The 115,343-nt window shown below is 35.9% G+C and carries 90 protein-coding genes, 7 tRNA genes and 3 rRNA genes (2 of these 100 running past the window's edge); 27 read left to right on the top strand and 73 right to left on the bottom strand.

Translation table 11 applies throughout. The features are described from left to right. The 5 genes from CHSO_RS07050 to CHSO_RS07030 all read right to left on the bottom strand — a co-directional run. Positions 1 to 652: the 5' portion of a ParB/RepB/Spo0J family partition protein gene (locus tag CHSO_RS07050; protein WP_045494106.1), read on the bottom strand. The gene continues 239 nt to the left of window position 1, outside the view; only the first 652 of its 891 coding nucleotides appear in the window; its start codon is at positions 650 to 652; the stop codon falls past the left edge of the window. A 69-nt stretch (positions 653 to 721) separates the two neighbouring features. After that, positions 722 to 1,495: a ParA family protein gene (locus tag CHSO_RS07045; protein ID WP_045494103.1), complete on the bottom strand. Its 774-nt coding sequence runs from the start codon at positions 1,493 to 1,495 to the stop codon at positions 722 to 724. 163 nt (positions 1,496 to 1,658) lie between these two features. Next, complete coding sequence (locus CHSO_RS07040; protein ID WP_052480515.1) at positions 1,659 to 2,507, bottom strand: hypothetical protein; 849 nt, start codon at positions 2,505 to 2,507, stop codon at positions 1,659 to 1,661. 187 nt (positions 2,508 to 2,694) lie between these two features. After that, positions 2,695 to 2,985 (bottom strand): hypothetical protein, encoded by a 291-nt coding sequence (locus CHSO_RS07035; RefSeq protein WP_045494097.1) that lies wholly within the window; start codon positions 2,983 to 2,985, stop codon positions 2,695 to 2,697. A gap of 135 nt (positions 2,986 to 3,120) precedes the next feature. After that, positions 3,121 to 4,407 carry an adenylosuccinate synthase gene (locus CHSO_RS07030; RefSeq protein WP_045494094.1) on the bottom strand — a complete coding sequence of 429 codons (1,287 nt, stop codon included), beginning with the start codon at positions 4,405 to 4,407 and terminating at the stop codon, positions 3,121 to 3,123. 282 nt (positions 4,408 to 4,689) lie between these two features. Here CHSO_RS07030 and CHSO_RS07025 point away from each other — a divergent pair, with 282 nt between their 5' ends. Both CHSO_RS07025 and CHSO_RS07020 read left to right on the top strand, forming a co-directional pair. Then, positions 4,690 to 5,274, top strand: a complete 585-nt coding sequence (locus CHSO_RS07025; protein WP_045494091.1) for a hypothetical protein — start codon at positions 4,690 to 4,692, stop codon at positions 5,272 to 5,274. A gap of 15 nt (positions 5,275 to 5,289) precedes the next feature. Next, positions 5,290 to 6,222: an alpha/beta fold hydrolase gene (locus CHSO_RS07020; protein ID WP_052480514.1), complete on the top strand. Its 933-nt coding sequence runs from the start codon at positions 5,290 to 5,292 to the stop codon at positions 6,220 to 6,222. Positions 6,223 to 6,426: 204 nt separating this feature from the next. Here the strand turns inward: CHSO_RS07020 and CHSO_RS07015 are convergent, their stop codons facing one another. Further along, positions 6,427 to 7,128 carry a LytR/AlgR family response regulator transcription factor gene (locus tag CHSO_RS07015; protein WP_045494088.1) on the bottom strand — a complete coding sequence of 234 codons (702 nt, stop codon included), beginning with the start codon at positions 7,126 to 7,128 and terminating at the stop codon, positions 6,427 to 6,429. Continuing rightward, positions 7,125 to 8,147 carry a sensor histidine kinase gene (locus tag CHSO_RS07010; RefSeq protein WP_045494085.1) on the bottom strand — a complete coding sequence of 341 codons (1,023 nt, stop codon included), beginning with the start codon at positions 8,145 to 8,147 and terminating at the stop codon, positions 7,125 to 7,127. Before CHSO_RS07010 ends, CHSO_RS07015 begins: the two co-directional genes overlap by 4 nt. A gap of 36 nt (positions 8,148 to 8,183) precedes the next feature. Here CHSO_RS07010 and CHSO_RS25890 point away from each other — a divergent pair, with 36 nt between their 5' ends. From CHSO_RS25890 to CHSO_RS07000, 4 genes are all read left to right on the top strand, one after another. Next, a complete protein-coding gene (locus CHSO_RS25890) occupies positions 8,184 to 8,372 on the top strand; it encodes a hypothetical protein (RefSeq protein ID WP_052480513.1) in 189 nt (62 codons plus the stop codon). Next, complete coding sequence (locus tag CHSO_RS07005) at positions 8,338 to 10,458, top strand: outer membrane beta-barrel family protein (RefSeq protein ID WP_052480512.1); 2,121 nt, start codon at positions 8,338 to 8,340, stop codon at positions 10,456 to 10,458. The genes CHSO_RS25890 and CHSO_RS07005 overlap by 35 nt, the downstream gene beginning before the upstream one ends. A 301-nt stretch (positions 10,459 to 10,759) precedes the next feature. After that, entirely contained in the window at positions 10,760 to 11,044 is a 285-nt protein-coding gene (locus CHSO_RS26580; protein ID WP_410493404.1) for a zinc ribbon domain-containing protein, read from the top strand. Between the two features lie 11 nt (positions 11,045 to 11,055). Further along, positions 11,056 to 11,574, top strand: coding sequence for a hypothetical protein (locus CHSO_RS07000; protein WP_045502067.1), 519 nt, complete (start codon positions 11,056 to 11,058; stop codon positions 11,572 to 11,574). A gap of 189 nt (positions 11,575 to 11,763) precedes the next feature. Here CHSO_RS07000 and CHSO_RS06995 read toward each other — a convergent pair whose 3' ends face one another. Further along, positions 11,764 to 13,353 (bottom strand): ABC-F family ATP-binding cassette domain-containing protein, encoded by a 1,590-nt coding sequence (locus tag CHSO_RS06995; RefSeq protein WP_045494082.1) that lies wholly within the window; start codon positions 13,351 to 13,353, stop codon positions 11,764 to 11,766. Between the two features lie 196 nt (positions 13,354 to 13,549). On the opposite strand from CHSO_RS06995, the gene CHSO_RS06990 reads away from it, so the two are divergent. The 4 genes from CHSO_RS06990 to CHSO_RS06975 all read left to right on the top strand — a co-directional run bounded on the left by CHSO_RS06990 (position 13,550) and on the right by CHSO_RS06975 (position 17,487). Next, positions 13,550 to 14,104, top strand: coding sequence for a phosphoribosyltransferase (locus CHSO_RS06990; protein WP_045494079.1), 555 nt, complete (start codon positions 13,550 to 13,552; stop codon positions 14,102 to 14,104). Between the two features lie 124 nt (positions 14,105 to 14,228). Beyond that, complete coding sequence (locus CHSO_RS06985) at positions 14,229 to 14,807, top strand: adenylate kinase (RefSeq protein WP_045494076.1); 579 nt, start codon at positions 14,229 to 14,231, stop codon at positions 14,805 to 14,807. 64 nt (positions 14,808 to 14,871) lie between these two features. After that, positions 14,872 to 15,855 carry a GTPase ObgE gene (gene obgE / locus CHSO_RS06980; RefSeq protein WP_045494073.1) on the top strand — a complete coding sequence of 328 codons (984 nt, stop codon included), beginning with the start codon at positions 14,872 to 14,874 and terminating at the stop codon, positions 15,853 to 15,855. Between the two features lie 318 nt (positions 15,856 to 16,173). Then, complete coding sequence (locus CHSO_RS06975) at positions 16,174 to 17,487, top strand: DEAD/DEAH box helicase (protein WP_045502064.1); 1,314 nt, start codon at positions 16,174 to 16,176, stop codon at positions 17,485 to 17,487. Positions 17,488 to 17,523: 36 nt separating this feature from the next. On the opposite strand, the gene CHSO_RS06970 is transcribed toward CHSO_RS06975, so the two are convergent. The 8 genes from CHSO_RS06970 to CHSO_RS06935 form a co-directional block, all read right to left on the bottom strand. Beyond that, on the bottom strand, positions 17,524 to 18,675 hold the full coding sequence (locus CHSO_RS06970) for a hypothetical protein (protein ID WP_045494071.1): 1,152 nt from the start codon (positions 18,673 to 18,675) through the stop codon (positions 17,524 to 17,526). Between the two features lie 5 nt (positions 18,676 to 18,680). Beyond that, positions 18,681 to 19,448 carry a TatD family hydrolase gene (locus tag CHSO_RS06965; RefSeq protein ID WP_045494068.1) on the bottom strand — a complete coding sequence of 256 codons (768 nt, stop codon included), beginning with the start codon at positions 19,446 to 19,448 and terminating at the stop codon, positions 18,681 to 18,683. A 5-nt stretch (positions 19,449 to 19,453) separates the two neighbouring features. Continuing rightward, entirely contained in the window at positions 19,454 to 19,981 is a 528-nt protein-coding gene (locus CHSO_RS06960; protein WP_045494066.1) for a DUF4269 domain-containing protein, read from the bottom strand. Further along, complete coding sequence (locus tag CHSO_RS06955) at positions 19,982 to 20,932, bottom strand: GSCFA domain-containing protein (RefSeq protein WP_045494063.1); 951 nt, start codon at positions 20,930 to 20,932, stop codon at positions 19,982 to 19,984. A gap of 75 nt (positions 20,933 to 21,007) precedes the next feature. Continuing rightward, positions 21,008 to 21,979: a polyprenyl synthetase family protein gene (locus tag CHSO_RS06950; RefSeq protein ID WP_045494049.1), complete on the bottom strand. Its 972-nt coding sequence runs from the start codon at positions 21,977 to 21,979 to the stop codon at positions 21,008 to 21,010. Positions 21,980 to 22,080: 101 nt separating this feature from the next. Further along, a complete protein-coding gene (locus CHSO_RS06945) occupies positions 22,081 to 23,223 on the bottom strand; it encodes an inorganic phosphate transporter (RefSeq protein ID WP_045494047.1) in 1,143 nt (380 codons plus the stop codon). 23 nt (positions 23,224 to 23,246) lie between these two features. Beyond that, positions 23,247 to 23,885: a DUF47 domain-containing protein gene (locus tag CHSO_RS06940; RefSeq protein WP_045494045.1), complete on the bottom strand. Its 639-nt coding sequence runs from the start codon at positions 23,883 to 23,885 to the stop codon at positions 23,247 to 23,249. Between the two features lie 152 nt (positions 23,886 to 24,037). Further along, on the bottom strand, positions 24,038 to 25,741 hold the full coding sequence (locus tag CHSO_RS06935) for a DEAD/DEAH box helicase (protein WP_045494043.1): 1,704 nt from the start codon (positions 25,739 to 25,741) through the stop codon (positions 24,038 to 24,040). Positions 25,742 to 26,100: 359 nt separating this feature from the next. On the opposite strand from CHSO_RS06935, the gene CHSO_RS06930 reads away from it, so the two are divergent. The 3 genes from CHSO_RS06930 (at position 26,101) to CHSO_RS06920 (ending at position 29,371) form a co-directional block, all read left to right on the top strand. After that, positions 26,101 to 26,769 carry a DUF2461 domain-containing protein gene (locus CHSO_RS06930; RefSeq protein WP_045494041.1) on the top strand — a complete coding sequence of 223 codons (669 nt, stop codon included), beginning with the start codon at positions 26,101 to 26,103 and terminating at the stop codon, positions 26,767 to 26,769. A 319-nt stretch (positions 26,770 to 27,088) separates the two neighbouring features. Further along, positions 27,089 to 27,883, top strand: coding sequence for an FkbM family methyltransferase (locus CHSO_RS06925; protein ID WP_045494038.1), 795 nt, complete (start codon positions 27,089 to 27,091; stop codon positions 27,881 to 27,883). A 9-nt stretch (positions 27,884 to 27,892) separates the two neighbouring features. Further along, on the top strand, positions 27,893 to 29,371 hold the full coding sequence (locus CHSO_RS06920) for a lipopolysaccharide biosynthesis protein (protein ID WP_045494035.1): 1,479 nt from the start codon (positions 27,893 to 27,895) through the stop codon (positions 29,369 to 29,371). Positions 29,372 to 29,400: 29 nt separating this feature from the next. Here CHSO_RS06920 and CHSO_RS06915 read toward each other — a convergent pair whose 3' ends face one another. The 4 genes from CHSO_RS06915 to CHSO_RS06900 all read right to left on the bottom strand — a co-directional run bounded on the left by CHSO_RS06915 (position 29,401) and on the right by CHSO_RS06900 (position 33,993). Further along, the gene (locus CHSO_RS06915; protein ID WP_045494032.1) at positions 29,401 to 30,447 is read right to left on the bottom strand and encodes a hypothetical protein; all 1,047 of its coding nucleotides are present in this window, start codon (positions 30,445 to 30,447) and stop codon (positions 29,401 to 29,403) included. Positions 30,448 to 30,567: 120 nt separating this feature from the next. Continuing rightward, positions 30,568 to 31,422: a glycosyltransferase gene (locus CHSO_RS06910; protein WP_045494029.1), complete on the bottom strand. Its 855-nt coding sequence runs from the start codon at positions 31,420 to 31,422 to the stop codon at positions 30,568 to 30,570. A gap of 72 nt (positions 31,423 to 31,494) precedes the next feature. Then, positions 31,495 to 32,895, bottom strand: coding sequence for an aspartate ammonia-lyase (gene aspA / locus CHSO_RS06905; RefSeq protein WP_045494026.1), 1,401 nt, complete (start codon positions 32,893 to 32,895; stop codon positions 31,495 to 31,497). Positions 32,896 to 32,967: 72 nt separating this feature from the next. Further along, entirely contained in the window at positions 32,968 to 33,993 is a 1,026-nt protein-coding gene (locus CHSO_RS06900; RefSeq protein ID WP_045494023.1) for an N-acetylmuramoyl-L-alanine amidase, read from the bottom strand. A gap of 135 nt (positions 33,994 to 34,128) precedes the next feature. Here CHSO_RS06900 and CHSO_RS06895 point away from each other — a divergent pair. From CHSO_RS06895 to CHSO_RS06880, 4 genes are all read left to right on the top strand, one after another. Continuing rightward, positions 34,129 to 34,213: transfer RNA gene (locus CHSO_RS06895), tRNA-Ser, on the top strand. A gap of 14 nt (positions 34,214 to 34,227) precedes the next feature. Further along, positions 34,228 to 34,302 (top strand) — tRNA-Pro (locus CHSO_RS06890). Between the two features lie 32 nt (positions 34,303 to 34,334). Next, positions 34,335 to 34,408: transfer RNA gene (locus tag CHSO_RS06885), tRNA-Arg, on the top strand. Between the two features lie 302 nt (positions 34,409 to 34,710). Continuing rightward, on the top strand, positions 34,711 to 34,905 hold the full coding sequence (locus tag CHSO_RS06880) for a hypothetical protein (RefSeq protein ID WP_045494020.1): 195 nt from the start codon (positions 34,711 to 34,713) through the stop codon (positions 34,903 to 34,905). A 254-nt stretch (positions 34,906 to 35,159) separates the two neighbouring features. Here the strand turns inward: CHSO_RS06880 and CHSO_RS06875 are convergent, their stop codons facing one another. The 3 genes from CHSO_RS06875 to CHSO_RS06865 all read right to left on the bottom strand — a co-directional run bounded on the left by CHSO_RS06875 (position 35,160) and on the right by CHSO_RS06865 (position 37,559). Continuing rightward, entirely contained in the window at positions 35,160 to 36,464 is a 1,305-nt protein-coding gene (locus CHSO_RS06875; protein ID WP_045494017.1) for a hypothetical protein, read from the bottom strand. A 149-nt stretch (positions 36,465 to 36,613) separates the two neighbouring features. Next, positions 36,614 to 37,138: a thermonuclease family protein gene (locus CHSO_RS06870; protein ID WP_045494013.1), complete on the bottom strand. Its 525-nt coding sequence runs from the start codon at positions 37,136 to 37,138 to the stop codon at positions 36,614 to 36,616. A gap of 130 nt (positions 37,139 to 37,268) precedes the next feature. Beyond that, entirely contained in the window at positions 37,269 to 37,559 is a 291-nt protein-coding gene (locus CHSO_RS06865; protein WP_045494011.1) for a hypothetical protein, read from the bottom strand. A gap of 237 nt (positions 37,560 to 37,796) precedes the next feature. Between CHSO_RS06865 and CHSO_RS06860 the strand changes: the two genes are divergently transcribed. Together CHSO_RS06860 and CHSO_RS06855 are read left to right on the top strand one after the other, a co-directional pair. Further along, a tRNA-Pro gene (locus tag CHSO_RS06860) sits at positions 37,797 to 37,871 on the top strand. A gap of 32 nt (positions 37,872 to 37,903) precedes the next feature. After that, positions 37,904 to 37,977, top strand: a tRNA-Arg gene (locus CHSO_RS06855). Between the two features lie 193 nt (positions 37,978 to 38,170). Here CHSO_RS06855 and CHSO_RS06850 read toward each other — a convergent pair. Further along, positions 38,171 to 38,854 carry an MBL fold metallo-hydrolase gene (locus CHSO_RS06850; RefSeq protein ID WP_045494008.1) on the bottom strand — a complete coding sequence of 228 codons (684 nt, stop codon included), beginning with the start codon at positions 38,852 to 38,854 and terminating at the stop codon, positions 38,171 to 38,173. Between the two features lie 54 nt (positions 38,855 to 38,908). After that, positions 38,909 to 39,496, bottom strand: coding sequence for a Crp/Fnr family transcriptional regulator (locus tag CHSO_RS06845; protein WP_045494005.1), 588 nt, complete (start codon positions 39,494 to 39,496; stop codon positions 38,909 to 38,911). 164 nt (positions 39,497 to 39,660) lie between these two features. On the opposite strand from CHSO_RS06845, the gene CHSO_RS06840 reads away from it, so the two are divergent. Further along, positions 39,661 to 40,485: a 5'-nucleotidase, lipoprotein e(P4) family gene (locus CHSO_RS06840; protein ID WP_045494002.1), complete on the top strand. Its 825-nt coding sequence runs from the start codon at positions 39,661 to 39,663 to the stop codon at positions 40,483 to 40,485. A gap of 464 nt (positions 40,486 to 40,949) precedes the next feature. Here the strand turns inward: CHSO_RS06840 and CHSO_RS06835 are convergent, their stop codons facing one another. The 8 genes from CHSO_RS06835 to CHSO_RS06800 form a co-directional block, all read right to left on the bottom strand. Then, the gene (locus CHSO_RS06835; RefSeq protein WP_045494000.1) at positions 40,950 to 41,795 is read right to left on the bottom strand and encodes an SH3 domain-containing protein; all 846 of its coding nucleotides are present in this window, start codon (positions 41,793 to 41,795) and stop codon (positions 40,950 to 40,952) included. A gap of 17 nt (positions 41,796 to 41,812) precedes the next feature. Beyond that, positions 41,813 to 42,640, bottom strand: a complete 828-nt coding sequence (prmA, locus tag CHSO_RS06830) for a 50S ribosomal protein L11 methyltransferase (RefSeq protein WP_045493997.1) — start codon at positions 42,638 to 42,640, stop codon at positions 41,813 to 41,815. 409 nt (positions 42,641 to 43,049) lie between these two features. After that, complete coding sequence (locus CHSO_RS06825; protein ID WP_045493994.1) at positions 43,050 to 43,763, bottom strand: 3-ketoacyl-ACP reductase; 714 nt, start codon at positions 43,761 to 43,763, stop codon at positions 43,050 to 43,052. Positions 43,764 to 44,081: 318 nt separating this feature from the next. After that, on the bottom strand, positions 44,082 to 45,647 hold the full coding sequence (locus CHSO_RS06820; protein ID WP_045493992.1) for a calcineurin-like phosphoesterase C-terminal domain-containing protein: 1,566 nt from the start codon (positions 45,645 to 45,647) through the stop codon (positions 44,082 to 44,084). A gap of 50 nt (positions 45,648 to 45,697) precedes the next feature. Next, positions 45,698 to 47,152 (bottom strand): SusD/RagB family nutrient-binding outer membrane lipoprotein, encoded by a 1,455-nt coding sequence (locus CHSO_RS06815; RefSeq protein ID WP_045493989.1) that lies wholly within the window; start codon positions 47,150 to 47,152, stop codon positions 45,698 to 45,700. Between the two features lie 11 nt (positions 47,153 to 47,163). Further along, positions 47,164 to 50,139, bottom strand: a complete 2,976-nt coding sequence (locus CHSO_RS06810) for a SusC/RagA family TonB-linked outer membrane protein (RefSeq protein ID WP_045493985.1) — start codon at positions 50,137 to 50,139, stop codon at positions 47,164 to 47,166. A 635-nt stretch (positions 50,140 to 50,774) separates the two neighbouring features. After that, positions 50,775 to 51,521: a glycerophosphodiester phosphodiesterase family protein gene (locus CHSO_RS06805; protein WP_045493982.1), complete on the bottom strand. Its 747-nt coding sequence runs from the start codon at positions 51,519 to 51,521 to the stop codon at positions 50,775 to 50,777. 167 nt (positions 51,522 to 51,688) lie between these two features. Beyond that, a complete protein-coding gene (locus CHSO_RS06800) occupies positions 51,689 to 54,784 on the bottom strand; it encodes a TonB-dependent receptor (RefSeq protein ID WP_045493979.1) in 3,096 nt (1,031 codons plus the stop codon). Between the two features lie 240 nt (positions 54,785 to 55,024). Here CHSO_RS06800 and ligA point away from each other — a divergent pair, with 240 nt between their 5' ends. Together ligA and CHSO_RS06790 are read left to right on the top strand one after the other, a co-directional pair. Then, complete coding sequence (gene ligA / locus CHSO_RS06795; protein ID WP_045493976.1) at positions 55,025 to 57,031, top strand: NAD-dependent DNA ligase LigA; 2,007 nt, start codon at positions 55,025 to 55,027, stop codon at positions 57,029 to 57,031. Positions 57,032 to 57,195: 164 nt separating this feature from the next. Further along, positions 57,196 to 59,511, top strand: coding sequence for a T9SS type A sorting domain-containing protein (locus tag CHSO_RS06790; protein ID WP_045493973.1), 2,316 nt, complete (start codon positions 57,196 to 57,198; stop codon positions 59,509 to 59,511). 71 nt (positions 59,512 to 59,582) lie between these two features. Here CHSO_RS06790 and CHSO_RS06785 read toward each other — a convergent pair whose 3' ends face one another. The 14 genes from CHSO_RS06785 to CHSO_RS06720 all read right to left on the bottom strand — a co-directional run bounded on the left by CHSO_RS06785 (position 59,583) and on the right by CHSO_RS06720 (position 77,426). Continuing rightward, positions 59,583 to 60,044 (bottom strand): hypothetical protein, encoded by a 462-nt coding sequence (locus CHSO_RS06785; protein ID WP_045493970.1) that lies wholly within the window; start codon positions 60,042 to 60,044, stop codon positions 59,583 to 59,585. Between the two features lie 118 nt (positions 60,045 to 60,162). After that, positions 60,163 to 60,636 (bottom strand): hypothetical protein, encoded by a 474-nt coding sequence (locus tag CHSO_RS06780; RefSeq protein ID WP_045493967.1) that lies wholly within the window; start codon positions 60,634 to 60,636, stop codon positions 60,163 to 60,165. A gap of 59 nt (positions 60,637 to 60,695) precedes the next feature. Further along, the gene (locus tag CHSO_RS06775) at positions 60,696 to 62,411 is read right to left on the bottom strand and encodes an ATP-binding protein (protein WP_045493964.1); all 1,716 of its coding nucleotides are present in this window, start codon (positions 62,409 to 62,411) and stop codon (positions 60,696 to 60,698) included. Positions 62,412 to 62,502: 91 nt separating this feature from the next. After that, positions 62,503 to 63,612, bottom strand: a complete 1,110-nt coding sequence (locus CHSO_RS06770) for a histidine kinase (RefSeq protein WP_045493962.1) — start codon at positions 63,610 to 63,612, stop codon at positions 62,503 to 62,505. Between the two features lie 312 nt (positions 63,613 to 63,924). Beyond that, positions 63,925 to 64,986, bottom strand: a complete 1,062-nt coding sequence (locus CHSO_RS06765) for a porin (protein ID WP_144429044.1) — start codon at positions 64,984 to 64,986, stop codon at positions 63,925 to 63,927. A gap of 248 nt (positions 64,987 to 65,234) precedes the next feature. Further along, positions 65,235 to 65,792 carry a K(+)-transporting ATPase subunit C gene (kdpC, locus tag CHSO_RS06760; protein ID WP_045493959.1) on the bottom strand — a complete coding sequence of 186 codons (558 nt, stop codon included), beginning with the start codon at positions 65,790 to 65,792 and terminating at the stop codon, positions 65,235 to 65,237. Positions 65,793 to 65,802: 10 nt separating this feature from the next. Beyond that, positions 65,803 to 67,842: a potassium-transporting ATPase subunit KdpB gene (kdpB, locus tag CHSO_RS06755; RefSeq protein WP_045493956.1), complete on the bottom strand. Its 2,040-nt coding sequence runs from the start codon at positions 67,840 to 67,842 to the stop codon at positions 65,803 to 65,805. Positions 67,843 to 68,022: 180 nt separating this feature from the next. Then, positions 68,023 to 69,717, bottom strand: a complete 1,695-nt coding sequence (gene kdpA, locus CHSO_RS06750; RefSeq protein WP_045493954.1) for a potassium-transporting ATPase subunit KdpA — start codon at positions 69,715 to 69,717, stop codon at positions 68,023 to 68,025. Positions 69,718 to 70,155: 438 nt separating this feature from the next. After that, positions 70,156 to 71,481: a sigma-54-dependent transcriptional regulator gene (locus CHSO_RS06745; RefSeq protein WP_045493951.1), complete on the bottom strand. Its 1,326-nt coding sequence runs from the start codon at positions 71,479 to 71,481 to the stop codon at positions 70,156 to 70,158. 757 nt (positions 71,482 to 72,238) lie between these two features. Further along, a 5S ribosomal RNA gene (rrf, locus tag CHSO_RS06740) occupies positions 72,239 to 72,346 on the bottom strand. A gap of 145 nt (positions 72,347 to 72,491) precedes the next feature. Next, a 23S ribosomal RNA gene (locus tag CHSO_RS06735) occupies positions 72,492 to 75,250 on the bottom strand. A 206-nt stretch (positions 75,251 to 75,456) separates the two neighbouring features. Further along, positions 75,457 to 75,530, bottom strand: a tRNA-Ala gene (locus CHSO_RS06730). Positions 75,531 to 75,622: 92 nt separating this feature from the next. Beyond that, positions 75,623 to 75,696: transfer RNA gene (locus CHSO_RS06725), tRNA-Ile, on the bottom strand. A 213-nt stretch (positions 75,697 to 75,909) separates the two neighbouring features. Further along, positions 75,910 to 77,426: ribosomal RNA gene (locus tag CHSO_RS06720) — 16S ribosomal RNA — on the bottom strand. The 16S, 23S and 5S rRNA genes sit together here with 2 tRNA genes alongside, the layout of an rRNA operon. A 1,498-nt stretch (positions 77,427 to 78,924) precedes the next feature. Here CHSO_RS06720 and CHSO_RS06715 point away from each other — a divergent pair. Continuing rightward, on the top strand, positions 78,925 to 81,792 hold the full coding sequence (locus tag CHSO_RS06715; protein ID WP_045502058.1) for a M16 family metallopeptidase: 2,868 nt from the start codon (positions 78,925 to 78,927) through the stop codon (positions 81,790 to 81,792). A gap of 73 nt (positions 81,793 to 81,865) precedes the next feature. Here CHSO_RS06715 and CHSO_RS06710 read toward each other — a convergent pair whose 3' ends face one another. From CHSO_RS06710 to CHSO_RS06700, 3 genes are all read right to left on the bottom strand, one after another. Continuing rightward, on the bottom strand, positions 81,866 to 82,945 hold the full coding sequence (locus tag CHSO_RS06710) for a GNAT family N-acetyltransferase (RefSeq protein ID WP_045493948.1): 1,080 nt from the start codon (positions 82,943 to 82,945) through the stop codon (positions 81,866 to 81,868). Continuing rightward, a complete protein-coding gene (locus CHSO_RS06705; protein WP_045493945.1) occupies positions 82,942 to 83,943 on the bottom strand; it encodes a polysaccharide deacetylase family protein in 1,002 nt (333 codons plus the stop codon). The genes CHSO_RS06710 and CHSO_RS06705 overlap by 4 nt, the downstream gene beginning before the upstream one ends. A 67-nt stretch (positions 83,944 to 84,010) precedes the next feature. After that, a complete protein-coding gene (locus CHSO_RS06700) occupies positions 84,011 to 86,149 on the bottom strand; it encodes a S46 family peptidase (RefSeq protein WP_084220940.1) in 2,139 nt (712 codons plus the stop codon). A 240-nt stretch (positions 86,150 to 86,389) separates the two neighbouring features. Here CHSO_RS06700 and CHSO_RS06695 point away from each other — a divergent pair, with 240 nt between their 5' ends. Beyond that, positions 86,390 to 86,878: a copper resistance protein NlpE gene (locus CHSO_RS06695; protein WP_232509159.1), complete on the top strand. Its 489-nt coding sequence runs from the start codon at positions 86,390 to 86,392 to the stop codon at positions 86,876 to 86,878. Positions 86,879 to 86,914: 36 nt separating this feature from the next. Here CHSO_RS06695 and CHSO_RS06690 read toward each other — a convergent pair whose 3' ends face one another. Further along, the gene (locus CHSO_RS06690) at positions 86,915 to 87,562 is read right to left on the bottom strand and encodes an MgtC/SapB family protein (protein ID WP_045493942.1); all 648 of its coding nucleotides are present in this window, start codon (positions 87,560 to 87,562) and stop codon (positions 86,915 to 86,917) included. Between the two features lie 246 nt (positions 87,563 to 87,808). Here CHSO_RS06690 and CHSO_RS06685 point away from each other — a divergent pair, with 246 nt between their 5' ends. From CHSO_RS06685 to CHSO_RS06675, 3 genes are all read left to right on the top strand, one after another. Further along, a complete protein-coding gene (locus CHSO_RS06685; RefSeq protein WP_045493939.1) occupies positions 87,809 to 88,207 on the top strand; it encodes an immunity 22 family protein in 399 nt (132 codons plus the stop codon). Positions 88,208 to 88,291: 84 nt separating this feature from the next. After that, entirely contained in the window at positions 88,292 to 88,603 is a 312-nt protein-coding gene (locus tag CHSO_RS06680; RefSeq protein WP_045493936.1) for a hypothetical protein, read from the top strand. Positions 88,604 to 88,679: 76 nt separating this feature from the next. Then, complete coding sequence (locus CHSO_RS06675; RefSeq protein WP_045493933.1) at positions 88,680 to 89,261, top strand: zinc-ribbon domain-containing protein; 582 nt, start codon at positions 88,680 to 88,682, stop codon at positions 89,259 to 89,261. 60 nt (positions 89,262 to 89,321) lie between these two features. On the opposite strand, the gene polA is transcribed toward CHSO_RS06675, so the two are convergent. From polA to CHSO_RS24905, 22 genes are all read right to left on the bottom strand, one after another. Further along, entirely contained in the window at positions 89,322 to 92,159 is a 2,838-nt protein-coding gene (gene polA, locus CHSO_RS06670; protein ID WP_045493930.1) for a DNA polymerase I, read from the bottom strand. Between the two features lie 317 nt (positions 92,160 to 92,476). Next, positions 92,477 to 92,890 (bottom strand): type VI secretion system tube protein TssD, encoded by a 414-nt coding sequence (gene tssD / locus CHSO_RS06665; protein WP_045493927.1) that lies wholly within the window; start codon positions 92,888 to 92,890, stop codon positions 92,477 to 92,479. 358 nt (positions 92,891 to 93,248) lie between these two features. Further along, positions 93,249 to 93,776: a hypothetical protein gene (locus CHSO_RS06660; protein ID WP_045493924.1), complete on the bottom strand. Its 528-nt coding sequence runs from the start codon at positions 93,774 to 93,776 to the stop codon at positions 93,249 to 93,251. 9 nt (positions 93,777 to 93,785) lie between these two features. Then, positions 93,786 to 94,232 (bottom strand): hypothetical protein, encoded by a 447-nt coding sequence (locus CHSO_RS06655; protein WP_144428865.1) that lies wholly within the window; start codon positions 94,230 to 94,232, stop codon positions 93,786 to 93,788. Positions 94,233 to 94,253: 21 nt separating this feature from the next. Then, positions 94,254 to 94,940 (bottom strand): hypothetical protein, encoded by a 687-nt coding sequence (locus CHSO_RS06650; protein ID WP_045493918.1) that lies wholly within the window; start codon positions 94,938 to 94,940, stop codon positions 94,254 to 94,256. A gap of 45 nt (positions 94,941 to 94,985) precedes the next feature. After that, positions 94,986 to 95,441, bottom strand: a complete 456-nt coding sequence (locus CHSO_RS06645) for a hypothetical protein (RefSeq protein ID WP_045493916.1) — start codon at positions 95,439 to 95,441, stop codon at positions 94,986 to 94,988. Between the two features lie 482 nt (positions 95,442 to 95,923). After that, complete coding sequence (locus CHSO_RS06640) at positions 95,924 to 97,204, bottom strand: PAAR-like protein (protein WP_045493913.1); 1,281 nt, start codon at positions 97,202 to 97,204, stop codon at positions 95,924 to 95,926. Continuing rightward, positions 97,201 to 98,178 carry a hypothetical protein gene (locus tag CHSO_RS06635; RefSeq protein ID WP_045493910.1) on the bottom strand — a complete coding sequence of 326 codons (978 nt, stop codon included), beginning with the start codon at positions 98,176 to 98,178 and terminating at the stop codon, positions 97,201 to 97,203. The genes CHSO_RS06640 and CHSO_RS06635 overlap by 4 nt, the downstream gene beginning before the upstream one ends. 25 nt (positions 98,179 to 98,203) lie before the next feature. Beyond that, a complete protein-coding gene (locus tag CHSO_RS06630; protein ID WP_045493907.1) occupies positions 98,204 to 99,256 on the bottom strand; it encodes a LysM peptidoglycan-binding domain-containing protein in 1,053 nt (350 codons plus the stop codon). Between the two features lie 70 nt (positions 99,257 to 99,326). Further along, on the bottom strand, positions 99,327 to 101,522 hold the full coding sequence (locus CHSO_RS06625) for a type VI secretion system Vgr family protein (RefSeq protein ID WP_084220939.1): 2,196 nt from the start codon (positions 101,520 to 101,522) through the stop codon (positions 99,327 to 99,329). 204 nt (positions 101,523 to 101,726) lie between these two features. Next, a complete protein-coding gene (tssD, locus tag CHSO_RS06620; protein ID WP_045493904.1) occupies positions 101,727 to 102,140 on the bottom strand; it encodes a type VI secretion system tube protein TssD in 414 nt (137 codons plus the stop codon). A gap of 493 nt (positions 102,141 to 102,633) precedes the next feature. Then, a complete protein-coding gene (locus tag CHSO_RS06615) occupies positions 102,634 to 103,512 on the bottom strand; it encodes a lytic transglycosylase domain-containing protein (protein ID WP_052480510.1) in 879 nt (292 codons plus the stop codon). Between the two features lie 67 nt (positions 103,513 to 103,579). Next, complete coding sequence (locus CHSO_RS06610; protein WP_045493901.1) at positions 103,580 to 106,075, bottom strand: ATP-dependent Clp protease ATP-binding subunit; 2,496 nt, start codon at positions 106,073 to 106,075, stop codon at positions 103,580 to 103,582. A 270-nt stretch (positions 106,076 to 106,345) separates the two neighbouring features. Then, entirely contained in the window at positions 106,346 to 107,017 is a 672-nt protein-coding gene (locus CHSO_RS06605; RefSeq protein WP_045493898.1) for a hypothetical protein, read from the bottom strand. Between the two features lie 113 nt (positions 107,018 to 107,130). Further along, entirely contained in the window at positions 107,131 to 108,387 is a 1,257-nt protein-coding gene (locus CHSO_RS06600) for an RHS repeat domain-containing protein (protein WP_045493894.1), read from the bottom strand. A 42-nt stretch (positions 108,388 to 108,429) separates the two neighbouring features. After that, complete coding sequence (locus CHSO_RS06595; protein ID WP_144428864.1) at positions 108,430 to 109,005, bottom strand: hypothetical protein; 576 nt, start codon at positions 109,003 to 109,005, stop codon at positions 108,430 to 108,432. A gap of 49 nt (positions 109,006 to 109,054) precedes the next feature. Continuing rightward, the gene (locus CHSO_RS06590) at positions 109,055 to 109,384 is read right to left on the bottom strand and encodes a hypothetical protein (protein WP_045493891.1); all 330 of its coding nucleotides are present in this window, start codon (positions 109,382 to 109,384) and stop codon (positions 109,055 to 109,057) included. 61 nt (positions 109,385 to 109,445) lie between these two features. Then, positions 109,446 to 110,054 (bottom strand): hypothetical protein, encoded by a 609-nt coding sequence (locus CHSO_RS06585; protein ID WP_045493888.1) that lies wholly within the window; start codon positions 110,052 to 110,054, stop codon positions 109,446 to 109,448. A gap of 386 nt (positions 110,055 to 110,440) precedes the next feature. Then, a complete protein-coding gene (locus CHSO_RS06575; protein WP_045493882.1) occupies positions 110,441 to 112,213 on the bottom strand; it encodes a hypothetical protein in 1,773 nt (590 codons plus the stop codon). Between the two features lie 38 nt (positions 112,214 to 112,251). After that, positions 112,252 to 112,929 (bottom strand): hypothetical protein, encoded by a 678-nt coding sequence (locus CHSO_RS06570; protein ID WP_052480509.1) that lies wholly within the window; start codon positions 112,927 to 112,929, stop codon positions 112,252 to 112,254. Further along, positions 112,929 to 114,293, bottom strand: coding sequence for a hypothetical protein (locus tag CHSO_RS06565; RefSeq protein WP_144428863.1), 1,365 nt, complete (start codon positions 114,291 to 114,293; stop codon positions 112,929 to 112,931). Before CHSO_RS06565 ends, CHSO_RS06570 begins: the two co-directional genes overlap by 1 nt. A gap of 287 nt (positions 114,294 to 114,580) precedes the next feature. Then, positions 114,581 to 115,343, bottom strand: the 3' portion of a protein-coding gene (locus CHSO_RS24905) for a hypothetical protein (protein WP_052480508.1). Its footprint extends 110 nt past the window's final position; 763 of the gene's 873 nt are visible here — the last part of the coding sequence; its start codon lies off the right edge, out of view; it ends in the stop codon at positions 114,581 to 114,583.

Genomic DNA, 115,343 nt, shown 5'->3' with positions numbered 1-115,343 from the left:
TTTCTTTAATGATAAGATCGAATAAAACCTGTTGATCTTCTTCATTTTCAAGGCTAATAATCGCTCTACCGTGTCCTGCAGAAATCTCACCACTTCTGATGGCATTCTGAATATCCGGATTTAATCTTAAAAGTCTGATTGAATTGGTAATGGTACTTCTATCCTTTCCTATTCTCTGGCTTAGATTTTCCTGAGTAAGACCGATTTCTTCCAAAAGCCTGTGATAAGTAAGGGCAATTTCAATCGCATCAAGATCTTCTCTCTGGATATTTTCTACAAGAGCCATCTCAAGAAGCTCCTGGTCATTTACCAAACGAATATAAGCAGGAACGGTTGTTAACCCCGCAATTTTACTTGCTCTGTAACGTCTTTCCCCGGATATGATCTCAAATTTTTCACCGTCTTTTCTTAGGGTAATCGGCTGGATAATCCCTAAATTTTTAATAGACTGCGCTAATTCTTCTAATGCTTTTTCATCAAAATAAGTTCTCGGCTGCGTTGGGTTCGGATATATATCTTCAAGCGCAACTTCTACAATATTTCCCACAAACTTATCTGCTCCCTCATCTGTAGCGGAATTGACAGTTGCTTTGGATTCTGCACTCAAAATGGCGCCCAAGCCGCGTCCCATAGCTCTTTTTTTGTCCTTCATAGATATAATTGATAAATGATGTTTGGTAAGTGATGGCTAGCATTCACTCATTGGCCATTTATTATTAATTTAATTCTTTACTAAATTTTCGTTCTTTAAAAGAACTTCTTCAGCTAACTGAATATACTGAACTGCTCCTTTACTTTCTGCATCATAGTTTAGGATACTTTCTCCGAAACTCGGCGCTTCACTCAATCTTACATTTCTGCTGATAATGGTTTCAAAAACCATTTCCGGGAAGTGAAGGTTTACTTCTTCCACCACCTGGTTAGATAGTCTTAATCTGCTGTCATACATTGTAAGAAGGAGACCTTCTATTCCAAGATCTTTGTTATGGATCTTCTGAACATTTTTAACGGTATTCAAAAGTTTTCCAAGTCCTTCTAATGCAAAATACTCGCACTGGATTGGAATAATCACAGAATCCGCTGCTGTAAGAGCATTCACTGTAATCAGACCTAAACTCGGTGCACAGTCGATGATGATATAGTCATAATCATCTCTTACACTGGCCAGAGCTTTTTTCAGCATATATTCACGATCTTCCTTGTCTACCAATTCGATTTCTGCTGCTACCAGGTCTATATGTGATGGAATAATATCCAGATTCGGCGTTGCCGTTCTTTTGATACAAGCTCTTGTATCTGCACTATGCTCCAGTAGATTATATGTGGAATACTGAACATCTTCTACTCCCAAACCCGATGTAGCATTGGCCTGAGGGTCAGCGTCAATAATCAATATTTTTTTTTCCAATACTCCTAATGCTGCTGCTAAGTTTACAGCGGTGGTAGTTTTTCCTACCCCACCTTTTTGATTAGCAATACCTATGATTTTTGCCATTATTAGAACTTTAAGTTTCAAAAATACACTTTTTTATTCGCTCCCGATAGATGGGGAAAATCAAAATTGAGTTAAAATATTGTTAATAAGCAATTTAGCGATAAAAAAAATTATCCACAAAAAAAAATCTTTGTGGATAACTATTAAAAATTGATTTTTGATATTAATTATCAAACTTCATGGAGATTGGAAACTTGAAGTAACTTCTCACAAATTCTCCTTTTTTATTTTTGGCAGGAGTCCAGGTTCCTTTGTTTGAAATCGCCTTCACTGTTCTGATTGCCTCATTGTTAAAATCGGCATTGGTTCCGTTAGCTTTTACCCCTGAAATTGTTCCATCCATTTCTACAATGAATGTAACCATAGTTTTTACTATTTCTTCTGATTCGAAGCCTGAACCATCGAAATTCTTCATTACTTTATTTCTGAAAGAGTCTATCCCGCCATTGAAGCTGGCTTCTACTCCAAGTTCGCCTGACTCTACAATTTTACTTTTATCAACAACCTCTTGAATTACGGGTGGTTGCGTATTGATTACCGGCCCTACAGGTACGGTAGTGGGCACATGTGTGTTTTGAGGCACGACATCTCCTTTAAAATGATTTGTAAAGCCTGCTACAGCATCATCCGGAACAGGATCTTTTTTCACATTATCCTGTGCTGTACTTGATGGTATAGGAACTGTACTGTCAAATGTTTTTGTATTCGGAGCCGTTGCTGGTTTCACAGGTGTAATCTTCACTGGTGGGTCTTTCTCCTGTACATCAACAACTTTAATTATCCTTGTCCCGTTATCAGTAGTGGTTGTGCTGACAATTTCGTCTGATCTAAACGCAGAAATCACAGCTGGCGTAATAGATACAGCAGCCATCAGGCTTACTCCTATAAAAAGTGCTTTGGTTAATATTCTATCTGATTCGTTTCTTAATACATAAGCACCGTACTCTTTATTGCGGTGCTCGAAAAGGACTTCGTTAAAACGAAATTCCTGGTTTTGATTCTGGTGTTTCATCACTATTACTATTTAAACTGTTAAAAAATGTGATTGTTAGTTCTTATCGATAAGCAGTGTTTCAATATCAAAAGATTTGCCAGAATTTTACCAAAACAACATAATATTATAAAATTTTATGAAAATGTTTAAAATTTAACATTTCAACCATTGAAAATATATACCTAAAATGCATTAAAGTATTGGATTATGTAAAAATCATCAGCAGCATAATCACTGGTATTAATAATCCCAAAGAATTGATAATAATAAGAATAACGGAACTGATCTTTGCTCTTTTATAACTTTTACCGGCAAAATAAATACCGGCAACACTCAATAACAAGCTGCAAACAATAAACAAATCCAGCAGAAAATTACTATGAAGATTTATTGGAAACCCTAAATAAACACCTATTAAAACAGCATATGCAATAGTAAAGTATAAACTTATTACAATATTGCTCATTGTAGATTGAGGCACTCTATTATTTTCCATTTGATTATATATAAGAGTTAAATATAAGAGTTTTCAATAAATCCATGCCAAGGTTTAAAACCTTGACATGGATAGCAAACAAAAAAAAGAGACGATCAAAACTGACCGTCTCTTTTTATTTATGTTCTAAGAATATTAGAATAATTCTTTTCTGATGATGTTCTGACTTCTTTCAGGACCTACAGAAACTAAGTATACGTTAATTCCTAAATATTTCTCAATAAACTCGATGTATTTCTGAGCATTGTCCGGAAGTTCATCATAGCTTCTAGCTTTTGTGATATCTTCCTCCCAACCTGGTAAATCCTGATAGATTGGCTCATAGTTATACAACTTTTCTGTTGACGAAGTAAAGTAATCAATAATTTTTCCGTCTTCAGTTTTGTAGTGGGTAACGATTTTAAGGTTTTCAATTCCTGTAAGAACGTCCAGTTTTGTAATAACAAGGTTATTGATTCCGTTAATCATACAAGCATGCTTTAAAGAAACAAGGTCTAACCAACCTGTTCTTCTCGGTCTTCCTGTAGTTGCTCCGAATTCACCACCGATTTGTCTGATTTTCTCACCTAATTCGTTGTCTAATTCAGATGGGAAAGGTCCGTTACCTACTCTTGTACAGTATGCTTTTGCAACACCAATCAGATTTTGAAGTGATGTTGGTGGCACTCCTGCTCCCGAACAAACTCCTCCTGTAGATGGAGAAGATGAAGTTACATACGGATAAGTACCGAAGTCGATATCAAGCATTAAAGCTTGCGCTCCTTCAAATAAAACATTTTTACCATCTCTGATCGCTTCGTTTAGCTCTACTTCAGTATCAACGATTCTGTCCTGAAGCTGTTTTCCGATTTCTAAATATTCGTTGTAAATTTCTTCAACGTCTAATGTCGGTTTTCCGTAATATTTTTCAAAAAGAGAATTTTTAACCTTTAGGTTTTTCTCAATTTTATCTCTTAAAATCTCAGGGTTTAATAGGTCAACCATTCTGATTCCGACTCTTGCAATTTTATCTTCGTAGCAAGGTCCGATTCCTTTTTTGGTTGTTCCAATCTGAGTTCCTCCCTGTTCCTCTTCACGGTAAGTATCCAAAAGAATGTGGTAAGGCATGATCACATGCGCTCTTCTGCTAATAAAAATGTGATCTGTTCTCAAGCCTTTGCTCTCGATCTGACCAACTTCTCTAATAAAAGACTTAGGGTTTACCACTACTCCGTTCGCAATGATACATTTCCCTTTGCATTGAAGAACTCCTGAAGGAAGAAGGTGTAGAACGAATTTTTCTTCACCAACATATACCGTGTGACCAGCGTTGTCTCCCCCTTGGAAACGTACTACATAGTCCGATTTTGCTGATAAAACATCCGTGATTTTACCTTTACCTTCATCTCCATACTGAAGGCCTACAACTACATAAGTTGACATATTTTACTTTTGTTTTAAGATTCGTGCAAAATTACTTTTAAAAAATTGGGTGAGCAAATTATAGATAGATTTTATTTTTGAATAGGATGAAAATCATAAGACTAAAAACAGAAACAATTATCTGTATTGAGTCATTAACACAATATTGAATACATCTCAGATATAATTTATAGAAAAAGTTCAGAGTTTATAAAAGAGAAATGAAGTTACACCTCTGGAAGATAAGTTTCCTCTTAACATTTATTCAAAATAGTCTATATTTACTATTAAGATAAACTTACAATGAAATCTAAAATCCTGTTCTTATTTCTTATAATTCCGATATTTTATTTAAAAGCACAAGATAAAGTGGAAGAATATTTAGGTATACCTGGGCCTATCAACTTAGGACAAAAGGTTTATAATTTGGCGTGGAGCTCACATCCTAATGATATGTACTTTAAACAAGAGTATATAGAACCCAAGGAAAAAATCAACAAATACAATAGCATGGTCCTGATTGATTTTGTAAAAGGAGACTTTAAACTTAAGGAAGTTATTGACCATAAAATAGCTGAGCTTGAAGAAATGAAAAAAATCAATCCGATTGTCAATTATCAAGTTCTTGAGAAGGATGGAGAATATATTTTAGACTTTTTAATTAGTGAGAACTCGAAAGATGGAAAGGAAATCCTAATTGCTGAAAGGAACGTCTACCGTTACAAAATCATTACTAATAGTAAAAACAATGGGCTTTTACTTTTCGCAATAAGCCAAAGAGGATATAAAGAAAATATGGATCAATTTTTCAAAAATTTAAAAACTAATCCTTCTCAATTGATTGAAGTAATAGGAAATTATAGAATCCCTGAAATCAAAATCAAATAATATTTAAACATCCTTATGGCTTCATTCCGAACATCATCATATCTACCATCAAAAATAAACAGCGAGTCCCAACTTTTTCATACTCTGTTTTCCTCAGAAACAGCAAAAGCTACTCTCCTCATCGTTCACGGTATGCAGGAACACAGCGGAAGATATGCGGAAATAGCAGAGTATTTTGCCAGTCATGGGATTGCTGTTCTTACCTATGATCATCTGGGTCATGGAAAATCTGTAAAAGATAAAAGCGAGATTGGTTTCTTCCAGCTTGATCAACCTGATGAAAGGCTAATTGCTGATGCAGAAATGATGGCAGACCATCTTGCAAAAGAATATCCGGATATTCCTCATTTTATTTTGGGGCATTCTATGGGATCATTTATTACCCGTTGTCTTCTTCAACGAGCCAGCAGCAAGTTTGCAGGAGCTATTATTACCGGAACCGGCGGCCCTTTGCCGGGAATTGATGTATTAAGAGGGTATTTATCGTTAGCTAATAGGATTGCTCCTCATCATCGTACTTTTCTAAATTCTGTTTTTACTAAGGTTAACAATAAGCAGTTTAAAAAGGATAAGGACTTTGGTGATACAAGCTGGCTCAGCATTAATCCTAAGAACAGAAGAGCTTTTGAACAGGATGAATTGTGTGGAATTCCTTTTACTCACAATGCTTTTTACACCCTGTTTACGGTTTATAAAAGAGCGACTTCCAGAAACTGGGCAAGTTCTATTTCTCCATCATTCCCTTTTCTGTTCGTAAGTGGACAGAATGATCCGATTGGAGATTTTAGTAAAGGAGTAATGCTTACCGTCAACAATTTAAAGGCTGATGGATTTCAGGATGTGGATGCAAAGATCTATCCGGAGATGCGTCATGAGATTTTAAATGAGGAGATACGGGAACAGGTGCTGAGTGAGATTTATGATTGGATGTTGAAACATTGTCAATAGGTTCTTGCGGATAGAGGTAATGCAATAGGTTTTTCCCACAGATAGCACAGATTTCCACAGATGATTATGTATGATTTCTGTGTAATCTGTAAAATCTGCGAGAAAATTTAAACGCTTTCAAATCTTACAAATTATGATTTTTTGCTGTTATTTTTCTTTTCTTGAAATTGAAATTTCGGCGTAATTAAAAAAAATATAAAAGCATTATCCGCTGGTTTCAATCCATTCTGAGAAAGGTTTCCGGTAAGTTTCTCCTACAGTAACGAAGTCCTGGTTTCTCATCTGGATTCTGTTTCCTTCAATGACTTTGATTTTATCAGTCGCGATGATGTAAGACCGATGAATACGCATAAATCTGTTTTCGGGAAGTTTCTCTAAGATATCTTTCATATTTTCCAGCACCATGATTTTATCGTTGATGGTGTGAATTCTGATATAATCTTTCAATCCTTCAATATAAATAATCTCATCAAAGGCTATTTTGTAGTATTTTCTGTCTGACCGCACAAAAAGATGATCCATCTGTGGCTCGGGAATGAAAGCCTGCTGCCATTGTATAAATTTCTGTACTCCCTGATAAAAACGATTGAAAGTAATAGGTTTCAGTAAAAAATCGACAACATGAAAATCGAAAGCTTCCAGAGCATATTCAGCATAGGCAGTGGTTACGATGAAATTATGATTCTTATTGAACATTTTCATCATTTCAATTCCTGTAAGTTCAGGCATCTGAATATCAATAAAAATAAGATCTATATTTTCTGAACCCAACAATTTCATGACTTCATACACATCACTTCCGGCATAGATGATATTCAGCAGATCTGTTTTTAGGGCATAATCATTTAAAAGCCTTACCGCAAAGGGCTCATCATCAAGGATAATACAATTGATCTTTTGTTTCATGAAAGTTGAATTTGTATGGATGCTTTAAATTTATTTTCAAGACGGATGGTTTCCAGCTTATATTTTCCGTGATACAGCATATCTAGCCTGTTTTTAAGGTTGTCTAAGCCAATACCGCCCAGTTTATCTGTTTTTTTATTTCCTATAGAATTAATGACTTCAAAATTCAGATTTTTATCATCAGAATTTATATTGATTTCAATGGGATCTTTTTCTGAATAAGCTCCATGTTTTAAGGCATTTTCTATCAATGGTGACAGAATATACGGTGCTATTCTTTGTTTTTCATCTTTAATTCCTGACTGCCATTTTACGATATTATTTTCATAGTGTCTTAATTCCTCCAGCTCTATATAGGCTTTTATATAATCCAGCTCTTCTGACAGGGCGATATGTTCTTTTTGGGCCTCATAAGTGGTAAAACGCATGATACTGCTCAGCTTTTCAATAGCAGAAAGGGATTCCGGAGATTGAAAATGAACCATTGAATAGATATTATTCAAGGTATTGAAAATAAAATGCGGATTGATCTGTGCTTTAAGGAATTTGATCTCTGTATTTTTCTGTTCTTCCAGAATCACTTTATTATATTCTAAGAGTCTTATCACATGAATAATTAACCATAAAAATGAGCTAAAAATAATAGGTTTGCTGCTGTAGGCAAGGTTATCCAGAAGATAGCTTCCTAAGACCGGACTTGTGTAATTCACCTGCCCTAGCCACCAGTCCGTAAGAATCTGTTCAATCACAAATCGGGTTAATGTAAAGAACAGATAAGTAATGATAATTCCTGCCAATAGTTTTATCCATTTAAAATCTTTGAAGATCCTTGGCATTACCATGATATAATTAAAATAGAATGTCAGCACGAAAACTACAGCATAGGTTTTAAAGAATAAATCCAATTCTGGTATTTCGAAAGAAAGCGGTTTGCCCACCAGCATAAAATACAGAGTCAGCAGCCAAAATAAGATATGCAGGCCAGCTTCTGTCTTTTTATTCAGATATAGTTTTCCCATATCGGTTATTATTTTTTTTTGTAAAAATAGGTTTTTATGGAAAAGCTTCACAGCGGGTTTGTCGACAAAATACCGGGGAACGTCGATAAAATTGGTTTCTGGTGGCTCAATGCTGCAGTTTTGCTGAAAAATAAAGACAAAGACTATGAAAACTTTACTTCTTCCAGCGATACTCCTTTTATTTTTAAACATGATGAATGCTCAGGAAAAAAAGACCAACGATGAAACCTCTTTAGAAACTGTTGTCATAAAAAAAGAAAAAAAAATTATTGAAAGAAAAGTAGATCGATTGATTTATAATGTTGAGAATTCTACAGCTTCAACGGGTGGTAATGCTTTGGATGCTTTAAAATCTGCTCCGATGGTAAGAGTTCAAGATGAAACAGTTTCCATCGTAGGAAAAGGGGAAGTATTGATTATGATTGATGACCATATTCAAAAAATTCCGGCCAATGAGGTTGCTGCTTTCCTGAAAACCATTCCTTCGGATAATATTAAAAGTATTGAAGTTATCACTTCTCCACCTGCAAAATATGAAGCGGAAGGAAACAACGGTATTATCAATATTAAACTTAAAACCGCAAAAAAGAATTCATGGAATGCCAGCGTAGGAACCAATTATACTCAAAGGTTCTATGCCGGAAACAGTGTTCAGGGAATGTTTAATTATAACCATGGAAAACTTTCTCTACAATCTTCTGTGTATGTGGAACAGCAAAAATTTCGTTCCAGTTCTCAAACCAACACTTATTATCAAAATGAATTATGGTCTATGGATACACAAAGTATCAGTAAGAATAAGAATCTGGGCATCAGCTTGGGAGCTGATTATAAAGTCACAGATCAATGGACAACCGGATTAAAATATTTGGGAAGCTTCAGTACAGAAAACGGTTCGGGTTCACCGTTTACATCAAGAATAAATTATCAAAACTCACTGCCTGATTCTTTCATTTCTTCTGATACTCAGTCTTCCAACAAACCCAATATTCATAGTTTAAACTGGTTCAACACGATAAAAATGGACAGTGCAAGAACTATACTGACCACAGATTTTGACTTTTTTGACTATAAAAAGGATGATACAAGAGACTTCTATGGCAGTGAGCTTGATGCCAACAAGCAAATGCTTCCCGGCACTTATTTTTCTGCACTGAATTCCAACGTGAACAAAATTCGAAATTATTCTGGAAAAGCAGATCTGGAAACCAAACTGTCTTGGGTTGATCTTAATTTCGGTGGCCGTTTTTCTTTTACCCGTACTGACAATAATTTTTCAGCCTACCATAAAGAAACAGGAGTGGCTGTACTCGATACGGACCAGTCCAATACTTTCATTTACAAGGAATATAATGAGGCCCTATATTTTTCATTGAGCAGAAAATTCAACAGTCAATGGGAGGCAAAACTTGGATTACGTGCTGAAGCTACCCAAACCATTGGATTTTCTGAGAACCGTAATCAGACCGACAAGAATAATTATATCAAACTGTTTCCAACGGCTTATCTTACGTATACCATGAACACCAATCATTCCTTTTCATTGAATTATAACAGAAGGATCAGACGTCCGGATTTTGATTATCTGAATCCGTTTGTTGTGCGAACAAGTCCATTTTACTATTCTGAAGGAAATCCTTATCTGAAGCCTTCTATTATTGACAATTTAGAGTTTTCCTATATCAAGGGACAAAAATGGACTTCTTCATTATATTATTCCAAAGTTTCAGATTTCGGGCAGGCATTGTCTATTTTAAATCCTGAAACCAATATTACCAGAAATATACCCATGAATTATGCTGACACTTACCAGATCGGCTTTTCAACCTCTTATAATTTCAGTGCGGTAAAAGGGTGGAACAGCTTTTCAGGGTTTAATGTTAATTATCAGAATGTAAAATCTAAAGTTCCTTACACCGCCTCTATTGATGGCTACAATGCTTATCTGTACAGCAATAATGACTTTACTCTTAATAAGAAAAAAACAGTTTCTTTAAGTGTTAATTATGGCTTACAACTTCCTGGCAGATACCAGATCTTCCATATTTCTACGATGAATATTCTGGATGTTACTGTAAAAATATTGTGTCTGGATAAAAAGCTTTCAATATCTCTTACCGGAACTGATCTTCTGAACAGCCAAAGACCCCTGATCTCTTATCAGTCTAATGGGATTGAAACCAATTTCAGAAACAATAATTATACAAGAGGTTTCAGACTTTCATTAAGCTACAGATTCGGGAATAATAATTTGAAATCTAAGGATAGAAGTTTCGGGAATGAGGAGGAAAGAAGCAGGATGAATCAATAAACTTCTTATTTGATGAATTTCTAACAGATTTCGAAGATGTTTATGGATCTATTTATCTGCTTGATCTGCGAGGTTTTTTCTATACTGAGATTCTTCATTCTGCTTCTGAACTGCGTTCGCTGACCTTCTGTCTATATTCAGAATGCAGAAACAAGTTTTTACCGGTTGAACGGATAAATATTTAATGATAAAATATAGAGTTAGATTTGTTGAGATTGCTTCGCTTCACTCGCAATGACGTATCTAATAATTTTGCATTTTTGATTTTCCTATTAAAAAAAATAATGAACATCATTGATCGATTGATTTCCGTGCTTACTACTTTATAATCTATATACAAAAATCGTCAGAACTACGGAATACCTCTGAAAAATCGCCTAACGGGAGCAGAACCAATCTCCACGGTTCTATCAGTACAATGTATTATGATAATTGCTACGAAAAAGGGCAATTTAAACAATCAGATACCACAGCAAAGGAAATGCAGGATTTTGTAAAAAACAAAATGAAGACTATGGGATTTTCCTGTTTTCTGGCCAGCTTATTTTCAAAAGGAATTCCTAAATTAGAACGTTGGAAAAATTAAAAATCAACACCATGACCATAGAAGAACTTTTTAAAGACAAAACCACCAAAGCAAAGGAAAAAACAGAGATTATCAGCAAATGGATCATTGATACTTCCCTACCCACAGATGAATTGATTGCTTTTTCTGAAAAATCTAAAGATCCTGTAAAAGGGACCTGCATAGAAGCTATGGAATATGCTACAAAGCAAAATCCTAATCTTGCAGACGAAACTGTATTCACATTCGTCACCCATACCCTTACTGAAAAAGCACCCAGAATAAAATGGGAAAGTGCAAAAGTAATAGGTAATACAGCTCATTTATTTCCGGAAAATCTGGATCTGACTATCACTAATCTGATAGCAAACACTGAAGATGAGAGCACTGTTGTCCGTTGGAGTGCTGCATTTGCATTGGGAGAGATACTGAAACTAAAAACACCACACAATACTACTCTTCTTCCGACCCTTGAAAATATCAGTGAAAAAGAGGAAAAGAACAGCATCAAGAAAATTTATCTGGATGCGATTAAGAAAACGAAAAAGTAATCTTCTAAATAGATAGACATAAAAATCCTGAAAATAAGCTTCAGGGTTTTGTTTTTTCAGGTTTGGGCTAAAGCCCGCTACTATTGAATTTCTAAATATAAATCCAATATTATCTCCCGCAGATTTTACAGATCAGGTAGATAATATCCACAAACATCTGCAAAATCCATGTAATCTGCGGGAAATAAATTATCCCAGCATCACTTCCCTATCAATTCCAATCTCTTCAAGAAAAACTTCATCATGAGAGATCACCAGCAATGTTCCATGATAATCTTTGATAGAGTTTGTGAGAATCTCTGTATTCTGTAAATCCAGATTATTGGTAGGTTCATCAAGAATCATCATATCCGGAGCTTTATTGCTGATGGATAGTCCGCACAAAAGTAATCTCAGTTTTTCTCCACCACTTAAAACTCCGCATTTTTTATCCCATGTATCCTTACTGAATAAAAAACGTGACAGTAATGTCTTCACTTCCGATTCCTGCAAAGCACTATCATTGAACGTCTGCACAAAATCATACAAAGTCAGCTCATTATCAATTAATAAATATTCCTGATCGATATATATACTATTGAATTCAGCACAATTGATCCTTCCAACAGAAGGTGTTATGCTACCCAATAGAAGTTTTATCAGAGTGGTCTTTCCTGAACCATTACAGCCTTTAATGGAAATCCTGTCTCCACTTCGTATTTCAAGATCTAGATTCTCTTCCCAGAGCTTTTCTTCTCCGTAGCTAAAGTTAATATCTTCAGCTGTAATTAAAATTTTTCCTGAATGTAAGCCGGAATCATTGAAATTAACCTTCATCTGATCGGAATTTCTGACAGAAGAGCGTAAGTCTCTCAAGTCTCCTGAGATACCACTGATCTTTTCCGTATGTACACTTTTCAGCTTTGAGGTATTTTTTTCGGCATTATTCCGCAGAGTATTCATCATAATTCTGGCCACTCCGGACTTTTCCTGTTTTTGCTTCCCTCTGGCATCAAGTTTCTGTTTCCGTTCTATGGTTTCTCGTTCCTTCTCTTTTGCTTTCTTTAAGGCTCGCTCCTTGGCGTGAATATCATTTTGTAAAGCTTCGTCTTCTACTTCTTTTTGTTCTGTATAGAAATTGTAATTTCCTCCATATGTAGCAATTCCCTGATTGCTTAGTTCAGAAATTGTATCTACAAGGTTCAGCAATGTTCGGTCATGGCTCACTATCACAACAGTAGCATTTACTTTTTCTATGAGGTCATATAACAGCTTTCTTCCCTCCAAATCCAGATGATTCGTTGGCTCATCCAAAATAATAATATCGGGCTGATTAATCTGAATTCCCGCAAGAAAAACTTTAGTCTTCTGCCCGCCACTTAATCCTTCCAGTTTTTGGTTTAAGTCAAAATCTTCAAGATTCCAATATTGTAATGCATTCTGACAACGTTCTTCAATATCCCAGTTGTCGTTTAGAGTTTCAAAATATTGTTCATCCACATCCCCGTTGGTGATTTTTTCAAGGGCAGAAAGTTTTTTGTCTATATTCAGACATTCTGCGATGGTTAAATGATTAAAATTTCCAAATATTTGAGGTACATAGAAAATTTCACCCTGAATATGTATTGTTCCTTTTAATGGTTGTAATTCATTCGAAATGATCTTCAGCAAGGTAGATTTCCCCATGCCGTTGCTTCCTACCAAAGCTGATTTGGTATGAGAAGGTATTGTTAAATTGATAGGATTAAAAAGGAGATCTCCTCCCGGAAACCCAAAGGATATATTTTGCAGTAAAATCATGATTTCTTTCTTAATAAAGGTTAAACACCGGCAACTCGTTGGTTACCGCTTCATTGAATCTGAAAGAAATTATATCCTACATGTCTGTATCTATGGGTTTTGAAAGAACAAATATAGTATAAATCCGTGATTAAACACAAAAAGATTTTAATGAAAAATCAAAAATCCGTAACTTTGCCAACTACTAAAAATTTTTATGGAAAGTATTAAAGTTCACGACAAAACTTTCGTTCCTTATTTAAAGGATGCCGAAATTCAGGAAATTGTAAAAGAGACAGCATTAAGAATTTATGAAGATTACAAAGACGAAGTTCCTGTTTTCATTGGTGTTTTGAATGGGGTTATTATGTTCTTCTCAGATCTTTTAAAATATTATCCTGGGGAATGCGAAATCGCTTTTCTTCAAATGAGTTCTTACGTAGGAACTGAATCTACAGGGATTGTTTATCAGAAAATGGAACTTACAAAAGACGTGAAAGACCGTCATATCATTCTTGTAGAAGATATTGTTGATACAGGAAACACCGTTGAAAGTCTTTTCAAATATTTCCAGGAAACACAGCGTCCTAAATCTGTAAAACTGGCAAGTTTCTTACTGAAACCTGAGATTTACAAGAAGGATTTCAAACTGGATTATATTGGAAAGGAAATTCCAAATAAATTTGTTCTTGGTTATGGATTGGATTATGATGAATTGGGAAGAAACCTACCTAATTTGTATCAATTAGAAGACGGACAGATTAATCATTAAAATGCCTATAGCTATTAGCTACCGGCTTTTAGCTTTAAATATTAAATCGAAATAAAGTAAAATATTAACTAAATAAAGCTAAAAGCAAAAAGCAGCTGCTAATTGCCGGAAGCGAAACAACATTATGATAAACATAGTTCTGTTCGGCCCTCCAGGAAGTGGAAAAGGAACACAAGCTCAGAATCTAATCGAGAAATTCAATCTAAAGCAGATTTCAACAGGTGATCTTTTCAGATACAACATGAAAAATGACACTGAACTTGGAAAACTGGCTAAGTCTTACATCGATAAGGGAGAATTGGTTCCGGATCAGGTAACGACAGATATGCTGATTGACGAGATCAGAAAACCTACCGATACTAATGGTTTTATCTTTGATGGATATCCAAGAACTACTGCTCAGACAGAAGCGTTGGAAAAAATTGTTAAAGAAGAACTTAATGATGAAATAGACATCTGTCTTTCATTAATCGTAGAAGATAAAATTTTGGTGGAAAGACTTCTGAAAAGAGGAGAGACCAGCGGTAGATCAGACGACAGCAATGTAGAGATCATCGAAAACAGAATTAAAGAATATTATACTAAAACAGCAGAAGTAGCCGAACTTTACAAACAACAGGGTAAATATGTTGAAGTAAACGGTGTAGGAGAAATTAACGAAATTTCCGAAAAACTTTTTGCTGAAGTAGAGAAAATTAAATAATCGAGATTCGGGATACGGGATTCGTATTTTCGTCCCGTAGCTCGCAACTCGTAACAAATACTATATGTCTAACTTTGTAGATTACGTAAAGATCCATTGTAAAAGCGGACACGGAGGTGCTGGCTCTGCCCACCTTCGCCGTGAAAAGTATATTCCAAAAGGAGGTCCCGATGGAGGTGACGGAGGTCGTGGTGGCCACGTTATTATGAGAGGAAACGCTCAGGAATGGACTTTACTTCCGCTTCGATACACCCGCCATATAAAAGCTGAGCGTGGTGAAAACGGAGCAAAAAACCAGCTTACCGGTGCTGATGGTTCTGATATTTATATTGATGTTCCCATCGGAACTATCGCTAAAAATGAAGAAGGAGAAATTATCGGCGAGATTCTTGAAGACAAGCAGGAAATCATTTTGATGGAAGGGGGAAAAGGAGGAAGAGGAAACGAATTCTTCAAATCTTCTACCAATCAAACTCCAAGATATGCTCAACCAGGAATGGACGGCCAGGAGGGCTATATAGTCTTCGAGCTTAAAATTTTAGCCGATGTAGGATTGGTTGGATTTCCAAATGCCGGAAAATCTACACTTCTAGCTTCTGTTTCTGCTGCAAAACCTAAAATTGCTAACTATGCATTTACTACGCTTACTCCTAACCTAGGAATTGTGGATTACAGAAATTACAAATCATTTGTAATGGCTGATATTCCAGGGATCATTGAAGGGGCTGCAGAAGGAAAAGGATTGGGACACAGATTCCTGAGACATATTGAAAGAAACTCTATCCTGTTGTTTTTAATTCCAGCGGATGCTGAAGATCACTTCCAGGAGTTTAAAATTCTGGAAAATGAATTAAAAGAATACAATCCTGAGCTTTTAGATAAAGATTTCATTGTTTCTGTTTCAAAATCTGATCTTTTGGATGATGAACTGAAAAAAGAAATTGCCGCTGAATTCCCAGAGAACAAACAGCCTTTATTCTTCTCAGGAGTTACCGGAGAAGGTCTTATGGAATTGAAAGATGCCATCTGGAAACAATTACACGGATAGTCTCAAGATTTGAGAATTTGATTTTACAATATAAATAAAGAGGAGCTGTTTTGTTCCTCTTTATTTTTTGCTTTTTATTATGATTTACAGCTTATCATTGAGAGTTTCTCCTTTACCAGAAAATTGATACTCTTACATGGAGTAACTAATTGTTTATAAGCTCATCGTAACATTCAACACGTTAACCTTAACAACTTTCATCTCTTACATACAGGTTCTTGAAGCTTAAAATACAATTCTTAAATTTTTAACTTACCTTTGCAGGATGTAATTCTTTCAAAAAGAGAGAATTTTTATTTAAATTTTAAAATAATTCATTTGAATTTTACAGACTTAAACTTAATAGAACCTATTGCTAAAGCAATCCAGGAACAAGGATATACGACTCCAACACCCATTCAGGAAAGATCTATTCCTGAAATTTTACAAGGCAGAGACTTTTTAGGCTGCGCACAAACAGGAACGGGGAAAACAGCAGCTTTTGCTATTCCTATTCTGCAGAATCTATCTAAAAATAAAATACCGAATAAAAATATTAAAGCTTTAATCCTTACGCCTACCAGAGAGTTGGCGATTCAGATTGAGGAAAACATTCAAGCTTATGGTAAATATCTTCCGTTAAAAGAGCTTGTTATCTTCGGCGGAGTGAAACAAGGAAACCAGGAAGCGGCTTTAAAAAGAGGGGTTGATATTCTGGTTGCTACACCGGGAAGACTTCTTGACTTCATCGCACAGGGCATTATCAGCTTAAAAAATCTTGAAATATTTGTTCTTGATGAAGCGGACAGAATGCTCGACATGGGCTTTGTTCATGATGTGAAAAGAATCATCAAGCTTTTACCACAAAGAAGACAGACCCTGTTCTTCTCTGCAACGATGCCTGGAGAAATCCAGAAACTGGCTAATTCTATCCTTAACAATCCTGTAAAGGTAGAAGTTACCCCAGTTTCGTCTACTGCAGACACCATAAAACAGTCTGTTTATTTTGTAGAAAAGGATAACAAACTGAATCTTTTATCTCACATCCTGCAAAACGATATTGCAGATTCTGTATTGGTATTTTCCAGAACCAAGCATGGTGCTGATAAAATTGCAAGAAAGCTCCAAAAAGATGAGATTTCTGCGGAGGCTATTCACGGGAACAAATCTCAAAATGCGAGACAGAATGCCCTTAATAACTTCAAATCAGGGAAAACAAGAGTTCTGGTAGCTACTGACATTGCTGCAAGAGGAATTGACATTGATGAACTGAAATTTGTAATCAATTTTGAACTGTCTGATGTTTCTGAAACCTATGTACACAGAATCGGAAGAACAGGAAGAGCCGGAGCTGAAGGGTCTTCTATTTCTTTTGTAGACGGATTAGATCTTCTTAATCTAAAAAATACAGAAAAGCTTATTGGAAAGAAAATTCCTGTGATCAAAAACCACCCATTCCATACGGATGATCTTGTAGCGCAGAAAAGAGATTCTAACAATAAACCGGCTGCCACAAGTGCTGAGAGATCACAGAAACCGAATAATAATTCCAGACCCAATAATAATAGAAATAAAAAGAAGCCAAAACCTTCCGAAACACCTTCTACTGGATTTAAAAAGCCTAAGAATAAGAATTTCACCAGAAAAAAATAAGAAAAGTCCCTTTCATTTTTTGAAAGGGACTTTTCTTTACGGTATATTTTCAATTTCCATGTCTTTCTGTCTGGTATAGCAAAATCCTATAATACAGAATGGAAGAGCTGTAGCCAGATAGGAAACATTCATATAATCAAATGTCCAGCCTCGCATAATGGTTTCAACAATATAAGAAGCCATCATAGTAAAAATGATAACCGACGATAGGTAAAATACCTGTTCTATTCTCCTTACGTAGAAAGCCAGAATAACAGTAATCATCAGAAAAAATAAGGTAACATATTTATTTGCCTGCCCTTGCAACTGTAATGGATTGTATTTTAAAATATAATCAAAATCTTTTGCAGGAAGCAAAACCGTAGCCAACAGTAAAGAAAATGTAAGGATAAAACCAATACCTACTTTTACCTTATTAGCCATCTGAGTAGCCAAAAATGGTTTCATAAAAAATAAGATAAGCGGAATAATAACCACACTTCTTGTAAGGCAGACAAAACCTAATAAAAGTCCTAATAAAAAAGGATTTTTAAAATAATCTTTTTCAAACTTTCTATGCCAATATACTATGAATGCAGAGACTATAATAAATGAAGAAATAAGATCACTTTTACACACGACTTCATAAATATAAGATAATGAAACCCCTAAAAGAAATATCCCTAACAATTTAATTTCCCGACTTTTAAATTCTTTTATAATGGTATAACAGAACAAAAGAAACGCAGCAACCTGCAGGTAGCCAACATTCCCTAAAAAAAAGAAAATTACAGCCACCAGAAGCTGCCCGGGAAGATAAGAAGGATAATTTCCTACAAAATTTTTCGTATCATAGATATATTTACCATGAAGCCAATGTCTAAGCGAATACTCCATGGTCTGCCAACGGTCTATATTGAGTTTATAGGGATCTTTAAGAACATGGGCCAGACCAATATAAGCCAAAGTAACAACCACAATAAAAGCCTTCAAAATAAAAGGTTTTTCTGTAAGTTTTGAAAATATCCGGCTACTGTATTTAAAAATAAAAAAATGTACAATAATAAATACTGCTGCTAACAGATAAATGGATACAAAAGACTGTCTGATTCCATACTTAATAAGAAATGAAAGATTGATAGCAGTATAAAGGATGAATAAAATAACTGAAAATGATTGATTCCACTTTCGGCTTAATAGTTTTTCCATATATTTTAACTGTTAACAAACATTTTCTTCGCGTTTTCAGTTGTAATTCTATCTATTTCAGGGAAGTCTTTACCATAGATATCTACCAGCTTTCCGGCGACAAGGTCAAGATACGAACTCTCATTTCTTTTTCCTCTATGCGGAACCGGTGCCAGATAAGGAGAATCTGTTTCCAATACGATTTTATCTAACGGAATTTCACTCAAAAACTGATCTATTTTCCCGTTTTTAAAAGTCACTACTCCCCCGATTCCTAAAATAAAGTTCAGGTCAATGGCATGTTGAGCCTGTTCCAGGTTTCCGGAAAAACAATGGAAAATCCCTCTTAATTTCGGGTGTTTCTTCCTTTCCAGTACTTCGAATGTTTCATCAAAGCTTTCTCTGGTATGGATTACAATCGGAAGGTCTTTTTCTATAGCCCAATCAATCTGCTGCTCAAAAGCTTTCACCTGAATATCTAAAGTTGATTTATCCCAATACAGATCAATTCCTATCTCTCCTATTGCAGGAAAATGTCTTTGGTCAAGATAGTTCTTAACGATTTCCAGTTCTTTTTCCCAGGATTCCGGTTTTACATAGCAAGGATGAAGCCCCATCATTGAAAAAATCTGTCCCGAATATTCTGTTTCCAATTGCAACATTTTCTCGTGGGATTCTGAATCTATAGCGGGAAGATAAAATTCTGTGATTCCTTTATCTAAAGCTCTTTGGATAGCTTCTTTTCTATCTTCATCAAATTCTTCTGCGTATAAATGGGTATGTGTATCAATCATTTTATTTATAATTTCAATAGATCTTCGTAAGGATTTTCAAGTCCCAGTAACATTCCGAAAGCAGGTTCTGTCTTTATTCCCTGTTTTTTAAGCTCTATTATTTTCTGTTTAAATTCTTCTCCTTTTTCCTGTAATATTTTGTGTTCAGCAATCATGTGTCGATAAGCATTCTGTTCTGTAGAAACTTTGTTTTGTCCGAAAATTTCAATAGGAAATTCTTCCAGTGTAAAATTTAAAACAATGCTTTTTTCTCCGTTTACCATGATCTTTTCAACTAAAACGTCTACATCAGTGGATATAAACGTAGAGAGTATAATTTCTTCCAAAAATTCCTTTTCAAACCTCAGATCTACTTCACAAATAATATCTAAATCACTGCTTTCGATATCAATCTCAATTGGAATAGTACCTGCCAGTACCGGAGAATAATTACTTAGTTTTTCAAAAATATTATAGTCAGTAAGAACTTTGTAAGCGCTTCTTTGCCTTTCGTTTCCATCTCTCAGATAATCAATTTTGGTGAAATCAGGCATTTAAAATATTTTATGTTTTACTTTTTTGCGTTGTAAGTCAATTCTCTGCTCTAATTTTTCTCTGAATTCAATAAATCTCGGATCTTTTGTATCATTGGTTCTATGTTCCAACGCCCTCATAATCTTAAAATTTTCTTTAATGAATCCCTTTGTTTCTTCCGAAAAATAAGAGTCTCCAAACTTATCAAAAATATAATTAACCGCTTGAGTACTCGGATGAATCATATCTTCTTTATAGAAACGATAATCCCTCAAGTCATCCATCAAAATCTCATAAACAGGCAGATAATGACAGTCTTCAAATAGAGAAATAGATTCGTGAATAGCCGTAATTAACTTAGATTTGCTCAATTGATTCTCAACCATTCCATCTTTGGTATGCCTTACCGGAGAAACAGAGAATAAAATCTGAACTCCTTCTTTGCAGATATCTTTAAGCTCCAGAATGGTATTGTAAATAGAACCTGTAAGTTCCTGATGGGACAACAGCCTCTTCTCAAAGAATTTCTGCGGAATCTTATGGCAGTTAGCCACCAATTTCTGCTTCGGAAGGAACTCATAGATGAAAGAAGATCCGTACGTAATAATGATCCAGTCTGCTTCCTGAAGAAAGGCATTTCCTGCTTCAATAGAGCTATTGATTTTATCCAATGTCTGGTGAATATATCTCGTATCAAAACTTGTATGATGATCTAATGAGAGATATTCTTCATTATAGGTAATCAGTTCTTCTTCCACATAGAACTCCGAATCATGGAGTCTTTTTACCGCATTATTGATGGAAAAGGAATTAAAAATCGTCCCAAAAGGATTATTGAGGGTCTGAAGCTGGCCATCTTTCAGGAGTTCAGTCATTTCAGAGGCAAAGCAGGAACCTATTGAAAATATTCGATCTTCAATTTCTATCTTTTTCTCAGATTGCGGGATATCTACTTCTGTTCTGAACTTCATTGTCAAGATATTAGGTGGCAGGTAATAGGTTGCAGGTCACTCTGCTGCCTACTACCTATCATCTGCAACCTTATTTTAGCTTTCTCTTCTTAATAAATAATTAGCCAGCTCAATAAACGGCTTTTTCTTTTCGTCAGGAATATCAATTTTCTGAAGATAGCTCTGACCGATTTCGTTATGCTTTTCGATCAAACGAAGTGCTTTTTCATCCACTTTTGTTCTTCTGAAGATCTTTTCAACACCATAGATCTTATCAATATTATCAGTTTTTTTAGAATACCAATAATCCAATTCTTTTCTTTCCTCCTCTGTAGCATGTTCTTTTGCCATCAGGTATAGAACTGTTTTCTTATTCTCGTAGATATCTCCGGCATGTTTTTTACCAAACTGCGCCTGATCTCCAAATACATCAAGATAATCATCCATAATCTGGAATGCAATTCCGATGTGCTTTCCGAAGTTGAAAATTGCTTTTGCATCTTTAAAATCAGCTTTTGCAATTAAGGCTCCGATCTCAAAAGAAGAAGCACTTAGCACTCCTGTTTTGTAGGTAATCATTCTGATATAATCATCAAAAGTTACATTCTCCTGAGTTTCGAAATTAATATCATACTGCTGCCCTTCACATAAAAGAAGTCCAGTATGGGTAAAGATTCTGATACAAGCCTTGAAAATTTCGGGTTCAAGATCTTCAAAGAATTTATATGCTTTAAGCATTAATCCGTCTCCTGAAAGAATTCCAACATTAATCCCGTGTAAAGTATGGATCGTAGGCTTATTTCTTCTTAATGGAGCCTCGTCCATAATATCATCATGGATCAGGGTGAAGTTATGGAAAAACTCGATAGCCAAAGCTGGTTTTATAGCCTGTTTCAGGTCTCCGCCAAACAGATCACAAGCCATCAGTACCATAATGGGACGAAGACGTTTTCCACCGTGGGAAATAATGTAGTTCATCGGCTCATACAGCTCTGTAGGCTTATCTTTAAAAGTATACTTATTGATGGCGTCGCCAACAATCTGCTGATATCTGTCTAAAAATTCCATAAAATCTTATAATTTGAACAAAAATACAATTTTCAAGGCTTTAAAAAACAAAAAACTTTGCCCAAATGGACAAAGTTTATATGATAATTGTGATTTTTATCTTAAGAGAATAAAGAAACTATAAGATAAGTTATTCCAGCGACCAATGCTGAGATAGGAATGGTTAATATCCAAGCCCAAAGTAAGCTTACCGTGATTCCCCATCTTACTGCGGAAATTCTTTTCGTTAATCCTACCCCAATGATAGAACCTGTAATAGTGTGTGTTGTTGATACAGGAATTGAAAGATGTTCTGTAATGAATAACGTAATGGCACCAGCAGTTTCTGCACTTACCCCTTCTAATGGAGTTACTTTAGTAATTTTTGTACCCATTGTTTTGATAATCTTCCAACCTCCGCTCATAGTACCTAAAGCGATTGCTAAAAACGACACCAATGGAACCCATAAATAATGCTGAGCAAAATAATTAAAACGTTCTCCAGAAGCAATATTTACATATAAAGGATCATTAATCATATCTACATGATAGAAAATTATTGCAGCTCCAATAATACCCATAACTTTCTGAGCATCATTTAATCCGTGCGTTAAACTGAACAATGCTGAAGATGCCAACTGCAATCTCTTAAATGATTGATCCGCCTTGTGTGGATTTGATTTTTTATAAAGATGAACAATAATGAGCGTAATGATTATTGAAATTAACATCCCGATAAAAGGAGCTAAGAAAATAAACAAGAAGATAGGGATTACTTTATCAAACTTTACAACACTTTGATGTGTAACCTGAATGAAAGACTCTTTAAGGGTCTCCCAGACACCCAGATCTGGCTGTGCTGCTACTACATTATGATAATCCATCATAAAGGCGTGCATCAATGCAGCTCCTAAAAACCCTCCAATCAGTGTATGTGAAGACGAAGAAGGAATTCCAAACCACCATGTCAAAAGATTCCAGGCAATGGCCGCAACCAAACCTGAAAATATGACTTCTAGATTGATAAAATTCTCATTAACTGTTTTGGCAATTGTATTACCAATTTTGAATTCTCCAATAACATAGGCAGCCAAGAAAAAAGCTGCAAAGTTCCAAAGCGCTGCCCAAAGTACAGCCTGGAATGGAGTTAAAACTTTTGTAGACACGATAGTTGCAATCGAGTTGGCCGCATCATGAAATCCATTGATATAATCAAAGATTAATGCCAACGCAATAATAACTACAAGTAAAATCGGAAATTCCATTTTTTGCTATGTATTGTTATCTTTTAGGCGTATTTAATCATGATGTTCTCAATTGTATTGGCAACATCTTCTGCTTTATCCGTTACGATTTCAAGATAGTTCAATACCGATGAAACTTTAATAATATTGATGGCATCATTAGTTTCGAATAAATCTACCATTGAGTTAGAAAGCAAATCATCTGCAATATTTTCAATAGAGTTTACTTTAATACAAGCTTCCTTCACCTGCTCCATATTCTTGAACCCTTTAAGATTCTTCATTGCATTCTGAATTTCAAGACATGCTTTGTGGATCAATAGAGAGAAATCTGAATAAGCTTTCATCTCAGGAGATTTGTATAAGAAGATATATTTTGTAGATGCGTAGATATAATCTGCAATATCATCTAATCCTGTTGCCAATGTGTGAATATCTTCACGGTCAAAAGGAGTAATGAAGTTTTTTCCTAGTTCTACGAAGATTTCGTGAGTAAGCTCGTCATTCTTATGTTCGTAATCACTCATTTTTTTCAACATTGAATCGTCATTAAGATCGAAATCCTTGATTCCAGCGTTGAATTCCTCAGACATTGCAACTAGGTTTTCAGTTACCTTCTCGAAAAGTACAAAGAAGATTTTATCTTTTGGTTGAAAAGCGTGGAAAATATTACCAATTCCCATTTTTTAGTATTTATAATTCGAGTGCAAATTTCTTAAAAAAGGACCGCCCATGAAACTATATAACATTAAGTTTTGTTAACATTCGCTTACCTCCTGATTACCAAATAAAAAAACCGACATTACTGCCGGTTTTATAGGGTATAAAAAAGAGATTAGTTAGCTACTTCCGCTCTCATATCTTTTCCTTTAAATTTCATCGATTGAATATTGCTCAAGACATTGTCTCTATACGATTTTTCAACTTCGAAGAAAGAAAATTTCTCTAAAATTTCGATATCACCGATTTCAGCTCTTTTCTTGCTCTTACCATCAGCAGTAGCTTTATTGATAATATCTAAAACATCAAGCTTCTTCAAGTGGTCTTTTTTACCAAGGTTGAAGAAGAATCTAACCATGTTTTCATCCTTTCTTCTTGGTTTTCCACCACGATCTCGGTCTCTACCGCGATCTCGGTCTCTGCTGTCTCTATCTCTTCCTCTATCTCGGTCTCTATCACGTCCACGGTCTCTTCTTGAGAAATCATCATCTCTGTTGCTCAACTTCTGCTCAACAAGATCGTGTTTGTCTTTGTAATATAAAGCAAGATCTTTCAATTGGAACTGTAACAACTTGTGTACCAATTCTTCTTTTGTAAATTTGCTTAAATCTGGAATTAAGCTATCATCAAATTCGAAAAGATCTTCGTGCTCCGTGAATAGTTTTTCGAAAACACCACCAACCTGAGCCTTGATAATCTGGTCTCCTGTAGGAATGAATTTTTCGTTAATTTCAATTTTAGTAGCAGATTTAATTTGTTTCAATTTTCTGCTTTCTTCAGGCTTAATTAAAGCCATAGAAATACCATCTTTACCCGCTCTACCTGTTCTTCCACTTCTGTGAACGAATACTTCAGGATCATCAGGTAAAGAGAAGTGGATAACGTGAGTCAGAGAGTTTACATCTAAACCTCTTGCTGCAACGTCTGTTGCTACAAGGATATCAATGTTTTTCAATCTGAATTTCTTCATTACCGTATCTCTCTGCGCTTGAGAAAGGTCTCCGTGAAGAGCATCAGCCGCATAACCGTTCTGCATTAAGAAATCTGCAACCTCCTGAGTCTCCATTCTTGTTCTACAGAAAATAATGGAATACTGGTTAGGATTGGCATCAATTAATCTTTTTAATGCTTCTTTTTTCTGACGATATCCTACCACATAATATTCGTGAGTAATGTTCTTCTTCACTTCGTTGATAGAACCTACTGAAATACGGTGTGGCTTTGTAAGATAGTTTTTGGAAATTCTTTCCACTTCTTTATTCATCGTAGCCGAGAATAAGAAAGTTTGTTTTGTTTCCGGAGTTTCTCTTAGAATGGTTTCCAATTCATCCTTGAATCCCATTGAAAGCATTTCATCAGCTTCGTCTAATACTAACCAATGAATCGCAGAAAAATCTAAGGCTTTTCGGTTGATAAGGTCAATTACCCTACCTGGAGTTCCCACGATAATTTGTGGCTTCTCTTTTAAAGATCTCATCTGATCTACAATACTACTTCCACCATAAACCGCAGTAGTTTTGATGTCCATGTATTTAGAGTAATTCTTTATGTCTTTAGAAATCTGAAGACATAATTCCCGTGTCGGACAAAGCACCAATAATTGGATTTTGCGACTCGTATCGTCAATCATATCCAAAATCGGAAGCGAAAACGCTGCTGTTTTGCCTGTCCCTGTCTGCGCAAGTGCGATCAAGTCGCGAATATCTGAAAGAATAAAAGGGATAGTCTGTTTTTGGATTTCTGTTGGGCTTTCGTAGCCCAGTTCGCCAATTGCCTTAAGAATATCAGGACTTAAACTGGTTTCCGTAAATAAATTCATTAACTATTTTAAAATTTTTGCAAAGATACAATAAATATTTGACTTGTTTTTGAATAAAGTTTTAAATATACAATCTTAAATTCAGAATCTTGTAATACTTTTTTAATATTTGAAAAATTTAATCCAAAAAAAGGAGCCTTAAATTAAGAACTTACCAACCATTACTTTTGTTTATTACATTGCATTAATTTTTTAAGCGTTATTTATGAATTTTCAAAAACAAAACAATAAAACATGATTTTTTATGTAAATTTGAAGAGTGTTGCTGAAAACAAAGGTAAGTGTTTCGTGGTGATGAACTACGGAATTAGCTATAAAGTATCTAGCAACGAATAAAAACCAATAAACACCAACACAATATGTCAGCAAGTATTTCTTCCAAAACTTTTGATTTTCTAAAGAAATTAAATAAAAACAATAACCGTGAATGGTTCAATGAGAATAAGAACCTCTATACACAATCTCAGGAAAATGTTATTGAGTTTTTAGATGATCTTATCCGGGAAATGTCAGCTTTTGATGAAGATCTTGCCAAAATAGACAGTAAAAAAGCATTATTCAGAATTTACCGTGACACCAGATTCTCAAAGGATAAATCACCTTACAAAACTAATTTCGGGGCTTCTCTGGGAATGGGAAAAGGAAACCAGAAAGGCGGATATTATCTTCATATGGAACCTGGTAAATCTTTTCTGGCCGGAGGAATATATATGCCTGAGTCTTCAGTATTGAAAGAAGTTCGAAAAGAAATCTCTCTGTATGGCGATGATTTTCTTAACATTATCAACCACAAAGATTTCAAAAAACATTTCCCAGAACTGGACCAGGATGACAAGCTGAAAAAAGTTCCTCAAGGCTTTGATAAGGAAGACCCCATGGCTGAATATTTAAAGCTTAAAAACTTTATTGTAGTCTACTCCCTAAAAGATGAAGAGATCCTGGATAAAAATGCAGTGAAGAATATGAGCAAGATCTTTAAGCTGATGAAGCCTTTTAATGATTTTCTGAATAATCCTTTTTTTGATTAAAAAATCATTTTTTACAGTTTTTGGCCACAGATGACCCATATCTTCACAGATGAGTTAGCCTATTTCTTTCCCTATAATTCAAAAATACCTGCGTAGATCTGTAATTGATATTTTTATAAAACATTTTAATATCCTTTGCAAGTCAAGAATGATTCATCTATAGAGCGTCTCTGTGACAAACTGAAAATATATTAAAATTCAGCTCCTTACAAAACACCCTACAAACACTATCAACTGATAATCAATTTATTATATTTAACATTTTTTAAGAGAAGTTTTACTTTTTTGCTTATCTTTGCTGCTCGTCAAAAAGCTAAGGATGTCTTTATACCAAAAAATTGCAGAAAAACTACAATATATAAGTCCGGATTTTTATAAGAAAAGATATTTTAAGACCTTAAACAATCTTAATAAAGATAATTTTTCGGAGCGCAATGTAGAACCGGAACTGGTATGGATCAAAGAATACCTTCCTAAAAGTGCTGTAATACTGGATATTGGTGCTAATGTAGGAACCTTTTTATATCAATTGGAAAATAAGCTGGACCACGAGCATATCTATGCTTTTGAGCCTAACAAAAAGCTTTACACCAGACTGAAAAGACTCTTCCCTAGCATGAGGGTACTTCCTTTGGCTCTTTCTGACGAAAATACAATTGCGGAATTCAAAGTTCCCATTATCAACGGAAAAACCATTGCTTCCCGTGGAACCTTAAATACTACTTACAAAGAAAAAGGCGAAGAAAAAAGCTATACTGAGAAAGTAAAGGTTATCAAACTGGACGAATGGGCTGCCCTGGAGCACTTCAACAGACTGGATTTTATCAAAATAGATGTTGAAGGCAATGAAATAAAGACGCTTTCGGGAGCTAAAGAAACCATCAGACAGTTTATGCCTACCTTAATGGTTGAGATGGAACAAAGGCATCACCAAACACCAATATGGAATGAAATCGCTGAAGTGCAAAGCTGGGGATATGAAGTAAAGTATCTGAACAGAAACAGCTTTACCCTGGAAACTCTTACAGAGGACATTCTCTTACAAAATACAAACGACGAAAAAAATAAAACTCAGTACATCAACAATATTATTTTTATACCTAAAAACCCTTAAAACAACTTTATGAGCGTAGTAGCGAGACAAGGCTTCAAATATTCTATTATTGGTTATATTGGGTTTTTGCTGGGCACAGTTTCTGCAATTTTTATCTTTCCAAATGACTTTGAATTTTATGGAAAACTCCGCTACAGTATGCAGACTGCAGAAATGCTTGTTCCTTTTGTTGTTTTTGGAATTTCCTATGCTAACGTAAAGTTTTTTCATTCTTTACAGAAAGACGGTAAAAATCAGAACATGCTTTCCTTATCGCTGGTTACTGTTTTGATTAACTTTCTTGTATTTTCCGTTATATTTTTTGTGCTTCCCTACTTTTACCCCAAGTTCATTCGTTCGGAAGCCTGGAAAATTAAAGAAATTATCTTACCACTTATTTTAGTTTTATCTCTCTGTGCTATTTTCAATAAATACACTTCTAATTACAAAAGAATTGTTGTCTCTAATATCTTTGACAATCTATTTCCCAAAATAGCTAATTTAGGAGCATTCTGTCTGTTTTTTTATTTTTCCATGTCCCAGAATATCGCATTGGCATTTTTCTTCGGAATATTTGCTCTGATGCTTTTCGGGTATATTTATTACACCAATAAGCTTGAGAAAATTCATTTTGATATCAGTACAGATTATTTTAAGAAAGATAATTTCTGGAAGGAGTTTTTAAACTACAGCTTTTTCGGTTTCCTGGGAACGTTTGGAAACTATCTCGCCATCAACAGCTTTATGATTGGGGAATTCATGGGAATGGAAGAAAATGGTATTTATTCTGTACTGTATGCTCTTATTTCCCTGATCTCTATTCCTCAATTAGGATTATTTAATATTTCAGCTCCTATTATCAGTAAGCACCTTGCTGATGGCGATATGGAAGGATTGGACAAGTTTCATAAAAAGACTTCATTAACTTTATATTTTCTGGGAGCAGTGTTGTTTTCCTGCATCATGGTCGGGTTCCCTTATCTGACTCAGTTCATGCCTAAAAATGGGGTTATGCTTAGAGAATACGAACCAGTTGTATGGATCTGGGGATCTGCGGTTTTAATTGACCTTGCCACAGGATTCAACGGAAACATCATCTCCCTTTCAAAATATTACAGGTTCAACATTCTGGTAATGCTTTTATTAGCGGGATTAACGATTGGACTGAACTTCTATTTCATTAAAAATACAGACCTGAAACTTATCGGGATTGCTTTATCTACAGCAATTTCCCTTACAATCTATAATGTTGTCAAAATCTTATTCAACTACATTGTTTTCAAAGTTTCACCGTTAACTATTGAGATGATCTTTATTTCAATCATCTGTACTTTAGCGATTACTGTAGCGATTGTTTTGCCTAATTTTGACAGCAACTTCATCAATCTTATCTACAAACCCGCTGTAGTACTGATATTGATCTACATCGGAAATTATTTTACAAAAGTTTTCCCGATAGAAGATTATCTGAATGCAAAATTTATTAAGAGTATCTTTAAGTTTAAATAAGACTTAGAAAGTAAAAATAACAGGAATTTTCAACCAACGATAAGGTGGTTTAACAGTTGCTCTAATCTTTTTTGGACCTCTACCCTGCTGTAGCTTTTTTGAAAATCGAAATGGGTATTGGTAAGCTCACTGAGCTGTTCGAAGATATTTTCTTTTTCGGGTACAATGAAATTCAGTGTTGATGGGTAATTCTTTGGAAAAACCGCTAATTTTCCATAAGCAATAGAATCCCCCAGGTTTCCTGTCATCTTGGTTTTCCCATATATTTCCTTTATGCTGAAAAACTCTGTTTCCTGCTGAATAGGACACCACAGCACATTAGCCTTCTGCATCCATACCTCAAAGTCTTCTGTAGAAACCCTATCTGAAAAATAGGTTACAGAAACATTCCCGGGTAAGTTTGAAGATAAATGTTCAAGTTGTTTTAATTCGTACCCTTTAGCTTTTCCAAGAAAAATAAATTCACATTTCCTGTCTGATTGTATCTTCTGAATGGAGGTGAAAATATGGTTATAATCTCTCCTCTTCTGCGAAACACCGCCAGGAATAACAATCATCAGACTTTCATTCTCAGATTGAGCAAAGAGTCTGGTATAAAAAAGAGGAAGAAATTGATGCCTGTCAGAAACCAAAGCTTCATCCAGTACTACCAAAGATTTTGATTTTTGATATACTTTACCGGCATACAACAATCCTTCTTTCCACCAAAGTTTTACCCTGTAAATAATATCACCCTTGAAGACGCTCTTTATCAAATCAAACCTTGAAGCTCTTGTAAAATTGAGATTATGGGTAATAACAGCAGTATTATATTTATTCGTTATCGCTAAAAATGTATTGAAATAACGGTGAACAGTTCCGATAATGACTAAATCATATTCCTTAATCTTCAGCTGATCTAAAATCATAGAACTATCCGACAGAAAAATGTTTGATTCGGTTGCACTAACCTGATCTTTGATTCTCTTGGAAAAATAATAATCTACACTGAAATCCTGAGATCCTTCCATGATATCCATGAAAGCGTGCGCTATTTCTGCGTGCGTATCTAGTTCTATGTAAGCTATTTTTTTCACTGATTGATTGGGGTTATTTTTTAGATTTTGGCTAAAGCCAATGGAATTATTTAATTTGACAGGCCGGGCTAAAGCCCGCTCCTATTGATATTACTATTTCTATAGATAACAGATACATCTCTACATTTTCAGCCATTTTTTTTTCAACATTCTCCAACGTTGGTCATTGATGGTTTTTTGTTCTTCTTTTGAAATTTTAAGCTCCAGTTTTTTAGACTTGCAACCTTCATAAGACTTTACAATATCAAAGAAAAATGATGGAGATTTACTTTTCATCGCTTCCTTTGAGGCCGCAATATAAGCCAGGAATCTATTTAATCCTAAAAAATAAAAATAGCGACCGTAGTAGTCGGCGGGTCTTATGGTATAATCTGCTCCTTTTACTTTAATAAGTTTTACATGAAGTTCAGGCAAGACCACTTCCTTCCATCCCAGATGTTCCAACAAGATAGAATCTATATTATCCCATCCTAATGTCTCCCTTAAGCCTCCCATCTGAACAAAACATTCTTTCCGGTAAGCTTTCATAGGTCCTCTGACGTGATGTTTATTAGAATTTCCTTCATACACCCAATTCCCTTCTTTTTCTATATAGAGTAAACCGCCTACCAGTCCGTATTCAGGATGATTGATAAAAGCTTTTTCTACAGTTTCCAGATAATTTTCAGGCAGAATAATATCGGCATCAAATTTACAGATGATATCGAATTCATCTACGGATTGTGTCTGCAAGCCACTTTTAAAGGCATGAACTACTTTTGAGCCTGGTTGATGTTCTGATTTCTGAAGATTAATGGTTTCAAAACGGGAATCAGCCTCTGTATACTTCCTGATAACGTCACGAGTCTTATCTGTGGAGCCGTCATTAACGACTACCACTTTAAAATCCTTACTACTTTGCTGCTGTAAAGAATCCAGAGTGGATGAGAGGTTCTGCTCTTCGTTGTGGGCAGGAATAATAATTAAAAACCTCACGGAGTATTTTATAAGTGATGAATAATAAGTGATAAATGATGAGAAACACCACTTATCACTTATTGTTTTATTTTATTTGTTGTGTGGCTTCAGCATGTTTTTCGGATCAAGGATTTCATCCAGTTTTTCCTGAGAAAGAATTCCTTTCTCTAAAACAAGGTTGTAAACACTTTTTCCTGTTTCTAAAGCTTCTTTTGCAATCTCTGTAGACTGTTTGTAACCGATATAAGGGTTTAATGCCGTTACAATTCCGATGCTGTGTTTTACCATATTCAGACATACTTCTTTGTTAGCTGTAATTCCTACTACACACTTATCACGAAGGGTATCTAATGCATTGCAAAGGAAATTGATATTTTCCATGATCGCATGAGAAAGCACAGGCTCCATTACGTTAAGCTGTAGCTGTCCTGCTTCTGCGGCAAAGGTTACCGTTAAATCATTTCCGAATACTTTAAAGCAAACCTGGTTTACCACTTCCGGGATAACAGGATTTACTTTACCCGGCATAATAGATGATCCTGGCTGCATTGGTGGAAGGTTAATCTCAAAAAGACCGGCTCTCGGCCCTGATGAAAGTAATCTTAAATCGTTACAAATTTTTGATAATTTTACGGCAAGACGCTTCGTAGCTGAAGAATAGATCACATAAGATCCGGTATCAGGTGTAGCTTCCACTAAATCCGGTGCTGAAACAATCGGAAATCCTGTAATCTGAGCTAAATTTTTAGCACAAAGGGTTGCATATCCAACCGGAGCATTTAGTCCTGTTCCGATAGCCGTTGCTCCCATATTTACTTCTACAAAAAGACTTGCATTATTGTTCAGTTTGGAAATATCTTCTTCCAACGTAGCAGCATATGCCTCAAATTCCTGGCCTAATGTCATAGGAACAGCATCCTGAAGCTGTGTACGTCCCATTTTGATGACATCCTGGAACTCCTGTCCTTTTGCACGGAAAGCTGCTATGATTTTCTCAAGTCTTTCTACCAAACCGATATTCATCTGCAGCAATCCCATTTTAATAGCTGTAGGATAAGCATCGTTGGTTGATTGTGAAAGATTGATATGGTCGTTAGGTGAACAGAATTCATACTCTCCTTTATTTTTCCCTAATTTTTCCAATACTATATTAGCAATCACTTCATTCGCATTCATATTGATTGAAGTTCCTGCACCTCCCTGGATCATATCTACCGGAAATTGCTCATGATATTTTCCTGCTACAATCTCATCACATGCTTCTGCTATTTTGAAATATAAGCTTTCATCAAGAAGTCCTAATTCATAATTGGTTTTTGCGGCTGCTTTTTTTACGAAAGCCAGTCCTTTAATAAAATCCGGATATGAAGACAAAAGCTGTCCTGAGATTTTGAAGTTGTTGATTGCTCTTTGCGTCTGCACTCCATAATAAGCGTCTAAAGGCACGTTCAATTCGCCTAACAGATCACTTTCTTTTCTGAAATTTTCCATTACAGATATTTTACTGTTTTTGATCGTTTAAAGATAGCAAAAACGCATCGATTCGATGCGCTTTAATTTGAATTATTTTACTGAATATTTTACATTCAAAGCTTGTAATATTGCCCATGATTCAGCATCCATAATTCCGTCATAATTTTGTGGACGGAAATGATACTGAAAAGCTTCAATAGTTTTCTTGGTGGCATCGTCCCATTTTCCGCTAAGCTCTATTCCGTAACCAAATTTCTGCAATGCAGTCTGTATAGTGAAGATAAAGTCTGTATCACTATACTTTGCAGGAAGTTCAGTTTGGGCAAGATCAAAATAATTTTGTTTTACTGCTTCATCATACCACATTCCTATCTGGTATTCATCATATAATTTTTTCCATGGGAACATTGGCCCAGGATCCTGTTTTCTTGTAGGGGCAATATCTGCATGAGCAATAACATTGGTTGCGGGAATCTGATATCTTGTAACAATATCTTTTGCCAACGCAGCTACTTTTCTCACCTGAGCATCACTAAAAGGAACGAAAAGTCTTTTGCCTGCAGCATCAGTTGTAAAACCAGGGTTTACAATTTCAATTCCTATAGAGGTATCGTTAAGATTCTTATCGGCTCTCCATGAACTTACTCCTGCATGATATGCTCTCTTATTTTCATCTACTAACTGATAAATTTCATTATCACCTGTATTGTTTACCAAATAATGGGCACTTACTCCAGGCTGGGTAAGAACAGTAATAGACTTGTCATCAGGAAGCACTGTGTAATGCAGTATCAGATAACGCTGTCTGAAGTTCTGTGCCATGGCAGGAAAATAACTTTTCACCACTTTATATCCTGCAGGTTTTGCAGATACAATAGAACCATAACTTGCTGTATTATCATTTTTTGTTGGGTCTGCTATATTAGTAGTAAAAAAGTCTACTCCATGATCGCTTACTACTTTTGGTTTTGGAGTTTCCTGAGCTTGGGTCTTTACTGCTGATTTTGGCTGTACCACGGGGGTTTTCGGTTGGTACGTATTTTTTTTCACATTTTTTTGAGAAGTACATGAAAAAACTAAAGTACTTAATCCGATGATATATAATGTTTTACGCATCAGTTTGGTTTTTTATCAAATTATTACCTCAAAAATACACAAAAATTTCTTGAATTTTATTTGGTAAATAAAGAAATCTGTTCTATATTTGCACTCGCAATAACGGAACAACGATCATTAAAAAATCAACAAAAAGGAGGGTTGCCGGAGTGGTTAACGGAGCAGTTTGCTAAACTGTCGACGCGAAAGTGTCGCAAGGGTTCGAATCCCTTACCCTCCGCTCTCTTATATATTCGGGGCGTAGCGTAGTCCGGTCATCGCGCCTGGTTTGGGACCAGGAGGTCGCAGGTTCGAATCCTGCCGCCCCGACAGTTTTGGTAATTTTCTCAAAATTACATAATGGGTGCGTAGCTCAGCTGGATAGAGCATCTGCCTTCTAAGCAGACGGTCAAAGGTTCGAATCCTTTCGCGCTCACAAAAAACCTCGTCATTTTTATGGCGAGGTTTTTTGTTTTATATTACTCATATTGATTTTAAGATAATTAAACTTACTTATAATCACCATCATCTTAATTTTCGAAATTTAAACTAATCAGGAGCCAACTATTCTCTCCAAGCAAATAGTCGATAGAATCACCCCTTTTATATCCATAACAAAGATCATCATCCAATCTCTTTCCTCGCAAATTTCAATCATCAATTACAATAAATATTTTTTCACGCATAAAGGATAAAATATTTTTATATATTTGAATCGCTAACATAAAAAAAATTAACATGAAAACATTCAAAAAACAAAACAGCGCTCTAAAGAGAAATGAATTGAAAACTATTTTAGGAGGAATCATACCAAATCAATGTGTTCCACGATTTTGTAAGGAATTATGTAAGGAATCAGGTTTTGAACAAGGAGGTTGTGACTCTAACGGACTATGCTTATGTGGCCCTTTCCCAAATCCAAATGACTTGTAAAATATAAACCTCAATATTTATAAATAACAAAAGTCTTACAATTTGAATTGTAGGGCTTTTATTTTATTTCTTCTCATCGATATTCACAATACCGCTTGATTGTTATATTCTTTATTTCGAATCTCTTGACAAATATTATATTAGGCATTCCTGTGAAAGCTTACAAGAGAGATTGAGAAAACATCTTTCAAGTCATAAAGGCTTCACTTCAAAACCTCGTCATTTTTATGACGAGGTTTTTTGTTTTATACGCTTTAAGGAATAACTTTCTTAATCAATGTATAATTCCCATTAGAATCGCCCTTCTTTATTACATACCCATCAGTCAGTTCAAGGACCCAGCCGTCACCTGATATTTTCTTATCCTCCATCCTGACAGGAGCAGATATTGAAATCTTATCCCAATTCGGACTCATTAATGCTCCATTCTCAACAGTCAAAATCCCCCATTTATCGGTAACTCTGATATTAGGATACACTGTTCCTTCCTTTTCAATTGGTAATATATCTCTTGGATCGAAAGAGACATTCATCTTCTCAAATTTTATTTCAAAATGAGGATGATCAATAAATTTGGTTTTATATTCAGCGATAAGCTTTTTTATTCTTTCTTCTCTTTTTGTTTCCTCTTCAATTATTACCAAACCATTGTAATCATTTACTAATTTTTCAACAATTCCCTTAAGGTCATTAGCAATTTTAATATTATATGCTTTAATAAAACAATCTGTCAGATTTGTTTTTGCTGTAATTCTCTTATTCCAACTTTTGTCTTTACTGTATAATAAATAACCATAAACAGGCACGGTATGGTAAGCAAACGAACGGACAAAGGTAGGATTATTGAAAAAAATATCAATTCCTTTAACTAAAGATGATATTGTTTGCTCTTTATTTCTATCACTTACAATAACCCCTGTAAATTCTGCAATCCCTTCATTTAACTCCAGAAGATTTTCACTTGAATCAGAGCCATTGTAAAGGCTATGTCTGTATTTTCTGAACGTAAGTGCATTGGCAAGATGCTTTTTTAATCCTTTTTCTGATGCTGCCTTTAAAGCTTTTTTTAAAGCCTCAAGTTCCAAACGAAGATAAACCCTACCCTCTTTCTGATCCAGATGATTATTTTCAGTATTATTTAATTCAAAACCTAATGATGGCTGTATCCGATGAAAAGACTCATGAGCCAGCAAACCGATTCTGTCGTATTTATTTTTAGGAAGTGGAAGCATCATCATTGCCCATCTTTTTTCGCTCCAGTTTACAGCCGTATTTGCAATATTAATTTTATCAGGCAAAACTCCCGTATATACATTTCCATCTGATCTTAAAACACCAACTCCGTCAGACTCATTTGCGAAAATAGCCCTTGTCTTTGGATCGATTAAAAGTATGGGACCATAGAGGTCTTTGTTCCAAAGGTCAATATTCTTTTCAGCCTCTGTTTTAAACTCATTATAAAAAATTGAAATACTGTCTACGGAAATTGTATTCTTTTGCCCAAACAAATATTTCCCAAATAAAGTAAACAGGATAATGAAAGTAAAAGTCTGCTTCATGGTTAGTTTTTTCAGTTACACAGACTATCTTTTATGAAGTTTATTATAAGTGTCTGTATCACAAATATAATAAATTACGATTCTTGTTTTACTTCAGTAATTTTATAAACAAAAAAACCTTAGAAATTATTCTAAAGCTCTTTATTATTCTACATATCTTTTCTGGTTTTCACTTGGATTGCAGATGCTTGATTTTTCTTATTTTTCGATTGCTCCCGTTTCATTTTTCTGAAGTCCCAAGGGGCAACAGCATGAACATCCTGCCAAAGGCCGATCTTATTTTGTTGGGCTTTTTCCTGAAGCTTTCCTAAAGAATCATCTTTGGAATAAGAAAAGTACCACCACCCCATTCCGGCTTTGATAACCTCTTTGGAAAGGTATTTATCGTTATCATAATAAATCTTGGCAATAGAACGCCCATAACGGTCCGTACTGGTCTCTTTAAATTTAACGGTCTTTCCAAATACCTGCGAAGAGGTGAATTGTTTGGCATTTTTCCCGAAAGCCTGCCCATTTTCCGGGCAATCTACTTCTGCCAATCTGAGTTTCTTTTGGGTATTGCCTTTTAAAAGTACTGTAATTGTATCTCCATCTGATACTTTGATTACCTTTCCGCTTGTTTGTGAAAATAGGATTGCCGGGAAAAGCAAGCTCATCAACATTAATCGTTTCATGCGGCAAATATAGGGATTAAAGGGAGTCAAGAAAGGAGAATGGAAGTAAGAAGTTCACTTTATTGGAGATTCACACTGCGACCTATTCAGAATCAGAGAGCTATGCACAGCAAAAAATTATCTATATTACTCACATCCCTTTCTTCATCTTCGAAATATCAACCAACAATTCCTTCTTATAAATATCTATATCAATTCTGTTAATAGATGGGAAATAATGCGATTTTGCATCAAAATAATAAGCAACTTTTTCTAAAAACGCATCTTCATTTTCTTCTAAATACTGAGTAACCTCATCTAAAAATACTGGATCAATATATTCTTCCGGCTCTTTCACATAAAACCCATGATTTATCTCATCATTTTCAAGTGCTTTTTCCAGAGCATGAAGATATATTTTATAAAATTCCTGAGAATTCATATTCTTAATTTTAAAATTTATAATGATAAAAATTTATCTTTAAGCTGTAAAACCATAAAAAAATTCAAAATTCCCCAGATAGTCTAAATCCATGGTTATTAATCAAGTAAAGTTACCAAAAAAGTTTTGCTGAAATTTAATTAAAAATTATCCTGGAATTTATTTTTTTATTTCAAAAAGTATTGTACCTTTGCAACCGCAAAAACGAAATAAAATTCGTTATTGATGACCTTTAATCGGGGCGTAGCGTAGTCCGGTCATCGCGCCTGGTTTGGGACCAGGAGGTCGCAGGTTCGAATCCTGCCGCCCCGACAGTTTTGGTAATTTTCTCAAAATTATACAATGGGTGCGTAGCTCAGCTGGATAGAGCATCTGCCTTCTAAGCAGACGGTCAAAGGTTCGAATCCTTTCGCGCTCACAAAACCTCATCATTTTTATGGTGAGGTTTTTTGTTGTCCTTTACTAAAGATCAACAGAGAGAGCATCCCGATTTGTAATCGGGACGGTTAAAGGTTCGAGTTCTTCTGCGCCCACTTAAACCTCATAGCTCTATAAAAAAAGGAATCTAAAACGCTTCTTCTTTTAAACTGTAATTACAGCAAGATCCATCTTTAAACAGCCGCACTGCATTTAGCTACAAATTGCTCAAACTTTCGATCTGTATTTCGCATAACAGGTCCGTGACCGAAGCAGATAATAGTAGGGTTTAATGTTGCTAACTTCTGTAGTGACTCTATATTACGCTGCTGATTCGAGGTGAATATATTTGGCGGAAGCCGCAGACCAGTCATTGTCGTAAGCAGGTTCATATTTGTTGCCACATCTCCGATGATCAGTACCCCATCTTGCTCACGGAATAAAGAAATATGGCCTGCCGAATGTCCTGGAGTTTCTATTACCTTAAAGTTTCCGATTCTATCATTTTCAACAATGGTCCGTTCAACTTTATGCCCCTGGCCTGCCCAATACTTTTGCTGCAACTTTGCTATCCAATGTTCTGGCGTTGGATAATCGTTGGTTACCATCCCCGTTTCGGTCCTAAAAACTTCGTCGGGATGACAAAGTAAAGGGATCTCGAACTCTGCGCATATCTGATCGCTACAACCCTGGTGGTCTGCATGTGCATGCGTGAGTACATGTTGATAAACGGGAATTTTCTGAAGAGCTTTCTTTACAGAGGTATATGAACTCCGTATTCCTGAGTCCACCAATACCCCTTCAATTATATAGCAGTTGATACTGTTTCGTGGCATCAATGAAACCTGAAACACTTCGGGAGCAATTTGACGTAGCATATTTTTTTTGTGCAAATCTACATCGCTGATCAGGACCGAATAAGGACATTTGTCCTATAACACATTGGGCTTATGTATTTGCCCTTTCGCCCGTGTAAGTGATCGCTGCGTGATACCCAGGTACGATGCCAGATCCTGAGTTGTTACGCGCTGGACAAGCATCGGTTCGTCAGACAGGACATAACGGTATTTATCCACAGCAGATCTATTATTGTAATTCAGCAGATAACGTTCTTTTTGGCTATACTCTTTTTCCATCATCGATTTTATGACCCCGTTCCAAGCAGTTGCCTGAACAAGCAGATGCAGATAGTCCGGATAGCTTATCCTATAGACTACGCTATCTTCTATAGCCCTGATACTCCTTCTGGATTTCTCCTGCCTTACAAATTCCGGAAACGAGGTGACAAATTCATTTTCAAACTTGAAGCAGGTTATATTTTCTTTTCCATCTTTGTCTATAGCGTATGCTTTTACAGCGCCACTAACAATAAATCCAATATAACGACAGGGTTCATCTTCATGAATAAAAAAATCACCCTTTTTTAAGAATATCGGTTTGAAGAACTCCGCAGAATAGTTGATTTCCTCGGCTGATAGTCCTTCTATTGAGGATAGATAATTTTCAAATACATTGGTCATTTCGCAATTTTATAGTCCTTTTATTTTCTTCTTAGCCGTCTATGGATCATATGTCAATCCAGTATCCAAATCTAATCATTATTGTCCCTTCAAAAAAGCTAACATGAGAAATAGTTGTCATACCAATCAAATTGTTATAATTTTGCTTTCTCTATTTTAATTCAATGAAAAATTTCAAGTTCATTATTGCAAGCTGTGCCTTTGCTTTGACTTTATCATGCAAAACAGCAACTCCGATTACTAAGACCTCTATTCAGGATGCTCCTTATCAAAATCTTGGACGTGACGGGAAAATATATGCTGCCTTTTATCAACAAAGAGCAGCCGAATATGAAGCACTTTGCCTGCAGGCTTACAATATTGCAAAACTTCGTCTGGATGAAGCTTTAGTACAAAAATCGGATAAGCCTTTAGCAATTGTTTCTGATATTGATGAGACCTTTTTAGATAATTCCTATTACGCCGTTGAGCGTTCAAAAATGGGAAAAGATTACGATCAAAAAACATGGGAAGAATGGACTGCCAAAGGTATTGCAACACCACTTACCGGTTCTCAGGAGTTCTATCAGTACGCCGCGAGTAAAGGTATACAGGTATTTTACGTTACCAACCGAGTAGAACAGGAACGTGCAGGAACATTAAAAAACCTAAAACAATACAATTTTCCACTGCAAAGTGATGCCAACCTTATTCTTCGATATAAAGAAAGCAGTAAGGAAAACAGACGCCTGGACATCGCTAAAAATTATAATATTGTTTTACTATTGGGTGATAATCTTGCTGATTTCTCCAATCTATTTGATAAAAAATCAGAAATAGAACGTTCTGCAGCCGTGAAAAATGCAGCGAATGAGTTTGGTAAAAAATTCATTATCATTCCTAACGTTGGATATGGGGACTGGGAAGCTTCGTTTTATCAATACAAATATGATTACACTCATCAACAGAAAGATTCACTGATGTACAATGCAGTAAAAGCTAATCCTTAAAAAGTGTATTCGTAAACATATACAAAGAAATTATAAACCCTTGCAGTAAGAGCTGTGAGGGGTTATTTTTTTAGATCATTGAAGAGCAAATGATGCTGTTTCAGTTATGGAGTGACGAGATACGCTTCACAATATAAAAATTCCGTTTCACTGACTGATTTCGCAGGATCAGCTTAACTTTTCCATAGGTGAACTTCAATTCGTGGTACTTTTACGGTATAAGCTTTTACCGAGAAGCCTCTATAAAAGTTAGTTTTAATTATTATTTAAGGAAACATTGATTAAGCTTCAATAAAAATCTTTTTTGTGCAACTTATTCCTTATAGCCATTTATGGCTAAACTATACACTTAATCATGTTTGGTAGGGCTGGTTGTTCCAGTCCTATTTTTGTGTTGTATTCTGTATGAACAAAAAAACCGCTGTACAATAACAACGGTTTTTTCTATTTAAACAAAAGGATTACTATTTAAGCTTATAAGAACTTCCATTCCAAATATAAGTTTTGGAAGAGTGTGTTTTCTTCTCCCGGTCTTTATCATCAGTTTCCATGTCTTCTACTTTCAGGATAAAGGTATTAGGAATTCCTCCTTTATCATTAGGAAAAACATATTCTTCACTGTGATAGTAAGCTCCGGCGTCTCCTACATTCATCAACTGTGGAAGAGCAATGAGTTTCTTATTCTTATAAAGAACGTATTGGTCATACGTTGCAATACCACATGCTTCACCGGATACCATAGCTTTTAAAGTAAATTCTACATCCTGTAGTTTATGGTTACTTTCAATACTAAAAGAAGCTGTACTCAACTCTTCTCCTTTTCCGGTATCAAAGTAGATTTCTTCAATCAGGGTATTCCCTTCCATTACTTTTATTCCGGCGATGTTTTGTTTTTCGATCTCATTCAGAGATTTATTTTTTCTATCTACTGTTTTTGAAAGTCCGAAAAGGAAATCATAACCGTTTTTATTACGATAGCCAACACAAAGGTTACCTCCCCAAATGTAACCTTCAGTCATTATATCTCCTTTTTGATAAGAAATTTTATACCAGTTAGCTCTTCTTTCTCCCAGTTGTAAGACAGGCACTCTCTCTTCTTTCTTAAGAATCATAATCTGCTGATTGCTTTGCAGTGAATCTAAAATCTGAGCATTTACACCTGGTTCTGTTCTTACTCTTGTCCAATCTGTAAAGATTTTCTGATTCTTGTTTTCCGTAAAGTTAAAAACACCGTCTGCATACACTTCATTTTCCTGAGCTGTAAAAAGTTGCAGCGTCAGTAAAAATAAAGCGGTCAATAAAGTTTTCATATTTGTTATTTCGTTTTTTATTTTTCAAGCAATAAACTTACCCATTCTTCTCTCTGCAATTGCTTCTTCAGGGTAAGACCGCTTTCTTTACAAACTTCCAGAATATCATCCACATCAAAGAAACAAAGTCCTGAAAGCAATAGTTTTCCACCTTCCTTCAGTACAGAGACATACGTTGGGATATCTGAGATCAGAATATTTCTATTGATATTGGCTAAAATAATGTCGAAATTTTCGTTTCCTAAGTTTTCTGCTGTTCCCAGCTCGATGTCTAATTCAACACTGTTTCTTACTGCATTTTCTTTTGAGTTTTCTACAGACCATTCATCAATGTCGATGGCTTTTGTATCTCCTGCTCCTTGTTGTTTTGCATAAATTGCCAATACAGAGGTTCCACATCCCATATCCAGAACTTTCTTCCCATTGAAATCAATATCCATCATCTGTTGGATCATCAGGTGGGTGGTAGGGTGATGCCCTGTTCCGAATGACATTTTAGGCTGAATGATAATTTCATGCATTCCCGGTACAGACTCATGGAACTCTGCTCTGATCAATACTTTATCATCAATATTGATGGGTGAAAAGTTCTTCTCCCACTCTTCATTCCAGTTGATGTTCGGCATTTCTTCAAAAGAATACTCAATTTTTACATTTTCGTTTTCAAAGATCGGAAGGGCTTTAAGCTGATCTTCATTAAATAAATCGGTCTGGATGTATCCTAAAATTCCGTGAATTTCTTCTGTAAAGCTGTCAAAACCTATTTCGATAAGTTCTGCCATTAATATCTCGTTCCAAGGTTGCAATGGAGAAATTTTGAAGTTGAATTCTAAATAATTTTGCATGTGAATAATTTGCTGCAAAAATACTAATGTTATTACGGTTAAAAAAATGGAAAGGGTAAGTTTTGGATAAAGCTGATGGATTTTATATTGTTGAATGGAATAAAGCTAGCTTCTATTTAATTTTTATCTCCCACAGATTGCACTGATGACACAGATTTTTTAGGTTTTGGCTAAAGCCGTTGGAATGGTAATATTATAAACAAAGAGGCTGTCTCAAAAGTGTCATTCTGAATAAAATGCAATGTAATGAAAAATCTCAAACAACTGACCAACAATGAGATTCTTCCTTCGTCAGAATGACAAAAGCCAAATTATTTGACTTTTGAGACAGCCCCTTCTATTGAATTTCTTTACCTATAATTTAAAATTGAAATAGTTGTTCTATGACAACTTTAAATCTTAAACGCTTTTATGGATTCGTAGAGAAAATTGAACCGTTTGCGATTAATGCTCTTCTGTTCATTTTCAGGATATCTCTTACCCATTCTGCGAAGTCTTCAGGCTGTAGAACTTTATCAGGATTTCCATCTGTAAGTCCACCCTGGATACTCATATCAGAAGCAATGGTGCTTGGCGTCAATGTAATTACACGGATGTTTTGTTTTCTCCATTCTGCCATCATCGATTGAGACAGAGAAACAACAGCTGCTTTTGAAGCGGCATATGCTGACATATTTGGACCACCTTTTAATCCTGCAGTAGAAGCAACGTTTACGATATCACCTTCTCCTTTAGCTTTCATCAATGGATGAACGGCCTTAGCCGCATAGTACACACCAAATAAATTGGTTTTGATTACCTGCTCCCAAGTTTCAGAAGGCATATCTTCAATAGTTCCGAAATCTCCGATTCCTGCATTGTTCACCAAAATATCTACTCCACCTAATTGTTCAGCTAAAGTTTCTATACCTGCTTTTACAGCTGCTTCATCATCAATAGAGAAAATTGCATACGCTGATTTTACTCCTAGTTTCTGGATTTCTTCAACTGTATTTTTAAGATTTTCTTCGTTTCTTCCTGTAATGGCAACGTTCACTCCTTCATTGGCTAAAGCTAATGCTACAGCTTTCCCTAACCCTCTTCCACCACCTGTAACGATGGCATTTTTACCGTTTATATTCATAGTGTAATATTTTTCGTGGGACAAAGTTACGAAAGAACATTTTTATGCAATGGAAAGAAAGGATATTTAATAGTTTTTTAATAGTTGGAATAGATATTGAACCCTTGAATTTCACTAAAGTCAAAATAGTAAGTTTAGGCTAAAGCCATTGGAATTGGGTATTATTAAGAAAGCAGGCTAAAGCCCGCCTCTATTGAATTTTTACTTAAAACTGATATACAGGTATTTTCCGACAGCTTTCAACCTCAGCAAAAATAAAACCGGCTCATGAGAACCGGTTTATAAATCTAAAAAAAAGTATAGTAAAAAATGAAAAGCTTAAGGAATCTGGATGGCGTTCTGTACTTCAAATTCTTCTGAAACAGAGAACTGGTTTCCATACATGTCAATCGCTCTAACCTCAACTTTGTGTTTTCCCAAGGCTAGTTTTTTAGGAAAATCTGCTTCCCAGATATGTTTGGACAGTTCAGGGTTAGAAGGTCTTCTCCCTTGTAGAATCTTCTCTGTGGTATCCCATTTGAAAACGGAAAGGGCAAAATTGGGATCTATGGTTTCATCATATTCCATTTCTTCCCATTTCCCGTTGTCTATTCTGTACTCTACTTTATCTTTTTTGCTTCCCATAAAGAAGTTAGCCAACACTTTTGCAGAGGTTTTTGACGGGAATGGAATCACTTTTGGAACGTATAGTTTGATCTGATAATCTTCCGGTTTTCCGGCTGTTTTGTATTTTACTTTGTATTGATTATCGGTAAAGCTGATGAAAGAATATCCTTTTGCCGTTCCGTCTCTCATGGTTGAAGTAGGAAGCCCTGCTTCATCTGCTGTTCCAGAATACCAATCTCCACAAGTGGTTCCCACGTTATATTCATGTAATTCTTTGATCCTGTTCCAGCCCGCTTTTTTTCCATAGAAAATCTGCTGTTGGATATGAGTGTGGGCTGATAAAAGCAATACATTCTGGAAAGGATTCAGGAAATCAAACAATTTCTGACGGTCTGCATTTCTGAAACTGTCTTCATCATGATGTTCCAACGGAATATGGAAAGAGACTACGATCAGTTTATTTTTATCAACCAGTTTCAAATCATTTTCGATAAATTGAAGCTGATCTTCACGGAATCCGCCCCAATAGCCTTTTCCGTCTCTTGGGTCGGGATACAAAATATCATCCAAGATAATGAAGTGTACATTTCCGTAATTGAAGGAATAATTGGTAGGACCGAAATTGGATTCAAAGGTTTCGTCTGAAAGTTTATCGTCTTTGGCATCGTAGTTCATGTCATGATTTCCCATTACATTATACCAAGGCAGTCCTACTTCCTTCATCACGTCAGCATAAAGTTTCTGAAGACTTAGGTTATCTCCTACCAAATCTCCCAAACTGATTCCCAACACTGCATTTTTCCTGGTATTTTTTACTTCATTGACAATTCCTCTTTTAAAATAATCCAATTCTTTTTCTGTATAAGGCTGTGGATCTCCGAAAACCAGAATATCAAAATTTTTGTTTTCATTCTGTTGATAAAGCGGAAAATTCAATTCTTTGGGAAGTTCACCGGTTGGAGCTACGCCCTTATATTTAAAATCTGCTGGAGACCCTTTTGGTTTATGATGGTAATAAAACTGTGGAAGATTATTACTGTTTAAAGCGGTTTGATATCCTGATGGTTTAATGACAAAAATAGTCTGATCTTCCTGAACTGGCAGGCTGTAACGTCCATTTTTATCCGTTAATACCACCTGAACTCCATTGGAAACCGCTACTCCTTCCATTCCCTTTTCACGGTTTTCTTTCTTTTGGTTCTTGTTGCTGTCTTCATACACATATCCTGAAACTGAAGACTGAGAGAAAGCCATTGCTGAAACCAGCATACATGGCATTAAAAGTTTTATATTGATACTCATCTTTTTATTATTTTTCTTGTTTATACTTATTTACTCCACCATACTTTTACATTAATATCATCTCCGCCCATTTGTTGAACTGCTGCCTGATAGTTCTCTTTATTCAATACCCTCGTATTCGTTGGATACATTAATCTTTGAGGAAGTTTTCCATCATTTAAAAGTCCTCCGTTATCAGGAAGTTCAGGAAATCCGGTTCTTCTTTTTTCAAACCATTGCTGCTGATCTACAAAGAATAGGGCTATATATTTTTGAAGCATAATTTTCTTCATATCTCCGGTTCCAAATGCTACTGCCGGATTATCAAAATAGTTGGCAGGAACTACAGCTCCCCATTGTTCAATGGCTGATTTTACTCCATTTTCATAATAGGTTTTTGCATTTCCCTGGATAACTCCCTTAAATACCAATTCTGCTAAAGTAAACTGAAGTTCGGCATAGGGATAGACTAAGATTTTCAAAGGTGCTTTTGCCAGGTTTTGATTAAGATTGGATGGCTGATAATTAAATACGGTTCCAAATTTATATCCTGATGGCGCACCTATATATCCAATATTGGCATTCGTTTTCAGATCTTTCGCCTGAGAAAAAAACATAGCCATACGGGGATCATTATTAGCCTTCAATGTTTCTACAAAGAATTCTGAAGCAGCTCTTCCTGTGGTAAAATCCTGAGGTCTTGCAATAGGTGTCATTAATGGAAATATTCCTGTTATATCTACTTTTACTCCATCTGCATTGCTTTGGAAAATAGGATATATTGTAGGATTATTAATAATTTCCTGGATTCTTGCTTTAACATTCACTTCTCCATCTTTATTCAGGATTCTTGTGAGTAATCTCAGAGAAAGAGAATTACAGAATTTTTTCCAACCGAGAATTCCATTGGCCGCATCTGAATCTGCTTTAAAGAATAAATCTCCCCCGGTAAGCGCTTTATTATTCACAAAAAGAGAGTTTGCGGTTTTTAAATCATCTAGTAATTGGATATAGATATCTTTTTGTCTGTCAAATTTCGGATACATGATCTTATCATCCAATTGTGATGCTTCAGAAAACGGAACATCCCCATAAGTATCGGTAAGGTTGGAATAAATCCATGCATTTAAAACCATTGAAATGGCCTGATAGTTTTTATCTCCTTCAGAAATGGCTGCTTTTTTAAGGTCATCCACCTGTTTTAACCAGCGGTAGGAATTATCCCAGAAACCGTTTCCTGTTTTTTCTGTTAAATAGTATCGGCTTAATGAATTTCCTTCGTTAGGAAAATCAAGAGAAACCTGCATAAGATCAAAATTAAAATCATTCGCTCTGTTATACCCTACCGTAGCCATATTATACTGGATAGGAACCAGCAGGGCACTGGCCACCGGTACATTGATTCTACTGGTGTCTTTATTGATCTCATCAAGACTTCTATCACATGAAACAGTACTGCCCACAAGAGCAAGGAATGAAGATATATAGATTAGCTTTTTCATTTTTTCTGATTTTAAAATTTAACATTTAACTGGAAACCAATGGTTCTTGCCTGAGGTAACTGCCCCATCTCAACTCCCGGTGTAATCGTAGAATCATCTAACGTAGCTGCTTCCGGATCAAATAATGGGAACTTTGTCCACATCCAAAGGTTTCTTCCGAATACTGCAAGGGTAATATCTGTAAGTTTTAAAGGTTCAACAATTGATTTCGGAAAGGAATAAGATATTCTGGCATCTCTCAGCTTAAGGAACGAGGTATCAAATGAGTTGGTTTCCACGTTTGCTCTTCTATAATAATCTCCATAATAGGTAGAAACCGGAATTCCTTTGGTATTAGGAGAAAAGGTTCCGTCAGGATTCTGAACAACTCCCTGACCAACGATTAACCCTCCCGGATTATCTCTTCCCACAAGGGTATGGGTAAGTTTCCCCTGTTCAGACATTTTGTGATGTGAGTGAGAGTAAGCTATTCCTTTGTACTGACCGTCAAATGAGAAACTCACGGTAATATTTTTGTATCTGAATTCATTCTGAAGACCTGCCCTCCACTTCGGATATGCATTTCCTATTTTTTTCATTTCCGTAGACTTAGCGGTTAAGCCGTCTTTTGCATCATAAATTACCTGCCCATCCGGTGAATACAGCAATCCTGCTCCATACATGTCTCCCAAAGAACCACCAACTATAGCATCATAAAACACTACACCACCTATACTTCCCATGGTATAAGGTTTTCCATTATACTCTTCCGGAAGGGAAATGATTTTATTTCTGTTCATTGACCAGTTAGCGTTTACACTCCATGAGAAATTTTTATTCTTGACGGGATAAGCATTTAGAGTCATTTCAATTCCTCTGTTTCTCAGTTCACCGGCATTGATGATTCTCTTATTATATCCTGTTTCATACAGCATAGGAATAATAATCGACTGATCTTTGGAATTGTTTTGATACGCTGTAAAATTGAATGTCAACCTGTTTTTCAAAATAGTAAAATCCATACCTCCTTCAATATTGGTAATCATTTCCGGCTTCAGATTGGGATTGGGGTATAGTAAAGGAGATTCTACAGATCCCGCAAAACCGCTATTTTCATAATATTTATCGAGCATATAGGTATATGTATCGTTCCCTACTTTAGACCATGATAATCTAAGTTTCCAGAAATTTAAATTGTCTGATTTTAATTTAAAGATATCTGATAATATGAAGGATGATGATACAGACGGATAAAAATAAGATCTGTTATGAGCCGGAAGCGTACTGCTCCAGTCATTTCTTGCCGTCACATCCAGGAAAACCATGTCTTTATAACTGAAGTTAGCCAATGCGTATACACTGTTTACCTGATTATCATTAGGTTTTGGCAGCTTATATTCCACCTGCATGGCATTGGAAAGCTGGTAAAGACCTGCTTTACTAAGTCCGTTTCCTCTGTAATCATTCATGGTATATTCATGATACCTGATGTTTCCTCCAGCTGAAGCTGTTACTCCAATGTTTCCGAATTTATTTTTATAGGTGACTAATACATCATTATTCAGGTCCATGTATCTGATGTACTGTTCTCTGTAATAACCTTTCGCATAGTTAGCAGAGCTCCATGGTCTTCTTTGGGTACGGAATTCATTGTTCCATTCCAAACCGGTTTTATAAGCTACATCTAAGTTTTTTGCCAGCTGGTAACTGATATTGATATTCCCAGTAATTGTTTTTTTATTGGTCCCATTCAGGTTCTCATAAGCAATCAGGTAAGGATTATCAATATAAGAACTAAAAGGATGAACCTGTTCTAGCTGCTCCTGTCCTTTTTTCCATATAGGCCTGTACCATCCAAGATCTACGTTGGGATTCTGGAAGATCATGAAATAAGAGATGGACTGGTTGTTATAACCTGTTGCAGGAAGATTGTCACTTTTCGTCTGACTGAAGTTCATCTTGGTCCCGATTTTCAGTCTGCTGCTCAGCTTATGATCTAAAGATAATGCAGCACTGAATCTGTCTAAGCCTGTATTAGGCATCATCCATTCATTTTTCAGATAAGTAAGCGATGTTCTGAAAGCTGTTGTCTCATTAGAATGTTCTACAGACAGACTGTTTGAATAATTGGATCCTACCTGCCAGAAGTCTTTAATATTATTTTTATAAGGTCTCCAAAGCTGTCTTTCTAAACTCTGCCCTTCTATGTTAGGATCATACTGGAAGTAGTACTGGCCGTCAAACTTTGGTCCGAAGGCACTACTTGTAGAACCCGTGTTTATTCCATCTACAGATGGTCCATAGGAGTAATAATAGTTTCCGTTTTTATCTTTTTGCTGAGTTCCTTGTCCATATTCATACTGATAATCCGGCCATTTCAGTACTGAATCATAACTTGAATAGGAATTAAAAGCAACCTGAACTCTTCCTTTTCTGCTTTTCCCGGATTTGGTGGTAATCATAATGGCTCCTCTTGAACCTCTTGAACCATATAATGCAGACGCTGTAGGCCCTTTCAGAATAGAGATGGATTCAATGTCATCAGGGTTGATGCTGTTAAAACTGTCTCCATAATCAATAGGTAAATCTCCACCTGAACCTGCTCCATACGCTGAAGTTCCGGTTCCTGTTTTTTTTCCACTCAAAGGAACGCCATCCACAACTATCAAAGCATCATTATTCCCCATACTCATGGAAATATCTCCACGAAGTGTGATACGGCTTGTACCCAAAGGTCCTGCTCCTGCAGTCTGAATCTTTAACCCGGCTACTTTACCTTCTAAAGCCTGTGCCCAGTTATTATTTTGGGTTTTCAGAATTTCTTCAGAGGTAACCGTCTGGGTAGAATATCCTAAAGACTTATCGTGCCTTTTGATTCCCAAAGCAGTCACAACTACTTCGTCAAGTCCTTTAATAGTGTCTTTTTTAGCTTTCTGCTGAGCTGTCAGATTAACGCTGAATAATCCTAACAGCGACAAAACCAACAACTTTTGTGTCTCTTTACGCATATCCTTTTTGTTTGCGCAAAATTAAAACGACATTATGAGTATTATTTTAATAACATTTTAACATTTATTAAATGTTTTTTGAATATTATATTAAGCATTCCTTAACAACATTAAACAAAACACTAATTAACAAACACTTAAGAAATTAAGAATTTTTAACACTATTGTCAGGTTCTATTTATTTGTGTATCTTTATTGTCTTTCCCTGAGATAATAATAGAAAATCTAAGAGGATCTAAGTTACATGAGTTAAGTTTAAGAATAATAGACTGGAAACCATTTTTAATTATTAGTATGGATATCCACTACACAATTAAAATACAGTTTTGAGCTATTAAATTTTTAACGCAACGCTCGCTAAGATTTTATAATCATACTGGATAATTTTTAAGAACGCAAAGGCGTTTCACTCAGTAATCACTCAGTAAGTGTCCTTAGCTGAACGTAGTGCCTTTGCGAACGAAAATGAGCGTAGTCAAAAAGATATCTTTGCGCGCTCTGCGTTTACAAAAGACTCTTATTTTTTACCCCTAATACACGAGTTATTATGGATCCGGGTTCAGGATTTTATAAAATTAAAGCCTGCCCTTGAAAGGACAGACTTTGGAAAATTATTGGTTGTTGTTTGCTTTGTATTATTTATTTTTCAGCTGCTCAGGAATGTTTGTGGTCACAAAACCGATTCCTTGCTTTTTTAGTTCATCATATACCGCAGCGTCATTTACCGTCCATGAATTGGTGATAAGCCCCAAAGTTTTCGCTTCAGCAATCCAGGTTGGATTTTTCTGGAAAACACTGTAGTGATAATCCATACCATCCAGTCCTTCCTTTTTGATCTGCTCCGGTGATAATTCTCCGTTCAGATACTGTACTTTAAATGATGGTGCCAATTTTTTGATCTCTTTACAGATATTCAGGCTAAAAGAAATGAATTCACTTTGAGATTCCAGTTTCATATCTTTAATCATCTTAATTGTCTTCTCAGTAATCTCATTTTCAATCTCAGGAGTTTTAGCAGGTTTAATCTCTACGATCAGTTTTACGGAAGTATTTTTTTTCCCCTGTTTCAAATAATCTTTTAAAGTAGGAAATTTCTCTCCGTTTGATAATTTCAAAGCTTCCAGTTCTTTGAATGAGGTTTCAGAGATTTCCATTTTACCGTGGTGCTCATCGTGGTTAATGACCAATACTCCGTCTTTTGTCATTCTCACGTCAAATTCGGAACCGTAAACTTTCAATTTCTGAGCATTTTCTAATGATTGAATAGAATTTTCCGTTGTAGGCGGCTGAGCCTGAAAATATCCTCTATGGGCAATGATCTGGGTTTGTGCTTTCATCAAAACTGTACTTAAAACTGCTAACCCTAAGATAAAATTTTTCATAATATAATTTAGATAATTAAAATAAAATCCTGTAACTTTTGATAAAGGTAATTATTATAGGACGTATTGAGAAATATAAAACCACAAAAGAAAGGTCTTAATGTCGTATTTTAAATACTAAACCTTTAAGAATCTTGTCTTTTGTGGCTACTAACTATAACTATTGATTAAAAACTGTACTTCGCTCCAATCTGAATTTGATACGGATTTCCTGAAAGAGGTGCTAAACCGTTACCACTCACATTTTTTGTATACTCAAACTGCTTGGTTACCGGATCGAATTTTTTGATTCGGTACATTGAGGTATTTCCATAGGATTCGTTTACACCCCATTCTTTATTCAGCAGGTTAGCTACATTGAAGATATCTACGGAAAGTTCAAATGCTCCTACTTTATCAAATTTTATTTTCTTCGCTACACGTAGGTCCCAAACTCCATAGAATCCATTCTTACCTCCATTACGTTCTGCAATTTTACCATTGTATTCCTTCACATAATCTTTCAATGCCTGTCCTACATTAGGATCATCAATAATAGACTGAGCTACATTCGGGAAGATATAAGCAAGATCATTGCTATCCACAAAGTCTCCGTTAATATTTCCTCCTGCTGTCATAGAGAAACGGGTTCCTCCGATTCCTGAATATCTGATACCTAATGTAAATCCTGCAATGGTAGGTGAGTTACCATAAATAACCACTTTATTACGGAACTGGTTATCAGAATACGTCATTCTCAAATCTCTCGGATCACCTTGAACCATTGTGGATAATGTTGCAGAATTGGCTACATTTCCGTTATATGAAGTATTGTCTTTAATATCAGACCATGTATAACTTGCCGTGATTTCCCCATCTTTCCAATAACGGTAGCTGGTATCTACAACAAACGAGAACTGATTTACTTTACCATCACTTACCAACTCCAATACTCTTCCGAAATTATTATTGATTCTTCCTTTTTTCCAGTCGATTTTTGAACCATCAATTGCTGATGTAGGAACATATACTCCTCTTCCGCCTTCATTATCCAATGTAAAGAATGGATTAGCTACCATGTTTCTGTCATAGTAATAATAGTTATTTCTACCTAAAGCCATATAGGCTGCCAATCCTGCTCTGAATCTGTCATTAAAGAAGTGTGTGTAGGAGATATTCGCTTTGTAAACGATTGGAATTTTAGCATCTTTTCCTGTATAGTTGATGGTTGGAACCTGATCCTTAGCAAGTGTAGGAACTGAACCGTAATTATTTCTATAATTGATGAAATCCGGTGTCAGCCCAGCTGTTGCAGGATCTACATCTACTGTAGCCAAATGTTTCCCATCGAACACCAGATTATTGATAATCATATAATTGTTGATATCGGAAGAGAATATCCCGGCTCCAAACTTCAGGAAGTCTTTATTTTGTTCGTTGATATTCCATTCAAACTGGAACCTTGGCTGGATAACGAAAGATTTGATCTTATTATCTGTTCTGATTCCCATTTCATCAAGCAGTTTCTGATTGAGTTCTGCTTTTGGATATCCGCCATAGTCTAATCTAAGACCCGCCATCAAATCTAATCCTTTGGCAATTTTAGTCTGGAATTGTCCGTAAACACCAATATTCCAGATATTAGATCTTATTGAAGGATCGTCCATTAGAGGAACCTCTCTATAAAATCTATAAGGCTTAAGATTATCAAAATTATCAAGACTGCTTATCTTTTTATCCGGATCATCCTTGAAATGGAATCTTCCGTTTACTTCACTTCCGTAAACCGATTTTGAAGTGGTATACATTAAATCTGCACCGAAAGTATATTTTACTTTATCTGTATTGTAGTATAGATTATCTACAATCTGGAATACATTATTTCTGAAGCTTTCCTGTGCAAAACGATGTCCACCAATCTGAATATTTGTAGATCCTACGCTAGATGCCACTCCTTCAACAATAGCTCTTGGTACAGGTCTTCCCAATTCATCATTCTGGTAGCTATCCTGGAAAGTATACAGATACTGAGCTTTCAATTCATTGGTTAAATTAGGCTTTAGGTTGGATCTTAAAGTCAATAATAAACTGTTGTCAAGATTTTTATCATTCCCATAGGATTCAAAGAAGTTGATACTGGTATTATCACCAAGTCCGTTTTTATTAAGATCATAAGTGAAATTATTTCTTAATGTCAACAAATGCTTTTCATTAATCTGCCAGTCTAAACGTAAAAATGCAGCATCAGAGTTTCTCACTTTATCGAAGCTTCCGAACTGCGGAGTGTTTCCAACTCCATATTTAGCTCTTGCAATATCTAAAAACTTGTTAAGTGTTTCTGTTGTGGTATTAAATCTCTTTTCATCTTCCTTAGACCTGATATCAGCAATAATCAAAGGTCTTGAATCTAACTGATGATCCCATGCTACAAAAAAGTGAAGTTTATTTTTGATGATCGGCCCTCCCAAAGAGAATCCGAACTGAGAAGTTGAGAAATCATTCTGTCTTTTGTTTCCTCTGATGTCATAAGGGCTGGAAAGCCAGTTGGCTCTTAAATATTCCCATGCACTTCCTGAAAATTTATTCGTACCGGATTTGGTAACGGCACTTACCGTTCCTCCACCACTTCTTCCCAATGTTACATCATATTGGTTGGTGGTAATTTTAAATTCACGTACTGCTTCAATGGAGATAGAGAAAGGTGCACCACTTCTGCTGGTAGTTGCTCCTGCAGAAGTTGGGTTTTTAGCCGTCATTCCATCAATGGTAAAGTTGGTAGAAGATCCCAGCTGCCCGGAAAGGTTTCCTCCTTTTCCGCTTAAAGGAGATAGCTCCGTAAGATTGGTAAAGTTTCGTCCGTTTACTGGCAGGATCCCGATATTCTTTGCAGAAATGGCTGTAGCAGCTCCCAGGTTACCAATTTTGTTTTTAAGATTTCCGGTAATTTTCACTTCTTCAATATGCTTTTCATTACCCAGATCCATGTTTACGGTTACCTGATCTCCGAAGTTTACATTGTAGCCTTCTCTTTTATCATCGTTTACAATCACCGTATAAGGCCCCCCCAAAGGAATTTCTTTAAAGATATACTCTCCTTTTGAGTTTGTTTCCGTTTCCGTTCTGAATCCTGTAGATTCATTAATGATGGTCACTTTCACTTTTTCCTGAGCCGCACTTCCCGGCCCGGTTACTTTTCCTACGATGGAAGCCTGCGTAGTCTGTGCATACGCAATTGTTCCAAACCCTAAAAACAATAACCCCAGTACAATCTTTACTTTTCTCATGTCTTCAAATTAGATGTGCAAAGGTATTTTTACTTTAAGAGCCTTCTGTTTACGGGAGTTTTAACATTTTTTTAATTAAATTGAAACGATATGTTAAATTACTTTAAACAATTGTTTTATTTTCTACTGATTCAGTTGATTGAAGCATGTTACAGATTGTTAATTTTCCTGTAATATTTAATTCCGTTATTTTTTAAATGAAATTACTTTAGTTATTTTTGCTCAAAAGATATAAACCCGATGTCTGAAAACATTCAACAAAAAATAGAACAGCTCCGTAAAGAGCTGCACCAGCATAACGAAAACTATTACCTTCTGGATACTCCCACCATTGCAGATTATGAATTTGATATGTTACTGGAGAGACTTCAGGACCTTGAAGCCAAATATCCTGAATTTTATGACGAAAACTCACCTACAATGCGTGTTGGTGGCGGTATTACAAAGGTATTTCCAACGATTCAGCATAAATTCAGAATGTATTCTCTGGATAACTCCTACGATTTTGATGATCTGCAAGATTGGGAAAAAAGAATTATCAAAACCATTGATGAACCTGTAGAATTTGTAGCCGAATTGAAGTATGACGGAGCTTCTATTTCTATTCTTTATGAAAACGGAAAGCTTACTCAGGCTGTAACCCGTGGTGATGGTTTTCAGGGAGACGAAATCACTCCAAACGTTCGTACCATTTCTGATATTCCATTAAAGTTAAAAGGTGATTTTCCTTCGCAATTCTATATGCGTGGTGAAATTTATTTAACGAGAAAAAATTTTAACAAACTTAATGCACTTCGTGAAGAAGAAGGGCTGGATCCATTCATGAATCCTAGAAATACCGCGAGTGGAAGTTTAAAAATGCAGGATAGTGCTGAGGTTAGAAAACGTGCACTTTCTTCTGTACTATACCAATTCATTTCCGATGAAATTCCCGCGGAAACTCATTGGGAGTTGCTTCAGAAAGCACAAGGTTGGGGATTCAAAACTTCGCAGCAGGTTAAACTTTGCAAAACGTTGGATGAGGTAAAGGAATTTATCACATTTTGGGATACGGAACGTCACAATTTACCTTTCGAAATTGATGGGATTGTATTAAAAGTGAATTCTTTACCACAGCAGAGACAGCTTGGATATACAGCTAAATCTCCACGTTGGGCTATGGCTTATAAGTTTAAAGCTGAGAAGGTAGAAACTGAACTTCAAAGTGTTTCTTATCAGGTGGGAAGAACGGGAGCAATTACTCCTGTGGCTAACTTAAAACCTGTTTTACTGGCCGGAACGATTGTAAAAAGAGCATCCCTGCATAATGAAGATATCATCAAAAAGCTTGATCTTCATGAAAATGATTTTGTGTATGTAGAAAAAGGAGGTGAAATTATTCCAAAGATTGTTGGGGTAAATATAGATAAGAGAACTAATGAAAGCAGGGAAATAGAATACATCAAACATTGTCCTGAATGTGGAACCGAACTGATAAAAATTGAAGACCAGGCCATTCATTTCTGTCCGAACGAACTTCACTGTCCGCCGCAGGTGGTGGGAAGAATGATTCACTATGTTTCAAGAAAAGCATTGAATATTGATAACCTTGGAAGTGAAACCATAGAACAGCTTTACAGGGAAAAACTTATTGAAAATCCTGCCGATTTCTATACTTTAACTAAAGAACAGCTTCTTCCACTGGAAAGAATGGCTGAAAAATCTGCTCAGAATATCATTACAGGAATTGAAAAATCAAAGGAAATTCCATTTGAAAAAGTATTGTACGGAATTGGTATCAAGCATGTAGGAGAAACAGTTGCTAAAAAATTAGTAAAAAACTTCCCTACTATTGAAGAGTTGAAAAATGCTACTGTTGAAGAGCTTTGCCAGGTAGAAGATATTGGGGTTAAAATAGCAGTAAGCATTGAGGAGTTTTTCAAAAACACTGAAAACCTATTGATGATCGAGCGTTTGAAATCTTATGGAGTACAGCTTGAAAAAGGAGAAAGCACCAATGAAGTATTATCCAATGTTTTAGAAGGAAAAACCTTCCTTTTCACTGGAAAATTATTACTCTTCACCAGAGAGGCTGCTGAGGAAATGGTAGAAAAGCATGGTGGAAAGAATATTTCTGCCGTTTCAAAAAACCTTAACTATCTTGTGGTGGGAGAAAAAGCCGGAAGCAAGCTAAAAAAAGCTCAGGACATCGGAACGATTACCATTCTTGATGAACAGCAGTTTCTGGATTTGATTGAGAAACAGTAAAGAATTTACATACCAACTTACATGATAACAGGCTGCGAATCGTTTTCGCAGCCTTTATTATTTTAAAAACTTATAAAACGCTCAATATCAAATAGAAAAATGGCATTAAAAAAATCTCAAAGTAATTCTTTAAAAGTTTACATTTGCTAAAATTAAACTATCCCATGAAAAAACTCTACCTAGTCTTTCTAATGACTATGTTTTCCGCTATGCAAGCGCAGATTGTTAATATTCCTGATGCCAATTTCAAAAATATTCTGCTATCTAATGTACCTAATGCTGTTATGGCTTTTGATCTTATGAATAATCTTACTATCATTGATAAAAACCATGATGGAGAGATTCAATTATCTGAAGCTGCCAATATTACAAAACTAAACATCCGAGTAACTAGTTTTCCGGCTAATTATTCTCAACTGTTCAGTAACCTCGTTTCAATGGAAGGAATACAAAGCTTTACCAATCTGACTTCTCTTGATATAGATGGTCTTCCATTATTACAGACCTTAGATTTAAGTAATAATACCCTATTATATAACCTGGAAGTTAGCAGATGCTATGTCCTTTCATCATTAAACCTTCAAGGGTGTAGCCAGCTACATGATATGGAGATCTTTGCCAGTAAGATAGCTTCCATTAATTTATCCGGACTAACAAACTTATATGATGTGAGTATATTACAATGTCAACTTGAGAATATCTATTTGAATAATAATACGAATCTCAACTCCTTAAACTTAGCATTGAATAAGCTTCAGACAATACCTATAAATCAAACCCCTAATTTAAAATTTCTGACACTAACACAAAACCAAATCAGCACACTTGATTTCAGTGGTTTTCCAAAATTAGAAGCCTTGGGGGTCAGTCTCAACAAGTTTATCACCATTGATTTGTCACAAAATAAAAACCTTACAAGCTTCTATTGTGATAAGAATCCTTTTCTTCAATCATTGTTCATTAAAAATGGAATTCATAATTTGGGTTCTACTCCTACTAATACTTCAAGCTTCACGGATACCCCAAGCCTTGTTTATATCTGTGCTGATGATTTTGAAATTCCTAACATTATTTCTTTATTACCATCTGCAAATACGTGTGTTGTAAACTCATACTGTTCATTTAACCCAGGAGGTACATTTTATAAAATTCAGGGAAACACAAAGGTAGATGCCAATAATAATGGCTGTGATGCCAATGATGCCAACAAAGCTTTCCAAAAGTTCAACATAACAGGAGGTGGAGTTACAGGAAGTATGATTGCCAATACTTCCGGAGATTTTTCTATTTCAGTAGAGCCAGGCAGCCATACAGTAACTCCAGTTATTGAAAATCCCGCGTACTTTACTATTTCCCCGTCAAGCATTACTGCCACTTTTCCTCAACAGGCAAGTCCATTTATTCAAAACTTCTGTATAACTCCGAATGGTGTTCATAATGATTTAGAAACAGTAATTGTACCTGTTACAGAGGCTTCACCAGGCTTTGAATCAAAATATAACATCATTTACAAAAACAAAGGGAATACGATACAATCCGGTACTCTGGTATTTAATTACAATGAGAATGTTATCGATTATATGAGTGCTACGCTTTCCCCATCCTCTCAATCTTCCGGAACATTGAACTGGAATTTCACCAATCTTCTTCCTTTTGAAACAAGAGAAATCACAGTTACTCTAAAATTAAATACACCTACACAAACTCCTGCAGTGAATGGTGGAGATATTCTGCATTATACAGCACAAATTAACGGGGCTACAGATGAAACGCCAATTGACAATAATTTTGCTTTAAACCAAACGGTTGTTAATTCTTTTGACCCTAATGATAAAACCTGTCTTGAAGGAACTTCTATTGCAAAAACTCAGGTTGGAGACTATGTTCATTACTTAATCCGATTCGAAAATACAGGAACTGCCAATGCCAGAAATATTGTTGTAAAGGATGAAATTGATACTTCAAAATTTGATATTTCTTCTTTAGTTTCTTTGGATGGAAGCCACAGCTATGTAACAAGAATAACAAATTCTAATATTGTAGAATTCATTTTCGAAAATATTCAGTTACCTTTTGATGATGCTCATAATGATGGATATGTAGCTTTCAAAATAAAAACAAAATCTACTTTGAATACTGGTGATACTTTCAGTAATACGGCTAAAATCTATTTTGATTACAACTTCCCTATTGTTACCAATACTTACACAACATCCATTGCAAGCACTTTAGCTACTTCAGAGATCAAGAATGATAAAAATGCAATGAGTATTTATCCTAATCCGGTAAAAGATATATTGTACATCAATTCAACAACTGAAGTAAATAAAGTTGTGATTTATGATGCTGCCGGAAGGGTGATTACGTCTATGGCAACAAAAGGAAACTCGGTAAATGTTTCAGATCTGCCTAGAGGAAATTATCTGATTAAGCTATTCTTAAAAGATAAAGTCTCCGTATTGAAATTTATAAAAGATTAAACTTATAAAAACTTCTATATAATAAAGGCTGCGAAGAGTTTTCGCAGCCTTTTGTATTTTAATAAGTATGTTTATTTAAAAACAAGAATTGTGTAAGGATTGTTATCACCTGTTTTAGGGGTAATTAGTCTGATCTGTTCTTTATTTTTAAAATAATCTACATAAGAATCTTTGGTAAGGGTCTTACCCTTCTCAGTCTCTTTATAACCGGAATCAAGAATGATCTTAACATATTGATCGTACTCCTTTTTAGTTTTAAATTCATACTCAATTCTGTCATCGGATTTGTCTTCGTATTCAAACTTTCCGATTTTAGATTGGTAATCGGGAGTTTCATATTCTGTTACCACGAAACCTAATCCTTCTGTTTTATCATAAAACCTGTAATTAAGGCTTTTCATTTCCTTTTTAAAATCAGCCATTCCTAATTTGTTGAATGCGGCAAACTGTTCTAAGGTAAAGGTTTGTGCAGAAAGCTGGCTGCATAAGGATATACAGAATAATATGGCTAATAAGCTTACGATTTTCTTCATTTTGTTAATTTGGCAACAAATATAACGTATAAATAATTAGAAAAAGTTTAATAGTAAAACATCGTCAAGAAGAATCAACATGCGCTTTCTTACTACATGATAAACAATAATACTGAGCTTATGTTTGTTGATCCAAAGCTTTTTGGAATAGTAAAATCTGTTCTTTATTCAGACCATTCAAAGAAATTGTACGTTCTCCATTCAACAGATGATCAGGATAATAGATGAGTTCAACAGAATCCCCGTTCAGATGAAACCTTATGAGAAATGTTGGATTTTTTGTATTCTTTGCGTTAGATCTAAATTTCAGATTAATACAACCTCTCGGAACAATGTAAAAACTTCGGGGAAACAGGAATATTGAGTTTTCATTCAGAAGAATATCAAAACTACACCATTGAAACCGTTTATTATAATGTAAAGTTCCTTTATGTACTGTAGTTATGGTTCCATATATTTTTTTTAATATCACTGCGTCCGGTTGCCTATATTTTTCAATAATCTTATCTTTCTGTATAAAAAAGAACACTCCTGAAATAACAAAAAATAAAAGACCTGCTATAATAAAATAAAAAAAAGGATTTGTTGGCATTAAAAGTTTTTAATGGAAAAAAATAGAATATTTCCGTTTCAAATATATGACAATAATCCTTATGAAACCGGCAATCTGAAAAAGAAAGTACTTCCATTGTTCAGAGAACTGCTTACCCCTATTTCACCATTCTGTTTCTCAATAAAATTCTTTGAAATAGCTAACCCAAGACCTGTTCCATTCTGATGTTCACCCGGAACCTGAAAGTAACGGTCAAAGATCTGTCTGTGGTACTTTTCATCAATTCCACTTCCTGTATCAATGATATTAAACTGAATAAAATCCTCTACTCTTTCCACAAGAATTTTAATTTCTTCATCCTGAAAAGAATGTTTTACCGCATTGGTCAGGAAGTTATTCATTACCCAAACTGTTTTGTCAAAATCTGCAGTTACAAAATCAGTATCTTCCAACTGGTATTCTGTGTGAATTGAAATATTCTTCTGTTCTGACAGTTTTTCAACGTTTTTCACGGCGGTTTGTACAATTTCCTTAGGAGAACATTTATCAACGGTAAGTCTGATGTTTCCGGATTCCACTTGTGAAAGATTAAGAAGTTCACCCGTGATATCCAATAAACGCTGCCCATCTTCATTGATGCTCTTCAGCAATTCCTGCTGTTGTTCATTCAACTCTCCGAATTTTTGATTTCCGAGTAGCTGTACCCCCATTTTTATAGCAGAAATCGGAGTTTTCAATTCATGGGAAATGGTTGCAATAAAATTGGTCTTAGCAAAATCCAGTTCTTTAAAAGGCGTAATATTTCGTAATAAAATTACTTTTCCGATATATTTCTTCTCTTTCTCTCCTGTTTTTACAATATTGATGGGAACAATATCCTGCTCAAAATAATTTTCTTTATTCTCACGAACGATCTTAATAGGATCTTTCACCGGATGATCTATATTTTTCAGCAGTTCACGCATCAGATCATTATTAATCGCAACTTCATGGGCCGTTTTTCCAATAATATCCTCTTTGTGGAGATTAGTGATCTTTAAAGCTTCATCATTAATCATATAGATAAAATGATTTTCATCCAGGCCAATTACAGCATCGTGCATATTATTCACCAAGGTTTCTATCCTTTTTTTCTCCATCAGCTGCTTGGAAAGGTTGCTGCTTTCGTACTCCTGAAGCTTTTCTGCCATCACATTAAAAGAGTCTGCCAGGCTGTTGAATTCTTCACTTCCTTTAAAATGTACCCTTTCATTATAATTTTTATCTGCAATCTGCCTGATACTGAAGGTTAGCTGATTGATGGGCTCAGCAATGGTTTGAGGCAGGTTGAACAATAAAATAAAAGCAATCAGAAAACAAACCGTTCCCAGACTGACAATCCAAAAAGTGGCATTTTCGGCTGTAATAATGGCGATATCGCTTTTGCGCTCAATTCCCTTCATGTTTAAAGACATGATTCTCGCCAGATCTTCCCGTATCAGCTTCTCTTTATGGGTTGTAGGTTGTTCCAAATAACTGTTGAAATGCAGATTCAGGTTCTGAGTAGCCTCTTTTTCACCAAATTCTGTAAGGTTTTTGTCCTGCAACTTATTGTTTTTCCTAAAATCTGCTATGGCCACCACACTGTCTGTACTGATATGATCCAGTGCCAGAAGCATATTCTTAGAAAATTCAAGGCTGTTATAATTGGCCGTAAGAATCTTTTCTGTATCAGATTTTAATTTATTGATATATACAGAACCTATTACTGAAAGCAGGACGATCAGTAAAAATAAAAGGCCTACGCCTAGGGTTAGTTTTGTTTTAAGTTTCATATGAAGATCCTTATTGTTTTTTTAAAGACATAGGCAATCGCGTCATCTTTATCGGTGTTTGTGTTTCCAAATCATTGCGATTTCATTACTCTTAAGATAAAATAATAATATCTACCTGTCTTTCATTCAGCCCGTTCATCAAAGTATAAATCCAACTGTAGCCGGACAGACGCTGCCAAAGCTTTGCATGAGGTTTTCCGATGCAGACTGTGGTGATGTTATGGGCAATCACATATTCAAGGATTCCGTTATGAACACTATTTTCCTTGATTCTGACAACCTTGGCTCCCAATTCCTGTGCTAAATTAAAATTATTAATCAAATACCGCTGCTTGTCCAGTGCTATTTTTTCAGGGGTTTCAGAAGGTTTTTGAATATAGAGAACCGTCCACGGACTGTTGTAATAACTCGCCAGCCTGGCAGTCTTCCTGATGATGGTCTTCGCAATCTTCTCATTGCTGCTGATGCAGGCCAAGAATTTGATGGGTTTGAAATTTTCCGTTTTAATTTCAGTTTCCACCTTTCTTTCTACGTGCGTTGCCACTTCTTTTAACGCAAGTTCACGAAGCTGTAGAATATGACCACTCTGGAAAAAGTTGCTAAGTGCCGTCTGAATTTTATCTTTCTTATAGATTTTTCCTTCTTTGAGCCGGGTGAGCAGCTCATCGGCAGTAAGGTCAATATTCACTACTTCATCAGCAAGCGCTAAGATTTTATCTGGAACCCGCTCTGCAACTTCAACTCCTGTTATTTTCTTTACTTCTTCATTAAGGCTTTCAATATGCTGAATATTCATGGCACTGATAACATTGATTCCGTTATCCAGAATCTCCAGCACATCCTGCCATCTCTTTTTATTTTTGGATCCTTCCACATTGGTATGGGCCAGTTCATCTACAAGCACCACTTCCGGATGTTCATTGATAATAGCCTGGAGGTCCATTTCCTCCAGGTTTTTACCTTTATAAAAGACTGATTTTCTTCCAATTTCCGGAATTCCTTCTGCCAGAGCTACCGTTTCTTCACGATCATGGGTTTCTATATAACCAATCTTTACATCAATGCCGTTTCGTAAAAGGGAATGAGCTTCCTGCAGCATTCGGAAGGTCTTCCCAACACCTGCACTCATCCCGATATAGATTTTGAATTTCCCTTTCCGGGACTTTTGGATGAGTTCCAAAAAATGTTTTGCTGATGACATTGATTTTATTCTTTTTAGTTTTATTTTTTTAAACATTCTGTTCACCTTCGATTAGCACTTTTGTAGGAAAGGTTTTCACTTTCAATCCAAAGGTTCAAGATTATATCATATTATTAAAAAACACTTAAGTTATTATAAGTTACTACTAACTGCTTTATAAGATCACTTAAGTTATTGAAAATCTTCGATCTTCATCTTATGTGTACTTTTATCAGTAACATTATTATCTTACTTAAGTGTTCTAAAGTGTTTACAATAAATCCTTTTGTGACTTTTGTAGTTATTGAATTCTAATTTCTGGTCTGTTTTTCTTTAAAACCAAACTGCTAAACTTGTTGTAACGAAGAAATTTCCTTTTCTGAAATCATCATTTTTCGCAAAAACAGCATCCTTAGAAGTGAATCCTCTTGCTTCGGTACGAAAAACAACATTTTTAAATACAGCATAATCTACATTCAGTGAATATCCAAAGGTTTGAAATCCGTTAGGAGTTCCTGTACTGATAATCACTCCATTTTTATCATTGTAATATTCCAGTCTTCCAGCCAGTGCCCATTTATTGTCAACCTGATATTTCGCCTGTATATTCGGGCTGTACCAGATATTATACTGCTCACTTCCTTTGGTCTTCTGCTCTGCTCCGATATCAAATCCTAATAAAGCCGAAAACTTATCTGTTAACTGGAAACTTCCATACAAATCATGAAAATAACGCATCCTTTTATCATCCTTGGCTTTATCATTTCCTATAAATGAACTGCTGTTCAAAGTTACTTTATCGTTTGGTTTATACGTCACCTGATGTCCAAAAGAAATACTCTGATTTCCTTTCACTTTTGCAATACGCTGCCAGCCATTCAGAATCAATCCGCTTACAAACCATTTTCCACTATCTGAAGTATAGGAAACTTTAGCACCGGTTTCAAAATAAGGTGAATTTTCTGCAGCAAAACTTCTTGTCAGGTTAATATTATCTTTTCCTATCGCACTTTCCCAACCAATATGGGAAGGCATGATCCCGGCATCAACCCATAAGTTTTTATTTTTAGATATTTTGATTCCTACATTTGCTTCGTTGATATATCGTAAAGCCTCCTGTTCTGCAGCCATATTGTCCTGTGCATAGGTTCCGCCCATTAATGCAAGGTTGGCTCTGATATTATCACTCTGATAATTGGCTTTTATAAGCCCCAGATTGAGATTAACCTCATTATGTCTGTTGTAAGTGTATAAAAAATTCTGACGGAGATGATTTCCAGGCTCATTAAAATCGTAAGTATAAAAAAGTTCCGCATAAGCCGAAAATGTAACTTTAGGCTCTGTTTTTAATGAGTCTGATGATTGCGCTTTTGAGAAAAACACTCCCAATAGCATTCCTATAATAGTAATTTTTTTCACGTTAATTTCGAATTGTCTGAGTACAGTACAGAAATATATTCATCTGATATTTATTATAACCACTAAGAAAGAATTAAGCTGTTAAGAAAAGGATTATAAGCGAATGATAAGTGGTAATACTTTAAAAATTTTAGATTTTCTTACTTATACTTAATTCTTTCAATATTCTTAATGGTTCAGTTTATCTAACAATATTTATAAATTCTGCTGTACAGTTATTTTAATTATTTAAGTTGATCTAAAGCAATATTAAGCTTTAAAACATTGATTCTTGAAGGTCCGAAAAGTCCTAAAAATGGTTTCTGAGTCTGATCTTTAATTAAGGTATTAATCTTCTCTACAGGAAGATTTCTCATTTTGGAAATTCTTTTTACCTGATATAAAGCCCCCTCTTCTGAAATATCAGGATCTAATCCGCTTCCACTTGCCGTAACAAGCTCTACTGGTACTTTAACACTTCCCATTTCAGGGTTCTGTAATTTTAGGGTATCTATTCTTTTTTGTACAGTTTCCAGGTATTCTTCATTGCTTGGACCTTTATTGCTTCCCCCACTTCCCGCTGCATTATAGTTTACAGTAGATGGGCGGCTATGAAAGTATTTTTCAGATTTAAATTCCTGTCCGATATTAGCATAGAATTTTTGTCCTTTATAATTAATGATCTCTGCATTTCCCTGAGTAGGTAATACTTTTGATCCGGCATATACAACAATCAGATAAATCCCTACAACTGCCAGCATTACCAAAGTTAGTCTGAATGCTGAAACGATATGATTTTTCATTTTTTTAATTTTAATAGAATAAACTAATCAATATATCAATAATTTTGATTCCGATGAAAGGAACAATAACGCCTCCCAAACCATAGATCAAAAGATTTCTTCTTAATAATGCGCTGGCACCAATTGGCTTATACGCCACTCCTTTTAACGCTAATGGAATCAGAAAAGGAATAATCACCGCATTGAAAATAACCGCTGATAAAATAGCTGTTTCTGGGCTGTGAAGATTCATGATATTCAATTTTTGCAATGACGGAATAAAAGTGATAAACAATGCCGGAATAATGGCAAAATACTTTGCAACGTCATTGGCAATACTGAAAGTCGTCAAGGTTCCACGGGTCATCAGTAACTGTTTTCCAATCTCTACGATCTCAATTAGTTTGGTAGGGTCATTATCAAGGTCTACCATATTACCAGCTTCCTTCGCAGCCTGAGTTCCGCTGTTCATTGCAACCCCCACATCAGCCTGAGCTAATGCCGGAGCATCATTCGTTCCGTCTCCCATCATCGCTACCAGTTTTCCTTCCTGCTGTTCCTTCTTGATATAGTTCATTTTATCTTCCGGTTTGGCTTCAGCAATAAAATCATCTACTCCAGCTTTTTCCGCAATAAATTTTGCGGTTAAAGGGTTGTCTCCGGTTACCATTACCGTTTTCACGCCCATTTTTCTCAGTCTCTGGAAACGCTCCTGGATACCCGTTTTAATAATATCCTGAAGTTCAATAACTCCCCATACTTTTTCATTAACGGACACTACCAAAGGTGTTCCTCCGTTTTCAGAAATTTTGGTAACAGCATCCTGTGTTTCCTGCGGGAAAAGATTCCCGGCTTTTTCAGTCAGTTTTTTTATAGTGTCGTAAGCTCCTTTTCGGATTCTGGTCTCTTCAAAATCGATCCCTGAAGTTCTGGTCTCAGCAGTAAAGTCGATGTATGTTGGATTGGGAACCAACAGATCTTCCGATTTCAGCTGGCTCAATTCTATAATAGATTTTCCCTCCGGTGTTTCATCTGCTACCGAGCTCAGAGCAGAAGCTTTGATAAAGTCTTCAAGCTTAATTCCGTTTGCAGGATGAAATTGTGTTGCCTTACGGTTCCCGATAGTGATTGTTCCGGTTTTATCCAGTAGCAAAACATCTATATCGCCTGCCGTTTCTACTGCTTTTCCACTTTTTGTGATAACGTTGGCTCTCAGTGCGCGGTCCATTCCCGCAATTCCAATGGCAGAAAGCAAGCCTCCAATGGTTGTCGGAATAAGACAAACGAAAAGAGAGATGAATGCCGCAATGGTAATCGGAGTCTGCGCATAGTCAGCAAAAGGTTTTAAGGTTAGGGTTACAATAATAAAAGTAAGGGTAAACCCTGCTAATAATATGGTTAATGCGATTTCGTTAGGTGTTTTCTGTCTTGACGCGCCTTCTACAAGAGCAATCATTTTGTCCAAAAAGGACTCTCCCGGCTTCGTCGTTACTTTTACCTTAATTCTGTCTGAAAGTACTTTTGTTCCTCCTGTTACTGAACTCTTATCTCCCCCCGCTTCGCGGATAACCGGTGCACTTTCTCCTGTAATGGCAGATTCATCAATGGTTGCCAACCCTTCAATAATTTCTCCATCCATCGGAATCTGATCTCCGGCTTCACAAAGAAAAATATCTCCAAGCTTCATTTCTGCAGACATTTTTAAAGCTGTTTCTACCTGAAATCCGGGTTTGTTATCAATCACCAGTTTGGCAGGAGTTTCCTCACGGGTTTTTCTAAGCGTATCAGCCTGTGCCTTTCCTCTGGCTTCAGCGATGGCTTCGGCAAAATTGGCAAATAAGACGGTAAAAAATAAGATAATGAATACCAAGAAATTATATGAGAAACTTCCTTGGGTTTTATCACCAGTTAAGCTGAACATGCTTACTATAAACATGACCACTGTTCCGATCTCCACCAGAAACATCACTGGATTTTTAAACATAATTTTCGGATTCAGTTTCACGAAGGACTGTTTAATCGCTTCATTTACCAAATCTCTTTGAAACAATGTTTGTGATTTATTTTTCATTTTTTTGAAAGAGTTTATATCATTATAAATCAATAATAACCATTAAGAGAAACCAAATTACAGGGTATAGGATTGGATAATATTATGTAGTGAACGTTTCGGTAAGTTTTAGATTAGTTCCCCAAACAATTCAGCTTCCTTAATGGTTGACTATTGATTTTAATTTTTAATGTTCACAATTTATTTAGAGAAATACTGTATCTGTTCTGCAATAGGACCAAGGGTTAACGCAGGGAAGAATGATAAGGCTGCAATAAGCAGAATAACTGCCAGGGTCATAAAACCAAATGTTGCTGTATCTGTCTTCAATGTTCCTGAACTTTCCGGAATAAATTTTTTCTGAGCCAGTAATCCTGCAATGGCTACTGGTCCTATAATTGGGATAAATCTTGATAAAAGCAGCACAATTCCTGTTGAAATATTCCACCAAGGTGTGTTATCTCCCAATCCTTCGAATCCTGATCCGTTATTGGCTGAGGAAGAAGTAAATTCATACAACATTTCACTGAAACCATGGAATCCAGGGTTGTTTAATGTTTTAGCTCCAAATTCCGGCATATAAGCTGTTAAGGCTGTTCCCACAAGAATTAAGAATGGATGGAACAAAGCAACGATCATCGCAATTTTCATTTCCTTGGCTTCGATCTTTTTCCCCATGAATTCAGGGGTTCTTCCTACCATCAATCCACTGATAAATACAGCAAGAATGATAAATATAAAGTAGTTCAGAATCCCTACTCCACAGCCACCGTAGAAACAGTTGATCATCATCGCAAGAAGTTCATTCATCCCTGAAAGAGGCATCGTACTGTCATGCATAGAATTTACAGAACCTGTAGAAATCACCGTAGTGGCAATGCTCCAGTAGGCTGATGCAGCACTTCCGAAACGGATTTCTTTCCCTTCCATCGCTCCAATGCTGCTGTCTGTTCCCATTTTTGTAATCAAAGGATTTCCTCCTGTTTCATTAACAATATTAGGGACAGTAAGCGCTAAGAAACCGATCGTCATCACGGTAAATATTACCCATGATAATTTTCTTTTCTTTAAATAAAAACCTAACGCAAAAACCAATGCAAAAGGAATAATCATCTGAGTGACCATTTCCGTCATATTTGTTATATAATTAGGGTTTTCAAGAGGGTGAGCTGAATTGGCTCCGAAGAAACCACCACCATTGGTTCCCAAATGTTTAATAGCAACAAAAGCAGCTACAGGGCCTCTGGAAACGTCTATTTTTTGCCCTTCAAGGGTTGTAATATGATCTTTTCCTTCGAAAGTCATCGGACTTCCGTTAATAGAAAGAATTAAAGCCACCACTACACTGATCGGAAGTAAAATTCTAATCATTGACTTGGTGAAATAATCATAGAAATTACCAAGCTCCGTAGCTGTTTTTTCTTTAAACGCTTTAAAAAGAACAGCCATAGCAGCCATTCCCGTTGCAGCCGTTACAAACTGTAAAAACATCAGATAAAGCTGGCTCAGATAACTCACTCCTGTTTCTCCCGAGTAGTGCTGTAAATTACAGTTCACTAAAAATGAGATGGTTGTATTAAAAGCCAGATCAGGTGACATATTCGGGTTCCCGTCCGGATTTAAAGGTAACCAGGCTTGAGTAAGCAAGAGGATAAACCCTATTATAAACCAAACCAGATTAATCGCCAGCATCGCATACATATTCTGCTTCCAGTTCATCTGGCGATTGGGATTAATTCCCGATATTTTATAAATTAACTTTTCAATCGGCTGAAAAACCGGATCTAAAAAGGTTTTCTTGTATCCATAAACATTAGCAATGTATTTACCTAAAAATATTCCGATAACTAATGTAATAGCAAACATGGCTATGATGCCTAAAATTTCTGTATTCATCGTCTTTTAAAATTTTTCAGGTTTCATTAAAACATAACAGATATACACAAAGGCAAGAATTGAAAGGAAAAATAAACTCCACATAATTTTATATTCTATCAAAAAATTCAACTGATTTATATAAAAGCCAGAACAATACTGCAAAGAGCAGAATTAAACTTATCAGCATCATATCTTTGTAATTAGGGTTAAAAGAGTAAACAATACGTACGATACAATCAGCAAACTAAAAGTTGCATGCTCCCGTTTTTTAAACGTTTTTCTTGAAATTGTCATTTTTAAATATTTTATTCTATCACTATATGCCAAAAGAAGGTCCAACCCTGAAACAAACAAAACAACACGCTGATTTACAACACATTAACAACACTGCAAAACCTATATAAAAACAGAAAAGCCTATCAAAATGATAGGCTCTTTATTAAAATGATAAAAGACTTATTTTAGTCCGTATTCATCGAGTTTGCGATATAGTGTAGCAATTCCTATTTCAAGGAGTCTGGCCGCTTCTGCCTTATTACCTTTTGTATATTGCAATACTTTTTGGATATGAATTTTTTCCAGTGATCTCATACTTAGAGAATCACTTTCTATCGCAGGTTTTTCTGAGTAATGAGGAAGGCTTTCAGCATCCAGAATATTATCATTCATCAGGATCAAACTGCGTTCTACAGCATTTCTCAGCTCTCGGATATTCCCTTTCCAGTCATTTTTTTCAAGCGCTTTATAATATTCCGGTAAAACCTGAATAGATGGCAGATGCAGTTTATTTGAGAATAAATCGACAAAATTCTTCGCCAGCATTTTTAGGTCCTCTTTTCTCTCCCTTAGAGCCGGAAGTGTAATTTCAAAAACATTCAGTCTGAAATACAGATCCTCTCTAAAATTTCCCTGTCTTATTTCCTCTTCCAGATGTCTATTGGTAGCTGCAATCAACCTGAAATCAGATTTTGAAACCTTGGTTTCCCCCATTTTGATAAATTCTCCGGTTTCCAGAACCCTAAGAAGTTTTGCCTGCAGCTCTATGGGCATTTCACCAATCTCATCCAGAAATAGAGTTCCACCATTGGCCTCTTCAATCAATCCTTTCTTATCTTTTATTGCCCCTGTAAAAGCACCTTGTTTATGGCCGAAGAGTTCACTTTCCAGAATTTCTTTGCTAAAAGCAGAACAGTTAATCGCTACAAAAGTATTTTTCTTCCTTTCACTACCTTCATGAATAGCATTCGCAAAAACCTCTTTTCCGGTTCCTGTTTCACCCGTTAAAAGTACTGCAGCATCAGTTAATGCCACTTTTTCAGCCATTTTCTTTGCATACAATATTAATGGGGAAGTACCGATAATCTGCCCGAAACCTTTTATGGCTCCAGCTGGCTGCATCGTTCTTGTTCTGTTATCTTTTACCTTCTCCAAAGCTTTATAAACCAAAGGAATAATCTTCTCATTATCATCTCCTTTTACCAAATAATCATAAGCCCCATTTTTCATAGCCTGTACAGCATCGGTAATATTTCCGAATGCAGTCATCAGAATAATTTCCAAATGTGGATACTTGGTCTTAATAGACTTTATAAGATCTACTCCAAACGCATCAGGAAGCCTCACATCGCTTAGCACAACATCAAAGTCGTATTGCTCCAGCATCGTCATAGCAGAACGGGCTGTTGAAGCTTCTTTTACGTTAAAATTCTCTTGGGAAAGGATCATTCCTAATAACTTAAGGAGCTTGATCTCATCATCGATAATCAGAATGTTTCCTGACATTATAATTCTTTTTGGAAAACTGATACAAACTTATTGATTTTATTTGAGGAAAAGCCCTTTATCACGGAAATTAATTTCGCATATTCATTTCTTTTCAGGAGCTGTATCCTGCTATCCACTCATACTCCTCACGCCATTACACCCCAGCGCTCCCCCCAAACTCTCCAACTCTTTGTTGCGGGGTAACCGTTACTATCGGGGCTAGAATGAGTATGAATGATGGGTATTTGTTTATTAATTTAGTGAAGGACCTATTATTATGAGCAATAAGTAATTTACCATGAAGATCATTGTATGATCCTTTAATGTGCCAGTAATCCTAACACTTTGTCGTCCCATAGGAATCTAGACAATGGGGGTTCGTAATCTTATTCTACTGATTATGGATATAGCTTACTTCATAGCCTTATAATTGCTAAGGATCCTTCCAGAAATCCAAGATGAGATGTAGTCAATGACAATAGACTATGGGAAAAAGAATAGTAATGATACCAAGGAATATCCATGATAAAAACAAAGGTATTGATATAGCTAATATTCAATAGGGACGGGCAGTAGTCCTGAGCTTAGTCGAAGGGAGCCCGTTCAAATAAAAAAGAATAATCCAGTGACTTTAGCCAAAACTTAAGAATAAGTGGTTAGGGTTGTCGTTGGATTGAGTATCCTTGAGTTGTGGATTAGGTCTGCTTTATTCGTTGGGTATAACGCAAAAAAAATCCTTTATCTTTCGATAAAGGATTTTTAAAAATAAAATAAAAACTGGCGGCGGCCTACTCTCCCGCGTTAGCAGTACCATCGGCGCTGGTGGGCTTAACTTCTGTGTTCGGAATGGGAACAGGTGAGCCCCACCGCTAAAACCACCCTAAAGGTTGTATATAAGATATCAGTCTATAGATATCAGAGTTCAGACGTATTCGTCTGTTATCTAATGTCTTACAGCTGACATCTGTTTTAAGCGATAAAAACTTTCACAAAGAGCTAACCTTGCTGCACTTCCGTGCGCCATATTAGGCTATAAATCTACGGGTAATTAGTACTACTCGGCTATGACATTACTGTCTTTACACCTATAGCCTATCAACGTGGTCATCTCCCACGACCCTTAAAAGATGTCTCATCTTGAGGCGAGTTTCGCACTTATATGCTTTCAGTGCTTATCTCTTCCAAACGTAGCTACTCAGCAGTGCACCTGGCGGTACAACTGATACACCAGAGGTTTGTTCAATTCGGTCCTCTCGTACTAGAATCAAGCCCTCTCAAACATCTAACGCCCGCAATAGATAGAGACCGAACTGTCTCACGACGTTCTGAACCCAGCTCGCGTGCCACTTTAATGGGCGAACAGCCCAACCCTTGGGACCTTCTCCAGCCCCAGGATGTGACGAGCCGACATCGAGGTGCCGAACCTCCCCGTCGATGTGAGCTCTTGGGGGAGACTAGCCTGTTATCCCCGGAGTACCTTTTATCCTATGAGCGATGGCCCTTCCATACGGAACCACCGGATCACTATGTCCTGCTTTCGCACCTGATCGACTTGTTGGTCTCACAGTCAAGCACCCTTATGCCATTACACTCTACGCACGGTTACCAAGCGTGCTGAGGGTACCTTTGAAAGCCTCCGTTACTCTTTTGGAGGCGACCACCCCAGTCAAACTACCCACCACGCAATGTCCTTCTAAAAGAAGTTAGGCTCCAAGTAAGTAAAGGGTGGTATTTCAACGTTGGCTCCACCTACACTAGCGTGCAAGCTTCAAAGCCTCCCACCTATCCTACACATTACTTACTCAAAGTCAATACGAAGTTATAGTAAAGGTTCACAGGGTCTTTTCGTCCCATTGCGGGTACTCGGCATCTTCACCGAGACTACAATTTCACAGAGCTCATGGTTGAGACAGTGCCCAGATCGTTACACCATTCGTGCAGGTCGGAACTTACCCGACAAGGAATTTTCGCTACCTTAGGACCGTTATAGTTACGGCCGCCGTTTACTGGGGCTTCAGTTAATGCCTTCGGTTTAACCCTAAGCACCTTCCTTAACCTTCCAGCACCGGGCAGGTGTCAGACCCTATACTGCATCTTTCGATTTTGCAGAGTCCTGTGTTTTTGATAAACAGTCGCCTGGGCCTCTTTACTGCGGCCACCATTGCTGATGGCGTCTCTTCTCCCGAAGTTACGAGACTATTTTGCCTAGTTCCTTAACCATGATTCACTCTAGCACCTTAGGATTCTCTCCTCGACTACCTGTGTCGGTTTTGGTACGGGTTGCTTCACTTCGGCTTTTCTTGGAAGCACTTTCCCTACAGCAGCTTCGCCCGAAGGCTAGGCCTTGACTATTCCGTCAGTCTCCAGTAAGTACGGCACTCCGTCCCCTTTTTAGTGTGAGCAAGTATGGGAATATTAACCCATTGTCCATCCACTACCCCTTTCGGGTTCGCGTTAGGTCCCGACTAACCCTCAGCTGATTAGCATGGCTGAGGAAACCTTAGTCTTTCGGTGAGCGGGTTTCTCGCCCGCTTTATCGTTACTTATGCCTACATTTTCTTTTCTATCCGCTCCACAATACCTCACAGTACTGCTTCGGCGCAAATAGAATGCTCTCCTACCAGATGTACATAAAGTACAAATCCATAGCTTCGGTAATATGTTTATGCCCGATTATTATCCATGCCGGACCGCTCGACTAGTGAGCTGTTACGCACTCTTTAAATGAATGGCTGCTTCCAAGCCAACATCCTAGCTGTCAATGCAGTCCAACCGCGTTGCTTCAACTTAACATATATTTTGGGACCTTAGCTGTTGGTCTGGGTTCTTTCCCTCTCGGACATGGACCTTAGCACCCATGCCCTCACTGCCGTAGAACATTTATTAGCATTCGGAGTTTGTCAGGAATTGGTAGGCGATGAAACCCCCGCATCCAATCAGTAGCTCTACCTCTAATAAACTTATATACGACGCTGCACCTAAATGCATTTCGGAGAGTACGAGCTATCTCCCAGTTTGATTGGCCTTTCACCCCTACCCACAGGTCATCCGAAGACTTTTCAACGTCAACCGGTTCGGTCCTCCACTCTGTGTTACCAGAGCTTCAACCTGCCCATGGGTAGATCACAAGGTTTCGCGTCTAATCCTACTAACTATACGCCCTATTCAGACTCGCTTTCGCTCCGGCTCCGGTACTTAATACCTTAACCTCGCTAGTAAAATTAACTCGTAGGCTCATTATGCAAAAGGCACGCCGTCACCCAACATGTGGGCTCCGACCGCTTGTAGGCGTACGGTTTCAGGTTCTATTTCACCCTTCTATTCGAAGTGCTTTTCACCTTTCCTTCACAGTACTTGTTCACTATCGGTCTTTCAGGAGTATTTAGCCTTGGAGGATGGTCCCCCCATATTCAGACAGGATTTCACGTGTCCCGCCCTACTCATTTATCATCTTAATATACCTTTCGAATACCGGGCTATCACCGTCTACGGCCGTTCTTTCCAGAACGTTCTTCTAAATATATAAAGACTTTTGGGCTAATCCGCTTTCGCTCGCCACTACTTACGGAATCTCTTCGATTTCTTTTCCTCCGGGTACTTAGATGTTTCAGTTCTCCGGGTTTGCTCCTCCTAAGAGGTGACTGGTCTTCAACCAGCCGGGTTGCCCCATTCGGACATCTGCGGATCAATTCGTGTGTGCCAATCCCCGCAGCTTTTCGCAGCTTACCACGTCCTTCGTCGCCTCTGAAAGCCTAGGCATCCGCCATACGCCCTTAACGATTTCTTTCCTAATAATTATATTAGTTCAGTATTTTTTTGATAAACTCTCGTCTATCGATATTTTTATAAACTCGGCACTCGAAAGTGCTCGGTTATCTCTTTGTGATGTCTTTACCGTTAATGTCAATGATCTTAATGTCTTCTTGTCCAACTGATGAACAGATGTTGTTTTTGGCTCCTATCCGTAACTTTTAAATCAGTCTTCCAAAACTGTGGAGAATAAGGGAGTCGAACCCTTGACCTCCTGCGTGCAAGGCAGGCGCTCTAGCCAGCTGAGCTAATTCCCCCTCTAGTAGAAATTTTAAATTTTAGATTATAAATTTTAAATTATTTTTAATCTAAAATCTATAATTCATAATCTATAATTCCCTATAATTAGTAGTCTCGGGCAGGCTCGAACTGCCGACCTCTACATTATCAGTGTAGCGCTCTAACCAGCTGAGCTACGAGACTTCATTATTAATTTTAAATTTTAAATTGAAAATTTTAAATGATTATTTAAATCTAAAATCTATAATTTATAATCTAAAATCTCTCTATCCCTTTACTAATTTCTAGTGGGTGTTGTATTTTTAATATAAGCAACCAAACAAAAAACTAAAGCTATACTTTAAGTAAGTATTTTGTACTTGCGTACTGTTTTTTTTATCGTCAAAAGACGCTCTAAAATGAGATGTTCCAGCCGCACCTTCCGGTACGGCTACCTTGTTACGACTTAGCCCTAGTTACCTGTTTTACCCTAGGCAGCTCCTGTTACGGTCACCGACTTCAGGTACCCCAGACTTCCATGGCTTGACGGGCGGTGTGTACAAGGCCCGGGAACGTATTCACCGCGCCATTGGCTGATGCGCGATTACTAGCGATTCCAGCTTCATAGAGTCGAGTTGCAGACTCCAATCCGAACTGAGACCGGCTTTCGAGATTTGCATCACATCGCTGTGTAGCTGCCCTCTGTACCGGCCATTGTATTACGTGTGTGGCCCAAGGCGTAAGGGCCGTGATGATTTGACGTCATCCCCACCTTCCTCTCTACTTGCGTAGGCAGTCTCACTAGAGTCCCCAACTTAATGATGGCAACTAGTGACAGGGGTTGCGCTCGTTGCAGGACTTAACCTAACACCTCACGGCACGAGCTGACGACAACCATGCAGCACCTTGAAAAATGTCCGAAGAAAAGTCTATTTCTAAACCTGTCATTTCCCATTTAAGCCTTGGTAAGGTTCCTCGCGTATCATCGAATTAAACCACATAATCCACCGCTTGTGCGGGCCCCCGTCAATTCCTTTGAGTTTCATTCTTGCGAACGTATTCCCCAGGTGGCTAACTTATCACTTTCGCTTAGTCTCTGATTCCGAAAACCAAAAACGAGTTAGCATCGTTTACGGCGTGGACTACCAGGGTATCTAATCCTGTTCGCTCCCCACGCTTTCGTCCATCAGCGTCAGTTGTTGCTTAGTAACCTGCCTTCGCAATTGGTGTTCTAAGTAATATCTATGCATTTCACCGCTACACTACTTATTCCAGCTACTTCAACAACACTCAAGACCTGCAGTATCAATGGCAGTTTCACAGTTAAGCTGTGAGATTTCACCACTGACTTACAGATCCGCCTACGGACCCTTTAAACCCAATAAATCCGGATAACGCTTGCACCCTCCGTATTACCGCGGCTGCTGGCACGGAGTTAGCCGGTGCTTATTCGTATAGTACCTTCAGCTAGATACACGTATCTAGGTTTATCCCTATACAAAAGAAGTTTACAACCCATAGGGCCGTCGTCCTTCACGCGGGATGGCTGGATCAGGCTCTCACCCATTGTCCAATATTCCTCACTGCTGCCTCCCGTAGGAGTCTGGTCCGTGTCTCAGTACCAGTGTGGGGGATCACCCTCTCAGGCCCCCTAAAGATCGCAGACTTGGTGAGCCGTTACCTCACCAACTATCTAATCTTGCGCGTGCCCATCTCTATCCACCGGAGTTTTCAATATCAAATGATGCCATCTGATATATTATGGGGTATTAATCTCCCTTTCGAAAGGCTATCCCCCAGATAAAGGCAGGTTGCACACGTGTTCCGCACCCGTGCGCCGCTCTCAAGTCTCCGAAGAGACTCTACCGCTCGGCTTGCATGTGTTAGGCCTCCCGCTAGCGTTCATCCTGAGCCAGGATCAAACTCTCCATTGTATGTTTGTCTGACTCACTCAAAGTTTTAACGCTTTAGTTTTTCCTTACTTGGTTGTTATATTGTATGTCAATGATCTTTATATCTTTCGCTTTTTAATGAAGCACTCTTCTCTGTCAGTGGTACTCCATATTTGCGAGTGCAAAAGTAAAAATTTATTTTCATTTGACCAAATGTTTTTGAAAGAAATTTTAAAGTTTTTTAAGTAACCTTAATTCTTCCTAAACTCTCAATCTCTCTACTCCTGCGCTCCCTTAATTGGGACTGCAAAGATAGGAACTTTATTTTAACTCGCAAATTTTATTTACTAAAATTTAAAAGCTTTTTCCGTTCATTTCATTAAGTAGAATAAATGTTTAATGCTTATCTAAAAGCTCTTCTGCGCTTACCGAATCTCTTTCGTTTTTCAGTGGGGCAAAGATAACAACTTATTAACACGCAAAACAAACTTTATTAACTTTAATTTCATATTCACGTCATATTTTAATCTAATACTCTGATAGCATGAGTGAAAAATTTTAAACATTTGTTTGAGAGATTGGCATGGAGGAATAAAGAATATAAGGAAAGGGGGAAATAGGGGTGTTTTGTGAGAAAGTAAACGTATAAAAGGAATGGGTACTGTAAGGTATACATTATATATAATACATGAGGTAAATTTCAAAATTGTCTTTAAAGTATGTTTTGGCTAAAGCCAGTGGAAGGGGCTTAATTTGTTTGAGCGGGCTCCCTTCGACTAAGCTCAGGATTATAGCCCACTCCTACTGATGTACTTCTAGTGGCTTATAAATAATGATGAAAGGCTTTTTTAATAATACATTGCTGCTAAGCATTGTTGAGATCCTTACAGGATGACAAGGATGGTGCAGAGCAGAATGAGAAATAAAGGGACTATATAATATCAATAGTCTATACAATGTTTATTATGGGAGATTATAGCATGGAAGGGGAGTTATAAAATGTTTATAGGTAAGTGTTTTTTTAATTTTCCCACAGATGGCACAGATTGGCACAGAGGACTGGGAATAATTGGATACCCCCCCCGTCAAAAATTCAAAGAATTTTTGACGCCCCTCCAAAGGATGGGAATGATGGATGCCTTTCCTTATAGATAATGGTTAAGACTATTAATTAATGCCACCCTATTACCTATTACCTATTACCTATTACCTATTACTCATCATTTTAATATATGTCCCCTACCCTAGCCCCGATAGAAGCGGTTACCCCGCAGCAAGAGTTGGAAGGGCAGTGGCTTTGTTCGCGGGACTGTAAAAGCGCGAGGAGTATGAGTGGATAGCGGGATGAAGCTCCTGATAAAAATAATTGAGTGATATGATGCTTTCTCACACATCTTTAATCAGTGGATCTTCTTCTGCCTGATTTATCTGTTCAACTATACTAATAGATGTAATAGTCATAAAAGCGGAATCTATGTTTTTTCGATTGCTTACATTTGTAGTATATTCTTACTATAATAAGGATGAAATGAATTCATATATGACAGATAGAAAATATAAAGGAACGGTTCATACAGATACAAACCACTACGAATATACTACGGTAACCCATGATAAAAATAAAGTAAGAAGCTACACCCTGAAGAACGGACTGAAGGTTTTCCTTGCCCAAAACTTTGATGCACCAAGAGTGCAAACTTTTATTCCGGTAAGAACGGGAAGTAATAATGATCCTGCGGATAATACAGGACTGGCTCATTATCTTGAACACATGATGTTTAAAGGAACTTCTAAGATAGGAACTCAGAACTGGGAAAAAGAAAAGGAACTTCTGGACCAGATTTCTACCCTTTATGAAGAACATAAAGCTGAACAGGATCCTGAAAAGAAAAAAGACCTCTATAAAAAGATAGACAAAGTTTCTCAGGAAGCGAGCCAGTATGCTATTGCCAATGAATATGACAAAGCTATTTCCTCACTAGGTGCTACGGGAACCAATGCCCATACATGGTTTGATGAAACGGTTTATAAAAACAATATTCCGAATAATGAACTGGAAAAATGGCTAAAAATAGAAAAGGAAAGGTTTTCGGAAATTGTTCTGCGTCTTTTCCATACAGAACTGGAGTCTGTATATGAGGAATTCAACAGGGCTCAGGATAATGATTCGAGGCTGGTGAATTATGAACTGATGGCTGCTCTTTTTCCAACGCATCCTAACGGCCAGCAAACTACACTGGGCAGACCTGAACATTTGAAGAATCCTTCTATGAAGGCCATTCATAAGTATTTTGATGAATATTATGTTCCGAATAATTATGCTATAGTATTGGTTGGGGATTTTGATTTTGAAGAAACGATTCAGCTGGTAGATCAGTATTTTGGAACGCTTCCTTATAGAGAGCTTCCCAAAAAGACTCCTATTATTGAGCAGCCCATTACGGAAGTTGTGGAGAGAACCGTAAAAAGTCCTACTACTCCACGCGTTCAGCTGGCCTGGAGAACGGATAGCTATGGAACAAGGGAAGCAATGCTTGCTGATATCGTTGCGAATATTCTAAGCAACAGAGGTGAGGCTGGTTTATTGGATCTTCATATCAATCAGACTCAGAAAATGCTTTGGGCACAGGCTTTCTCCGTAGGATTAAAACAGTATGGCTACTTTTCTATTGTTGCGGTTCCGAAAGAGACTCAAACCCTGCAAGAGGCCACAAATATGGTTCTGGAGGAAATTGAACTTATCAAGAAGGGTGATTTCCCCGATTGGATGCTTCCTGCTATTATTAATGATTTCAAGCTTCAAAGAATGAAAGGTCTTGAAACAGCAGAAGGCCTGGCCACTACCTTATACGACATTTATATAAAAGGAAGAAGCTGGGAACAGGAGCTGAATGAAATGGATGAATACGCAAGTTTCACCAAAGAAGACGTTATCAGTTTTGCCAATGATTTCTTTAAGCACAATTATGTTGTTATTAATAAAGAAAAAGGAGTTAATGATAAGCTATTGAGAGTGGATAATCCAGGAATTACTCCTGTTAAGATTAACCGTGATGCACAATCTGAGTTTTTAAAGGAGATATTATCTGATACAACTGAAGACATTAAACCTGAATTCATCGATTATCAAAAGGAAATTGCAACTGATTCCATTAAAGGGAAAAAATTGAGTTTTGTAAAGAATAAGTACAACGATATTGCCCAGGTTCATTTTATTTTTCCATTTGGAAGTGATAATGACCGTGAATTGGGAATTTCCACTCAATTACTTCAGTATTTAGGGACAGATGAACTTTCTCCTGAAGATCTGAAAAAGGAATTTTTCAAAATTGGGGTCAGCAATGATTTTAAAACAACCAATAATCAGTTATTAATTTCCCTGAGCGGACTGGAAGAAAATATTGAAAAGGGAATTGCCCTTCTTCAGCAATGGATGTATCGTGTACAGCCCGATCAGGATATCTACAACCAATTTGTAGGCACTGTGCTGGAAAACCGTCAGGCTGTTAAAAAGGATAAAAACCGTATTATGACGGCACTTACTAATTATACTAAATTGGGAAGTGCTTCACGTTTTACAGATATTATCTCTAAGGAAGAGCTTGAAAACAGCAAGCCGGAAGTATTTACAGACCGAATGAAGAACCTATTCAAATATCCTTACCAGATTTTCTTTTATGGAAAAGATTTTGAAGCCTTTAAAGGATATATTGGTGAATACATTGAGATTGAGAGTCTTCAGATTTCAAAACCGAAACAATATCCTGAACCTGCTACCGGCGGAAATGTATACTTTATTAATTATGACATGGTTCAGATGGAAATGAGCAAAATTGGTAGGGGAAATATGGTTAATCCGGCTTATTTTGGAAAGGTGAATGTTTTTAATGAGTATTTTGGAAGAGGATTGTCTTCTATTGTTTTCCAGGAGATCCGTGAGAGCAAAAGTTTAGCCTATTCCGCTTATGTTTCTTATGCAGCCAATGCTGAACTGAATCATCCTGACTATATTACCACCTATATTGGGACACAGCCGGACAAGCTGATGATTGCAGTTGATACCATGAATGAGCTGATGAGTGAACTTCCTGAGGTTACCATCCAGTTTGAAAATGCTAAAAATGCGGCTTTAAAACAGATTGCATCTACCAGAATAACCAGAAACAATATATTCTTCAATACTTTAAGGTTAAAGAAACTGGGGATTTATCATGATTTCAGAAAAGACATCTTTGAACAGATCCAGGCATTGAAGTTTGAAGACATCAGACAGTTTTATCAGTCGGAAATTCAATCTGTAGATTTTAACACCGCCATTATCGGTAAAAAGGAAAACCTGAATATGGAAGCCGTAAGTAAAATGGGAACATTTACTGAAGTAAGTCTGAAGGATATTTTCGGACACTAAAAATAAAAAAGCCGCTCAATAAAGATCTTGAGCGGCTTTTTATTTTATAAACGATGAATGATTATTGATATGTTTACGTCATCATACAATCTCCATCTCCATCCTGATAATCTGGATTAAATCCTTCAGGAAGACTTTGGATCAACTGTTTATTAAATAGATATCTTCTTTCAAAATCACGTTCATAGATCTTTGGAAATGTTTTTGAATGTTCAATTTCTTTATTAAGATCCTGTTGATAACTGGTGAGAGCCTTTATTTTATTTTTAACAATAAAATAGCTCAAAAAGTCAATAAAATACTCCATATCTGATTGGGAAAACAAATACGGAATTTTAAGATATCCGTCCCGTAAAAGTAACAGAGAACAAGTTGTTAGAGAATTTTGGTGATCATATACTTTTATCCAGAAATATTTAAAAGTTTCTGCGTAGCTTGAAAACAGATATTTTTCATCTTTTCTTTCTCCTTTCAATACCCATGGATACTTTATAGACAGGTTCATTTCATTTGCATTTCTCCTGCTTTGAAAACCGGCTATAAAATCAGTACTTTCTTCATCAATATGATCAAGAATTTCAAAATGAAAATCTGGCTTCTTGATCAAAATATTTTTCATCGAAATTACAGAATTGGCCGTAGAATCCAAAATAGAAAAAAAGTGCTTAAGTACTTTTGTCTTAGGTTTTTTATCGGGGATAATGGTTGCTAAGTCTGTATTAAAGTAAAAGCGCTTCCCTCTTTTAGGAAAAATATACTCAAAAGCTCCTATTATATTATAAAGGGTTTCGGCTTCTATGGTAAACTCCGTAATAGCAATATGCCCCTCATAGTTTTCCATGGCTTTTTCCAGAAGCCTTTTTGCTATTTTTTTTCCCCGAAATTCTCCGCTTACATAGAGAGTACTTAACCATGCATATCTTATCACTTTTTCATCGAGTACAAAATGATCAGGGAAACATCCCAAATACCCAGCTAATCTTCCTTCAAAAAAAGCCAGAATAAGAAGCGTCTGTTCATCTGTTGCTTTTGGGTTTTGAATATGTGACAGGGCGCGATGTTCAGTGATGGGAAGGAAATCATACTGTCTGAATTCCCCGGATGATACAAAATCTTCCAGTTGTTTTTTATTGAATGTCTTCAGTTGCATCATTTTCTTATAATCATATTTTTATTGACCAGTATTTTCAATTTGAAATAAGCAATTTCTTTTTTCAGTATTCTTTCTGCGTCTTCACCCATTTCCATTGGAATTCTCTGAAAATTCTTTTGAACACTATCCAGCTTTACACCGGCTGCTCCAAAGCTGCAGTATATTTCTTTATTTTTAAAAAGTTCTTCAAAGAACTCATTTTTCACCCCGAAATCAGTGAAAGGAAATGCAAAACTGTCAAACAGGAAATCATTTTCTTTTAGGTAAGCAAAGGTTTTATTGATAGATTCCATCTGCTGATCCAGAGACAAAGCTCCGAATTTTGGATGATCCCAACTGTGAGAAGATATTCCAAAGCCTCTATGGGTAAGATTTTTCAACTCCTCAGTACTCAGATAAGGTCTGTGTTCTTGCAAATAGGATTGAAAATCAATTTCCAGCCTTTCAGCAAGCAGATCCAGAATGTCTTTTTCCTGGTATGTGATTTTTAAAATTTTCTCTTTCAAAGTTTCTACTGTAGTATGATTACTGAGAGAAAGGATTTTGTAAACCTCAGGATGTATAGACTTTTGTCTTTCCAGAGCTTCTATCAACAGACTCGCTTTGCATCTGAACATGATCTCTTTATTATCAATGAAAGCCGGATTTATAAAATTGCAGGCATAAATTCCTTTACGCTCCAGAATTGGAGCAACAGTATCATAAAACTCTCTAAAACCATCATCAAAGGTAAGTAAAGCAATTTTTTTTTGAGACTTAAAGCTCCCGGAAGTAAAATTTTTAAATTCATCCCAGTTTACCCACTGGAAATGCTTTGAAAAACAATCTATATCGGCTTCAAACTGCTTGGTGTTCTTATATTGGATCACATTTCTGATATGTGGAAGATTTTCATCAGAAACGCAATGATAAACAGGTAAACAGTAATCCAGCGGAAGAGTTTTCCCGAACTGATCTGTTTCAAAAGCAGTAAATAGATTAATGAGCTGATCCTTCATCCTAAAAATAAAAAGAATCTATTCAAAATAGATTCGAATAGATTCATTAAAGGTATAACTTTTTAAATTATTTTATCACTTTCATTTCATCAATAAGCCATTTAGCATCTGCAAATTTCTCAACGATGAAAAGGATATATTTTGTATCTACCATGATGTTTCTGCTGAAACGTGGATCGAAGTTAATGTCACTCATAGTTCCCTCCCACTGTCTGTCGAAGTTAAGACCTATCAGGTTTCCATTTGCATCAAGGGTTGGGCTTCCTGAATTTCCACCTGTGGTGTGGTTAGTAGCAGTAAATCCTACAGGAACATCACCGGTTTTGTCTTTATAGATTCCGAAGTCTTTTTTGTTGTAAAGCTCAATCAGTTTCTTAGGAACATCAAATTCATAATCTCCAGGAACATATTTCTCCATTACGCCTGCAAGGTGAGTCTGGTATCCGTAAGAAACAGCATCTCTTGGAGCTGACCCTTTGATCTTACCATACGTTACACGAAGCGTAGAGTTAGCATCTGGGAAGAATTTTCTGTCTTTATCTGTCTCCATTTGCTGAGCCATAAACTTCTTCTGCAATGCATCAATTTTTGCCTGAAGTGAAGTATATTGCGGATCTGCCGCTTTCATATAAGTCTCTTTCATAGAAACATAAAGCTGATAGACAGGATCTTTCTTCAATGTTTTAATCAGCTTATCCTGATTAGAGAATGCTTTATCAATATCTGCAGTCAGTGTTACTCCGTTTACAGCAGTTCTGCCTGTAATGATAGAGTTTTTAGACATATCTTCTACTACAGGGATGTTTGTATTTTCATCCTTATACTTGTTGAATCCTGCCGGTAAAAACTGAGGAGCCGTTTTGTTAGTATATAAAGCCAGTAATTTTGCGGTTACTTTAGCGTCAAGTTCTGCGCTATAGTCTTTATAGAAAGAAGTAAGTTTTGTTTTCAGCTTCGTAAGCTCCTTATCATCCATTCTTCCAGCTTCTACGGCTGCTACAAAGTCATAGTAATCTCCTGCAAGCTTCAATGTTTCTGCATTTCTTACCACTTCTGTGTAATAGGCATTGTTTAATGCATAAGGAGCCTGTTCATTGTAAAGTTTGTTCAACTGGTCTAAAGTTGTTTTAACTTCAGGATTTTTAGCAACCAGAGAACCTTCATACATTACTTTTTTCTCAACAGCATTGGATTTCTTTAATCCTTCTACTTCACCAATCCATTTTTTCCAGTAATTGGCTACAGATGCATATTTGGAAGCATATTTAATACGTGTTTCGTTATCTACACGCATTTTTTCGTCCAATGTTTTTAAAGCAACATCACGTACAGCAATTCTTGCAGGGTCAATATCTGTCATGATTTTTTCTACAGCAACTGCCGGAAGATATTCCGTCGTTCTTCCCGGGAAGCCGAATACAAATGTAAAATCATTCTCATTCTTATCCTTGATGGAAACCGGTAAATAATGTTTCGGCGTGTAAGGAACGTTATCTTTTGAATATTCTGCAGGTTTATTGTCTTTATCTGCATAGATTCTGAACATTGAGAAATCTCCGGTATGTCTTGGCCAAACCCAGTTGTCTGTATCGCTTCCGAATTTTCCGATACTTTGAGGCGGTGCCCCAACAAGACGAATATCTTTATACGTTTCGATGGTATAAGCATAGTACTTGTTTCCATAGTACATTGGCTTTATCATAATCGATTGAAAAGATTCAATTTTCTGAGAGTTTTTATACACCTCAATATTGTTATTGATCTTTTTAGTAAGCTCAGGCTCTGTAAGATGATCAGTTCCTTCCAAAATCTGGAAACTTACATCTTTTATATCTACGATAAAATCTACTTTTACTCCCGGGTTAGGAAGCTCGCCGTTCATGTTTTTGGCCCAGAAACCATTTGAAAGAAGGTCATTCTGAACCGTAGAATGTGCCTGAATCTGCCCAAAACCACAGTGGTGGTTAGTCAGTAACAATCCCTTCGGAGAGATGATCTCTGCAGTACATCCGCCGTTAAACTGCACCACAGCATCCTTTATGCTCGGTTTTTGAGGATTGAAAATATCTTTTGCAGAGATTTTCATTCCCAAATCCTTCATTTCCTTTTCATTCAGTTCTGTAGGAATCCACATTCCACCATATTGTTGTGCAAATGCCATTGCAGCCGGCAAAAGAAATACGGATAAAAGTATCTTTTTTGTCATAATCAAAATTTTGCCCGAATTTACGAAGAAAAATAGGAATCCCCCCCATAAAACGAGGGTAAAAATGTTAATACTGAATTTTGCTTCACAAATGAAGAGTGAATTATTGATGAGTATAAAACTGACAAGCAAAGCGAATTGGCTATTCACAATTAACTATTAACATCTTTCCAACCCATTCTCCTGGCTCAATTTTTGATTAAAGTTTGCCAGTTTAAAAATATACTTAAATTGATTATTATGATGAAAAACAAAACACTTATCCTTGGAATCGGAGCCGCTTTATTCCTTGCTTCTTGTTCTAAAAAAGAAACAGTAGATACCCAAACTTCGGGGACAGATTCTGCAGCGACGGTTCACCCCACTGTTGCAGACAGTACAGTTCATCCTACAACCCGTGCTCAAGGTGATACCTCTGAAAATGCTTTGGATTGGAACGGTACTTACGAAGCAACGGTTCCATGCGCTGACTGCCCGGGAATCAAGACTTCATTAACTTTGAATAATGATAAAACGTTCAGCATTACTGAAGAATATCTGGAAAGAAAATCAAAGAATGAAGATAAAGGATCTTTTGCGTGGGACGCTACAGGAAGTGTTATCACTTTAAAAGGTAAAACTGCAAATTATAAATATAAAGTGGGTGAAAATATGTTGATCCAACTGGATATGGAAGGAAAAGAAATCGACGGACCTAACAAAGATCTGTATGTATTCAAGAAAAAATAAAAATAAAGGCTTCGGCCTTTATTTTTTTGCTTTATTCTAAAACTGATACGCTATAATTTTAGAATCATCAATCAGCTCTTTCATCAGTTCTTCGTGATGGGTATTCTTTCCCGTAAGTCTCCAGGTTGCTGTAATATTTCCTTGTGTATATTGTTGTTTGATTAGCATATATTTTAAATGATGTCTTTTAAAAAGATCTTCACAATGCTTTAAATCTGCTGAAGTCATCACCCCTATTCTATATTCCCTTATCTTATTATAATTATCTATAAAGTTTTGCAGATAGGTTAAAGCGCTCAGAATAATAAGCACTAAAGCAGTTCCTAGAAGGGAAAAGTACACGTATCCGGAGCCTACAGCCATTCCTATGGAAGCAGTAGCCCAAATAGTCGTAGCTGTTGTGATTCCTTCAATCTTATTTTCCCCTTTAAATATCACTCCTGCTCCCAAAAAGCCAATTCCGGTGATGATATTCGCTGCAAGACGATCAGGATTTGCAGCGCCTATTTTGATGGAAAGAATGGTGAATAGGCAGGCTCCAAAACAAACGAGAATAAAAGTACGAAGCCCGGCTGATTTATTACGATACTCCCGCTCAGCTCCAATCAGTAATCCGAGGATTACAGATATAAAGATCAGTAACAATTCATTCTGAACTACATAGTGGTCCTGTAAAAATTCCATTTTCAAAATTTAACAATAGAATAAATTTACAATAAAATATTTTACGGAACTATTTTTGATGCCCAGACTTTGTGTGCTGCTGCTTAAAAAATGGGATGTAACAGAAAACTTTTGTAATATTACACTCTCAAATGGAAAAGTAAATCTTACACCTGCTTTTCAACAACAAATGAGGACTCGAAAGTTTGATAATATGGAGAACTCATTCTCAATAATTATAGTAAATAATACAACAAACAATACATTATGGACAAAGAAATTTCTCACTTCTGGCTGGGGTATTTTAAAAATGAAGAAGAATTTTATGCTTTTGTAGAAGAGGATGAAAATTATTATCTGGAAGAAGAAAATGACGATCAGTATGTTTCAAAATTTGCAGAATCTCAGAGCATTAAATGGTTTGATGATGACTTTATAGAATATGGTTTTGAAGATGAAAGATTGGGCTTGGTTGAAAAGTTCTCGGAATATTCTTATGCGGACCAATGGCTTCCTATTTTAGAACAGAAACTTAATGATCTAGGTCTGGATACTCCGGTAAATACCATCGTTTTTGCCAGCAGATTTGTGATTCCTAATCCTGTTTCTGTGGATGGAGAGGAAAACAAACTGTATTATATTGGCGAGATTGAGTTCGACGTTTAAATATTATAAAAGTAATAACCCCTAGCTGTATTTTTCTTTACCGTCAGGGTTTATTATTTAAAATCTCCCCCCAATTAATATACCATGGCCATCGCAAAAAAGGGACTCAGAAAGGTCATTGTAGGTGATGAAATCTTTTATTGGAAGATAAGAAAGAAGGTGTCACACAATGAAAGGCATGATGTTGAGTATGAAATTCCTGTTCAGCACGAGAACGAAGGACAAATTCTACTAATTAATGCAGGTTTCTGCAGATCTGAATCTTATGGACGAGAACCTATGGAAATTACTCCCGGTCTTATCCAATCCAAAATAATTGAAGCCATTGAACTTGGCTGGAAATTTCATCAATCCGGAAAGCCTTTAAGGCTGATGAACGGAAAATTGTTACTATAAAAATGATTTAAATATGGTAACCCGTAAATAATCTTGAATTGTTCAGAATATTTTTGTACATCAAAAGATTATAACTATGCCATTAACTAAATGTCCTCAATGCCAAAACCGCATCAATAATACTGCCCTTTTTTGTCCTCAATGTGGTTATTCTATAAAAGAAAATTTAAATAAAACACTTCCCCCAACTTCCAATATTCCGATAAAACGAAACAATGGATGTGGTATTGCAATACTCTTCTTCGGAATTGCTTTTATAGCATTCCTTATCAATAAATGCTCTGGAACAAAAGATAATTCTGGTTTAACAAAAAATACTGTAACTCATATTTCTAAAGAAGACAGTATTAAAAATAAGTTGAAAATTGATAGTATAAATAATCTTGAAAAAATTGAAGAAGAAAAGTTCTTAAAATCAAAAGCAGGAAAAATTCATAAAAAACATCCTGAGTGGTCTAAAGAAGATTGCATTAGTATTTCAGAAAACAAGATTTGGATAGGAATGCGCTATGATATGCTTGTATATATGAGGGGAAAGCCTGACAATGTAAATACTTCAAATTATGGAGATGGTCCAAACTATCAAGCATGCTGGCATGATTATGATGCGTCTTGTTTTTATTTTGATGAAAGTCAAATCATTACTTCCTATAACTAAATAAACAAAGGTGAACTGCTTAAGTTCACCTTTGTTTTAATTTGTGATTATAATATAAAATTAATGGGCTTCCAGCCAGTTATCCCCTACTCCAATTTCTACCAATAACGGAACCTGTGTTTTCAAGGCATTTTCCATTTCGGTTTTAATTAATTTTGAAGCTGCCTCAACTTCTTCTGCCGGAGCTTCGAATACCAATTCGTCATGTACCTGAAGCAGCATTTTTGTTTTTAATTGCTGTTCTTCCAGTTCACGGTCTATTTTAATCATAGCAATTTTCACAATATCGGCTGCACTTCCTTGTACCGGAGCATTTACCGCGTTTCTTTCTGCGTGTCCTCTCACTACAAAATTATTGGAATTAATATCTTTTAAATGACGTTTTCTTCCCAGAATGGTTTCAACATATCCCATCTGACGGGCTTTGTTCACCTGTTCTGCCATATATTCTTTCAGTTTCGGATAGGTTTCAAAATAGGCTTCAATCATCTGCTTAGCTTCTGTACGGGATAATCCGGTTTGCTCAGCTAAAGCAAAAGCTCCCTGTCCGTATATGATCCCAAAGTTTACGGTTTTAGCCTGGCTTCTCTGAGTTTTTGAAACTTCAGCTAAAGGAACTTTAAAGAGTTTCGCCGCAGTAGAAGCGTGAATATCTTCTCCATCCTGGAATGCTTTAATCATATTGTCTTCTCCTGAAATTTCAGCGATCAGGCGAAGTTCAATTTGTGAGTAATCGGCAGAGATGATCTTCTTTCCTTCTCCTGAAACAAAGGCTCCACGAATCTGCTGCCCTCTCAATGTTCTGATCGGAATATTCTGCAGATTCGGATTCACACTTGCGAGACGGCCCGTTGCTGCTGTGGTTTGAGAGAAATTGGTGTGTACTCTGTTATCTAATTTATCAATCTGTGAAGGCAACGCATCTACATAGGTTGATTTTAATTTCTGATAGGTTCTGTATTCCAGAATATGTTTGATGATCTCATGCTTTGAAGCGAGTTTTTGAAGTACATCTTCCGAGGTAGCGTACTGACCTGTTTTGGTCTTTTTAGCTTTCGGATCAAGCTGCATTTTTTCAAACAGAATTTCCCCTAACTGTTTAGGTGAATTCATATTGAATTCTTCTTCTGAAAGTTTAAAAATTGTTTTTTCCAGCTCTCTCAGATCATTTTCAAGGTCAATACTTTCCTGTGCCAGCCATTTTTCGTCTAAAGAAATTCCGGCAAGTTCCATTTTCGCCAAAACTTCCATCAAAGGCATTTCAATATTGAAGAAAAGTTCTTCCAGATTTTCCTTTTTCAGTTGTGGGGCAAACAGTTCATACAACTGGAAGGTTACATCTGCATCTTCGGCAGCATAATCGGTCTGAGTTCTCAGATCAGCATCTCTGAATGTTCCCTGTTTTTTTCCTTTCTTCCCGATAATGGTTTCAATGGAAACAGGTTTATAATTCAGGTATACCTCAGAAAGATAATCCATTCCGTGTCTTCCGTCAGGATTCAACAGATAATGGGCAATCATCGTATCAAACATCGCTCCTTTAACGGTGATGTCGTACTGTTTTAATATTTTATAATCGAATTTTAGGTTGTGGGCTATTTTCAGTAAATCTTCTTTTTCAAAAAACGGTCTGAAGATTTCAAGCGTCTGCAAAACTTCTTCTCTGTTTTCGGATAAAGGGATATAATATGCCAATCCTTTTTTATAGGAGAAACTCATTCCTACCAGTTCTGCTTCCAGCTCGTTTAATGAAGTAGTTTCTGTATCAAAACAGACCGTTTTTTGCTTTAGCAGATTGTCTACCAGTTTTTTTTGAGCTTTCGGATTGTCTATAAACTGATAAAAGTGGTCATTATGCTCAATGGAAGATTTTGTAGAGGTTGCCTGATCCAACTCCTCGAAATTAGCAAAAAGGTCAAGTTGCATTGCCTGCCCTTTTACTTCTGTTCCTGCCGGAGCTGCCTGCTTTACTTCTACTTCGCTTACTACAGCTATTTCTGTAGCTGCAGGAGCAAATGCTCTGTAAAGGTTTTCATACAGTCTTCGGAACTCTATTTCTTCAAAGACTTCTTTTACTTTTTCAAAGTCAGGAGTTTCAAGATCATATTGTTCCTGATGGAATTCAACAGGGACATCACAAATAATAGTGGCTAGTTTTTTTGATAGAATTCCACGCTCTGCAGAAGCTTCTACTTTTTCTTTAAGTTTTCCTTTTAGTTGATCTGTATTGGCCAACAGGTTTTCAATACTTCCGAATTCTTTAAGGAATTTCATGGCGGTTTTCTCTCCTACCCCTTCCAATCCAGGGATATTATCCACCGCATCTCCCATCATAGCCAGATAATCGATAACCTGCTTAGGGTCTTCGATCTCATATTTGGCTTTCACTTCTTCTACACCCAGAATTTCGATATCACCACCTTTTAATCCCGGCTTATAAATTTTGATTTTATCTGTAACCAGCTGTGCAAAGTCTTTATCAGGTGTTACCATGAATGTGGTATACCCTTCTTTTTCGGCTTTGCAGGCAATAGTACCTATTACATCATCCGCTTCATACCCTTCAACCCCAAGAATTGGAATATGCATTCCTTCCAGAATCCTGTGAATGTATGGGACTGCAATTTTAATGGCTTCAGGAGTTTCACTTCTGTTAGCTTTATAGTCTGCGAAATCATCGGTTCTTACGCTTGCTCTTCCTACATCAAAAACAACAGCCAAATGGGTGGGTTTTTCTCTTCTGATCAATTCGATCAATGAGTTGGTAAAGCCAAAGATGGCAGAGGTATCCAAACCAGTACTGGTTAATCTCGGATTCCTTATCAATGCGTAATATCCTCTGAAAATCATCGCGTAAGCATCGATGAGAAACAGCCTTTTATCTTGTGTTGCGTCCATATTATCTATAATGAACAAATATAAGAAAATAGGAGGATAATTTGTTAGTTTTGGGGTGGGATTCGGGGGCCGAGATGCGGGATGTGAGATACGACAGGCAGATGGAAAGAGTAATGGTTAATTTGCTCAATAAGTAATTGTTTGTAGATAAAGGGAATTCACTATTGACTCGTGGAGCAAAATTGAGTACTGCCTTTTTGGATACTAAGTTTAACAGGTTTTGGCTTGTTTTCGATAGTGTATTGGCTAAAAAAACAGAACAGTACACTCTATGAGCATACTGTTCCATTAGTTTTTTTAAGTTTTGTTGTGCGGGCTTATTTACCTGCTGAAGGCCAAAGACCTGCGTACTGAGAAGTACCGTAGTCGATAGTTTCAGCACTTACTACGAAGCTTACCAACATACTGTTGCTGTCTACTGCGTCGAAGTCTACTTCGTGTTGGATAACGTATCCGTTCTCCCATTTCAAAGTGATTAGTGTTCCTTCTTCGTGAGATTTGTTGAAAACAATTTCTCCTACTGTCGGCTTATATTTTCCGTTCAATAAGCTTTCCAGGATGTCTGATTTTTCAGTAGCTTCTACTGTAACTTTGATTAATGCATTAGAAGGGTCTGAAGCTACACGTCCTGATACGTCTGTTGATCTTGATACGCTGTAGTTCATTTTTAATAATTTCTGACCTTCTCCGTTGTTGAATTTTAAGATTCCTCTTGAGTTTCTTTCTGCCATGATTGTAAATTTTAATCGTTAGTAATATTTTGTTATTCAATAATTGTAAGACAAAGATAAAGGCCTTCAGGTTGAAAAAAAAGCTTTTAAACAGAAATCTGAAAAATTGTAGTAGTTCTACGATTTTATGTCGTAATTCTACGACAATGGAGTTAACATAAACCGCAAATACTTATTAATAAATATTTTAACTATAATTAAAAATTCACAATAAAACATTAATTATTACACTTCAAAGAGAAATATTATATTAAAAAACCCACTTTATGGCTATTTAAAAATCATCCGACCTTCATCATTTATAGTTCAGTTTTACTGGTGGATTCATTACTATTCATACTCGTAAATAAGCTCAAATTTAATGATCGGAATACCAATATATATTCTGAAACTTATTTTTAGTCTTAATTTTTGTGAACTGCAATTCTTTTTGAGCTTCTTTCAGCAGTCTTTTTAATTCTGCTCCTTTCTCTTCATCATAACGGCTTCTGTATTCTATATCATGCAGATAAATATGTTGTGTATTCTTCATACAAAACTTAAAATATATTTTTGAATTGCGTAATTGCGTTGTCTTTGTCTCATAGTCATATGAACAGAATCCTATGATATCTGCCTTAGCATATTTTACATATCTATTATTGTTTTTTTTCAGATAAAGATAATTATCATCAAACCAGATGGTCATTTTTACGGAAATGGCTTTTAGAATCAAATAACATGTTCCCAAATACAACAGGGTAACAATTGTCATTAAAGAAACACTGAAATTAAATAAAAAATAATACAGTATTCCATATAAAACCATAGAAGGGATGATAACCAACACCGTCCAGCCTGTATGAAACGGTAAAACATTTTTTAATATGAATTCTCTTCTTCTCATATCTATATCCTAAGCTCCAAAGCAAATTCCATAATACACAAGAAATCCACCCAGCAGAAAAAACAGTTTAAATCCTGTTTTTATTTTGTCTGCATTATTGAGTACAAATTTTACAGGATTCTTATCCAGATTCTGCGCATTATGCGTCTGATGAAATCTAATCAGTATATTATCTAAGATCACTTCTGTAAATAGCAAAACAAAGAAACTGTAGAAGAACAGGGAAATAATTCCCAGACAGATATTAAAAAGTTGTTTTTCGTAGATCAGAATACTACGATCAAAATTCTTAGCGTATAATAAAAATCCCAAGGGAGCTATTATAAAAAACAAAACCCCTGCAATGATTCCCAATCCCGTAATACGTAAAGCTTTATTTTTTGGATACAGTACAGGTAGTCTGAAAAGCAGCCAGCCATACGAAACCATAAATGCAATGTATAATAAAACTTTCATCCTAATCGTTTTTCTTTAGTATTACTTATGATCAATATAATAAAAAAAACCGGTCATTAAAAGCGTCATCACCACTCCTGCAATCCCTAAAATAAATAAAACAACCTGCCATGGCTGCATTTTATTGATGATTGAATATTTTATTTTTTCTCCTTTTACAACATAGACTCCGAAGTTAGGAATGATGGTAGTATTGATGATATTTCTGAGCTCTTTCTTATTGAAATTTTTATGGATATAAGGTTTCATGTATTGAACAAAGGTATCCACCTCATCAATGTCTTTTTGCGATGAAAAGGGAGCCAGTCCTGTGTCTCCTACTCTTATTTTGATGATATCATCGGCTGTTTTAATCGTCAGGTATCTTAGTCCTGTATTACCAAGATTTTTGATCATCTTAATTTCAGATGCCTGAAACTGATAGTTCAGATTTCTAAATGTAATGTGAAAATGATTATCTTTTATAATGATGGTCCAGGTCTTTTCTTTAACGAGTCTGCTTAATTGCTTGAGTGTAATCATGCATACTCCAATAGTCATAATACTGGCAAAAGCCACTGATTTTAGAAAATGAATGTTGGGAAACAGCAGATCGCCTCCAAATAAAATTCCCAGCATGGTACACAACCCAGGAATAATTAATAACAGCGCCAGTCTAAGTTCTGTTTTGAAATCCAGCCCCTGAAAACTAAATACTCTGTCTTTCATTGGTTTTGGTTATCATCGTTTTTCTTTCTGCTTAGGATAATAAATTTACTTATTTTGATTTCGCTCCAGAGAATCCAGAATGTTTAAATTTCTTTCACTATATGGGTTACCCAGTTTGCGTGATTCTTCCATGAAAAGCCTTCCTTTTTTATAGTCTTTATCTTCGATATAAGCAATTCCTAATAGATTGATAATCTTGGTATGGTCATCTGTACTGTAATTTTTATTTTTATAAGCAGGTTCCAAATACCGGATTGCATTATAGGGTTCTCCTACTTCCAGATATGAATTGGCCAATGGTATTACAATTTCAGGGTGTTCTTTTAAATCTACCGTTACAAACTGAGTAATTGCAAAACCATATTCTTTACGTTCATAAGCTTTCCAGCCTTTATCCAGCCGTTCACTATCTCCAAATGAGAAAACATAATTATTTTTTGCAACAGCAATTATGCCTAAAGCAGCGATTATGCCTATGATGATGGATGTTGTTTTTTTCATGGTATATTATTAGAACAGAACTACACAGATAATACTAAAGCAATATTTATAATAATGATTGACTTCAGTTTATTTTGCATTATTTCTTTAAAAAAAGAAATAATTAACTCCTAATACAACAATAGGAATTCTTATTATCAATCCTAAAATATATCTAAATCCAGATCCCTTCATTTAGTACAACAATACTTATAGCGAATAAAACACGAAGTTTATGAAGTGTAATCACTTATATTGATTAATAATTTTGTGCGATTATCTTTTCCCCGATTATAAAACACTTATACTCAAAATTTTACAATACAAATAGATGCCAAAAATTAAGTATTGAAGCCTTAAAAGTAAATTCTCTATTCATTTTCTAATTTTCTGATTTTAAATTCAAACAAGGGCTAGGTAAACCATATTCCTGTTATCAGTAAAATAATTTTGGAATGAATTTCTCTTAATAGCTACTTACTTTCTCCTGATACATCTTATTATCAATTCTGTGCTGCATTGATTGTAACTCCGCCCGCTGACTGGTTTGCAAACGAATCTGCTAATACACTAAAAGTCCATTCGTTGAGAGGCGAAACCAGTAAAGGAAGTACCAATCCTGCCACATTTATTGCGCCTCCAAAACCTTCAGTAGCCTGACCTTTCATTGCTTTATTGGTTTCAGCCCGATGTTCATTAATTACTCGATTACCTTTATTACTTGTTTTTTCTCTTGGAAGAATTTTTCCACTACCTTTTCTTTTCATGGCTTCTACTGCCTGAGCTCCGGATCGGGTTTTCTTCATTTCTGCTACTATTTCTGCTATTCTAGCTTCCCGTTCTGCACGGGTACCCTTCAGATTCATAATCTCTTTGATATACTTTTCATTCTGATTTTGTCGATATTTATCATAAGAAAGATTGAGTAACTCTCCAGCAGCATTAGTTTGTGATGTTCCGATATATGGATCATCAGGAGTGTCTACCGTAAAGGAACTTTCCATATTTTTGCGTGATGCCAGCATCTGATCATAAGTAGTATTACCATCACCACTGTATATTCCCTGCATTCCTTGCGCCTCCCAAGTAGAAATGGGTTGAAAAATAAGATAGGCACCTATAATTCCTACTGTAGCTTCTTTTCCACCTGCCAAAAGACCTGGTCCCAATGCGCCTAATCCACCACCGGCAGCAACAGCCGCAGTTCCAGCTGAAAGCCCGACACCGTATCCGAAAAGTCCACTGATTACAGCTGTTAAGCTGACTTCTCCCCAATTTCTGAAAGCCACATTTTTTGCTGCAGCCTTTGCTTCTGCTTCATCAAGAAATGGAGTAAGAATTCCCGGACCGGCAGAACATTTAAGAAATGATTTTTGAGTAAGGGCTTTATGTCCTTCAAATTTCACACTTGAATGAGGATTGACCCATTCTACAAGATTAGGGTTACATTTTGTACTGTTTGATGCTATAAGCACTGTTGCAGCAACAGCTACTGCTCCTAAAACAATAGCTCCTACCCCAAAAGTACAAATTGAAAATGCTACAGCCAATCCCAGCGCTAAACCAGCTACCAAAAATGACCATGCTGCAGCCTGCCCCCAATTGCTCTTGCATTCAAAATCATCTTTTAAAACTTTATCTACTTCTGTAAGCAGGGGCTGTTTCTCTGATTTATAGACTACAGAAAGATTCCACATTTTAGGATCTACAAGTAATACTCCTGGAGAGGGATTCATCTGATAGCTACAAACTACATGTGTTTCCTGAGGAAGATACCTACTCATAATTTATAAATTTTCTTTATTTGATTTTTATTTGTTCCAACAGCAATTTCCGGGGAAAAACCATCGAGTTTCCAATAATTACTAATAGAATTTACAAACTTCGGTGTCACAAAATTTAATGAATATGTGTTTTTATCGGTTGTATAAAACAATATTCGTAAAACCTTTTGATCCGCCGCATTCTCTACTACGTGAACTTCATGAATTTGTTTTTTAAGTAAAATAAATTGTTGAGAACCTTTAAAAGTCAAGGCATCTCTTGTTAATTCAATGACTTTAATTCCCGAAGTAAAATAAAAGTAGATATATACCAGAGAACAATATAAAAACAAGAAAGGAAGTGTTACCAAAATTTCCAAAAATGCATTTTTAGTCCTTGTTATTATTCCTATATCGTTTTTATATGGTGCTATTATATTTCTAAATAATAGCATAAAAGCGAAGCCAATTATAACGAAAATGATGAATTTAACTTTAGGATTTTTGATCAGAAAAGAGTTTACCGGAATCTGCTCGCCTGTATTGGCTATCTTACTTTCATTATCCCCATTCAAATCCATTAAAAAATCATTGTATTCCTGTGTACTGCTCTGAAATGGATGTCTTGAAACAGTAATTTTATTACCATCAAATGGAAACTGGATTTTATGATCTTCTATTCTTATTTCATTTTTAAGGAGTGTATAGCTTTTCTTTTTGTAATCTATACTTATAGATTGATCAATAAACCTGATACTTCCTTTTGACGAAAAAATATACTCTAAAATCTTATAGATAATAATACCATGAAACATGTAAAATAAAAAGAGTACAAAATATAGAAAAGTACTGTTAATATTAAGATTAGGCGAGTGAATTACATCAGCAAGATATTCCCAACCCGGTACAAAATAAGAATACAACAGCACAATAAGGAGTGTTAAAATCACAACACCTACCTTTTTACTATTGTTTAATGTTTTTATAAAAATCATATCTTTTCAGAATTAATGAATGCATTTATATTTTTCTCAGATTAAATATACATTCAGATTTTATATTATTCTCTATATTTTCGATGATTGACAGCTCTGCTTTCTCCAATGTCTTTGTTTTCAGATTATAAGTAAACAGATTTCTCATATCAAGTTTATACTCAGAAAATTTATATTTTATAAGGGGCTGATGATACTTTTCATAGCCTTTGGTTACTTTGTCCAATAGTTCTTCAGATTCAACCGTCTCCCAAACTTTTCTGATAGTAATAAGATCTTCATCTTTTTTCAGTACATCATATCTCACTGTCATAGGGACAACCACATCCGGAAAAAGCTGTGATTGATAGGTATATTCTTCTGATTCCATATTTTCATCTGCATTATACAGATACTTATCTAGCAGGGTAAGATAAAAAAGATCTCTGTTATAATCTTTTTCGTCATTATACTGACTGGAAAACTGTAAATCTCCTTCCTGGATAAGCTTCAGATACTCCTGAGGCTTTGTTTGTTTTACCACTTTGATAAATTCAATTTCGTTAAGTTTATTTTTTTTAAACTGTTCCCAATTTTTCTTTATCTTATTTTTATCAGCAATTTTACTGAATCTTCCAAGTGTATTGATTTCTACCAAGCAGTCATTTCTGATATAATCTACTTCGGATACAAAGTCGAAAACACGGGATAGTGCCGGTGGATTAAATTCATAAAAAAAATCGCAAAGCTTAACCTTCACCAGGTGATTTGTTAAATTAAAATCTACTTCATATTCTTTTTTAAGCTGAGAATAGCTTTTTATTTCGTCTTCTATTCTGGTTATATTCAGTTGTTCAGCTCTATATCTGTTTTTTTTTTCGAAAGATGTATAATCAATGTTTTTTTTCTCTTCTTTATCTTTTTGCAGTGGTATTATCACTGTATCAATATGAATGGGCAGATAATTTCCAAAAAACTGCTGAGTCACTGGTGAGTGTGAATTATGAAAAGCCAGCAGCTCCTTCCCTGTCATTTGATATTTTTCCGCTATTGACTCTAATGAATCTCCCCGTTTTATCTGATACTTGCTGTATTCCATACAATGGATTTCTATTATTAATAATTAAAAAAATTCCAGTTTCCGTTCTGACTGAATCTATTGATGAGGATTAATTAATATCTACTTGAGCTCCTTTAATGGTCACATTACCATCTATAACTATTCCTGGATTTCCTGCTTTTTTTCCAACATTGGTAAGACTAAGTCCTTCTATATTCACAGTATCAGCCTTCACAGTAATAGCAGTTTTTGAGATTTCAATACTACTGTTTCCCACTTTAATCGTTATTTTTTCAGCTCCGGTTAAATCAATAACTCCTGCATTATCCATTTTAAATACGCTTTTCCCTTTTCCTACATCAACTTTATGCGTATTACCAACGTCTGCGGTATGATCGCACCCTACTTCAAGTTTCTTATTGTTGCCAATTTTATCAGTTTTGTCATTGCCTACTGTCTTGTTGCTGTTATTATTGGCATTATGAACTACATTTCCAGAACCATCAAAAAACATATGAGCCCCGCCCTGATCTTTAAGGTTCATGGATCCAGCTCCATTGTCATACATTAATTCTGCTCCACTCCTTCCACTAAAGCTCATCACATTATTCCCGGCACCTCCTCCGGCACCAATCCCTCCATGGAACATTCCTCCCATGACAAACGGACGGTCAGGATGCTGGTGTACGAAATTGACAATAACCTGATCTCCCACTTCGGGGACAGACATAAAGCCACGATTCTTGCTCACTTTATCACTGCTTCCTGCATCAGGAGACATAACACGTATAAACTCCGTAATATCTGGTCCGCTTTGCCAGTCGAATTGTACCTGAACTCTTCCCTGATTCTGAGGGTCTGTATTGGATATTACTTTGGCAAACTGAGCTTCTGCTCTTGGGGTTTCAAATTCCGGACGTGGGATATAGCCTGTATCTGCGGCAATGGCTTCAAATTTACCGTCATAATATCCTCTGGCATCTACCTCATGGGTCACCTCAATAATCATCAGTTTGGTGAAATAAGAAGTTTCATTGCTATCGGATTTACGCATTTCAATATCTGCAGTGCATCCCGGATATAAGAAAGGTACAGTAGTCGTTCCTGAGGTGATAAAGACTTCTGAAGCTTTACTTCCGGCAGTCCCTTTTTGAGAAGCATCAATATCCATGAAAGATGAGGCCTTTATTGGAGCCACTCTTAAAGATGGAGTGGTAAACGTTTTTTCTGAAATTTCGTAAGCACGTCTAGCAATATCCGAAGTATGATTGATCTTTGAACTTCCCCCCGTCATTTTTTCATTTTTACTACTGTTGTAGCCATAGAAAGACGGGCTTACGTGCTGAGCTTTCATTTTGATGGCAATATCACTTACGCTGCTTCCATAAGTAAGTTTCACTGGTTTTTCCTGCGGTGGAAGTTTTCCGAAATGCAGTACTTCTCCGTCATAATAAAACTGTTCACCATACGCTTCTGCCATTCTTGCCAGATAGTTATAGTGCGTTTCTTCATATTGTGAGCTATAGGAAACATTTCCATGCTGAGCATCTACCCGGAAATCGAATCTATTTTGTCCTAGTCCTTCACTGATTACGTGATAAGCAATACTATTAAGGCTGATAGGTTGACTTCCTCCAAAACTCTGAATGTGAGGTGCTGCATCTAATAGTACTGTAGGGCTATATCCTTTAAGTACAATATTTCCAAGGCTTCCTTTTTCCTGGCTGAAACCAACTTCTGTTACAACACCTACAAAGTTACGTTCAGCTCCTTGTATAATATCTTTATATTTAAAAACAACGGTTATCCTTTTTCCAAGGAAATTCTGTGCTTCTTCAAGATTATGGTTTTCTGCATTTCCCAATGTATCATGGGCCAGGATAAGGTTGAATTCATGATGCTTGGCAGCACTTTGTACCAATTTAAAATGTTTAAAATGCTTGATGATCTGCCCTTCGATTATTACATCCAGTTTCACCACACGGTTGATTCCGGCAATGATACTTTGAGGAATGGCTTCTGCATTATGTATTTTTGAAGTAGGCTGTTTGGCCCACACTTTATTTTCAATGATAGAAGGATTGTTTGGAACAAAATTCTGGTTCATAAACATATTAGCTCCTTGTACAGCGCTCATACCCTGTTGTCCAGCTTTTACAGCTTTCTTCACTTTATTACCCGCTTTACTTACCTTTTCTTCTGCTTTTTTGGTAACGCTTTCCTTTACATTTTTCAACTGCTCTTTGCTGTCTTTCATATCAGTCTTTGGGCTATCTACTTTAATTGTCTTGTCATCCTGAAACATAGTGTTTGTGTTTAAGTTAAAAATTAAATAAACTGCTGATTATCCAGCAACAGAATCAAAAAATATAAGGTTAGATCTACAAAATTTGCTTGTTAAAAGGCTCATGTCTGAAATCTATAGGTCCTTATGAAAAAACAGGACAGCATACTCTTTCGAGCGCACTGTCCTGTACCAATTTTATTTTTACTAAGATGATGAATAGGCTTATTTACCTGCCGAAGGCCACAGTCCAGCGTATTGAGAAGTACCGTAGTCGATAGTTTCGGCACTGATTACGAAGCTTATCAACATACTGTTGCTGTCGATAGCATCGAAATCTACTTCGTGTTGGATAACGTATCCGTTCTCCCATTTCAAAGTGATTAATGTTCCTTCTTCGTGAGATTTGTTGAAAACAATTTCTCCTACTGTCGGCTTATATTTTCCGTTCAATAAGCTTTCAAGGATGTCTGATTTTTCAGTAGCTTCTACTGTAACTTTGATAAGAGCGTTAGAAGGGTCTGATGCTACACGTCCTGATACGTCTGTTGATCTTGATACGCTGTAGTTCATTTTTAATAATTTCTGACCTTCTCCGTTGTTGAATTTTAAGATTCCTCTCGAATTTCTTTCTGCCATGATTTGTAAATTTTAATCGTTAATAATATTTTGTGATTCAGTGATTGTGTAGCAAATATAGAGGGTCTTTTTTCGGAAAAAAAACTTTTACCTATAAATCTGAAAAATTGTAGTAGTTCTACGACTTTTTGTAGTAATTCTACGACATTGGATTTAATAACTCTACTTAACCACGCTATATAAAGGAATTTTAAAAACGCATAAAACCCTGAGCAGATGTAGAATTTTACACATTAATGAGAAATATTAATATCTTTTAAGGAAATATTAACATATATTAACCTTTGCTTAAAAGCATAAAATTAGAAAATAAAGCACCCTAATTCTTGACTATAAAATATAAAAAAACACCTCTTTTATTCAAAAAAACTATTCTCAGTAGTGAATTATATGAACCCACCCTAATTTTGATCTTCTTTTTGAAGATTAAACATATCAAAAAAAATAACCAAACCTATTTACGGTTTGGTTATTATAAATATTATTGGTTGGTTTAAGGTTGTACTCCTGCACCAGCTCCTGCACTTTCTTTGATTGATCTGGTAAGAATTTTATTCTTTCTGAGAAGAAAATCCGGCATCAAATCGGTAGGAAGATAGAAAGAACTTTCGCCTTTTTTTTGCAATTCTTCTGTAATTCCCGGGTTCCAGGCAAGAATTTTACCTACCTCCACATCCAGCTCATCGGCTATTACATTCAGGCTAAACCCTGCATTGATCTCCGTTTCAGATAATGCTTCATCATTCACTTTTCTGTTTCCACCTTCAAAGAACACTTTATTGATTCTTGCAGAATTATAATTGCTTAATACGCTCTGAAGCTCTCCCGTGGCATAGCAGGCATTCAGATATTTTTTCACATGATTGATGGTTTCTGCAGGAAGGTATTTAGAGAATTCGTGGTACTGGCTGGAACCTGCAGCCTGCATAGCCTTGGCTACATTTCCTTCACCACAGTTATAAGCAGCTACTACTGTTACCCAGTTATTGTATTTTTTATACAAATTAGCAAGGGAAATAACTGCTGTTTTTGTGCTTTTATACACATCTGTACGTTGATGTTCTGCAAGACCATACTGATTGGCATGCGCTGTCATCAGCTGCCATACTCCTACAGCTCCGGCTCCGGAGGTAATATTTTTGTCAAAATGGGATTCAATCAAAGCTAAGTTTCTTAAATGTTTAGGAAGCCCTTTCTGAAGAAGTAATTGCTCAATAAATTCAACAAGATCTTTGTTGGAATTAATGATTCCCTGGTATTTTCTCACACTGCTTTCCGAAGTATCTGATGCCGCAAGAAACTGCCCGTTTACTAAAACAACAGTTCCCAAAAGCATTACGCCTGTAAAAATATTTCTGACGATGGTTTTCATCTTACTATTATTTATAAAGCAAAAAGGCGAATTTTATCAATTGGCCTTTTTGCTATTTACTTTTTAATTAATCTACTTTCCAGCTTAATTTTTCTTCTTCCTTATTCCAGTCTACATGAATGGTTTGTCCGGATTTCACTTCTTCTCTTACGATCATTTTGGAAATAGGTCTTGCCAGCTGTGCACGGATTACTCCGGAGATCTGTCTTGCTCCATATTTACTACTGAATCCACCAAGAGCAAGATTTTTTACTGCCTCATCCGTTATCTTTAAAACAATTCCAAGTCTGGTTAATGAGGTATGAAGAGATTTTAACTGAATATTGAAAATTCTTTCTGCGATAGATTCCGTTATGGGTGCAAAAGGAATAATTTCTGTAATTCTGGCTAAGAATTCCGGTCTGAATCTTCCTGAGTTCGACATAATCTGCATCAGTGAGAATGATTCAGGAACTTTTCCTTCTTCAAACTGTTTTACAATCTCTTCACTTCCGATATTAGATGTAAATAAGATCAAAGCATTGCTAAAGTCTCCTTCTTTTCCAAGTTTATCATGTACTTTTCCTTCGTCCATAATCTGAAGGAATACATCAAACACGGAATGGTGGGCTTTTTCAATTTCATCAAATAAAACAACAGTATAGGGTTGTTGTCTGATCTTGTTCACCAACATCCCTCCTTCTTCGTATCCTACATATCCCGGAGGCGCTCCATACAGTAATGCTGCTGAATGTTCTTCTTTAAATTCCGACATATCAAAACGAACCATGGCCTTCTCATCATTGAACAATAGTTCTGCCATTGATTTAGCAAGCTCTGTTTTTCCGGTTCCGGTAGGTCCTAAAAGGAAGAAAGATCCAATTGGCTGTCCCGGTTTGTTTAATCCGCTTCGGTTTTCAACAATAGCATCGGAAAGGATTTTTAATGCATGATCCTGACCTACGACCCTGTTCAGTAGAAGAGTCTCCATATTCAGGAGCTTTTCTTTTTCCTGTGCCTGAATTTTACCGATTGGAATATTGGTTTTAGCAGCCATTACAGCAGCCAGTTCCAAACGGTCTACTTTTTCTCTTTTTTTAGCAGCATGCTGTAAAAGCTCTGCATAAGTATCTTCAATGATCTTTTGGATCTGATCTACCGGCATTGAGTTGTCCAAAGCAGGCTGCTCACTTAATGATCCCCATAAAATAGGGCTTATTTTGTCTCTTAATAAATTGTAAGTCCAGATCAGTTCGTCTGCTTTATCTTTATTATCAAGGAATTCTTCTTTTAAAATAGCATCATAGCTTTCTTTCCAGCTGTCCAGTTCTTTTTCAGAAAGTTCGTCCAGCATTTTGATGGCTGCCATAGTTCTGTCTAACAAATCGATGGCTGCATCCGGTAATTTTTTACCTTTTGCATATCTTTTAGCTAAACGTACACATTCCGGAAGGGCTGTTTTTTCGACTTCAATACCATGGTGTTTTTTATAGCCTTCAAGAAGAACATCAATCATTTTTACGCAAGTCTTTTCATCCGGCTCATTGACCGTTAATACCTCAAAACGACGATTAAAAGCCTGTTCCGGCTCAATAATTTTTCTGTACTCTTCCTGGGTAGTGGCTCCGATAACCGTAATTTCACCTCTTGCCAGTTCAGGTTTCAGAAGGTTGGCTACGTTTCCGATGCTTCCTTTCGGATCTAAAAGGGTATGGATTTCGTCAATGAAAAGAATGGCTTTTTCAATTTTCTTGCATTCATTGATTACTTTTTTCAGACGGTCTTCTATTTCTCCTTTATAAGAGGTTCCTGCCAATAATGCGCCTGTGTCCAGTTCTAAAAGGGTTCCGTTTTTAAGCATTTCCGGAACGTTTCCTTTTGTAATTTCAATAGCAAACCCTTCTACCAATGCTGTTTTCCCAACTCCCGGTTCTCCGATGATGATAACATTAGGTTTGCTTCTTCGGCAAAGGATCTCCACAAGCATTCTCAGTTCTTTATCTCTACCGATGATATTTTCAAGATCTCCCTTTCTGGCTTGTGCTGTTCTGTCTACACAATAACTCTTAATGGAAGGAAGAGATGAATCTGTAAAATCTGATCCATTGGAAAATAATGAGGCAAAGTCTCCATTTTCAGAAACGGTAAACGGAGTATCTTTTCTATATAAATTGAAAATTTCATGTTCTCTTAGTGGCAATGACTTCAATTGCTGAAGTGAAAATACCACCTGAGGTTTTACAATAGCAGTAAGGATACAGATTGGTGTAATCTCATCCAGTCCCAGTTTTAAACGGATATCATCGGCTTCTTCAATAAGGGTATCTACAGCATCATCCTGGCCAACCTCGTCGGGAAGATGACTGGTTTTAGGATATTCTTCAATACGTACATCTGCCCATTCGTAAAAATAGCCGGGATCTTTATCTATGCTTTTTAAAAATTCATTAAGACCAATATCTTTATGCATTAGAGCCTGCAAAATATGCGGGCCTCCATAAGTGCCATTATAATTTTCCCTCGCTATCGACTGAGCAATATGAAATAGCTGTTTTACTGTTTCGTTGGTTACTAGTACTCCCATTTATAATTTTTCTTATATTAATATTTGCGTTCTGTTTACTATTGTTTCCAGATGATTTGATGTTCTTTTTTGAACCTGTACTTTTTACTACTGATGATTCGGAAATCAAAAACGGTTCTTTTATTTTGCTAAAATTAAATATTTTATTCTAAATATGATAAAGATAGTTAATTCTTCAATTAGAGAAGTAATAACGGTTCTTTTTTATTCTTTGTTGGGTTTTAAATAGATCATAAAATCCCATATTTTTTTCCCAGAGCTATATTTCCATCATATATCCAGAAAATATAGCAGGATCAGGCTTACCCACTGAAGACCAATGTAGATATAAAAAATCATGGCTGAAGGTTCTGCCAGCTCATGTAGTTTTTCAATCAGTGTGGTTTTGATGATGTCATAAAAGTCTACATTTTCATCGCCTAAATTCAGTTCATCAAATTTCACTTTGTTCAAAGCATATCCTAAAATACGCTTAAGAATTTTGTTTTCTGAGCTATTTTTGAATTCATTCACCAGCCTTACTTTTGCCAATGCATAATCTGTACTGTTGCGTACAACTACGGGCTCGTTGTTTTTAATTTTGCCCACTACTTTATCAATAAATGGAACTAAAATTGTTTTGGAATGATCCTGAACCAGTTTGCTGATAATTCTTGACATCCCGTATTTTGTAGAGAAAATCCCAATACAAAAAGGAGCTGCAATCATTAACAGGTAGAACAGTCCTGCAGATAAGGGTTTGGCCATCACTGTTACCATCAGGAATGCAAGAGCACCGCTATGTCCTAATGATGAGCCTAAACTTTCAGCCATTATATAGATTCCCAAAGAGAAAGTAATGACTGTTGAAAGGATTCCTATGGCATAAATCTTAAATAAGCTGAAGATAAATACAGCAGATAGTTTTGAAAAGTATTTAAAGTGATCTGTGATGGTGTTCATTAGTGTTTAATTTGATAGCATGGTTTAATTGACGAAGAATATTGGTTCTTCTTATGAGCGGTACAATATAATCAATATTTTTATTGCAAAAGAATCCGTAATAATCCCATATTTCAGTAGAAAATTTCCTGGACGTCCATCTCCTTTGCATCAGTATTATAGGTTTCTTTTTTAATAATCCGCCCACCACGATCAAGTATATATCTCATGGAATCTAAATCTACAAGTTGCTTGCTTTGTCCCTTTTGTCCATTATTAATACTGTATTTATGAGTCACAATATTGATTCCTGAAGGTTCGTAAGTGTATTTTGTTCCGATAATTTGTAATGGAATAGCGGATTGATCTTTCAGTTTTTCCCATGCATACTTCTTTTGTTCTTCAATGGATATTGCTTCCCATTTTCCTTTAATTAAAACCGAGGAATTTGTTATTCTATAATCATAGCTTATTGCTTCAACAACCTCATCTTTAAGATAGGCATATGTTTTTTTAACAAAATGATTGATGATCTTTTCAGGATGATCCTTGTCTATGATTCCGGAATACTTAAGAGTGTTGACCAGTTTATGCTCAAGGTTATAAGTATATTCAATCACATCATTCCCGTTTTGGGTGTATTTTTTTATCAGTTGTCCCAGGTTGTTGTACTCATAGAAAAATGTCTTTGTTTCATCTTTGATTACGTTTCCATTGGGAGCTATTTCTTTTTCCCAGGCTGTTTCTTTCTGTACACGGTTATTGTTATCGTAGACCCAGGTTCTTTCTGATTTAAAATCTTCATCATTTTGCTTTTGGAAAACAAGTCTTGATTTTTCATCGTATCTGTTTTCCAACAAAACTTTATCCAGCAGTTTATCTTCTATCAGTTTTAGCAGCTGACCATATTTATTGTATTGATACCAATATTTGTTTTTACTTTCCGGGAAATTTCTTTCCATGGATTTGACTAATCCCAGTTCATTGAATTCTATATGGGTAAAAAAGTCTCCACCACCGGTTCCCACAGCTCCTAAGGCAAATTTGTAAAAATCAGCATACTTTTTTGGCAGAATGTATTTGAAATCATTAATTTTTAATAATCCTGTGAAATTCATGGCTTCCGGATCCTGTGTGGAAAGAAGATGAGTATTCAGATCGGTTGCTAAATACAGGCTGTGATCTGAGGTGGGAGCATAAAATAAAACGATATTCTCTTTTTTGGTATAAGCTGTTTTTTGATCCGGATAAAATTCTGTATCATTAAATTTTTCTACCTCTCTATTATTCTCCTCTGTCTTCGGATCACTGGGACGGCAGCCGATAACCAGACTGGAACACATTAATATCAGCCCTATTAACAGCCCGTTTTTTGATTGAGAAATTGTCATTTAGTTTTTATTATGCTTTTGAAGGGGAAAATAATGTTAGTATTACCAGTTGTATTTAATTTTTCCATTTTTTATACAGTCATTTATATCTGTTGTTATAGGACATTTGTAACAGTCAGTAGGAACAAACATAAAAAGACCATTAAAAGAAATTTCTTCTTTGGTTATTCCAGATGCATTTCTGGTACAGACCTCTGTTGCCGGCAAATAATCAAAATCGTTTTTCTTTATTTCTTTTGCATAAACAGCATGGCTATAACTGAGTTTTCGAATGATATGAATTCTACCTCCTTTATTCTGCAGATAAAGCCAATTGCTGCTTCCGTCTGATACAGAATTAAACTTTAAAATTTTGTTATTTCCTTTCCTTGTGGTTTCCAAAATTCTTCCTGCCTGAAATATTCCATTTTCAATAATCACAGGAATCTTAATTTTTATTTTTTTGCTAAATAAAGTAATATCTTCCTGATAATAGCAGTTTTCACATGCTGTTCTTACGGTTTCTTCATGCAGTTTTCCAATAATTGAGCTATTGCTGTATACAGAATCCTGGGCCTTCCCTTTAAAAACAGACATCAATAATAACCATAAAAAAAAGATTGATTGATCTGGCCTCATACAATGTTTATTTTGGAAAGATTAAACAGGCTCCATCTGATTATTAGACTTATTTTACCAAAGGATCATCTACCAATCCACTGATTCCTACATACCAGAAAAAGGCATAATACATACAATACAGCACTGCTATTACAGTCATTGCTATCAGAATCTTTAAAATGATATTTCTGGCGGCTTTGATAAACAGAAAATGAGCACCCGTTAAAAGTAAAGAGACAGGAATTGAGAATACAACGCCAAACCTCAATATAATAGTTACAATAGATCCCGCATTCACTTCCACTTCAGGCATATCAATACACAGAAAGGAAACTATCAGGGTATTAATAAGTAAAAAAAGTATCAGGAATTCGGCGATAAATGATTTTAAACCCATGATAACATTATCTTTTTAATCTAACAGTTTTTAATACAAAACACAGATTAGACCAGAAGTTCTAAAACTTTTCCAAATCAGAAAAACTTAAATCCTGTATTTTGGGCAAAGTATTGATTTTGATCTCTTTTTTCCTTTTGTTTAAGAGTTTCTCAGAACCTGTCACCTGTTCATACTCAATTTTCGTTTTGGCTATTAAGTCAATTCTCGTTTCAAACGTGGTATCTTTTCCATCCCATATTACCCGTGATATTTTTACCAATTCAAAATTATTTTTATTCAGTCTGAATTCATAGCTGCTTTTCCGGTTATTAATATCAGTAAGCATTTTTAATATACCATCCTCAATAAAAAAATCCGGAATTACATTACCATTATGTTTCCCCTTTTTATCAGCCGGATATTCGTCTTCAATAAGTTTTGTAGAAGAAACAACCAGTTTAAGCTTTTTATCAGGCTGGGAGAGAAAGATCTGTACTCTTACGGGCCTGGTATCATCTATCACGTCCATTTCTACCATAATCCTGTCATTACGTTTATCATTATTCAGATCTCCCACTTCTTCTTGTATTAGAGATGTATAATTACCTTTATTCACATTTTTTTGTGAATATAAATTAGCATTGGCCAAGAGAAGAAATATAACAATGGATGATGATATTTTTTTCATAATTATTTTTTACGTAATAAAACTTTGCAGTTAAAATGCTTCCAATAATGATTGTAAAAAAGTTTTAGAATCATCTATATGATAGAATACCATATTTACGGTAAGCCAATAGACTGAAAATAGTAAAAAAATAAACAATATAAAGATTAGAAAAGTGAGTAATAACCTATTTAATATGATTTTCGATAGATAATATATAAGAGAAAATATTATTGCAGGAATAATTGCTCCAATAAGACCAACATGTATAACTACTTTGCCAATGCTTTTTACATTTACTAATTCTTCATATCTATGTAATAAAATATACCAGCCAGACAAAATAATTGTACATAAAACAAATATCAATAAACTTATAATAATATTTTTCTTAATATTTCCCATATTTATTTCTTGTTATATTTTGCTTTTTTTTCAGAACTGAAAGAACTTTGTAACCCTTCCTCAACTTTCCCCCACAATTGGGTATGGCTTAAGCTATGGGATGCCATAGCTAAATATGCTAGTGAACCCGGTCGTTTTTTCATATCATCCTTAAATGTTTTTTCATCTTGCTCTGTAACTAACCCCGCATAATATCTTGTGACAAAGGTATCATATCGTCTAAGATTTCCTCTTAAAATTTTAAGTTGTGCGTCTAAATTTCCTGTTACGATATATTCAGCATCATCAATATAGCCAATAATTTTTTTCAATTCAAGGGGTTTAATAAACTGACTAAATAATCTCATCAGCAAATCTTCCAGCTCCCGGGCATGTACTGCACCTTGTGCTCCTTTTAAAAAAGCATCAAATTCTTTTCTTTTATTTCTGGAATTATAGGGATCACTTTCAAAAATAGGCACATCTATAATGGACAAGCCTTTGGTTTGCTTTTTGGGCGTCCAGGATGTTTCGTCAATACTATCAGTGATTCCTTTATTTTCTCCAAATACACCTGCTAATAAACTTAAGAGATAACTATCCTTTGGACTGCTTTTAATGTCAAACAAAATATTTAAAACCCTCAGCCCCTGTGTCAAATTTAAATTTTGTGCCCATGTTGCTTTATCATATCCTTTTGCTATGCCAGCATTGTAATTATTATACACATCATAGGTCCATCGTAGAAGATTATTTAAAAGGCTAATAAACGAATCTTTTTCTTTTTGCAGGTTAGAATTTTCAATTTTTAGAGAATCAATATAGTTGATAAACTCTTTCGTCATCATATTTATTCCCAAAAAAGCTTTTGCCATTTCTTTCCATGCCGGAACTGCTCTTTTCTTATGGCTATTGGGAAGACCTATCCCCTTAAGATAAGTTAAAATAGTATCGTTATTTACACTTTTCAATGTTTCTATCCCCGTTTTAAATTTCTCCACTTGAAAAGACTTCAATAAGCCTTCTAAATTGGTCAAACTGAAGTCTGCAATCAATTGTTGGGTCAGATCATACTCATTATGAACGTTAATGATCTTACATTCTTTATGTAATTTTCCATGATTCAACTGATGCTTCTTTTGAAAAAAAGGAGTTGATAAATACGTGATACTTTTAACTTTCCATTCTTTAGGAAATTCTGTAATCTTACGAGGTTTCAAAATACTGGACTTTGCAATCATATCCTTACTGGAGATAAGCTCTGTAAACTGATTAATGACATTACCTCCATGTGAATGACCAATGAGATGCAAGTGGACCTCCTGATTTTTCCAGCCAGGATACATTCTTAACAGCAGATCAAATAATCTCTCGGAAGCTTTGGTTCTTTCCTTGGTATCATTATCACCAGACCAGCTGAAAAAGTCCCCTTCAATATGCAAATCATTAAATTGAGGTCTAAGTTCCTTGATTCTGTTCCATAAATTATTTAAACTTTCCTTTGTTTCTTCTTTGGTCTTTTCATCAATATATTTCCAATAGCTTGTATTGGCCTTATGTTTCGTTCCTTCAGTATTTCCAGGGTCTGTAGTTCCAGCAACAAACATAAGAATATCAATAATCCTCCCTTTTCTTTTAGGAGGATCTTCGGGGTCTCCATATTTTATCCCTTGTTCTACCCCTGTTTCAGTCACGGATTCACCCGCAGAAGTAATGATGTTTTCCCTAGAATACATGCTGTGTCCTTCCTGGGATATTTTAGTATAAGTTCCTTTTACAATTCTCGTCCTACTCATAGCCTATCATATTAAAATTTCCGTAATGTTCTCAACTATTATTTTTCACTGATGATTTTACCGGTATTGGCATCCATCTGATAGACAACAGGCTTCCACGCACTAGGTTCACCGGGAGATGTTTTCATGATCTCCAATAGTTCTTTTTCTGAAAGTCTTTTTCCCTGAGTTATTGAGATATTCCAGACAGGAACGTCCTGATCGTATACAATATCATATTTATTGGTTCCGTCGTCATTTAATCTTCCTGCTCCTGTTTTAAGGTTAATGTGTCCTTTCTTATCAAGGAAGTTCAATATATCCTGATACTTGATCTTTCCATAATTTTGATCTTCATCTACTGTTTTTTCAAGCTTTCCGTCTTTGTCATAGTATTCGGATTTTTCTACTTTCACCGTTTCACTGATTCTGGTTTCCTTTTTCTTCAGATTTCCGTTCGGATAAAACTCTTTATAAACATACAGAAATGATGGTTTAGGTAATAGTTCTTCCAAAGTTCCCGCTTCATCCTTTTCCGGAGCAGACATAGATAAAACAGTGTATCCATTTTTCAGCTCCAGTGTTCCGTTGCTTTCCTGATATTTTTTAAATAAAGCAAAATCAAATTTTTCAACCATGGTACTCGTTTTATTATTTTTATGAGCCTCTTCTTGTTTAGACTGGCAGGTACATATTACAAAACATAATATGGAAAGGTAAATTAATAATTTTTTCATTACAGCATAATTTTAGAGTTCAACACTTTCCATTGCCATTTAAAAACACTTATTCTTGGGATTTGTATATGATGACAATAGTCCATAAGGTTATTTGTTTTATAAGCTTCATAGGTATATTTGGCTGGAGCATTTCCATCAAAAGTATGCGGCAATCCTAATGCATGCATTAATTCATGGGCAACCGTTTCTTTTGAATGGGTATAAAACTGAACCGTAAAAGTGGTATTAAAAAATGAAAAGCCATTGGTATATGAAGCAATAGCCCCATTCTTCCATCCCGGATATATATCTTCTATAAAAAAGACCTTGAAATGCGAATCATACTGACTGCCATATTTATCCCGGAATTTTTCTTCCAGATAATCTCTTAATCCGCCTGAACTATCTATGTAGTATTTTCCGCCAATCTTTTTACAGAATTTAGATCTGAAAGCATTATACAGTAAATTCCCTGTACAGTCTATAGAAAAAGAATTCTGAATGGTTGGAGATACCAATGCCTGGTTCAGGCATTCTGTAAAATACTGCTGACTACCCGGTTTTGGTTTTCCTACTTTAATAACATCATTAATATCTGTTTTTACGGAAATAAAAAGGGCAGAAATCTTTTTGACATGGGCTGCTGAATTGGGATGAATGATTAAGGCACCACAGATTTCCCCATCTGCTTTTACATATAGCATCTGCTCTTTCGTAAACTGTTCCTTACAGGTAATTTTCAGGTAATTGGATTTATCGTATTTCCCTACTTTAATCACTCCGATCTCTTTCAGGTTGAGTGACAGACTTTTTTCAGCTTCTTTATCTTTGAACTCAAAAGTCAGCTTTTGAGGTTTTTCTTTAATTTCAATTTTAAGGGTTAACAATGCTGATTTTCCTTTCAGCAACGTCAGAACCGGTATTGGATACAGGTAAGGGGTTTTATTGACTTTCTTCCAGGAAATGGAAAGACTTTTGTAGCTTTTCAGCTTTTTGTCATACATATTGAGGTCTTTGTGGAAATTGGTATTCCAGCTGTTCCCATTTTTAAAAACCGTAACATTATCGGCCTCATAATATTTTCCCATGACGGCTCCGAACCAGTTATCTCCCGGCTGTCCGGAATCCCCTTCTCTTAGCCAATCAAAGCCAAAATCAGGATTATCTTTATACTTATCATGAGGTCTGAATTTCACCATACATTTAGCCACCACTTTTCCGGCAGGTGGCATTGAGGGGTTTCCAAAACTTAACCCATCCTTAACTCCGGTTTCAGTAATGGCAGACCCAGCGGTGGTAATAATATTCTCGTTAGAATACATGCTATGCCCCTCCTGAGATATTTTGGTGTAAGTACCTTTTACGATTCTCGTCCTACTCATAATGTAATGATATTTGATTTTTCGTAATTACTGTTTTTTATTTTTACATTTCTTTATAAAAATATACTACTAAAATAGCATATTTATTGAATAGATTTTCATTTATACTCTTTTCTGTAGACTAATTTTCCAGCATCCCATTTTTCTTTTTTGATAACTTTTCTATTTTCATCATAGTAGTTCCAAATCCCTTGATGTTTTCCTTCTAAAAAATCTCTTTCTTATAATTTAGGATTGTATGTGATCATAAATTTTATATTAATTTCATTATATTTTCAGGTAAAGAATTAATAACAAGGTTCTATTTTATTGAAAATGCAATGCGGAAAACGAACATCTACATAGTCCTTTATTGAATAAGTTTTTGTTTGTTTTAGTTTGCCTTCTTTATCATAATATTTCCATTCTCCGATTTTGAAATTGTTTTTTATCTGGCCTTCAGCCTTAATAATGGGAATTGTTCTAACGCCAGTATTTTCTTTATGTTGAGGGTAATAATAGTCTAAATAATAACCATTTTCTTCTGAAAGTTGTTCTTTTACGTCTGATATTCTTTCTATATTTCCATTTTTATCATAAAAATAACTCTTTCCTGATGGTATTGGATCTTCCTTAATCTGAATTTCATGACCAGTTGTAATTCCGTTATTAATAGATACAAATTGAATTGTTGTTTCATTTTCAAAAATCAATCTCATACTTTTAATAATTCCATTTTTACAGGTTAATTTTTCTGATTTAATTGAAAAATCCTTTTTAAACTGTTCTATCGAATTATAACCCAATGATTGTATGGTAGAAAATTTATACTCTTTCATATTATCACAAGTGTTAATTGTATTATTTTGTTTTCTAAATTTCAGATTCCCATTCTCCCATTTTTCTTTTTTTATGACGCTTCCATCCTTATCATAATATTTCCAAATTCCTTGATATTTTCCTTCCAAAAATTCGCCTTCTGCATAAAGGCGTTCAGTTACGCTTGCGTTATCACCACTTGCTATACTGTGAGTATATAATCTAATTTTACCATCAATGATACTACATTCA

It is taken from the genome of Chryseobacterium sp. StRB126, from assembly GCF_000829375.1.
GTDB lineage: Bacteria > Bacteroidota > Bacteroidia > Flavobacteriales > Weeksellaceae > Chryseobacterium.
The sequence above is the reverse complement of the archived record's forward strand: the minus strand, read 5'-3'. Positions and strand labels throughout refer to the sequence as shown.

Excerpts from the sequence above, each read along its gene's own strand:
- CHSO_RS06835 (WP_045494000.1), bottom strand. The coding sequence starts at position 41,795 with ATGAAAACTTTATTGACCGCTTTATTTTTACTGACGCTGCAACTTTTT.
- CHSO_RS06570 (WP_052480509.1), bottom strand. The coding sequence starts at position 112,929 with ATGAAAAAATTATTAATTTACCTTTCCATATTATGTTTTGTAATATGT.
- CHSO_RS06805 (WP_045493982.1), bottom strand. The coding sequence starts at position 51,521 with ATGAAAAATTTTATCTTAGGGTTAGCAGTTTTAAGTACAGTTTTGATG.
- CHSO_RS06965 (WP_045494068.1), bottom strand. The coding sequence starts at position 19,448 with ATGATTGATACACATACCCATTTATACGCAGAAGAATTTGATGAAGAT.
- CHSO_RS06765 (WP_144429044.1), bottom strand. The coding sequence starts at position 64,986 with ATGCTATTGGGAGTGTTTTTCTCAAAAGCGCAATCATCAGACTCATTA.
- CHSO_RS06710 (WP_045493948.1), bottom strand. The coding sequence starts at position 82,945 with ATGATGCAACTGAAGACATTCAATAAAAAACAACTGGAAGATTTTGTA.
- CHSO_RS06565 (WP_144428863.1), bottom strand. The coding sequence starts at position 114,293 with ATGAGTAGGACGAGAATCGTAAAAGGTACTTACACCAAAATATCTCAG.
- CHSO_RS06985 (WP_045494076.1), top strand. The coding sequence starts at position 14,229 with ATGATAAACATAGTTCTGTTCGGCCCTCCAGGAAGTGGAAAAGGAACA.
- CHSO_RS06635 (WP_045493910.1), bottom strand. The coding sequence starts at position 98,178 with ATGATTTTTATAAAAACATTAAACAATAGTAAAAAGGTAGGTGTTGTG.
- CHSO_RS06700 (WP_084220940.1), bottom strand. The coding sequence starts at position 86,149 with ATGACAAAAAAGATACTTTTATCCGTATTTCTTTTGCCGGCTGCAATG.
- CHSO_RS06825 (WP_045493994.1), bottom strand. The coding sequence starts at position 43,763 with ATGAATATAAACGGTAAAAATGCCATCGTTACAGGTGGTGGAAGAGGG.
- kdpB (WP_045493956.1), bottom strand. The coding sequence starts at position 67,842 with ATGAAAAATAAATCACAAACATTGTTTCAAAGAGATTTGGTAAATGAA.
- CHSO_RS07005 (WP_052480512.1), top strand. The coding sequence starts at position 8,338 with ATGATGAATGCTCAGGAAAAAAAGACCAACGATGAAACCTCTTTAGAA.
- CHSO_RS07015 (WP_045494088.1), bottom strand. The coding sequence starts at position 7,128 with ATGAAACAAAAGATCAATTGTATTATCCTTGATGATGAGCCCTTTGCG.
- CHSO_RS06705 (WP_045493945.1), bottom strand. The coding sequence starts at position 83,943 with ATGAAGGATCAGCTCATTAATCTATTTACTGCTTTTGAAACAGATCAG.
- CHSO_RS07000 (WP_045502067.1), top strand. The coding sequence starts at position 11,056 with ATGACCATAGAAGAACTTTTTAAAGACAAAACCACCAAAGCAAAGGAA.
- CHSO_RS25890 (WP_052480513.1), top strand. The coding sequence starts at position 8,184 with ATGGAAAAGCTTCACAGCGGGTTTGTCGACAAAATACCGGGGAACGTC.
- obgE (WP_045494073.1), top strand. The coding sequence starts at position 14,872 with ATGTCTAACTTTGTAGATTACGTAAAGATCCATTGTAAAAGCGGACAC.
- CHSO_RS06820 (WP_045493992.1), bottom strand. The coding sequence starts at position 45,647 with ATGCCATGTATGCTGGTTTCAGCAATGGCTTTCTCTCAGTCTTCAGTT.
- CHSO_RS06715 (WP_045502058.1), top strand. The coding sequence starts at position 78,925 with ATGACAGATAGAAAATATAAAGGAACGGTTCATACAGATACAAACCAC.
- CHSO_RS07030 (WP_045494094.1), bottom strand. The coding sequence starts at position 4,407 with ATGTCAACTTATGTAGTTGTAGGCCTTCAGTATGGAGATGAAGGTAAA.
- CHSO_RS06875 (WP_045494017.1), bottom strand. The coding sequence starts at position 36,464 with ATGAAGCAGACTTTTACTTTCATTATCCTGTTTACTTTATTTGGGAAA.
- kdpC (WP_045493959.1), bottom strand. The coding sequence starts at position 65,792 with ATGAAAAATCATATCGTTTCAGCATTCAGACTAACTTTGGTAATGCTG.
- CHSO_RS06880 (WP_045494020.1), top strand. The coding sequence starts at position 34,711 with ATGAAAACATTCAAAAAACAAAACAGCGCTCTAAAGAGAAATGAATTG.
- CHSO_RS06650 (WP_045493918.1), bottom strand. The coding sequence starts at position 94,940 with ATGAAAGACAGAGTATTTAGTTTTCAGGGGCTGGATTTCAAAACAGAA.
- CHSO_RS06960 (WP_045494066.1), bottom strand. The coding sequence starts at position 19,981 with ATGCCTGATTTCACCAAAATTGATTATCTGAGAGATGGAAACGAAAGG.
- CHSO_RS06900 (WP_045494023.1), bottom strand. The coding sequence starts at position 33,993 with ATGCGTAAAACATTATATATCATCGGATTAAGTACTTTAGTTTTTTCA.
- CHSO_RS06790 (WP_045493973.1), top strand. The coding sequence starts at position 57,196 with ATGAAAAAACTCTACCTAGTCTTTCTAATGACTATGTTTTCCGCTATG.
- CHSO_RS06745 (WP_045493951.1), bottom strand. The coding sequence starts at position 71,481 with ATGTCAGGAAACATTCTGATTATCGATGATGAGATCAAGCTCCTTAAG.
- CHSO_RS06850 (WP_045494008.1), bottom strand. The coding sequence starts at position 38,854 with ATGCTACGTCAAATTGCTCCCGAAGTGTTTCAGGTTTCATTGATGCCA.
- CHSO_RS07010 (WP_045494085.1), bottom strand. The coding sequence starts at position 8,147 with ATGGGAAAACTATATCTGAATAAAAAGACAGAAGCTGGCCTGCATATC.
- CHSO_RS06845 (WP_045494005.1), bottom strand. The coding sequence starts at position 39,496 with ATGACCAATGTATTTGAAAATTATCTATCCTCAATAGAAGGACTATCA.
- CHSO_RS06995 (WP_045494082.1), bottom strand. The coding sequence starts at position 13,353 with ATGATTTTACTGCAAAATATATCCTTTGGGTTTCCGGGAGGAGATCTC.
- CHSO_RS06615 (WP_052480510.1), bottom strand. The coding sequence starts at position 103,512 with ATGAAAACCATCGTCAGAAATATTTTTACAGGCGTAATGCTTTTGGGA.
- CHSO_RS06685 (WP_045493939.1), top strand. The coding sequence starts at position 87,809 with ATGGACAAAGAAATTTCTCACTTCTGGCTGGGGTATTTTAAAAATGAA.
- CHSO_RS07020 (WP_052480514.1), top strand. The coding sequence starts at position 5,290 with ATGGCTTCATTCCGAACATCATCATATCTACCATCAAAAATAAACAGC.
- CHSO_RS06600 (WP_045493894.1), bottom strand. The coding sequence starts at position 108,387 with ATGACAATTTCTCAATCAAAAAACGGGCTGTTAATAGGGCTGATATTA.
- CHSO_RS06640 (WP_045493913.1), bottom strand. The coding sequence starts at position 97,204 with ATGAGTAGGTATCTTCCTCAGGAAACACATGTAGTTTGTAGCTATCAG.
- CHSO_RS06815 (WP_045493989.1), bottom strand. The coding sequence starts at position 47,152 with ATGAAAAAGCTAATCTATATATCTTCATTCCTTGCTCTTGTGGGCAGT.
- CHSO_RS06840 (WP_045494002.1), top strand. The coding sequence starts at position 39,661 with ATGAAAAATTTCAAGTTCATTATTGCAAGCTGTGCCTTTGCTTTGACT.
- CHSO_RS06970 (WP_045494071.1), bottom strand. The coding sequence starts at position 18,675 with ATGGAAAAACTATTAAGCCGAAAGTGGAATCAATCATTTTCAGTTATT.
- CHSO_RS06870 (WP_045494013.1), bottom strand. The coding sequence starts at position 37,138 with ATGAAACGATTAATGTTGATGAGCTTGCTTTTCCCGGCAATCCTATTT.
- CHSO_RS06775 (WP_045493964.1), bottom strand. The coding sequence starts at position 62,411 with ATGAAACTTAAAACAAAACTAACCCTAGGCGTAGGCCTTTTATTTTTA.
- CHSO_RS06945 (WP_045494047.1), bottom strand. The coding sequence starts at position 23,223 with ATGGAATTTCCGATTTTACTTGTAGTTATTATTGCGTTGGCATTAATC.
- kdpA (WP_045493954.1), bottom strand. The coding sequence starts at position 69,717 with ATGAATACAGAAATTTTAGGCATCATAGCCATGTTTGCTATTACATTA.
- CHSO_RS06625 (WP_084220939.1), bottom strand. The coding sequence starts at position 101,522 with ATGTTTCAGGATGACAAGACAATTAAAGTAGATAGCCCAAAGACTGAT.
- CHSO_RS06690 (WP_045493942.1), bottom strand. The coding sequence starts at position 87,562 with ATGGAATTTTTACAGGACCACTATGTAGTTCAGAATGAATTGTTACTG.
- CHSO_RS06920 (WP_045494035.1), top strand. The coding sequence starts at position 27,893 with ATGAGCGTAGTAGCGAGACAAGGCTTCAAATATTCTATTATTGGTTAT.
- CHSO_RS06930 (WP_045494041.1), top strand. The coding sequence starts at position 26,101 with ATGTCAGCAAGTATTTCTTCCAAAACTTTTGATTTTCTAAAGAAATTA.
- tssD (WP_045493904.1), bottom strand. The coding sequence starts at position 102,140 with ATGGCAGAAAGAAATTCGAGAGGAATCTTAAAATTCAACAACGGAGAA.
- CHSO_RS06610 (WP_045493901.1), bottom strand. The coding sequence starts at position 106,075 with ATGGGAGTACTAGTAACCAACGAAACAGTAAAACAGCTATTTCATATT.
- CHSO_RS06605 (WP_045493898.1), bottom strand. The coding sequence starts at position 107,017 with ATGAACACCATCACAGATCACTTTAAATACTTTTCAAAACTATCTGCT.
- CHSO_RS06585 (WP_045493888.1), bottom strand. The coding sequence starts at position 110,054 with ATGAAAAAAATATCATCATCCATTGTTATATTTCTTCTCTTGGCCAAT.
- CHSO_RS07025 (WP_045494091.1), top strand. The coding sequence starts at position 4,690 with ATGAAATCTAAAATCCTGTTCTTATTTCTTATAATTCCGATATTTTAT.
- CHSO_RS06950 (WP_045494049.1), bottom strand. The coding sequence starts at position 21,979 with ATGGAATTTTTAGACAGATATCAGCAGATTGTTGGCGACGCCATCAAT.
- CHSO_RS06770 (WP_045493962.1), bottom strand. The coding sequence starts at position 63,612 with ATGTCATCAGCAAAACATTTTTTGGAACTCATCCAAAAGTCCCGGAAA.
- aspA (WP_045494026.1), bottom strand. The coding sequence starts at position 32,895 with ATGGAAAATTTCAGAAAAGAAAGTGATCTGTTAGGCGAATTGAACGTG.
- CHSO_RS07045 (WP_045494103.1), bottom strand. The coding sequence starts at position 1,495 with ATGGCAAAAATCATAGGTATTGCTAATCAAAAAGGTGGGGTAGGAAAA.
- tssD (WP_045493927.1), bottom strand. The coding sequence starts at position 92,890 with ATGGCAGAAAGAAACTCAAGAGGAATCTTAAAATTCAACAACGGAGAA.
- polA (WP_045493930.1), bottom strand. The coding sequence starts at position 92,159 with ATGGACGCAACACAAGATAAAAGGCTGTTTCTCATCGATGCTTACGCG.
- CHSO_RS06590 (WP_045493891.1), bottom strand. The coding sequence starts at position 109,384 with ATGGGTTTAAAATCATTTATCGCCGAATTCCTGATACTTTTTTTACTT.
- ligA (WP_045493976.1), top strand. The coding sequence starts at position 55,025 with ATGTCTGAAAACATTCAACAAAAAATAGAACAGCTCCGTAAAGAGCTG.
- CHSO_RS06660 (WP_045493924.1), bottom strand. The coding sequence starts at position 93,776 with ATGAGAAGAAGAGAATTCATATTAAAAAATGTTTTACCGTTTCATACA.
- CHSO_RS06785 (WP_045493970.1), bottom strand. The coding sequence starts at position 60,044 with ATGAAGAAAATCGTAAGCTTATTAGCCATATTATTCTGTATATCCTTA.
- CHSO_RS06575 (WP_045493882.1), bottom strand. The coding sequence starts at position 112,213 with ATGAGTAGGACGAGAATTGTAAAAGGAACTTATACTAAAATATCCCAG.
- CHSO_RS06955 (WP_045494063.1), bottom strand. The coding sequence starts at position 20,932 with ATGAAGTTCAGAACAGAAGTAGATATCCCGCAATCTGAGAAAAAGATA.
- CHSO_RS06810 (WP_045493985.1), bottom strand. The coding sequence starts at position 50,139 with ATGCGTAAAGAGACACAAAAGTTGTTGGTTTTGTCGCTGTTAGGATTA.
- CHSO_RS06935 (WP_045494043.1), bottom strand. The coding sequence starts at position 25,741 with ATGAATTTATTTACGGAAACCAGTTTAAGTCCTGATATTCTTAAGGCA.
- CHSO_RS06680 (WP_045493936.1), top strand. The coding sequence starts at position 88,292 with ATGGCCATCGCAAAAAAGGGACTCAGAAAGGTCATTGTAGGTGATGAA.
- CHSO_RS06630 (WP_045493907.1), bottom strand. The coding sequence starts at position 99,256 with ATGGAATACAGCAAGTATCAGATAAAACGGGGAGATTCATTAGAGTCA.
- CHSO_RS07040 (WP_052480515.1), bottom strand. The coding sequence starts at position 2,507 with ATGAAACACCAGAATCAAAACCAGGAATTTCGTTTTAACGAAGTCCTT.
- CHSO_RS06655 (WP_144428865.1), bottom strand. The coding sequence starts at position 94,232 with ATGAAAGTTTTATTATACATTGCATTTATGGTTTCGTATGGCTGGCTG.
- CHSO_RS06595 (WP_144428864.1), bottom strand. The coding sequence starts at position 109,005 with ATGAGGCCAGATCAATCAATCTTTTTTTTATGGTTATTATTGATGTCT.
- CHSO_RS06925 (WP_045494038.1), top strand. The coding sequence starts at position 27,089 with ATGTCTTTATACCAAAAAATTGCAGAAAAACTACAATATATAAGTCCG.
- CHSO_RS06780 (WP_045493967.1), bottom strand. The coding sequence starts at position 60,636 with ATGCCAACAAATCCTTTTTTTTATTTTATTATAGCAGGTCTTTTATTT.
- CHSO_RS06645 (WP_045493916.1), bottom strand. The coding sequence starts at position 95,441 with ATGAAAAAAACAACATCCATCATCATAGGCATAATCGCTGCTTTAGGC.
- CHSO_RS06940 (WP_045494045.1), bottom strand. The coding sequence starts at position 23,885 with ATGGGAATTGGTAATATTTTCCACGCTTTTCAACCAAAAGATAAAATC.
- CHSO_RS06675 (WP_045493933.1), top strand. The coding sequence starts at position 88,680 with ATGCCATTAACTAAATGTCCTCAATGCCAAAACCGCATCAATAATACT.
- CHSO_RS06695 (WP_232509159.1), top strand. The coding sequence starts at position 86,390 with ATGATGAAAAACAAAACACTTATCCTTGGAATCGGAGCCGCTTTATTC.
- CHSO_RS06990 (WP_045494079.1), top strand. The coding sequence starts at position 13,550 with ATGGAAAGTATTAAAGTTCACGACAAAACTTTCGTTCCTTATTTAAAG.
- CHSO_RS06865 (WP_045494011.1), bottom strand. The coding sequence starts at position 37,559 with ATGAATTCTCAGGAATTTTATAAAATATATCTTCATGCTCTGGAAAAA.
- CHSO_RS07035 (WP_045494097.1), bottom strand. The coding sequence starts at position 2,985 with ATGGAAAATAATAGAGTGCCTCAATCTACAATGAGCAATATTGTAATA.
- CHSO_RS06800 (WP_045493979.1), bottom strand. The coding sequence starts at position 54,784 with ATGAGAAAAGTAAAGATTGTACTGGGGTTATTGTTTTTAGGGTTTGGA.
- prmA (WP_045493997.1), bottom strand. The coding sequence starts at position 42,640 with ATGCAAAATTATTTAGAATTCAACTTCAAAATTTCTCCATTGCAACCT.